At 70.3% G+C, this 111616-nt stretch carries 110 protein-coding genes, 1 tRNA gene, 2 rRNA genes and 1 pseudogene; 76 read left to right on the forward strand and 38 right to left on the reverse strand.

Features of this window, described 5'->3' with window-relative positions; all coding sequences use genetic code 11:
- The first annotated feature begins 23 nt into the window (after positions 1-23).
- The 3 genes from Q7X29_RS11415 to Q7X29_RS11425 all read left to right on the forward strand — a co-directional run bounded on the left by Q7X29_RS11415 (position 24) and on the right by Q7X29_RS11425 (position 3939).
- Positions 24-3137: ribosomal RNA gene (locus Q7X29_RS11415) — 23S ribosomal RNA — on the forward strand.
- Positions 3138-3257: 120 nt separating this feature from the next.
- A 5S ribosomal RNA gene (gene rrf, locus Q7X29_RS11420) occupies positions 3258-3374 on the forward strand.
- 94 nt (positions 3375-3468) lie between these two features.
- Positions 3469-3939 (forward strand): SRPBCC domain-containing protein, encoded by a 471-nt coding sequence (locus tag Q7X29_RS11425; RefSeq protein WP_316574036.1) that lies wholly within the window; start codon positions 3469-3471, stop codon positions 3937-3939.
- Between the two features lie 21 nt (positions 3940-3960).
- Here Q7X29_RS11425 and Q7X29_RS11430 read toward each other — a convergent pair whose 3' ends face one another.
- From Q7X29_RS11430 to Q7X29_RS11440, 3 genes are read right to left on the reverse strand one after another with little or no spacing between them, the layout of a single operon-like run.
- Positions 3961-4992, reverse strand: coding sequence for an ABC transporter substrate-binding protein (locus Q7X29_RS11430; protein ID WP_218715838.1), 1032 nt, complete (start codon positions 4990-4992; stop codon positions 3961-3963).
- On the reverse strand, positions 4992-6053 hold the full coding sequence (locus tag Q7X29_RS11435) for an ABC transporter ATP-binding protein (RefSeq protein WP_255586488.1): 1062 nt from the start codon (positions 6051-6053) through the stop codon (positions 4992-4994). Before Q7X29_RS11435 ends, Q7X29_RS11430 begins: the two co-directional genes overlap by 1 nt.
- On the reverse strand, positions 6050-7081 hold the full coding sequence (locus Q7X29_RS11440; protein WP_316574037.1) for a FecCD family ABC transporter permease: 1032 nt from the start codon (positions 7079-7081) through the stop codon (positions 6050-6052). The genes Q7X29_RS11435 and Q7X29_RS11440 overlap by 4 nt, the downstream gene beginning before the upstream one ends.
- Positions 7082-7340: 259 nt before the next feature.
- Here Q7X29_RS11440 and Q7X29_RS11445 point away from each other — a divergent pair, with 259 nt between their 5' ends.
- From Q7X29_RS11445 to Q7X29_RS11465, 5 genes are all read left to right on the forward strand, one after another.
- Complete coding sequence (locus tag Q7X29_RS11445; RefSeq protein ID WP_218715840.1) at positions 7341-8432, forward strand: ABC transporter substrate-binding protein; 1092 nt, start codon at positions 7341-7343, stop codon at positions 8430-8432.
- Positions 8432-9292 carry an ABC transporter permease gene (locus Q7X29_RS11450; RefSeq protein ID WP_316574038.1) on the forward strand — a complete coding sequence of 287 codons (861 nt, stop codon included), beginning with the start codon at positions 8432-8434 and terminating at the stop codon, positions 9290-9292. The genes Q7X29_RS11445 and Q7X29_RS11450 overlap by 1 nt, the downstream gene beginning before the upstream one ends.
- The gene (locus Q7X29_RS11455; protein ID WP_218717308.1) at positions 9268-10032 is read left to right on the forward strand and encodes an ABC transporter ATP-binding protein; all 765 of its coding nucleotides are present in this window, start codon (positions 9268-9270) and stop codon (positions 10030-10032) included. Before Q7X29_RS11450 ends, Q7X29_RS11455 begins: the two co-directional genes overlap by 25 nt.
- Positions 10029-11378, forward strand: coding sequence for an LLM class flavin-dependent oxidoreductase (locus Q7X29_RS11460; protein ID WP_316574039.1), 1350 nt, complete (start codon positions 10029-10031; stop codon positions 11376-11378). Before Q7X29_RS11455 ends, Q7X29_RS11460 begins: the two co-directional genes overlap by 4 nt.
- Before the next feature lie 241 nt (positions 11379-11619).
- Positions 11620-12822 carry an MFS transporter gene (locus Q7X29_RS11465; protein ID WP_316574040.1) on the forward strand — a complete coding sequence of 401 codons (1203 nt, stop codon included), beginning with the start codon at positions 11620-11622 and terminating at the stop codon, positions 12820-12822.
- 169 nt (positions 12823-12991) lie between these two features.
- Here Q7X29_RS11465 and Q7X29_RS11470 read toward each other — a convergent pair whose 3' ends face one another.
- The gene (locus Q7X29_RS11470) at positions 12992-13570 is read right to left on the reverse strand and encodes a TIGR03086 family metal-binding protein (RefSeq protein ID WP_316574041.1); all 579 of its coding nucleotides are present in this window, start codon (positions 13568-13570) and stop codon (positions 12992-12994) included.
- A gap of 62 nt (positions 13571-13632) precedes the next feature.
- Between Q7X29_RS11470 and Q7X29_RS11475 the strand changes: the two genes are divergently transcribed.
- Positions 13633-14397: an AraC family transcriptional regulator gene (locus Q7X29_RS11475; RefSeq protein WP_316574042.1), complete on the forward strand. Its 765-nt coding sequence runs from the start codon at positions 13633-13635 to the stop codon at positions 14395-14397.
- On the opposite strand, the gene Q7X29_RS11480 is transcribed toward Q7X29_RS11475, so the two are convergent.
- Positions 14394-14978 carry a TetR/AcrR family transcriptional regulator C-terminal domain-containing protein gene (locus tag Q7X29_RS11480; RefSeq protein ID WP_218717303.1) on the reverse strand — a complete coding sequence of 195 codons (585 nt, stop codon included), beginning with the start codon at positions 14976-14978 and terminating at the stop codon, positions 14394-14396. The two genes, Q7X29_RS11475 and Q7X29_RS11480, sit on opposite strands and share 4 nt — an antisense overlap.
- 149 nt (positions 14979-15127) lie before the next feature.
- On the opposite strand from Q7X29_RS11480, the gene bioB reads away from it, so the two are divergent.
- From bioB to Q7X29_RS11525, 9 genes are all read left to right on the forward strand, one after another.
- Complete coding sequence (gene bioB, locus Q7X29_RS11485) at positions 15128-16141, forward strand: biotin synthase BioB (RefSeq protein ID WP_019046302.1); 1014 nt, start codon at positions 15128-15130, stop codon at positions 16139-16141.
- A 26-nt stretch (positions 16142-16167) separates the two neighbouring features.
- A complete protein-coding gene (bsaP, locus tag Q7X29_RS11490; RefSeq protein ID WP_189033945.1) occupies positions 16168-16377 on the forward strand; it encodes a biotin synthase auxiliary protein BsaP in 210 nt (69 codons plus the stop codon).
- On the forward strand, positions 16377-17024 hold the full coding sequence (locus Q7X29_RS11495; RefSeq protein WP_316574043.1) for a DUF2567 domain-containing protein: 648 nt from the start codon (positions 16377-16379) through the stop codon (positions 17022-17024). Before bsaP ends, Q7X29_RS11495 begins: the two co-directional genes overlap by 1 nt.
- A gap of 72 nt (positions 17025-17096) precedes the next feature.
- Positions 17097-17630, forward strand: coding sequence for a DUF1353 domain-containing protein (locus Q7X29_RS11500; protein WP_316574044.1), 534 nt, complete (start codon positions 17097-17099; stop codon positions 17628-17630).
- A 124-nt stretch (positions 17631-17754) separates the two neighbouring features.
- Positions 17755-18879, forward strand: coding sequence for an AI-2E family transporter (locus tag Q7X29_RS11505; protein WP_316574045.1), 1125 nt, complete (start codon positions 17755-17757; stop codon positions 18877-18879).
- Positions 18876-19292, forward strand: a complete 417-nt coding sequence (locus tag Q7X29_RS11510; protein ID WP_316574046.1) for a DUF7144 family membrane protein — start codon at positions 18876-18878, stop codon at positions 19290-19292. The genes Q7X29_RS11505 and Q7X29_RS11510 overlap by 4 nt, the downstream gene beginning before the upstream one ends.
- Before the next feature lie 40 nt (positions 19293-19332).
- Entirely contained in the window at positions 19333-20985 is a 1653-nt protein-coding gene (locus Q7X29_RS11515) for a hypothetical protein (RefSeq protein ID WP_316574047.1), read from the forward strand.
- Positions 20982-21236: a hypothetical protein gene (locus Q7X29_RS11520; protein ID WP_218717317.1), complete on the forward strand. Its 255-nt coding sequence runs from the start codon at positions 20982-20984 to the stop codon at positions 21234-21236. Before Q7X29_RS11515 ends, Q7X29_RS11520 begins: the two co-directional genes overlap by 4 nt.
- 202 nt (positions 21237-21438) lie before the next feature.
- On the forward strand, positions 21439-21783 hold the full coding sequence (locus Q7X29_RS11525) for a hypothetical protein (RefSeq protein ID WP_316574048.1): 345 nt from the start codon (positions 21439-21441) through the stop codon (positions 21781-21783).
- Between the two features lie 54 nt (positions 21784-21837).
- Here the strand turns inward: Q7X29_RS11525 and Q7X29_RS11530 are convergent, their stop codons facing one another.
- Positions 21838-22647: an ABC transporter permease gene (locus Q7X29_RS11530; protein ID WP_218717296.1), complete on the reverse strand. Its 810-nt coding sequence runs from the start codon at positions 22645-22647 to the stop codon at positions 21838-21840.
- On the reverse strand, positions 22644-23621 hold the full coding sequence (locus Q7X29_RS11535) for an ATP-binding cassette domain-containing protein (RefSeq protein WP_316574049.1): 978 nt from the start codon (positions 23619-23621) through the stop codon (positions 22644-22646). The genes Q7X29_RS11530 and Q7X29_RS11535 overlap by 4 nt, the downstream gene beginning before the upstream one ends.
- Positions 23622-23716: 95 nt before the next feature.
- On the opposite strand from Q7X29_RS11535, the gene Q7X29_RS11540 reads away from it, so the two are divergent.
- A complete protein-coding gene (locus Q7X29_RS11540; RefSeq protein WP_316574050.1) occupies positions 23717-24397 on the forward strand; it encodes a TetR/AcrR family transcriptional regulator in 681 nt (226 codons plus the stop codon).
- A 64-nt stretch (positions 24398-24461) separates the two neighbouring features.
- On the opposite strand, the gene Q7X29_RS11545 is transcribed toward Q7X29_RS11540, so the two are convergent.
- Both Q7X29_RS11545 and Q7X29_RS11550 read right to left on the reverse strand, forming a co-directional pair.
- On the reverse strand, positions 24462-24947 hold the full coding sequence (locus tag Q7X29_RS11545) for a nitroreductase/quinone reductase family protein (protein WP_218717294.1): 486 nt from the start codon (positions 24945-24947) through the stop codon (positions 24462-24464).
- Between the two features lie 48 nt (positions 24948-24995).
- Positions 24996-25724, reverse strand: a complete 729-nt coding sequence (locus Q7X29_RS11550; RefSeq protein WP_218717293.1) for an NrtR DNA-binding winged helix domain-containing protein — start codon at positions 25722-25724, stop codon at positions 24996-24998.
- Between the two features lie 78 nt (positions 25725-25802).
- Here Q7X29_RS11550 and nadA point away from each other — a divergent pair, with 78 nt between their 5' ends.
- From nadA to Q7X29_RS11570, 4 genes are all read left to right on the forward strand, one after another.
- Positions 25803-26840: a quinolinate synthase NadA gene (gene nadA / locus Q7X29_RS11555; RefSeq protein WP_218717292.1), complete on the forward strand. Its 1038-nt coding sequence runs from the start codon at positions 25803-25805 to the stop codon at positions 26838-26840.
- Between the two features lie 37 nt (positions 26841-26877).
- Complete coding sequence (locus Q7X29_RS11560; RefSeq protein WP_218717291.1) at positions 26878-28539, forward strand: L-aspartate oxidase; 1662 nt, start codon at positions 26878-26880, stop codon at positions 28537-28539.
- Between the two features lie 264 nt (positions 28540-28803).
- Positions 28804-29664 carry a carboxylating nicotinate-nucleotide diphosphorylase gene (nadC, locus tag Q7X29_RS11565; protein ID WP_218717290.1) on the forward strand — a complete coding sequence of 287 codons (861 nt, stop codon included), beginning with the start codon at positions 28804-28806 and terminating at the stop codon, positions 29662-29664.
- A 126-nt stretch (positions 29665-29790) separates the two neighbouring features.
- Positions 29791-30561 (forward strand): aminoglycoside phosphotransferase family protein, encoded by a 771-nt coding sequence (locus Q7X29_RS11570; protein ID WP_316574051.1) that lies wholly within the window; start codon positions 29791-29793, stop codon positions 30559-30561.
- A 136-nt stretch (positions 30562-30697) separates the two neighbouring features.
- Here the strand turns inward: Q7X29_RS11570 and Q7X29_RS11575 are convergent, their stop codons facing one another.
- Positions 30698-31879, reverse strand: coding sequence for a winged helix DNA-binding domain-containing protein (locus Q7X29_RS11575; RefSeq protein WP_316574052.1), 1182 nt, complete (start codon positions 31877-31879; stop codon positions 30698-30700).
- Between the two features lie 191 nt (positions 31880-32070).
- On the opposite strand from Q7X29_RS11575, the gene Q7X29_RS11580 reads away from it, so the two are divergent.
- From Q7X29_RS11580 to Q7X29_RS11635, 12 genes are all read left to right on the forward strand, one after another.
- Positions 32071-34173, forward strand: a complete 2103-nt coding sequence (locus Q7X29_RS11580) for a TRAP transporter permease (protein ID WP_218717287.1) — start codon at positions 32071-32073, stop codon at positions 34171-34173.
- A 50-nt stretch (positions 34174-34223) separates the two neighbouring features.
- A complete protein-coding gene (locus Q7X29_RS11585) occupies positions 34224-35213 on the forward strand; it encodes a TAXI family TRAP transporter solute-binding subunit (RefSeq protein WP_316574053.1) in 990 nt (329 codons plus the stop codon).
- A gap of 139 nt (positions 35214-35352) precedes the next feature.
- Positions 35353-36345 carry an alpha/beta hydrolase family protein gene (locus Q7X29_RS11590; RefSeq protein ID WP_316574054.1) on the forward strand — a complete coding sequence of 331 codons (993 nt, stop codon included), beginning with the start codon at positions 35353-35355 and terminating at the stop codon, positions 36343-36345.
- Between the two features lie 83 nt (positions 36346-36428).
- On the forward strand, positions 36429-37301 hold the full coding sequence (locus Q7X29_RS11595) for an arylamine N-acetyltransferase family protein (protein WP_218717286.1): 873 nt from the start codon (positions 36429-36431) through the stop codon (positions 37299-37301).
- A gap of 154 nt (positions 37302-37455) precedes the next feature.
- A complete protein-coding gene (locus Q7X29_RS11600) occupies positions 37456-39516 on the forward strand; it encodes an acyltransferase family protein (protein WP_316574055.1) in 2061 nt (686 codons plus the stop codon).
- A gap of 93 nt (positions 39517-39609) precedes the next feature.
- On the forward strand, positions 39610-41304 hold the full coding sequence (locus tag Q7X29_RS11605; RefSeq protein ID WP_316574128.1) for a penicillin-binding transpeptidase domain-containing protein: 1695 nt from the start codon (positions 39610-39612) through the stop codon (positions 41302-41304).
- An 88-nt stretch (positions 41305-41392) separates the two neighbouring features.
- Positions 41393-42991, forward strand: a complete 1599-nt coding sequence (locus tag Q7X29_RS11610) for a serine/threonine-protein kinase (protein ID WP_316574056.1) — start codon at positions 41393-41395, stop codon at positions 42989-42991.
- A 164-nt stretch (positions 42992-43155) separates the two neighbouring features.
- Entirely contained in the window at positions 43156-44493 is a 1338-nt protein-coding gene (gene hisD, locus Q7X29_RS11615; RefSeq protein ID WP_218717284.1) for a histidinol dehydrogenase, read from the forward strand.
- Positions 44490-45617: a histidinol-phosphate transaminase gene (locus Q7X29_RS11620; protein ID WP_218717283.1), complete on the forward strand. Its 1128-nt coding sequence runs from the start codon at positions 44490-44492 to the stop codon at positions 45615-45617. Before hisD ends, Q7X29_RS11620 begins: the two co-directional genes overlap by 4 nt.
- Positions 45618-45634: 17 nt before the next feature.
- Positions 45635-46249 carry an imidazoleglycerol-phosphate dehydratase HisB gene (gene hisB / locus Q7X29_RS11625; protein ID WP_030203827.1) on the forward strand — a complete coding sequence of 205 codons (615 nt, stop codon included), beginning with the start codon at positions 45635-45637 and terminating at the stop codon, positions 46247-46249.
- The gene (gene hisH, locus Q7X29_RS11630; RefSeq protein WP_218717282.1) at positions 46246-46878 is read left to right on the forward strand and encodes an imidazole glycerol phosphate synthase subunit HisH; all 633 of its coding nucleotides are present in this window, start codon (positions 46246-46248) and stop codon (positions 46876-46878) included. The genes hisB and hisH overlap by 4 nt, the downstream gene beginning before the upstream one ends.
- Positions 46879-46936: 58 nt before the next feature.
- Positions 46937-47431, forward strand: a complete 495-nt coding sequence (locus Q7X29_RS11635; protein ID WP_316574057.1) for a nitroreductase family deazaflavin-dependent oxidoreductase — start codon at positions 46937-46939, stop codon at positions 47429-47431.
- Positions 47432-47462: 31 nt separating this feature from the next.
- Here the strand turns inward: Q7X29_RS11635 and kstD are convergent, their stop codons facing one another.
- The 4 genes from kstD to Q7X29_RS11655 form a co-directional block, all read right to left on the reverse strand.
- A complete protein-coding gene (gene kstD, locus Q7X29_RS11640) occupies positions 47463-49142 on the reverse strand; it encodes a 3-oxosteroid 1-dehydrogenase (RefSeq protein WP_316574058.1) in 1680 nt (559 codons plus the stop codon).
- A gap of 30 nt (positions 49143-49172) precedes the next feature.
- Entirely contained in the window at positions 49173-49766 is a 594-nt protein-coding gene (locus tag Q7X29_RS11645) for a TetR/AcrR family transcriptional regulator (RefSeq protein WP_316574059.1), read from the reverse strand.
- Positions 49767-49923: 157 nt separating this feature from the next.
- A complete protein-coding gene (locus Q7X29_RS11650) occupies positions 49924-51507 on the reverse strand; it encodes an alpha/beta hydrolase (RefSeq protein WP_316574060.1) in 1584 nt (527 codons plus the stop codon).
- Positions 51508-51587: 80 nt separating this feature from the next.
- On the reverse strand, positions 51588-52850 hold the full coding sequence (locus tag Q7X29_RS11655; protein ID WP_316574061.1) for a DUF2786 domain-containing protein: 1263 nt from the start codon (positions 52848-52850) through the stop codon (positions 51588-51590).
- A gap of 237 nt (positions 52851-53087) precedes the next feature.
- Between Q7X29_RS11655 and Q7X29_RS11660 the strand changes: the two genes are divergently transcribed.
- The 5 genes from Q7X29_RS11660 to Q7X29_RS11680 all read left to right on the forward strand — a co-directional run bounded on the left by Q7X29_RS11660 (position 53088) and on the right by Q7X29_RS11680 (position 57262).
- Positions 53088-53690 (forward strand): maleylpyruvate isomerase family mycothiol-dependent enzyme, encoded by a 603-nt coding sequence (locus Q7X29_RS11660; protein WP_255587157.1) that lies wholly within the window; start codon positions 53088-53090, stop codon positions 53688-53690.
- A gap of 76 nt (positions 53691-53766) precedes the next feature.
- Positions 53767-54498 carry a bifunctional 1-(5-phosphoribosyl)-5-((5-phosphoribosylamino)methylideneamino)imidazole-4-carboxamide isomerase/phosphoribosylanthranilate isomerase PriA gene (gene priA / locus Q7X29_RS11665; protein WP_218716880.1) on the forward strand — a complete coding sequence of 244 codons (732 nt, stop codon included), beginning with the start codon at positions 53767-53769 and terminating at the stop codon, positions 54496-54498.
- An 8-nt stretch (positions 54499-54506) separates the two neighbouring features.
- Positions 54507-55328, forward strand: a complete 822-nt coding sequence (locus tag Q7X29_RS11670) for an inositol monophosphatase family protein (protein WP_316574062.1) — start codon at positions 54507-54509, stop codon at positions 55326-55328.
- 5 nt (positions 55329-55333) lie between these two features.
- Positions 55334-56149 carry an imidazole glycerol phosphate synthase subunit HisF gene (hisF, locus tag Q7X29_RS11675; RefSeq protein WP_218716878.1) on the forward strand — a complete coding sequence of 272 codons (816 nt, stop codon included), beginning with the start codon at positions 55334-55336 and terminating at the stop codon, positions 56147-56149.
- Between the two features lie 174 nt (positions 56150-56323).
- Positions 56324-57262, forward strand: a complete 939-nt coding sequence (locus Q7X29_RS11680) for a TIGR03564 family F420-dependent LLM class oxidoreductase (protein WP_218716877.1) — start codon at positions 56324-56326, stop codon at positions 57260-57262.
- Between the two features lie 41 nt (positions 57263-57303).
- On the opposite strand, the gene Q7X29_RS11685 is transcribed toward Q7X29_RS11680, so the two are convergent.
- From Q7X29_RS11685 to Q7X29_RS11715, 7 genes are all read right to left on the reverse strand, one after another.
- Positions 57304-58461, reverse strand: a complete 1158-nt coding sequence (locus tag Q7X29_RS11685) for an acyl-CoA dehydrogenase family protein (protein WP_316574063.1) — start codon at positions 58459-58461, stop codon at positions 57304-57306.
- 85 nt (positions 58462-58546) lie between these two features.
- Entirely contained in the window at positions 58547-59296 is a 750-nt protein-coding gene (locus Q7X29_RS11690; protein WP_316574064.1) for a hypothetical protein, read from the reverse strand.
- A gap of 66 nt (positions 59297-59362) precedes the next feature.
- Positions 59363-60613 carry an ABC transporter substrate-binding protein gene (locus tag Q7X29_RS11695; protein ID WP_218716874.1) on the reverse strand — a complete coding sequence of 417 codons (1251 nt, stop codon included), beginning with the start codon at positions 60611-60613 and terminating at the stop codon, positions 59363-59365.
- Positions 60603-61577, reverse strand: a complete 975-nt coding sequence (locus Q7X29_RS11700; protein WP_308248382.1) for a branched-chain amino acid ABC transporter permease — start codon at positions 61575-61577, stop codon at positions 60603-60605. The genes Q7X29_RS11695 and Q7X29_RS11700 overlap by 11 nt, the downstream gene beginning before the upstream one ends.
- Before the next feature lie 59 nt (positions 61578-61636).
- A complete protein-coding gene (locus Q7X29_RS11705; protein ID WP_218716873.1) occupies positions 61637-62515 on the reverse strand; it encodes a branched-chain amino acid ABC transporter permease in 879 nt (292 codons plus the stop codon).
- The gene (locus Q7X29_RS11710; RefSeq protein ID WP_316574065.1) at positions 62512-63312 is read right to left on the reverse strand and encodes an ABC transporter ATP-binding protein; all 801 of its coding nucleotides are present in this window, start codon (positions 63310-63312) and stop codon (positions 62512-62514) included. The genes Q7X29_RS11705 and Q7X29_RS11710 overlap by 4 nt, the downstream gene beginning before the upstream one ends.
- Complete coding sequence (locus tag Q7X29_RS11715) at positions 63309-64067, reverse strand: ABC transporter ATP-binding protein (RefSeq protein ID WP_218716872.1); 759 nt, start codon at positions 64065-64067, stop codon at positions 63309-63311. The genes Q7X29_RS11710 and Q7X29_RS11715 overlap by 4 nt, the downstream gene beginning before the upstream one ends.
- Positions 64068-64201: 134 nt before the next feature.
- Between Q7X29_RS11715 and Q7X29_RS11720 the strand changes: the two genes are divergently transcribed.
- Both Q7X29_RS11720 and hisI read left to right on the forward strand, forming a co-directional pair.
- A complete protein-coding gene (locus tag Q7X29_RS11720; RefSeq protein WP_218716871.1) occupies positions 64202-65524 on the forward strand; it encodes a PucR family transcriptional regulator in 1323 nt (440 codons plus the stop codon).
- Positions 65521-65865 (forward strand): phosphoribosyl-AMP cyclohydrolase, encoded by a 345-nt coding sequence (hisI, locus tag Q7X29_RS11725; protein WP_218716870.1) that lies wholly within the window; start codon positions 65521-65523, stop codon positions 65863-65865. The genes Q7X29_RS11720 and hisI overlap by 4 nt, the downstream gene beginning before the upstream one ends.
- Here hisI and Q7X29_RS11730 read toward each other — a convergent pair.
- The 6 genes from Q7X29_RS11730 to Q7X29_RS11755 form a co-directional block, all read right to left on the reverse strand.
- On the reverse strand, positions 65862-66329 hold the full coding sequence (locus Q7X29_RS11730; RefSeq protein ID WP_218716869.1) for a MarR family winged helix-turn-helix transcriptional regulator: 468 nt from the start codon (positions 66327-66329) through the stop codon (positions 65862-65864). The genes hisI and Q7X29_RS11730 overlap by 4 nt on opposite strands.
- A 217-nt stretch (positions 66330-66546) precedes the next feature.
- The gene (locus tag Q7X29_RS11735) at positions 66547-68217 is read right to left on the reverse strand and encodes a methyltransferase (RefSeq protein WP_218716868.1); all 1671 of its coding nucleotides are present in this window, start codon (positions 68215-68217) and stop codon (positions 66547-66549) included.
- A 14-nt stretch (positions 68218-68231) separates the two neighbouring features.
- Entirely contained in the window at positions 68232-69410 is a 1179-nt protein-coding gene (locus Q7X29_RS11740; RefSeq protein WP_255587148.1) for a 4-hydroxybenzoate 3-monooxygenase, read from the reverse strand.
- Between the two features lie 76 nt (positions 69411-69486).
- Positions 69487-70056, reverse strand: a complete 570-nt coding sequence (locus Q7X29_RS11745; protein ID WP_218716867.1) for a permease — start codon at positions 70054-70056, stop codon at positions 69487-69489.
- Between the two features lie 61 nt (positions 70057-70117).
- Complete coding sequence (locus Q7X29_RS11750) at positions 70118-70588, reverse strand: peroxiredoxin (protein WP_218716866.1); 471 nt, start codon at positions 70586-70588, stop codon at positions 70118-70120.
- 118 nt (positions 70589-70706) lie between these two features.
- On the reverse strand, positions 70707-70982 hold the full coding sequence (locus Q7X29_RS11755; protein WP_218716865.1) for a hypothetical protein: 276 nt from the start codon (positions 70980-70982) through the stop codon (positions 70707-70709).
- A 134-nt stretch (positions 70983-71116) separates the two neighbouring features.
- Here Q7X29_RS11755 and Q7X29_RS11760 point away from each other — a divergent pair, with 134 nt between their 5' ends.
- From Q7X29_RS11760 to Q7X29_RS11810, 11 genes are all read left to right on the forward strand, one after another.
- The gene (locus Q7X29_RS11760; RefSeq protein WP_218716864.1) at positions 71117-72655 is read left to right on the forward strand and encodes an anthranilate synthase component I; all 1539 of its coding nucleotides are present in this window, start codon (positions 71117-71119) and stop codon (positions 72653-72655) included.
- Positions 72652-73341 carry a TIGR02234 family membrane protein gene (locus Q7X29_RS11765; RefSeq protein WP_218716863.1) on the forward strand — a complete coding sequence of 230 codons (690 nt, stop codon included), beginning with the start codon at positions 72652-72654 and terminating at the stop codon, positions 73339-73341. Before Q7X29_RS11760 ends, Q7X29_RS11765 begins: the two co-directional genes overlap by 4 nt.
- A 124-nt stretch (positions 73342-73465) precedes the next feature.
- Positions 73466-74287, forward strand: a complete 822-nt coding sequence (gene trpC / locus Q7X29_RS11770; RefSeq protein WP_218716862.1) for an indole-3-glycerol phosphate synthase TrpC — start codon at positions 73466-73468, stop codon at positions 74285-74287.
- A complete protein-coding gene (gene trpB, locus Q7X29_RS11775) occupies positions 74284-75546 on the forward strand; it encodes a tryptophan synthase subunit beta (RefSeq protein ID WP_316574066.1) in 1263 nt (420 codons plus the stop codon). The genes trpC and trpB overlap by 4 nt, the downstream gene beginning before the upstream one ends.
- A complete protein-coding gene (gene trpA / locus Q7X29_RS11780) occupies positions 75543-76355 on the forward strand; it encodes a tryptophan synthase subunit alpha (RefSeq protein WP_316574067.1) in 813 nt (270 codons plus the stop codon). Before trpB ends, trpA begins: the two co-directional genes overlap by 4 nt.
- Positions 76356-76546: 191 nt before the next feature.
- The gene (lgt, locus tag Q7X29_RS11785) at positions 76547-77698 is read left to right on the forward strand and encodes a prolipoprotein diacylglyceryl transferase (protein ID WP_316574068.1); all 1152 of its coding nucleotides are present in this window, start codon (positions 76547-76549) and stop codon (positions 77696-77698) included.
- Between the two features lie 224 nt (positions 77699-77922).
- Positions 77923-78465: a TM2 domain-containing protein gene (locus tag Q7X29_RS11790; RefSeq protein ID WP_316574069.1), complete on the forward strand. Its 543-nt coding sequence runs from the start codon at positions 77923-77925 to the stop codon at positions 78463-78465.
- A 161-nt stretch (positions 78466-78626) separates the two neighbouring features.
- Positions 78627-79385 carry an amino acid ABC transporter substrate-binding protein gene (locus tag Q7X29_RS11795; RefSeq protein ID WP_255587147.1) on the forward strand — a complete coding sequence of 253 codons (759 nt, stop codon included), beginning with the start codon at positions 78627-78629 and terminating at the stop codon, positions 79383-79385.
- Positions 79386-79388: 3 nt separating this feature from the next.
- A complete protein-coding gene (locus Q7X29_RS11800; RefSeq protein WP_255587146.1) occupies positions 79389-80060 on the forward strand; it encodes an amino acid ABC transporter permease in 672 nt (223 codons plus the stop codon).
- A gap of 143 nt (positions 80061-80203) precedes the next feature.
- Positions 80204-81622: a pyruvate kinase gene (gene pyk / locus Q7X29_RS11805; protein ID WP_218716857.1), complete on the forward strand. Its 1419-nt coding sequence runs from the start codon at positions 80204-80206 to the stop codon at positions 81620-81622.
- A gap of 2 nt (positions 81623-81624) precedes the next feature.
- Positions 81625-82533, forward strand: coding sequence for an acyl-CoA thioesterase (locus Q7X29_RS11810; RefSeq protein WP_308248381.1), 909 nt, complete (start codon positions 81625-81627; stop codon positions 82531-82533).
- Positions 82534-82540: 7 nt separating this feature from the next.
- On the opposite strand, the gene Q7X29_RS11815 is transcribed toward Q7X29_RS11810, so the two are convergent.
- The 3 genes from Q7X29_RS11815 to Q7X29_RS11825 form a co-directional block, all read right to left on the reverse strand.
- Positions 82541-82909, reverse strand: a complete 369-nt coding sequence (locus Q7X29_RS11815) for a hypothetical protein (protein ID WP_308248380.1) — start codon at positions 82907-82909, stop codon at positions 82541-82543.
- A 131-nt stretch (positions 82910-83040) separates the two neighbouring features.
- Positions 83041-83658, reverse strand: coding sequence for an arsenate reductase/protein-tyrosine-phosphatase family protein (locus Q7X29_RS11820; RefSeq protein ID WP_218716855.1), 618 nt, complete (start codon positions 83656-83658; stop codon positions 83041-83043).
- 185 nt (positions 83659-83843) lie between these two features.
- On the reverse strand, positions 83844-84353 hold the full coding sequence (locus Q7X29_RS11825; RefSeq protein ID WP_316574070.1) for a monooxygenase family protein: 510 nt from the start codon (positions 84351-84353) through the stop codon (positions 83844-83846).
- Between the two features lie 112 nt (positions 84354-84465).
- On the opposite strand from Q7X29_RS11825, the gene Q7X29_RS11830 reads away from it, so the two are divergent.
- The 11 genes and pseudogenes from Q7X29_RS11830 (at position 84466) to Q7X29_RS11880 (ending at position 96117) form a co-directional block, all read left to right on the forward strand.
- Positions 84466-84552: transfer RNA gene (locus Q7X29_RS11830), tRNA-Leu, on the forward strand.
- A gap of 237 nt (positions 84553-84789) precedes the next feature.
- The gene (locus Q7X29_RS11835; RefSeq protein ID WP_218716853.1) at positions 84790-85407 is read left to right on the forward strand and encodes an ANTAR domain-containing response regulator; all 618 of its coding nucleotides are present in this window, start codon (positions 84790-84792) and stop codon (positions 85405-85407) included.
- A 272-nt stretch (positions 85408-85679) separates the two neighbouring features.
- The gene (locus tag Q7X29_RS11840) at positions 85680-86837 is read left to right on the forward strand and encodes a branched-chain amino acid ABC transporter substrate-binding protein (RefSeq protein ID WP_218716852.1); all 1158 of its coding nucleotides are present in this window, start codon (positions 85680-85682) and stop codon (positions 86835-86837) included.
- A gap of 70 nt (positions 86838-86907) precedes the next feature.
- Positions 86908-87945 carry a branched-chain amino acid ABC transporter permease gene (locus tag Q7X29_RS11845; protein ID WP_218716851.1) on the forward strand — a complete coding sequence of 346 codons (1038 nt, stop codon included), beginning with the start codon at positions 86908-86910 and terminating at the stop codon, positions 87943-87945.
- Positions 87942-89357 (forward strand): branched-chain amino acid ABC transporter permease, encoded by a 1416-nt coding sequence (locus tag Q7X29_RS11850; protein ID WP_316574071.1) that lies wholly within the window; start codon positions 87942-87944, stop codon positions 89355-89357. The genes Q7X29_RS11845 and Q7X29_RS11850 overlap by 4 nt, the downstream gene beginning before the upstream one ends.
- 41 nt (positions 89358-89398) lie before the next feature.
- A pseudogene (locus Q7X29_RS11855) lies at positions 89399-90304 on the forward strand (ABC transporter ATP-binding protein); the annotation flags it as partial.
- A 147-nt stretch (positions 90305-90451) separates the two neighbouring features.
- Positions 90452-91144: an ABC transporter ATP-binding protein gene (locus tag Q7X29_RS11860; RefSeq protein ID WP_255587159.1), complete on the forward strand. Its 693-nt coding sequence runs from the start codon at positions 90452-90454 to the stop codon at positions 91142-91144.
- A gap of 323 nt (positions 91145-91467) precedes the next feature.
- Entirely contained in the window at positions 91468-94200 is a 2733-nt protein-coding gene (polA, locus tag Q7X29_RS11865; RefSeq protein ID WP_316574072.1) for a DNA polymerase I, read from the forward strand.
- Between the two features lie 75 nt (positions 94201-94275).
- Positions 94276-94809: a GNAT family N-acetyltransferase gene (locus Q7X29_RS11870; protein ID WP_316574073.1), complete on the forward strand. Its 534-nt coding sequence runs from the start codon at positions 94276-94278 to the stop codon at positions 94807-94809.
- A 33-nt stretch (positions 94810-94842) separates the two neighbouring features.
- The gene (locus Q7X29_RS11875) at positions 94843-95271 is read left to right on the forward strand and encodes an SRPBCC domain-containing protein (protein WP_316574074.1); all 429 of its coding nucleotides are present in this window, start codon (positions 94843-94845) and stop codon (positions 95269-95271) included.
- Positions 95272-95334: 63 nt separating this feature from the next.
- Positions 95335-96117 carry an acyl-[acyl-carrier-protein] thioesterase gene (locus Q7X29_RS11880; protein WP_316574075.1) on the forward strand — a complete coding sequence of 261 codons (783 nt, stop codon included), beginning with the start codon at positions 95335-95337 and terminating at the stop codon, positions 96115-96117.
- Between the two features lie 10 nt (positions 96118-96127).
- Here the strand turns inward: Q7X29_RS11880 and Q7X29_RS11885 are convergent, their stop codons facing one another.
- Positions 96128-96439, reverse strand: coding sequence for a DUF6191 domain-containing protein (locus Q7X29_RS11885; protein WP_218716659.1), 312 nt, complete (start codon positions 96437-96439; stop codon positions 96128-96130).
- 346 nt (positions 96440-96785) lie between these two features.
- Here Q7X29_RS11885 and Q7X29_RS11890 point away from each other — a divergent pair, with 346 nt between their 5' ends.
- Positions 96786-97208: a 2-isopropylmalate synthase gene (locus Q7X29_RS11890; protein ID WP_218716660.1), complete on the forward strand. Its 423-nt coding sequence runs from the start codon at positions 96786-96788 to the stop codon at positions 97206-97208.
- Positions 97209-97274: 66 nt separating this feature from the next.
- Here Q7X29_RS11890 and trxA read toward each other — a convergent pair whose 3' ends face one another.
- On the reverse strand, positions 97275-97646 hold the full coding sequence (gene trxA, locus Q7X29_RS11895; protein ID WP_218716661.1) for a thioredoxin: 372 nt from the start codon (positions 97644-97646) through the stop codon (positions 97275-97277).
- A 49-nt stretch (positions 97647-97695) separates the two neighbouring features.
- Positions 97696-98196 (reverse strand): 2'-5' RNA ligase family protein, encoded by a 501-nt coding sequence (locus tag Q7X29_RS11900; protein WP_316574076.1) that lies wholly within the window; start codon positions 98194-98196, stop codon positions 97696-97698.
- A gap of 84 nt (positions 98197-98280) precedes the next feature.
- Between Q7X29_RS11900 and Q7X29_RS11905 the strand changes: the two genes are divergently transcribed.
- The 4 genes from Q7X29_RS11905 to Q7X29_RS11920 all read left to right on the forward strand — a co-directional run bounded on the left by Q7X29_RS11905 (position 98281) and on the right by Q7X29_RS11920 (position 102111).
- Positions 98281-99360 (forward strand): isocitrate/isopropylmalate dehydrogenase family protein, encoded by a 1080-nt coding sequence (locus Q7X29_RS11905; protein ID WP_316574077.1) that lies wholly within the window; start codon positions 98281-98283, stop codon positions 99358-99360.
- Between the two features lie 126 nt (positions 99361-99486).
- The gene (locus Q7X29_RS11910) at positions 99487-100392 is read left to right on the forward strand and encodes an ABC transporter substrate-binding protein (protein WP_316574078.1); all 906 of its coding nucleotides are present in this window, start codon (positions 99487-99489) and stop codon (positions 100390-100392) included.
- A 1-nt stretch (position 100393) separates the two neighbouring features.
- Complete coding sequence (locus Q7X29_RS11915) at positions 100394-101332, forward strand: amino acid ABC transporter permease (protein ID WP_218716664.1); 939 nt, start codon at positions 100394-100396, stop codon at positions 101330-101332.
- A 26-nt stretch (positions 101333-101358) separates the two neighbouring features.
- Positions 101359-102111, forward strand: a complete 753-nt coding sequence (locus Q7X29_RS11920; protein ID WP_218716689.1) for an amino acid ABC transporter ATP-binding protein — start codon at positions 101359-101361, stop codon at positions 102109-102111.
- Positions 102112-102157: 46 nt separating this feature from the next.
- On the opposite strand, the gene Q7X29_RS11925 is transcribed toward Q7X29_RS11920, so the two are convergent.
- Positions 102158-102781 carry a MerR family transcriptional regulator gene (locus Q7X29_RS11925; RefSeq protein ID WP_316574079.1) on the reverse strand — a complete coding sequence of 208 codons (624 nt, stop codon included), beginning with the start codon at positions 102779-102781 and terminating at the stop codon, positions 102158-102160.
- 119 nt (positions 102782-102900) lie between these two features.
- On the opposite strand from Q7X29_RS11925, the gene Q7X29_RS11930 reads away from it, so the two are divergent.
- On the forward strand, positions 102901-103851 hold the full coding sequence (locus Q7X29_RS11930) for a hypothetical protein (RefSeq protein ID WP_218716666.1): 951 nt from the start codon (positions 102901-102903) through the stop codon (positions 103849-103851).
- On the forward strand, positions 103848-104297 hold the full coding sequence (locus Q7X29_RS11935) for an ABA4-like family protein (RefSeq protein ID WP_316574080.1): 450 nt from the start codon (positions 103848-103850) through the stop codon (positions 104295-104297). Before Q7X29_RS11930 ends, Q7X29_RS11935 begins: the two co-directional genes overlap by 4 nt.
- Before the next feature lie 81 nt (positions 104298-104378).
- Here the strand turns inward: Q7X29_RS11935 and Q7X29_RS11940 are convergent, their stop codons facing one another.
- Together Q7X29_RS11940 and Q7X29_RS11945 are read right to left on the reverse strand one after the other, a co-directional pair.
- Entirely contained in the window at positions 104379-104933 is a 555-nt protein-coding gene (locus tag Q7X29_RS11940) for a hypothetical protein (RefSeq protein WP_316574081.1), read from the reverse strand.
- 129 nt (positions 104934-105062) lie between these two features.
- Complete coding sequence (locus Q7X29_RS11945; RefSeq protein WP_218716669.1) at positions 105063-105971, reverse strand: LysR family transcriptional regulator; 909 nt, start codon at positions 105969-105971, stop codon at positions 105063-105065.
- Between the two features lie 94 nt (positions 105972-106065).
- Between Q7X29_RS11945 and Q7X29_RS11950 the strand changes: the two genes are divergently transcribed.
- The 3 genes from Q7X29_RS11950 (at position 106066) to Q7X29_RS11960 (ending at position 108549) form a co-directional block, all read left to right on the forward strand.
- The gene (locus Q7X29_RS11950; protein ID WP_218716670.1) at positions 106066-107418 is read left to right on the forward strand and encodes an FAD-binding oxidoreductase; all 1353 of its coding nucleotides are present in this window, start codon (positions 106066-106068) and stop codon (positions 107416-107418) included.
- Between the two features lie 67 nt (positions 107419-107485).
- Positions 107486-108373 (forward strand): SPFH domain-containing protein, encoded by an 888-nt coding sequence (locus tag Q7X29_RS11955; protein ID WP_218716671.1) that lies wholly within the window; start codon positions 107486-107488, stop codon positions 108371-108373.
- Between the two features lie 5 nt (positions 108374-108378).
- Positions 108379-108549: a hypothetical protein gene (locus tag Q7X29_RS11960; protein ID WP_218716672.1), complete on the forward strand. Its 171-nt coding sequence runs from the start codon at positions 108379-108381 to the stop codon at positions 108547-108549.
- A gap of 8 nt (positions 108550-108557) precedes the next feature.
- Here the strand turns inward: Q7X29_RS11960 and Q7X29_RS11965 are convergent, their stop codons facing one another.
- Positions 108558-109592: a helix-turn-helix transcriptional regulator gene (locus Q7X29_RS11965; protein WP_316574082.1), complete on the reverse strand. Its 1035-nt coding sequence runs from the start codon at positions 109590-109592 to the stop codon at positions 108558-108560.
- A 104-nt stretch (positions 109593-109696) separates the two neighbouring features.
- On the opposite strand from Q7X29_RS11965, the gene Q7X29_RS11970 reads away from it, so the two are divergent.
- On the forward strand, positions 109697-109990 hold the full coding sequence (locus Q7X29_RS11970; RefSeq protein WP_218716674.1) for a hypothetical protein: 294 nt from the start codon (positions 109697-109699) through the stop codon (positions 109988-109990).
- 87 nt (positions 109991-110077) lie between these two features.
- Positions 110078-110632 carry a hypothetical protein gene (locus tag Q7X29_RS11975; protein WP_218716675.1) on the forward strand — a complete coding sequence of 185 codons (555 nt, stop codon included), beginning with the start codon at positions 110078-110080 and terminating at the stop codon, positions 110630-110632.
- Here the strand turns inward: Q7X29_RS11975 and Q7X29_RS11980 are convergent.
- Positions 110629-111483, reverse strand: a complete 855-nt coding sequence (locus tag Q7X29_RS11980) for a class I SAM-dependent methyltransferase (RefSeq protein ID WP_316574083.1) — start codon at positions 111481-111483, stop codon at positions 110629-110631. The genes Q7X29_RS11975 and Q7X29_RS11980 overlap by 4 nt on opposite strands.
- Between the last annotated feature and the right edge of the window lie 133 nt (positions 111484-111616).

Here is a 111616-nt window from a genome sequence, read left to right on the forward strand (position 1 = left end):
ACAGTGGACGCGAGCATCTTTGTTAGTAAGTGTTTAAGAGCGTACGGTGGATGCCTTGGCACCAGGAGCCGATGAAGGACGTAGGAGGCTGCGATAAGCCTCGGGGAGCTGTCAACCGAGCTGAGATCCGAGGATTTCCGAATGGGGAAACCCAGCACGAGTGATGTCGTGTTACCCGCATCTGAATATATAGGGTGTGTGGAGGGAACGTGGGGAAGTGAAACATCTCAGTACCCACAGGAAGAGAAAACAACAGTGATTCCGTGAGTAGTGGCGAGCGAAAGCGGATGAGGCTAAACCTCAAGCGTGTGATACCCGGCAGGGGTTGCGTTTGGGGTGTTGTGGGGTCATTCTTCTTGATTCTGCCGGATCAAGCGAGAGTAAGAAACCAATGTGTTAGTCGAAGTGGTCTGGAACGGCCTGCCATAGACGGTGATAGTCCGGTAGACGAAAACATGTTGGCTCTCGTGAGTGATACCCGAGTAGCAGCGGGCCCGTGAAATCTGCTGTGAATCTGCCGGGACCACCCGGTAAGCCTGAATACTCCCTGGTGACCGATAGCGGACTAGTACCGTGAGGGAAAGGTGAAAAGTACCCCGGGAGGGGAGTGAAATAGTACCTGAAACCGTGCGCTTACAATCCGTCAGAGCCTTCGTACTTGTGCGTGGGGTGATGGCGTGCCTTTTGAAGAATGAGCCTGCGAGTCATCGGTGTGTGGCGAGGTTAACCCGTGTGGGGTAGCCGTAGCGAAAGCGAGTCCGAATAGGGCGCCCTTTAGTCGCACATTATGGACCCGAAGCGGAGTGATCTACCCATGGCCAGGGTGAAGCGACGGTAAGACGTCGTGGAGGCCCGAACCCACTTAGGTTGAAAACTGAGGGGATGAGCTGTGGGTAGGGGTGAAAGGCCAATCAAACTCCGTGATAGCTGGTTCTCCCCGAAATGCATTTAGGTGCAGCGTCACGTGTTTCACGCCGGAGGTAGAGCTACTGGATGGCCTAGGGGGCCCACAAGCTTACCGAAGTCAGCCAAACTCCGAATGCCGGTGTGTGAGAGCGTGGCAGTGAGACTGCGGGGGATAAGCTTCGTAGTCGAGAGGGAAACAGCCCAGATCGCCGGCTAAGGCCCCTAAGCGTGTACTAAGTGGAAAAGGATGTGGGGTCGCTTAGACAACCAGGAGGTTGGCTTAGAAGCAGCCACCCTTGAAAGAGTGCGTAATAGCTCACTGGTCAAGTGATCCTGCGCCGACAATGTAGCGGGGCTCAAGTACACCGCCGAAGCCGCGGCATTTCAGCATTATCCTGCTTTCGAGCCAGGAGCTGGGATGGGTAGGGGAGCGTCCTGTGGCCGTGGAAGCAGCGGAGTGATCCAGCTGTGGAGGCCACGGGAGTGAGAATGCAGGCATGAGTAGCGAAAGACGAGTGAGAAACTCGTCCGCCGAATGACCAAGGGTTCCTGGGCCAGGTTAATCCGCCCAGGGTGAGTCGGGACCTAAGGCGAGGCCGACAGGCGTAGTCGATGGACAACGGGTTGATATTCCCGTACCCGTGTATCCGCGCCAAATATCGAATCAGTTGTGCTAAGTATCCAAAAGCGGATGGACCTCCTTCGGGAGGCCGGATGTGGCTGCATACGACCCTGGCTGTAGTAGGTAAGCGATGGGGTGACGCAGGAAGGTAGCTGGGCCAGGTGATGGAATACCTGGTGTAAGCCTGTAGGGCGTTGTGTAGGCAAATCCGCACAACATATAGCCTGAGAGGTGATGCGTAGCCGTTGTGGTGAATTCAGTGATCCTATGCTGCCGAGAAAAGCCTCTAGTGAGTTGGTACACGGCCCGTACCCCAAACCGACACAGGTGGTCAGGTAGAGAATACTAAGGCGATCGAGAGAACTGTGGTTAAGGAACTCGGCAAAATGCCCCCGTAACTTCGGGAGAAGGGGGACCTGCCCTGGTGACGAGTCTTGCACTCAGAGCTGGGGAAGGTCGCAGAGACCAGAGAGAAGCGACTGTTTACTAAAAACACAGGTCCGTGCGAAGTCGTAAGACGATGTATACGGACTGACGCCTGCCCGGTGCCGGAAGGTTAAGAGGACCGGTTAGCGCTTCGGCGCGAAGCTGAGAATTTAAGCCCCGGTAAACGGCGGTGGTAACTATAACCATCCTAAGGTAGCGAAATTCCTTGTCGGGTAAGTTCCGACCTGCACGAATGGCGTAACGACTTCTCTGCTGTCTCAACCACAGACTCGGCGAAATTGCATTACGAGTAAAGATGCTCGTTACGCGCGGCAGGACGAAAAGACCCCGGGACCTTCACTATAGCTTGGTATTGGTGTTCGGTACGGTTTGTGTAGGATAGGTGGGAGACTGTGAAGCTTGGACGCCAGTTCAGGTGGAGTCGTCGTTGAAATACCACTCTGATCGTATTGGACTTCTAACCTCGGACCATGATCTGGTTCAGGGACAGTGCCTGGTGGGTAGTTTAACTGGGGCGGTTGCCTCCCAAAATGTAACGGAGGCGCCCAAAGGTTCCCTCAGCCTGGTTGGCAATCAGGTGTCGAGTGCAAGTGCACAAGGGAGCTTGACTGTGAGAGTGACAGCTCGAGCAGGGACGAAAGTCGGGACTAGTGATCCGGCACCGGCAAGTGGAAGCGGTGTCGCTCAACGGATAAAAGGTACCCCGGGGATAACAGGCTGATCTTCCCCAAGAGTCCATATCGACGGGATGGTTTGGCACCTCGATGTCGGCTCGTCGCATCCTGGGGCTGGAGTAGGTCCCAAGGGTTGGGCTGTTCGCCCATTAAAGCGGCACGCGAGCTGGGTTTAGAACGTCGTGAGACAGTTCGGTCTCTATCCGCCGCGCGCGTTAGAAACTTGAGGAAGGCTGTCCCTAGTACGAGAGGACCGGGACGGACGAACCTCTGGTGTGCCAGTTGTTCCGCCAGGAGCACTGCTGGTTGGCTACGTTCGGAAGGGATAACCGCTGAAAGCATCTAAGCGGGAAGCCTGTTCCAAGATGAGGTTTCTCTCCCACTTGATGGGTTAAGGCCCCCTACAGACCATGGGGTTGATAGGCCGGAACTGGAAGCCAGGTAACTGGTGTAGGTGACTGGTACTAATAGGCCGAGGGCTTACTATCGAAGGTGTTACGCGTCCACTGTGCGGTATCTGAAACAACASACACTGCAGCACACCCGCCAGGGGTGGTCYTTTAGGGGATTRCTTTCTGGGTGGGGAGCGCTGTCTAGTTTCATAGWGTTACGGCGGTTATAGCGGTGGGGAAACGCCCGGTCCCATTCCGAACCCGGAAGCTAAGGCCACCTGCGCCGATGGTACTGCACTCGACAGGGTGTGGGAGAGTAGGACACCGCCGGAACATCATTGCGAAAGGCCCTCCAGCATTGCTGGAGGGCCTTTCGCGTTCGCGTCCTGGGGCCCGTGCGCCGGGTTCGGGGACTACCGTGGAAGCTATGGCGACCACGAGGATCGGCACGCACATCAACGCGCCTCGCGCGACTGTGTATCGACTGCTGCTCGAGGCGGACGCGGTGACGCAGTGGATGATGCCGGACGGCATGAGCTGCGAAGTACACCGGTTCGAGCCCGAGGCCGGCGGCTCCTTCTCGATCACCGTGACCAACGACGAACCCTCCCCGTCGGGCATAGCTGAGCTCCAGCACGACGCCTACTACGGACGGTTCCTGACCTTGGTTCCGGATGAGCGGGTGGTGGAGGTGATGGAGTTCGTCACCGGCAGGCCGGATATGGAGGGCGCGCAGTCCATCACGTTCTCCCTGAGCGACGCCGCCGGAGGCGGCACCGATCTGGAGGTGCTGCACGAGGACGTGCCCCAGGGGCTGACAGCGGCCGACAACGAGACGCACTGGCGGATGGGGCTGCGCAAACTCGCCGCCCTGGCCGAGCGCGGCACGGTCGACTGACCGGCCGCACCCGGCCGGTGGTCAGCGCACCGCGTCGTCGGCGCGCGGGGTGATGGTCGAGGCGGGGACCAGGTTCCACGCCTCGAGCTGCTTGCGGATCTGCTCGGCGGCGTCGATATTGAGCGGGCCGCTGGTCCACAGCGCGTACGGCAGGTTGAAGAACCGGCTGTCGCGGACGGCGCGCAGCCCGTTGATGCCGGGCTTGCCGCGCAGCAGTTCCACCTTCTGTGCGTAGCTCTGGCCGGGGTAGTCGACGAACATGATCGCGTCCGGGTCCGCGGCGGCCAGACGTTCCCACGAGACCTTGGTCCAGGTGTCGGCGACATCGTCGAGGACGTTGCGGGCGCCCGCGGCGTCGAGGATCGCCTGGGGCGCCCCGAACGTGCCGCTGGAGTAGATGGTGTCGGTGCCGCTGTCGAACAGGAAGACCGTCGGTGCCTTCGCCGGTTTCGGGGCGGCGGTGAGAGCGGCGAGCCTGCGATCGAGGTCGGCGGTGACCTCGGCCGCGCGGTCGGTGCGACCGGTGATCGCGCCCAGATCGGTGAGATCGGTGCGCAGGGCGGTCCAGGGTTCGACGGTGCCGCGTGCGGCAGCGCCGTCCTGCTGGCGGCAGCTCTCAGTGAGGACGTAGGCCGCCACCCCGTCCTTCTGGAGGGAGGCGGGGGTGAGGTTGCTCGCCTCGTCGTAGCCGTAGCTCCAGCCGGCGACCATGACGTCCGGGCGCTGGGCGAGGACGGTTTCGCGCGACGGGTACTCGGGGGCGACCGAGGTCAGCCCGTCGACGACGGCCGCACCGTAGTGCCTGCGCAGGGTGTCGGCGTCGCGCTGGATGCTCGACACCGCGGCCACCTGGTCCTGGGCGCCGAGCGCCAGGACCATCGAGACGAGGTTGCCGTCGTTGACGAACAGCCGTTGGGCGGGTGCGGGGAAACGGGTGTCCTTGCCGCAGTTGCGCACCGTGATGGTCGACGCGGTGTCCGCCGAGGTGCCGGTGCAGGCCGCCAGGACGGCGGCGAGGGCGGTGGTGGCCAGGATTCGGCCGGTGTTCTTCATCAGCGCGCCTTTCGCGGGGTGATCAACAGATGGTCCTCGCCGGTGACCGGGTGCCGGACCCGGGTGGCGTCCACGCCGAACACCTCGGCGACGACGTCGGGGGTCAGTGCCTCGGCGGGCGGTGCCGGTGGGCGGGCGATGCCGTTGTGCAGCACGATGATCCGATCGCAGTAGCGGTCGGCCAGCGACAGATCGTGCAGGGCGGCGACGACGGTGCGGCGCAGTCCACGGACCAGGCCGAGGAGCTCGAGTTGATGGGTGACATCGAGGTGGTTGGTCGGCTCGTCCAGCAACAGGACCGGGGTGTCCTGGAGCAGGGCTCTGGCCAGCAGCACCCGCTGCCGCTCGCCACCAGACAACCGGTGCACCGGGCGGTCGGCGAAACCCGAAAGGTCGACCGCCGCCAGTGCTTCCAGCACCTGCTGCCGCTCGCGCGGCGCGCCGAGACCCCACGGCGGCAAGTAGGGTGTCAAGCCCAGTGCGACCACTTCGCCGACGAGCATGTCGGCGGGCGGGCTCTCGTCCTGGGCCACCAGTGCCACCGCGGTCGCCCGCTGTCGTGGTCGCAGCTCGTGCAGCACTCGGCCCTCGACGAGCACGCGGCCGCGCGCGGGCTTGCCGATACCGGCCAGCGTTCGCAGCAGCGTCGTTTTGCCGCTGCCGTTGGGGCCGACGATGCCGATTGTCTCGCCGGGCGCGATCGAGAAGTCCACGTCGGCAACGATGTTCCGCCGGCCGACGGCGCACGTCAGTTCGAATGCTCGCACCGCTGCGGGCGGCGCGGGGTCGGGGCGGGCCATGCTGTCGACCCTCGCTGGGGATTCGGGGGTGTCGGCGCCACCGTGCTCTGTGCCGCGCACCCCGTCGCCGAGGAGGTCGTCGGTCACCGTTCGAGGGATGTGGTCGCGGGCTTCGCCGGGATCGTCGGCCGCGGTGCGTGCGTCGGACCGGTTGTCGTCGCGATGCGCATCGGCGGAATCGGCCGAGGGGGCACCCTGCTCGTCCGGCTCGGTGCCGGCGCACGGCGCCGAACGGGGAGCGGGGTGTTCGTGCGTGGTCATGACGCGCCGAACCGGTAGCGCCTGCGGCCCATCAGGAGCAGGAAGGTGGGGGCACCGATCAAGCCGGTGAGGACCCCGACGGGGATCTCGGTGGGGCGCACCAGGACCCGGGTCGCGGCATCGGCGATCACGAGGAACAGCGCGCCGCACAGGGCACAGGCGGGGAGGAGGTCGCGGTGGCGTGGGCCGACGATCATGCGCGCGGCATGGGGAACGACGAGGCCGACGAAGCCGATCCCGCCCGACACCGCCACCAGCACACCGACGAGAACCGCCAGCAGCACGAACAATCCGAGGCGCAGTTCCTTCACCGGGACGCCGATCGAGGACGCGGTGGTCGCGCCGAGGGTGAGCGCGTCGAGCCAGCCGGCGATGGACAGCAGGACACCACCCGCGAGGAGCACGACGACCAGCGGCAGCGCGAGTGTCGTCCAGTCCGCCCCGGCCAGGCTCCCGAGCAGCCAGAACAACACCGACTGCGCGGCGGCGGGATCGGTACTGCGGAAGACCAGATAGCTGCTGAACGCGGCGAAGGCCGAGCCGAGCACGGTGCCGGTGAGGACCAGCCGCAGCGGGGTCAGTCCGCCCTGGGCGAAGGCGACGAGCAAGACGAGCGTCGCCGCGCCGAACGCGCCGGCCAGCGCGCCGCCCGACAGCGCCCAGATGCCCGCGCCCGCGAACAGGCCCGAGGTGATCACCGCGGCCGCGCCCACGCCCGCGCCGGAGGAGACGCCGAGCAGGTAGGGATCGGCGAGGGGATTGCGGACCAGGGTCTGCATCGCCGCGCCCGCCAGCGCGAGACCGGCGCCGACCACGGCGGCCAGGACCGTGCGGGGCACCCGGAGCTGCCAGACGATGGTGTCGATGCCGAGATCGGTGGTTGTGGTCCCGGTCAGGCGGGCGCCCAGGGTGTCGAGCACCGCGGACACGGGGACGATCTCGGCGCCGAAGCCGGTCGCGCCGATCATGGCGGCCAGCAACAGCGTCCCGAGCAGGGGGAACGCGAGCGATGTCCGGGCACGGATCATCGCGGTATCTCCAGAGGCAAGGCGCGGCCCTTTCAGAGGGTGCCCGGCGAGGGAGGTCTGACTTTCGCCGCGAGGCGATCACAGTGGCGCGACCGTTCCGGAGTTGCACCGGATTCCCGCACCCGCCGGGGATGACGACCGAACTCTAGCGTGGCACCCGGTGCCAGCGGTCTACCGGGGGACCGGCCGGTAGACCGGTGTTCCAATCACGCTAAGGCTAATGCTATTCGGGAAAACCCCGGATTGATTCAATCCCTCTATGCACCGACCGAATACGTTCCTGCCCGGCCTGCGAGGCCGTGCCACCGCCGCGCTTCTCGCGGTGGCTACCGTTGCGACGCTCGGCCTGAGCGGATGCTCGAACGGCAGCGACGCACCGGTCGGCACCCCGGACGCGCCCCTGCCGACCGAGGTTCCCGCGGGCACCACGCTCGTCGTGGCCGACCAGCAGGAGCGGTTGCAGTCCGCGCTGCGGCTGTCCGGTGAGCTGGACAAGCTGCCGTTCAAGATCGAATTCGCCAACTTCGTCGGTGGCCCGGCCATTCTCGAGGCCTTCCGGGCCGGTGCCGCCGATGTGGGTCAGGTCGGCGACGTGCCGCCGATCCACGCGCTGGCCGCCGGTCAGGACGTGCCGATCGTCGGTTCGTATCAGACCAACCCGCAGGCGTTGAAACTGGCTGTCGCGCCGGGCCGTTCGATCAGCAAGCTCGCCGACCTGAAGGGCAAGAAGATCGCCTATGCCGAGGGCACCGCGCAGCAGGCGGCCGTGCTCAAGGCGCTCACCAAGGCGGGGCTGAAGCCCACCGACGTGCAACTGGTCCGACTGCAGCTCGCGGAGTTCCTCGATGCCGTGCGCACCGGTCAGGTCGACGTGGCGCCGCTGATCGAGCCCAACGTCACCCGGCTGCTGCGCACCCAGGGCGCCTCGGTGATCCCCGATTCGGAGACGACCGGGATCTACAGCGGCCTGGCCTACCTCTACGCGCGCCGCGCCGTCGTCCAGGACCCGGCCAAGGCCGCCGCCACCCGCGCCCTCGTCGGCGCGTTCGTCCGGGCCTGGCACTGGACCAACACCCACCGCGAGGAGTGGGCGACCAAGTACTACGTCGACAGTCAGAAGGTCAGCGCCGACGACGCCGAGCGGATCGTCGAATCGCTGGGCACCTACACCTTCCCGCACCTGGACCAGCAGCTGGTCGCCCGGCAGCAGACCACCATCGACGCGATCGACGCCGTCGGCGAGCTGCCGAAGAAGATCAGGGCCTCCGACGGCTTCGACCTGCGCTTCGACGCCGCGGTCACCGAAGCGGTCACCGCCGGCGGGGCGGCGTTCGCGCCGGCGGCGGGCTGATGGCCACCCTCGACGCCGGGGTGCTGCGGCGGATCCGCAGTACCCCGGCACCGGTCGCGGCGCTCGCGCCACGCGGGCGGGGCAGGCGCACACTCGGGCCGGGCAAGCCCATCCCGTTCGGCTTCGCGCTCGGTCCCGCGCTGCTCGTCGGCGCGTGGGTGCTCGGGTCGGCCAGCGGCGCGCTGGACCCGGATACGCTGCCCGCGCCGTGGACGGTCGCGCAGACCGCCGGTGACCTGATCGCCGACGGGCGCCTGCAGTCGAACCTGCTGACCTCGCTGCGACGCGCCGCGATCGGGCTCGGGCTCGGTGTGGTGATCGGCGTCGTCCTGGCGCTGGTGGCGGGTCTGAGCCGGATCGGCGAGGCGATCGTCGACGGGCCGGTACAGATCAAACGCGCGATCCCGACGCTGGCGCTGATCCCACTGTTCATCGTGTGGTTCGGCATCGGCGAGGAGATGAAGCTGATCGTCATCACGACCAGCGTGCTGATCCCGGTCTACATCAACACCCACGCGTATCTGCGCAGCGTGGACGCCCGGTACGTGGAGCTCGCCGAGACCGTCGGGCTGTCGCGGTGGGGTTTCCTGCGGCGGATCGCGCTACCGGGGTCGCTGCCGGGCTTCTTCCTCGGACTGCGGCTGGCGGTGACCATCTCCTGGCTGGCGCTGGTCGTGGTCGAACAGGTCAACGCGACCAGCGGCATCGGCTATCTGATGACGCAGGCACGCACCTACGGACAGATCGACGTCATCGTCGTCGGTCTGGTGATCTACGGACTCCTCGGGCTCTTCGGCGACCTCGCCGTGCGGGCGGCGGAACGGAAGGCGCTGGCATGGCGACAGACACTGGGCGACTGATCGACGAGGGCCGGAGCGTGGTGCGCACCCGCGCGCTCACCCGTGGCTTCGGCGAGCGGATCGTGCTGGACGGCATCGACGTCGAGATCCGGCGGGGTGAGTTCGTGGCGCTGCTCGGCCGCAGCGGCTCGGGCAAGAGCACGCTGCTGCGGGCGCTGGCCGAACTCGATGCCGACGTCCCCGGCTCCGGTGAGCTCACGGTGCCGACCCAGCGCGCCGTGGTGTTCCAGGACTCGCGGCTGCTGCCGTGGGCGCGGGTGCTCGACAACGTGGTGCTCGGGCTCACCGGGCGCGACGCCGCCGCGCGTGGCCGCGCCGCGCTGGCCGAGGTCGGCCTGGCCGGGCGCGAGAAGGCGTGGCCACGGGAGCTTTCCGGTGGCGAGCAGCAGCGGGTGGCGCTGGCCAGGTCGCTGGTGCGCGAGCCCGAACTGCTGCTGGCCGACGAACCGTTCGGCGCATTGGACGCGCTCACCCGGATCCGGATGCACGCGCTGCTGCAAGCACTGTGCGAGCGGCACCGGCCCGCCGTGCTGCTGGTGACCCACGACGTGGACGAGGCCGTGCTGCTCGCCGACCGTGTGCTGGTCCTGGACGAGGGCCGGATCGCGATCGACCAGCGCATCGATACGCCGCGCCCGCGCAGGCACGCGCACCCGGAGTTCATCCGGCTGCGTGAGGTCCTGCTGGCCGGGCTCGGCGTCGACACCGCCGAATTCGAGGAAGTGAAGCAAGCGTCATGAGTGCACCACGGCAACTGAGTCTCAACGCGTTCATCTACCCGTCGGGCCACCACGAGGCGGCCTGGCGGCATCCCGACAGCAGGCCCGACCGGATCTACGACGTCACCTACTACCAGGAGATCGGGCGTACCGCCGAGGCGGCGAAGCTGGACGCGGTGTTCTTCGCCGACGGGCCCGCGCTGCGCACCGACGTGCGCCACAATGCCGCGCCGGGCCTGGAGCCGATCACCCTGCTCACCGCGATCGCCGCGGCGACAACACATCTGGGCCTGATCGCGACCGCGTCGACCACCTACTACGAGCCCTACAACCTGGCACGGCTGTTCTCCTCGCTCGACCACATCTCCGGTGGCCGGGCGGGCTGGAACATCGTCACCACCGGCACCGATCTGGCCGCGGCGAACTTCGGCCTCGATCGGCATCCCGATCACGCCGAACGCTATGCCCGTGCCAGGGAATTCGTCGACGCGGTGGTCGCGCTGTGGGACAGCTGGGAGGACGACGCGATCCTGCTCGACCGTGCGGCCGGCCTCTACGCCGACCCGGACAAGATCCATCCGATCGACTTCGTCGGTGAACATCTTCGTGTGCGTGGGCCGTTCAACGCCGCGCGCACACCGCAGGGGCATCCGGTGCTGGTGCAGGCGGGCGCGTCGAACGAGGGCAGGGCCTTCGCGGGCAAGTACGCCGAGGCCATCTTCACCGCGCATCAACGGCTGTCGGACGCGCAGGCCTTCTACGCCGACATCAAGGCCAAGGCCGCGGAGTTCGGGCGCGACGCGAGCGAGGTGAAGATCCTGCCGGGGATCAGCCCGTTCATCGCCGATACCGAGGCCGCCGCGCTGCGGTTGGAGCGGGAGTTCAACGAGCTGACCGTGCCCGAATACGGGATCAAGCAGCTGGAGTCCATCACCGGGACCTCGCTGCGCTCCCTCGCGCTCGACGAGCCGGTGCCGGTCGAGACCTTCGCCGGGGCCGGTGATGTCACCGACAACGCGCGCAGCCGGTTGCAGGTGGTGGCGGGCATCGTCGAGCGCGAGCGGCCGACCCTGCGCGGGCTGCTGCACCGGCTGGCGGGCGCCCGGGGACACCGGGTGTTCGCGGGGACGCCGGAGCAGGTCGCGGACACGATCGAGGAGTGGTTCACCCAGGGCGCGGCCGACGGTTTCAACGTGATGCCGCCCTACTACCCGGGCGGGCTGGAGGTGTTCACCGAGACGGTGGTGCCGATCCTGCGGGAGCGCGGGCTGTTCCGCACCGAATACACGGGCACCACGCTGCGCGATCATTTCGGGCTCGCCCGTCCGCGCGGCCGGGTCGCGGTGGAACCCGTCAGCGTCGGATGAACCGGCTGGCCGACGAAAGCTGTTGTACCGCACGTCTATCGCAGGGGCCACGGGCCAATGCCGGCGACCGCCGACCCGGCGGTGGTGGGAACGTGGTGCCCATCCCTTCCGATCCGTCGGGCGCGACCGGGGTTCGGGTGGGTGCGCGCTGTCGCCCGCTGGATCGGTTCGGCAGCCGCGATGCCGGACGTGCGCAGGTGGCCTCGGGTCGTGATCGTCGGCCTCGGCCGGCCGGGTTCCGGTGAGCGCGGGGGTCGTCGGGGGCGTCGACTCGGTGCGGCTGCGGTCGCTGGTGTGGCCGGTGTTCGCGCCGATGGCGCTGTACGGCGTCGGAGCCGGGGCCGCCGCGCCGATGTACGCGTTGCGGGCGTTGGACCTCGGGGCGTCGGCGGGTGCGGCGGGACTGATCGTCGCGCTGAGCGGGCTCGGGATGGTACTGACGGATCTGCCCGCGGGGCGGATCGTCGCGCGGATCGGGGAGCGGGCGGCGATCGGCGTGGGCAGTGTGCTCGGCACGGTCGGGGTGCTGGCGGCGATCCTCGCGCCGAATCTCGGGGTGCTGGCGGTGGGTCTGCTGCTCAACGGGGCGGCGGGTGCGGTCTGGGGGCTGGCGCGGCAGACCTATCTGGTCACGGTGGTGTCACCCGATCAGCGCGGGCGGGCCATGTCGACGCTGGCGGGCGCGCATCGGCTCGGGTTCTTCTGCGGGCCGTTCCTCGGCGCGGCGCTGGTGCACGGGTTCGGTCCGGTGGGCGCGCTGTGGCTGCAGCTGGTGACCACGCTGCTGGCCAGTGCGGCGATGGTGACCATCCGCCCCGCCGATCTCGACGACGTGGCCGCGCTGCGGCCGCTGCACACGGTGCTCTCCGAAAACCGCAGGGCGCTGAGCACTCTCGGGCTCGCCTCGGTGGCGGTCGGCGCGGCTCGGGCCTCCCGCACGGCATTGCTGCCGCTGTGGGCCGCGCATCTCGGTATCGATGCCGCGACCACCAGTCTGCTGTTCGGGCTGGCGGGTGCGGTCGACGTGCTCATGTCCTATCCGGCCGGGGTCTGGCTGGATCGGGCGGGCAGCCGGGTCACCGGCATCGCCTGCGGCGTCTGTTTCGCGGCGGGCTACGCGGCACTGCCGTTCACCCACTCGGCGCTCACCATGGGCGCCGCGACCATGCTGCTCGGCCTGGCCAACGGCCTGAGCAACGGCCTGATCATGACCGTCGGCGCCTTCGCCGCGCCGGAGGACCGCCGCGCGGAATTCCTCGGCGCGTGGCGATTGACCCACGATGTGGGGATGTTCGTGGGTCCGGTTGCGGTCGGCCTGGTCGGCGCGGCCGCGGGCCTGGCGTCGGCCGGTGCGCTGCTCGCGATCGGCGTCGGGTTGGGCACCGTCGCGATCTACCGCTGGTTCCCGGGGCGCGTGCGGCCACGGCTGGTCAGCGACGAGTGATACTGCGGCTCAGGGTGGTTCGGGCCGTGGGTGAGGGTGATCGCGGAGGAGTGCGACGGCTCCCCGTTGTTTTCGGTTCACTGTGGATGCGGGGTCCGTGGGGAGCGGCCTACTGCCCGGCAGGTGCGGCGAGGCACCTGCCGGGCGGAGGTGCCCGGGTGTAGCGGTTTTACTTCCCAGCGGGATCGCGGCCGGTGAGGCCGAGGATGCGGTCGAGGAGGGGAGCGTCGGCGGCGACGGGGATCTCGGGGCCGTAGATGCCCATCGCGCGCCCCTGGTCGGCGGTCGCGGCGGTCTCGTCGAGGACGTAGTCGAGCAGGTCGTCGTCCCACTCGACGGTCGTACCGAGAGCGCGGGCGAGATCCCAGCCGTGGACGATCAGTTCGCCGACGACCATGCCGCCGACCAGCGACGCTGGCAGTTCCGTCGGCCCGCCCAGGCGGGTGGTGCCCTGCCACGCCGCAGGGTCGCGCCAGGCGGCGGCCAGCTCGCCGAGCTGGGTGTCGAGGGCGGCGGACCAGTCGCCGGCGGTCAGGTCGACCTCGGTTTCGGCGGCCGCGGGCGGAGCGACCGCCGCCTTGCTCGCCGCGCCGACCAGGGACGGACCCCAGAACAGCAGATGGTTCAGCAGGGCGCGGACATCGAATTCGGCGCAGGGCGTGGGGGCGGTGAGCTGGTCCGGCGTGAGGGTGCGCAGGAGCTTCGACAGTGGTTCGGCGGCGCGGGCGACGCGTTCGGTTTCGGACATGCACCGAGGTAACCACCGTCGACAGCGCGCTGTCTTGAACAAACGCGACATACACTCGCCGCGTGGAGCGCGATCCGCGGGAACTCGGGGGCGCCTGGCGTGCGGCGCAACAGCACACGTTCGCCGACCCGTCGGGGGAGCCCGCGCGCTATGTCGCCCGGTATTGGTCGGTGACCTGGGAGTACGAGCGGCCGTATCGGCAGTTGGTGGTGCCGCTGCCGAACGTCCACCTGAGCTTGCGGGACGGGCGGGCCGAGGTGCACGGGCCGTCGTCGTCGCACGTGTACCGCGAGTTGTCGGGGGCCGGTTCGGTATTCGGTGTCGCGTTCCGGCCCGGCATGTTCCGCCCGTTCCTCGGCGGCCCGGTGGCCGAGCTACGAGATCGGACAGTCGATGCCGCAACGGTTTTCGGCCGTGAGTTGCCGGTCGCGGCCGATGTCGACTCGGTGGAACGCTTTCTCGTCGAGCGCCGGCCCGCCCCCGATCCGCAGGCCGAGCTCGCCGCGCGGGTGGTCGATGCGATCGCCGGGGACATCGAGGTGACCAGGGTGGAGGCGATCGCGGACCGGTTCGGGCTGAGCGTGCGCGGGCTCCAGCGGCTGTTCGCCGAGTACGTCGGACTCGGCCCGAAATGGGTGGTGCGCCGCTATCGCTTGCACGAGATCACCGAGCGCCTCGCCGGCGGGGTCGTGATCGACTGGGCCGCGACCGCCGCGGACCTGGGCTACGCCGACCAGGCGCACCTCAGTAGGGACTTCCGCCGGATCTTCGGCGAACCGCCGACCCGCTACGCGCAACGGTACGAACCGCGCCGAGACGGTCCCTAGCGGACGCGCGTGCCCAGGATGGTGCGCACGCCCGCGATGAACAACTGCAGGCCGAAGTCGAAGCGCGCGGTCGGGTCGGGGGTGTCGTGCAGCGGTGAGGCGTCGTCGGCGAGCGCGCCGACGGAATCCATCTGCATCCGCGACTGCTCGTCCACGGTCTGGCCGAGCACGTAGTAGAGCAGGGTGTAGGCCGTGAGTTCGGCTTCCTCCCTGGTCATTCCGCCCCGGATGACGATGCCGGCCAGACGTTCGCGGGCCTTGCTGGTGGTCAGGCGCGAGGCGTAGGTGGCCGAGACCAGTTCGGCGCCGTCGCGGTAGGCGAGCAGACAGTCGCGCAGACGGTGGGCGAGTTCGGTGAGTTGCTCGGGCCATTCGACGGCGGTGATCGGCTCGTCCATCGGCGCCAGGATCCGGTCGGCGACCGCGCCGAGCAGCGACTGCTTGTCCTTCACGTGCCAGTACAGCGCGCCGGGCTGGACCTGCAGCGATCCGGCCAGCCGGCGCATCGTCAGGTCGCCGAGACCGTACTGGTCCAGAATCGCGACGGCGGCATCGACCACATCCGTCTTCCGCAGTTGCACGCGTGTCCTTCCCCAGAGATTCACCGACCCGAGTGTCGTGTCTCACTCGCACCCGCTACCCTAGCCTGAACACCGTTCAAGTTGCACGGCCACGCCGGGTGGATCACACCCGCGCTCGTGCACGCACCCCGTCGAAGGGACATCACGTCGTGACACAGGCACCCGTCCAGACCGACATTCTGGCCATCGCCCGTGAGCAGGTGCTCGAGCGCGGCGAAGGCCTCACCGAGGCGCAGACCGTCGAGGTGCTGCGCCTGGGCGACGACCGCCTGGAAGCGCTGCTCGAGCTCGCCCACGAGGTGCGGATGAAGTGGTGCGGGCCCGAGGTCGAGGTCGAGGGCATCATCAGCCTCAAGACCGGCGGCTGCCCGGAGGACTGCCATTTCTGCTCGCAGTCGGGCCTGTTCCAGTCGCCGGTGCGCGCGGCCTGGCTCGACATCCCCAGCCTGGTCGAGGCGGCCAAGCAGACCGCCAAGACCGGCGCTACCGAGTTCTGCATCGTCGCCGCCGTCCGCGGCCCGGACGAGCGCCTGATGGCCCAGGTCGCCGCGGGCGTCGAAGCCATCCGCAACGAGGTCGACATCCAGGTCGCCTGCTCGCTGGGCATGCTGAACCAGGAGCAGGTCGACCAGCTCGCCGCGATGGGCGTGCACCGCTACAACCACAACCTCGAGACCGCCAAGTCGCACTTCCCGAAGGTGGTCACCACGCACACCTACGAGGAGCGCTGGGACACCCTGCGCATGGTGCGCGAGGCAGGCATGGAGGTCTGCTGCGGTGGCATCCTCGGCATGGGCGAGACCATCGAGCAGCGCGCCGAGTTCGCCGCGCAGCTGGCCTCGCTCGAGCCCGACGAGGTGCCGCTGAACTTCCTCAACCCGCGCCCCGGCACCCCCTTCGGTGACCTGGAGGTGCTGCCCGCGGCCGACGCGCTGCGCGCCATCGCCGCGTTCCGCCTGGCGCTGCCGCGCACGATCCTGCGTTTCGCCGGTGGCCGCGAGATCACCCTCGGTGACCTGGGCGCCAAGCAGGGCATGCTCGGCGGCATCAACGCCGTCATCGTCGGCAACTACCTCACCACCCTCGGCCGTCCCGCCGAGTCGGATCTCGATCTGCTGGGTGAGCTCAAGATGCCGATCAAGGCGCTCAACGAAACCCTCTGAGACGCAGGCGCAGTAGGGTGACAGACATGGACGAGCGCTACAACCCGTTCACCGGCAAGCGGATCGTGCCGGGGCTCGACGACGCGATGCCCGCGGCCGCCGCGCTCGGGCTCGAGCCGCCGCGGTTCTGCGAGCAGTGCGGTCGGCGGATGATCGTGCAGGTGAGCCCGGACGGCTGGTGGGCCAAGTGCTCCCGGCACGGGGTCATCGAATCGGCGCAGCTGGAACGCCGGTAGTGGTCGCCGAGGTCGGCGCCGCGCCGCGTCCGGAGGTCCTGCGCCGTGAGGTGATCGGCGTCGGTGTCGTCGCGGTCGTCGTGCTCGTGGCGAGCGCGGCGGCCGGGGTGGCGTGGGGTCTGCTCGCGCCGACCGAACGGCTGCGGGTGACCCAGCCCGGCCGCGCCGCCGTGCTCACCGGCGAGAGCCTGCACCTGTTCGACGCGGTCGGGATGTTCCTGTGCCTGGGCGCGGTGGTCGCGATGCTGACCACGATCGCCGCGTGGCGGGTGCGCAGCGTGCGCGGTCCCGCGCTGGTCGTCGGGATTCTGCTCGCCTCGGGACTCGGTGCGGCGGTGATGATGTGGCTCGGCGAGGCGGTCGCCGAAGGCAGGCATCCGCGTCCGCACGATCCCGCGGTCGGGCAGATCGTCGCGTTGCCCGCGGAAGTCGGCACCGACCTCGCGCTGCTGGTGCAGCCCTTCCTGGCCGCGCTCGTGCTGCTGTTCCTCGCCGCGCTGCACCCGCGCACCGATCTCGGTTCGGGCTCGGCGGGCCTGCTCGGTGACCTGCGACCGGCCGAATTCGACGACTATCCGGTGGCAGGCCAGGCCGAGGAATATCGCCCCAGCGGCGATTTCGATTCGAGTCCGCAACCGCGCGTCTGAGCGCTTCCCCCGACCCCGCGCGGCGCTACCATCGCCGATATCGGCAGGTGGACGGCTCGGGAGGAGTGGGTCGTGGGATTCATCGGAGGCGGCCCGGTCGTCGAAGAGCTGGACGCGAAATTCTGGCGGCTCATCGAACCGCTCACATATCAGGGTGCGACGCAGACCTTCACGGTCCCGGCCGGATTCCGCACCGATTTCGCCTCCGTCCCACGGTCGCTGGTCTGGCTGATCCCGCGCTACGGCGCCTACACCCGGGCCGCGATCCTGCACGACTATCTGTGCCGCACCGAGACGGTCAGCCGCGCCGACGCCGACGGCATCTTCCGGCGCTGCCTGCACGAGTTCGCGGTCTCGACGCCGCGGCGCTGGATGATGTGGGCCGCAGTGCGTCTGGGCAGCCGCCTGCGCGGCGCGACACCCGGTGACCTCGCGCGCTGGCTGGTGGTCGCGCTGCCGTCGGTGGTGTTCCTGACGGTGCCGGTACTCGTGGTGACGCTGGCGCTGTGGCTGTTCTGGGTGGTCGAGCTGGCCTTCTGGGCGGTCGGCCGACTCGGCAGGCGGACATCCGCGCCGCCACCGACCCCGCAGATGAAGACGGCCTGACCGAACTTCACCCAGAACGGGCGATGTGCGCGGCCCGCGACCTCCCTAGCGTCGGTCCCTGGAGGACTGGGCGACACCGCGCGAAGTCTTCTCCGGCTGTGTTCACCAGACCGAGGGAGTGTCGATGTCCGAGCCGAGTACGAGCGCCGCGGCGCCGCCGTCCTGGATGATTCCCCGCGGGCTGATCGTGCTGTTGTCGCTGGCCGCGGGCGTGGTCGTGGTCGGGGGCCTGAAAGTCTTCTCCGGCATCGTCGGCCCGGTCTTCCTGGCACTCATGCTCACCATCGCGGTGCAGCCGTTGCAGGGGTGGGCGCAGCGCCGTGGCTGGTCCACCTGGGTGGGGATGGTTCTCGCCCTGGTCGCGGTGGTGGGAATTCTGCTCGGGATCGGTCTGGCGCTGGCGGTCTCGGCCTGGCAGCTGGCCTCGCTGCTCCCGGAATACGGCGACAAGCTGAACTCGCTGCTCGACAACGTCCGCGGGCTGCTCACGGATCTGGGCATCAGCTCCGACCAGATCCACAAGGTGCTCGACGGCATCGATGTCGGCAAGGTCGCCGAGCTGGTCGAGTCGCTGCTCGGCGGTGTGCTCGGCGTGTTCTCGAATCTGTTCTTCGTCCTGGCCCTGCTGCTGTTCATGGCCGTCGACGGGATGACCATGGACAAGCGGATGCTCGTGGTGCGCGAGCAGCGGCCCGCGATCGCGAGCGCCCTGCTGTCCTTCGCCGAGGGCACCCGCAAGTATCTCGTCGTATCCACCGTGTTCGGCGCGATCGTGGCGGTGATCGATGGTGGCGCACTGTGGTTGATGGGCGTGCCGCTGCCGATCCTGTGGGCGCTGCTGTCGTTCATCACCAACTACATCCCGAACATCGGCTTCGTCATCGGTGTCATCCCGCCCGCGCTGCTGGCGCTGCTCGACAGCGGGCCGGTGCTGATGATCTGGGTGATCGTGGTCTATTCGGTGATCAACTTCGTCATCCAGTCGATCATCCAGCCCAAGTTCGTCGGCGACGCCGTCGGTTTGGGCGTGACCATCACCTTCCTGTCGCTGGTGTTCTGGGCGTGGGTGATCGGCGCGCTCGGCGCGCTGCTCGCCATTCCACTGACGCTGCTGGTCAAGGCGCTGCTGCTCGATATCGATCCGTCGACCCGGTGGGCCGATGTCCTGATCGGCGCGCCGTTGCCGAAACCGGTCCCGGAAGAAGCCGAGTCGGAACAGGAACAGGAGCCGGAAGCGAAGCGGCCGTGACGACGACGATGGTGGCGGCTCCGCCGCGTCCGGTGTCACAGGGCGTCGCCGCCGGGATCACCATGCTGGCCGTCGCGCTGCTGCTCGTCGCGAGCATCCTGGAGATCCTGCGCGGCATCGCGTGTCTGGCCGGCGGCGAGATCTTCGACACCACAAGGCCGTACACGTTCGAACTGGACCTCAGCACCTGGGGGTGGCTGCATCTGCTGGTCGGGGTGTGCGGGGTCGCGATCGCCCTCGGCATGATCCTGGGCGCGCGGTGGGCGCTGGTGGTGGCGGCCGTCCTGGCCGGGGTGTCGATCATCGCGAATTTCGCGTCGCTGCCGTACTACCCGTGGTGGTCGGTGGTGGTGATCCTGCTCGATCTGGCCGTCGTCTGGGCGGTGTCCACCTGGGAACCCGAGCGCTACTGAGCCGATCGGGATTCCGCAGCCTCGACAGACCGGAGCCGCCATGTCAGCGCCAGCCAGCACGACCGCCGGTCCGGCGATCGGGACGGCGGGTAGGCGGCGCGCGGGGGTGGGCTCGGCGTCCGTCGTCGTCGGTCGGCTGGCGGGGTGGGCGGTGGTCGTCTTCGCGACCGCGCTTGCCTTCCGGCGGAGCTGGCGCGAGCTCGGTGTGCCCGTCGACAGCGGTTACGTGGGGTTCAGCGCTGCGCTGCTCGGTGTGATCGGCCTGGCCGCGCTCGGTCTCGCGCTGCGGCCCGCGCCGCAGGCGCCCCGGGATCGGGTCGCCGACCTGGTGCTCGGGTCGGCGGGTCTGATCACCGCCGCGGGCCTGCTGGGTCTGTTCACGGTGCGGCTGGGCGAGCAGTACGGTCCGCTGCGCCTGGATCTGCTGGCAGCCTGGGTGTTCGGGATCAGCGCGATCGTGGTGGTGCTCGGGGTGCGGCTCGTCGTCCGGTTCTGGCCGGTGTGGGCGATGTCGCTGGCGTTGCTGCCACCGGTGTACGGGACCGGGTCGGCGCTGCTCGGTGGAGACCGAATCGCCGTGGGCGGGGTGCTGGTGATGCTCGCCTCATGCGCGGTAGGGATCGTGGTCCGCGATGTCGTCGCGGTGGCCGCCACCGTGCTGATCGGCGTGGCGGCGGTGGTCGCGGTCGATCGGTGGCTTCCACTGTTCAGCTACCAGGTCGTGCCGCTCGTCGTGGGCGTGACGGTTGTGCTCGCGGCCCGCGGGTCGTCGTTGGGGCGGTCGAGCTCGTTCGCCACGGCCATCTCGGGGGCGGGTGCGTGGCCAGGTCGATCGGCGTCGGCGGTCGTCCGTGGCGGTGGAGCGCGCGTCGCACGGTCCGTCGACGGCCTGGAAGGCGATGCGCGGTGCTGTCGTGCGCGGTCGGTACCGGGTGTCGATCTCGGACGCCACCTCCGTGGCGAGCGTCGGCTCGGGCGGCACGGTCACCGGCAGCCGGTGCGACTCGGGATGTGCGGCGCCGGTGTGGTGGTGGCCGTCGCCGTGGCTCTGGCGTGGATCCCGCTACCCGGTGACAAGACCGCCGAGTTCACCACGGTCGCGGGTGTCGTCGCGGGCGAGCGGGTCACCGCGCCCGGCTGGAGCGTGGTCGATCATCACGAATACCCGTGGATACCGGACTATTTCGGTCCGGCAAGCTCCGGCACCCGGCAATTGCTCGAGGCCGACGAGGTCGATCTCGGCTGGGACTCCGCCGGAGACAAGCGCCGGGTGGCGGTCGACGTGATCAGCGCCGCGAGCGGCGAGAGCATCGGCAGATACCCGGAATTCGCGCTCTATCGGCTGGCCGAGCCCCGGTTCGGTCCGGCGTCCTACTTCGATCTCGGCAACGGCATCGTCGGACGCATGCGCACCGTCGTCGACGATCGCCCGGCCCTGCGCTGGACCTGGTTGAGCTGGGACTGGCAGGGCGCGGGTGGCGCGGAACGGGTGACCTTGATCGCCTCGACCGACCACCTGCCCACCGCGGTGTTCCCGGAACCGGACGGCTCGCTCGGCACCTCCGCGAGCACGATCCTGCGGCAGATGGCGCGCGGACGGCCGGTCGACGGCGGACCCGCCGTGCTCACGGACACCGACCTGCTGCTCACGCTGGCGCACCTCGTCGTCGCGGTCCGCACGGGCGCACTGTGACCGTGCGGAAAACCGGTGGCGTCCACGGTGCCGCCTCACCTACCGTCGACCGGTCGATATCTGCTCCGGGGGAGGACCTGGCCGTGCGCGCCACCGAGAACACCAGCACCGAACAACCCGCCGAGCGGCCCGATCTGGCCGCCTGGCGACGTCGGCACGCGCTGCGCAGCTCGTCGGCCGCCACCGCCGTGCCCAGCGGCCGCACCTACCGGCGCTCCGCGAAGCACCGAGATCGCCGGTATGACAGCTGAACGGGCGCGGCCGACGACTGGGTCCGGCTCAACCGGGCGCACTGGGACGAGCGCGCCCCGCTCCACACCCGCTCGGACCTCTACGACGTCGAGGGCTTCGTCGCGGGCCGGGAACACCTGCGCGACTTCGAGATCGGCGAAGTGGGCGAGGCCCGCACGGGCGCTGGCCGGGCGAATCGGCGTCGCCGACGCCGAATTCGTGGTGGCGGAATCCCACCCGTTCGGGGACCTGCTCAGCCCCGACGACGGCCGCACCGTGATCGACGACTACTGCGACCCGGAGCCGGTCGTGGAACTCGTCCCTGGCAACTATGCCGCGCCGGACGCGGTGACCACCGCCGATGTCACCGTCGGCTGGCGGCACGGGCTCGGCGAGGTCGTCTCGGCCGTGGCCGCGGCCGGACTGCGCGTGGAGTTGCTGCGCGAGCACGAGGTCACCGTCTCCCGGCGTTTCGCCGTCCTCGAACCGGAGCGTCGCGGGTTCCGGTTTCCGGTGGGAACGCCGCGCGTGCCGCTGCTGTATTCGCTGCGCGCGGCCGAAGTCTGACCCGGACCGGACCCGCGGTCCGGGGTTCGTGCCCCGGCCCGCGGGGCGCGGTGCTCAGCTGTCGGCCGAGTACCGGCGGATCGCGATCGGCACCGCGAGGGCGAACAAGACCGCGATCCACAGGGCCGCCGCGGCGACCGGGTGCTGCATCGGCCAGGCGCTTCCGGCGGCGACGGGCAGGTCGGCGCCGAGCAGGTCCCGCAGCGCGGCCACGATGGCGCTCACCGGATTCCACTCCGCGATCGTGGCGATCACCGACGGCATGGTCGAGGTCGGCACGAACACGTTCGAGAACATGATCGTGCCGAAGATCAGCGGTGCCGTCTGCTGGAGCATCTGTTCGTCGCGGACCGCCGAGCCGAGCGCGATCCCCAGCCACGACAGCGCGCAGCGGAACGCGAGCAGCAGCGCGATCGCCACCGCGATCTCGCCGGGCGTGGCCGCCACCCGCCAGCCGAGCAGCGCGCCCGCACCGGACATCAGCGTCAGCGCCAGCACCCCGACCACCGTTTCGGCCAGCGCGAAGCCGGCCGGCGCGGCCGCCGAGGACACCGGCAGCGCGCGCAGCCGATCGGTGAACCCGCTGTGCAGATCGGCGTTCGCGGTGGACGCCGTCGAGGTCAGCCCCATCGCCGCCACCAGGACCAGCACGCCCGGCACCAGGTAGGCGCGGTAGGCGGTGGCGTCACCGCCACCGGACAGCGCTCCGCCGAAGACGAAGCCGAACAGCACCATCATGCCCAGCGGGGCGGCCAGGGTGATCGCGAACAGGCCGGGGGAGTTGCGGTAGTTCGTCAGGACGCGTTCGAACAGCACCGCCGCTGCGGTGACCGCGGAGACCGAACGAGTCTCGGTGGCGCTCATGCCCGCACCTGCGCCGAGCCGGCGGTCGCGACCCGATCGCGGCCGGTGAGCGCGAGGAACGCGTCGTCGAGCGTCGTCGCGCGGGCGCCGATATCGCGCACGGCGATGTCGGCGGCGTCGAGCGCGCGCAGAACCGGGAGCAGGCCGGGGGCCTCGCCGGGGAAGGTGAACGAGACCTCCAGCGGCGAATGTCGTTGCGTAGGTGGCGGATCCGAGGGTGTGCCGCCGAATCTCGACAGCACCGCGGCGACCTCGTCGTAGCGGTCCGGATCGTCGACGATCAGGTCCACTCCGGCGGGTACGGCGGTGAGGATCTCCGCCGGCGTGCCCGCCGCGACGACCCGGCCCGCCTTCAGGATGGTGATCGCGTCGGCCAGGCGTTGTGCCTCGTCGAGATACTGGGTGGTCAGCAGGACGGTGGTGCCCTCGGCGACGAAATCGCGCACATACCGGTAGATCTCGTTGCGGCTGTGCGGGTCCAGCGCGGTGGTCGGCTCGTCCAGGAACAGCGCGGCGGGACGCACGATCATGCCCGCGACGATGTCGAGCCTGCGTCGCATCCCGCCGGAGTAGGTGCGGACCACCCGGTCGGCCGCCACGGCAAGGTCGAAGCGGTCCAGCAGCTCCTTCGCGTGCCTGCGGGCAGCCGCCGCGCGAAAGCCGTTGAGCCGGGCCAGCATCACCAGATTCTGCCGCCCGGTCAGCCGCGGGTCGACGGCGTGGAACTGGCCGACCAGACCCAGTTGCCGCCTGGCGTCGTCGGCCTGGCGCACGGTGTCGAACCCGCCGATCGCGGCCCGGCCCGAGGTGGGGCGCAGTAGCGTCGCCAGCATGCGCACGGTGGTGGTCTTGCCCGAGCCGTTCGGGCCGAGCAGGGCGTGCACCTGGCCGGCCCGCACCCGCAGGTCCACCCCGTCCACCGCGGTGTTGTCGCCATAGGTCCTGGTCAGTGCAGTGGCTTCGATGGCATGCACGGCAATCTCCCTTCATTGGGAACAGTGTTCGCAATTGCAGGATACGCATCTGCTAACGCTGTTCGCAACTGGCGATCTGCGGCATGCTGGCAGGTATGACGCACACCGGAACCTCGTTGTGGTCGCGCGGCGCGGCGCCCCGGCCGGGACCGCGCCCGGCGTACACCCTCGATCAGCTCGCCGACGCCTGCGTGCGGCGGGCCGACGCGGGTGGTCTGCGCGCGGTCTCGATGCGCGGCGTGGCCGACGAACTCGGTACGGCGGCCGCCTCGCTGTACCGGTACGTCGACGGCAAGGACGACCTGATCGCGTTGATGGTCGACCGGGTGGCGGGGGAGTATCGGTACCCGGACCCGACCGGCGATGTGCGCGCCGACGTCCTCGCGCTGGCCGAGCAGTCGCGCGCCCTGCACCGACGGCATCCGTGGCTGGTGGAGGCGAATCCGTCGAGCATGGGCCCGAATTCGGTGCGCTATCTGGACCGCATGGCGGGCACGCTGGCCCAGGCCGGACTCGACGCGGGCGCGGTCATGATGGGTGTCGCGATGCTGTCGGGCTGGGGCGCGAACTTCGCCGCGCGGGAGCGCGCGGGCCTGTCGACCGGCGATCCGGCCGGCGCGCTGACGGCCTCGACCGGTGACCCGGCGCGCGACTACCCCCATCTGACGGCGCTGTTCGGTGGCGCACCCGCCGGGGCGAGCGCGCCGGTCGACAACGACGCGCTGTTCGCAGCGGGCATCGACGCCCTGTTGTTCGGCATCCTGCCGCGCGGCTGAGCCGTCGCGCGACGGGCGAAGTCGTGCCCGAGCGCGGCCGCGCTCGGGCGTCAGCCGACGGGTATCACTGCGCGCGGCGCAGGATCACCAGTGGCAACGGCTTGTCGACCTTGGCCTGGTACTCGGCCAGCAGTGGATTCTCGGCCAGGGCCCAGGCCGCGAACTCGTCGTAGCGCTCGCCGGTGAGCACGTCGGCCGTCGCCGCGAATCGTTCGCCGCCGAGCTCGATCGTTACCCGCGCATCGGCTTTGGCGTTGTGATACCACGCCGGGTAGCGGTCTTCGATGAACGAACTGACGTACAGCACGTCTCCCCGGTAGAGGGCTCCGAGCGGGACGACGTGCGGCTTGCCGCTCTTGGCGCCGGTCGTCGTCAACAGCAGCAGGGTCGCGCCCTGGTAGTCGCCGCCGACCCGCCCGTCGTTCTCCCGGAACTCGCGGATGACGTCGTCGTTCCAGCCGGCCATCTCATCCGGGTCGAATTCCCGGTTCCACGGCGCGTCCGGATCGTCGTAGGAGGTGATCTGTGGCTTCGCGGTGTCTTCGCCCATGCTCGGTAGTGTGACAGCGGCCACCGACAGGTTCGGCGGGGTGAGCGCTCAGCTCGGGGGACGCAGGGCGGCGAATTCGTCGGTGACGCGCAGGCCGGAGTCGGTGAAGCGGTAGAGCGCGGCGGGGCGACCGCCCGCGCGGCCGGAGGGCGCGGTGTCGCCGGTGGGGGTGATCACTCTGCGGCGGGAGAGGACGCGCTGGAGGTTGGTCGTGTCGACATCGTAACCCAGTGCCGCGCAATAGATTTCGCGCAGGGTCGACATGGTGAAGGTGTCGGGGGCGAGCGCGTAGGCGATATTGGTGTAGGAGAGCTTGGCGGCCAGGCGGGTGCGCGCGTGGTCGACGACGGTGCGGTGGTCGAACGACATATCCGGCAGCGCCGAGACCGGGTGCCAGGTGGTGTCGGCCGGGAGGGCGGGCTCGGTGGTCAGCGGCACCAGGCCGAGGTAGGCCGAGGCGATGCGGCGCGGGGCCGGGACGCGATCGGGCGCGCTGAACACCGAGAGCTGCTCCAGATGGGCCAGCTCGCGTACGTCGACCTTCTCGGCCAGCTGGCGCCGGGCCGAGGCGTCGAGGTCCTCGTCGTCGCGCAGTCGGCCGCCGGGCAGCGACCAGGTGCCCTTCTGTGGGTCGAGCGCTCGCTCCCACAGCAGAACCGCCAATTCCGGGTGCCTCGATCGACCACCGGCACTCCTACCTGCGGAAACGTCGGCGGGGAAGCGGCGAACCTGGAACACCGCGGTGAGCGATTCGTGGATGGTGTTACTATGGGGCACGTTTTCGATTCTAAGTCGAAAACCTGGTTAGGTGCGAATCGAGGCGATGGCGCCGTTCGCACGAGGAAGGGAGCCACCATGGCGACGACGACCGCACAGCCGACGCTGATGGGTTCGGTCTTCGACGGACCCACGGGGTACACGGGTGTCGAAGCGACGCCGGAGTGGGCGCGGGAGGTGCGGCGGCTGGCGCGTGAGCGCAACGCCACGATCCTCGCGCACAACTACCAGCTGCCCGAGATCCAGGACGTGGCCGACCACGTCGGCGACTCGCTGGCCCTGTCGCGGATCGCGGCCGAGGCCGAAGAGGACACCATCGTTTTCTGCGGCGTGCATTTCATGGCCGAGACCGCGAAGATCCTCAGCCCCGCCAAGACGGTCCTGATCCCGGACCAGCGCGCGGGCTGCTCGCTGGCCGACTCCATCTCCGCCGAGGAGCTGCGGGCCTGGAAGGCCGAGCACCCGGACGCGAAGGTGGTGTCCTACGTCAACACCACCGCCGAGGTGAAGGCGCTCACCGACATCTGCTGCACCTCGTCCAACGCCGTCGACGTGGTCGCCTCGATCGACCCCGATGTCGAGGTGCTGTTCCTGCCCGACCAGTTCCTGGGCGCACACGTCAAGCGCGAGACCGGCCGCGCCAACATGCACATCTGGGCGGGCGAGTGCCACGTGCACGCCGGCATCAACGGTGACGAGCTCACCGAGCAGGCGCGCACCCACCCCGACGCCGAGCTGTTCGTGCACCCGGAGTGCGGCTGCGCCACCTCGGCGCTGTACCTGGCGGGCGAGGGCGCGTTCCCGGCCGAGCGGGTGCACATCCTGTCCACCGGCGGCATGATCGACGCGGCCAAGGCCTCGACGTCGAACCAGGTGCTGGTGGCGACCGAGGTCGGCATGCTGCACCAGTTGCGCAAGGCGGCGCCCGGGATCGACTTCCAGGCCGTCAACGATCGCGCTTCCTGCAAGTACATGAAGATGATCACCCCGGCCGCGCTGCTGCGCTGCCTGGTCGAGGGCGCCGACGAGGTGCACGTCGACCTGGCGATGGCCGAGGCCGGTCGCGCCTCGGTGCAGCGGATGATCGCGATCGGCAACCCCGGCGGTGGGGAGTGACCGCGCCGTTCGCCGCGCGGTCGAACCGGTAACGACCATGACGGCGACGGTTCCGGTCTCCTGGGAGGCCGAGGTCGACCTGGTGGTCATCGGTGGTGGCGTCGCGGGACTCACCGCGGCCCGCACGGCATCGCTGCGCGGGCTGCGGGTGCTCATCCTCAGCAAGGGCGGTCCCACCGACACCTCGACGCAGTACGCGCAGGGCGGCATCGCGGTCGTCGCGCCGCAGGGCGATTCGGTCGACTCGCACGTGCGCGACACGGTCGAGGCCGGTGCCGGGCTGTGCGAGGTCGAGGCCGTGCGCTCGATCGTCGCGGGCGGTCAGGCGGCCGTGGCCGCGCTGACCGACCTCGGCGCGGTGTTCGATCTCGGCCGCGACGGCCAGATCTCGCGCACCCGCGAGGGCGGGCACAGCACCCGAAGGATCATCCACGCCGGTGGTGACGCCACCGGCGCCGAGGTACAGCGCGCGCTCAACGCGGCCGGACTGCCGGTGCTCTTCGGCGCCGCCGCGCTGCGGGTGCTGACCGGTCCCGAGGGTGTGCGCGGCGTTGTCGCGATGTCGGACAACGGTTTCGGTGTCGTCCGTACTCCCGCGGTGCTGCTGGCGACCGGCGGGCTCGGCCAGCTCTACGCCTCGAGCACCAACCCGCCCGGCGCGACCGGCGACGGTGTGGCGCTGGCTCTGTGGGCCGGGGCCGCGGTGGCCGATCTCGAGTTCGTGCAGTTCCATCCGACGGTGCTCTACACCCCGGGCGGGGTGGGCCGTCGGCCGTTGATCAGCGAGGCCGTGCGCGGGGAAGGCGCGATTCTCGTCGACGCGGAGGGCGAATCGGTGACGGCGGGGGTACATCCGCGCGGTGATCTGGCCCCACGCGATGTGGTGTCGCGGGCCATCGCGGAGCGGATGCGGGCGACGGGTACCGATCACGTGTTCCTCGACGCGCGCCACATCGCCGGCTTCGCCGCGCGGTTCCCGACGATCACCGCGTCCTGCCTGGCCGCCGGGATCGATCCCGCGGCGCAACTGATCCCGGTCGCGCCCGGCGCGCACTACCAGTGCGGCGGGGTGCTGACCGATACCGAGGGGCGCACCGAGGTGCCCGGACTCTACGCCGCGGGCGAGGTCGCCAGGACCGGGCTGCACGGGGCGAATCGGCTGGCCTCCAACAGCCTGCTCGAAGGGCTGGTCGTGGGCGAGCGCGCCGGTGCGGCGGCGGTCGAACGGCGCGGTGCGCGCACCGATGTCGAGGAGATCCCGGCGTGGACGGTGGACTTCGCGGAGCGGGCGGTCGTGCAGCAGGCGATGACCGAGCACGCGTCCGTCGTGCGGGACGGTGCCGGGCTCGGCATCGCGCTCGCGCGGATCGACGCCGCCCGGTCGGTGGTGTCCCCGCTCGATGCCGCCGCGCCGCGGGCGGTCCAGCCGCTGGATGGGACCGGCTCCGGCGAGGGAGTTTTCGACGCCGCGCGCACGTTGCGCCGCATCGAGGACGCCGCGCTGACGCTGACCGCCCGTGCGCTGCTGATCGCGGCCGCCGACCGGGCCGAGAGCCGGGGCTGCCACACCCGCTCGGAGTATCCGGGTCCGGTCGAGGATCAGCGGCACAGCACCGCGGTTCGCCTCGGCGCGGACGGGGCGCTCGGACTGTCCACCGTCGCGGTCGATGCCGTCGCGGTGTCGATCGGTGCGCGGTGAACGACCACCCGCAGGCGTGCGCATCGGTGCGCGGCGAACGCCGGGCCCCGTCACCGACCGGTGCACGCCGCGCGGCGGTGATCATCGACGGCGTGGTCTCGATCGAGACGGCCCGGTGCTCGGCGGACCGGTCCGCACCGCGCCGAGGTGCGCCCGGCTGACAGTACGCGGCATCAGGTGCCGCACAAGCAATTCCGGCGGGCCGGTGAGGATCTCCGCTGGATCGAACGGGCGCATGCCGCGCCCGAGAACAGGAGTGCAGTGATGGCTCTGGATGCCGCCCTGGATCGTGCGGAACTGCTGACGCTGATCCGTACCGCCCTCGACGAGGACCTGCGCTACGGACCCGACGTCACCACCGTCGCGACCGTGCCCGCCGACGCGGTGAGCAAGGCGTCGGTGGTCTCGCGCCAGCACGGCACCGTCGCGGGCCTCGACGTCGGGCTGCTGGTGCTCGACGAGGTGATCGGCGCGGGCGACTACACCGTCACCGACCGCGTCGCCGACGGCACCAGGGTGGAGCCGGGTACCTCGGTGCTGAGCATCGAGGCGCCGACGCGGGGCTTGCTCACCGCCGAGCGGACCATGCTGAACCTGGTGTGTCACCTGTCCGGCATCGCGACCGCCACCGCGGCGTGGGTCGACGAGGTCGAGGGCACCGACTGCAAGATCCGCGACAGCCGCAAGACGCTGCCCGGGCTGCGGGCGCTGCAGAAGTACGCGGTGCGCGTCGGCGGCGGCGTCAACCACCGGATGGGGCTGGGCGACGCGGCGCTGATCAAGGACAACCACGTCGTCGCCGCGGGCTCGGTCGTCAACGCTTTGCGTGCCGTGCGCGAGCTGGCCCCCGAGATCGCCTGCGAGGTGGAGGTCGACAGCCTCGAGCAGCTCGACGCGGTGCTGGCCGAGAACGTCGAGCTGGTCCTGCTCGACAACTTCCCGCTCTGGCAGACCCAGGCCGCCGTGCAGCGTCGCAACACCGCCGCGCCGAACACCAAGCTCGAGTCCTCGGGTGGTCTGTCGCTCGAGCAGGCCGCCGACTACGCCCGCACCGGGGTCGACTACCTGGCCATCGGCGCCCTGACCCACTCGGTTCGCGTCCTGGACCTCGGGCTGGACATGTGAGGCGATCGCGGGCCTGACGTCCGCAGCGCGGGACCAACGGCAGGCAGTTCTGTTCCCGGTGGGGGCGTACGGTCGTCGACGGCGATCAAGGGGCGCGATAGCCCAGCGGTGCTCTAGCGTGGGGGCGTGGAGTTCTCGCAGGGGTGGGACAGCCTCGCCGTCCTGGTCGACGGCCGCTGGGTCGAACGCCGCCCGCGCCGACCGGAGGTCGCCGACCAGCTCCGGCGCGAGACCCGGTTGCTGCCGTGGCTGGCGCCGCGACTGCCGTTACCGGTGCCGGTCCCCGCTGTCGTGACGGAGTCGCCGCTGGTCGTGCGTCATGCGCTCGTCCCCGGCCGGGCGGTCGAATCGCTTACTGCCGAACACGGTCTCGCGATCGGCGCATTTCTTCGCGCCCTGCACGACAGCCCCGGCCCCGAGGCGGTGCGGCACGGGTTGCCCTCGGCGACCGAGACCGGCGACGACCGGGAGGCGACGCTGCGGCGGTTCCGGGCCGAGGTCGTGCCGATGCTGCCTGCCGCTCGCCGGGCTCGGGCACAGACGATTCTCGATGCCGCGCGGGATCTTCCCGCGGACACGATCGTCCACGGTGATCTGGGACCCGAACACATCCTCGTCGAGGGTGACCACGTCAGCGGTGTGATCGACTTCGGCGACACCCACCTCGGCGACGCCGCGAACGACCTGGCATGGCCCCTGTACGGCGCACCGGCCGCCTTCGCCGCCGCCGTCGCCACGGCCTACGGCCGCACCGACTCCCTGCGCCGCCGCGCTCTGCTCTGGCACCAGCTCGGACCGTGGCACGAAGTGACCTACGGCGCCGATATCGACGACGCCGAGACGATCCGCAGCGGCCTGGCCGGAGTCCTCGACCGCCTGGATCTCACCGCCGACTGACTTCGGTGCAGGCTGCCGGTCTTCAGCTGATCCTCGTGCTGCGCTCGGTGGCCGCGTGCCACCACCGGGCGGATGTGTTCGCGTCACCCAACGTGGTGTGGTCCCCGGATCGGGCAGCCGCGAGCCGCGCCGGTGGCTAAGCCGTCAGTTCGCGCTGGAGCGGGGTGCGGAAGCGGGGGATGGCGCGGATGTCGCCGAACCAGGCGGTGGTGCGGTCGGTTTCGGCGTCGATGAGTTTCCTGGTGTCGCTGCCGACGTCCTCGAGCAGGTGGGTGACCACCTCGCCGTCGGGGCGCTGGGCCCAGCCGCCGACGATGCGGCCGTCGGCCCAGATGGTGGGGCCGATATTGCCGTTGCAGTCGAAGAGGGCGGGGGCGTGGGGGCCGAGGAACCAGTCGCGGGACTGCCAGCCCATGGGGGTGGGGTCCAGGGCGGGGAGCAGGGCGGCCCATGGTTCGGGGGTCGGGACCGGAGCCAGGTCGTCGGCCAGGACGATGCCGGTGGTGCCGTCGTCGAGGTCGACGTGGGCGATGTCGAGCTCGGCGAGGGTTGTGCGGACCTCGCCGAGGGTCCAGCCGGTCCACCACTTCAGGTCGGTCACCGGGGCGGGGCCGAACGCGCGCAACCACCGGCGCACCAGCTCGACCCGCGCCTCGGCGGCGGGGATCGGGGAAAGGTCTGGGGGGAGCCAGGTTTCGGCGGGAGCCCAGGTGTACTGACTGCTGGTCCAGCTGCCGTTGGGGCGGCCGCGCACGATCCGGCCCTCGGCGCCGAGCACCACCAGCACCCAGGTGGTGATGCTGGTCGGCTTCGAATACGACTTGCCCGGCGCGGTATCGATCTGGGTGCGCAGCCGGGGGACGTCCTTGCTCAGCTGGGCGCCGGTGGCCGCCCCGCGGGCGAGCAGGGCGGCGTGCGTCTCGGCCTCGACATCGGAGAGCCATTCCTGCACATCGCCGTCCACGACACCCGCCTGCTCGAGGTAGCGGCCGTAGGCCTTGCGCTGCTTGATCGCCAGCGCGTCGCAACACGAGGACTGCAGCACCGGGACCAACTCGGTCGGGGCGACGAACATGGTGCGGCGCATGGCGAGCAGGCGCACCAGGGTGCGCTCGTCGTAGAGCGCGCGCTCCACGTGGGCCGGGGTGAGGTCGACGCCGCGCGCGCCGACCGACAGATAGACCGTAGCCGGATCGGTGGCGTGCAGGACCACCATCGAACGCGCGATCTCGGTCGGCTCGGTCGAGCGGGTCGACGGCGCGAGCCGATGCCTGGTCGCCAGGCGGGCCCGGCGTTGCGCGGTATCGATCGAAGGCATGCGCGGATCCTAGGCGGACCCACCGACATCCCCGCGCCACCGCCTGCCGAGTGTGCCGTCCCGGTCGCAGCGGTCGGGTGGATCGTGCTGTGACACAACGCCGAAGGCCGGGGGTTCTGTCACTTTTGTACAGAATTCCCGGTCGCCGTTTTCGCCGCCGGGCGCCTGCCGGTGTTGTTATCGTCGCGCTCATGAGCGCAGCGCCACCGGTCGTGACCTCGGCCGAACTCGGCGTCGACGACCAGGAACGACCGGCCCGCACCCTCACCGGTTTCCCGGCCCGGCTGGTCGGCGTGGTGGCGTTCGCGCTGGCGGCGCTGGCGTTGTGGCAGGTGTTCCGGCCGCTGCCGCAGGGCAGCCAGTACTACCTGGTCGTGTTCCTGGCGATCGCGCTGCCGCTGGTGTTCCTGAGCTACCGCTCCGGCTGGGGCAGGCTCGACAGGGCCGACGCGCCCGCGCCGCTGGACTGGGTGCTGGCCGCGGTCACCCTGGTCGTGTGCCTGTATCCGGTGCTGCCGTTCACCCTCGGCGCGGGCGGCGGCGGATACGACGCCTTCCTGGACCGGCAGGGCATGCTGGCCCCGGTCGACGTCGTGTTCGGCGCGGTGCTGCTCGTGCTGATCCTGGAAGCCTGCCGCCGCACCACGGGGTGGATCCTGCCGCTGGTCTGCCTGGTGTTCCTCGCCTACGGCTACTACGGCGGCCTGCTGCCGCAGAGCTGGGCGATCGCGCACGCGGGGCTCGATGTCGACCAGATCGTCGACGCGCTGTACAACTCCGGCAGCGGCTTCTACGGCACCCCGCTGGACGTGGCCGCCAGCTACATCGTGTTGTTCACCCTCTACGGCGCCGTCCTCGAATTCTCCGGTGCCGCGAGGTTCTTCGTCGATCTGTCGGTCTCGCTGTTCCGGCGCTCGCACAGTGCGGCGGGGCGCACGGCGGTGGTGTCGGGCTTCCTGCTCGGCACCGTCTCCGGGTCGGGCACCGCGACCGCGGTGAGTACCGGCGCGGTCACCTGGCCGATCCTGCGCCGGGCCGGCTACCGGCCCGAACAGGCGGGCGGCATGTTGGCCGCGGCGGGCGTCGGCGCGATCCTGTCCCCGCCGACACTGGGCGTGGCGGCCTTCATCGTCGCCGAATACCTCGACGTGTCGTATGTGACGGTGCTCGGCTGGGCGCTGATCCCGACACTGCTCTACTACCTCGGCATCCTGCTGTCGGTCGAGATCGACGCCCGCCGCATCCACGCCGAGGGGCGCGCGCCCGCCGACCTGGCCGACGGCCCGCTGCCGAGGCCGTGGTGGAAGCTGCTGGGGCGCTTCGGGTATCACTTCTCCTCGCTGATCGTGATCGTGGTGCTGTTGCTGGCCGGGATGAGCGCGACCCGCGCGGTCGTCTACGCCACGGTGCTGGCGCTGATCCTGGCCGTGCCCGACCGGATTCTGCGCGCGCGGTCGGTCGCCGCCGCGGAATCCCCGGCCGACGCGCCGGGGCGGGAGTGGTCGGCGCGCGATGCCGGGCAGTTCACGCTCGCGGCCCTGCGCACCCTGTCGCTGGGCATGTGCTCGGCGCTGCCCGTGGTCGCGGTATGCGCGGCGGCGGGCGTGATCACGGCGATGACCACCAAGACCGGTCTCGGCGCGCAACTGGCGTCGCTGCTGGTCCGCGCCGGATCGGTGCTCTCCGACGATCCCGCCGTCGTACTGGCGACCACCGCGGTGCTGGCGGCGATCGCGTTGTCGCTGCTGGGGCTGGCGGTGCCGGTGACGGCCTCGTTCGTCATCGGCTGGGTGATCATCGGACCCGCGCTGCTCGACCTGGACGTCGCCGCGCCCGCGGCCGCGATGTTCGTCTTCTACTTCTCGGTGCTCTCGGAGGTGACGCCGCCGACCGCGCTGGCCGCCGTCGGCGCGGCCGCGGTCACCGGCGCGAAGACGATGCCGACCATGTGGGCGGCCCTGCGCTACGCGCTGCCTGCGTTCCTGGTGCCGCTGATGTTCGTGCTCACCGACGCCGGCCAGCACCTGCTCGGGCGCGGCGCCCTGCTCGACGTGCTGTGGGTGAGCGCGGCCGCCTGCGTCGGCGTCGCGGCGCTGGCGGCGGCCACCGGCGGCTGGTTGTTCGGCATCGGCGCGATCGGACCGGTGCCGCGCGGACTGGCCGCGGCCGCGGGCCTGATCCTGCTCTACCCGAATCCGACCGCGACCGTGCTCGGTCTCGCGGTCCTGCTCGTCGCCGTGCTCGCCGGCGTCGTCGACCGGCGGCGACGCCGAACAGCCACGGCCACACCGTGATCCGTGGACATCAGCAGGCGGCGACGTGGCCGTCGACGAGAGGGGACCTCATGCTCAGAACAATGGTCGCCGTGGCGGCGGTGTCCGCCGCGGCCGCGCTGCTCACCGGATGCGGTGGACGCCAGGACACCCCGACCACCGACGCCGGCGGCGCGGTGACCTGTGACGTGCGGCAGGACACCAGGATCGGCATCGCGACCGGCAATGCCACCGGCGTGTACTTCGCGCTGGGCAACGCCTACGCCGAGCAGATCTCGGCCGCCACCGACGGCAAGGTCAAGGCCACCGCCGCCGAGACGGGCGCCTCGGTGCAGAACATCCAGCAGGTCGTCGGCGGCACCTACCAGGTCGGGTTCTCGCTGGCCGACTCCGCGGCCGACGCGGTGGCGGGCAAGGGCAGCTTCACCAGCGCGCAGCCGGTGCGCGCGCTGGCACGGCTCTACGACAACTACACCCAGGTCATCGTGCGCTCCGAGGCCGGGATCAACTCCCTGGCCGACCTGCGCGGCAAGCGCGTCTCCACCGGGTCGCCGAAATCCGGCACCGAGGTCATCGCGCAGCGCGTCCTGCAGGCGGCGGGCCTCGACCCCGACAGCGACATCGCCGCCCAACGACTGGACCTCACCAAGACCGTCGACGGGCTCAAAGACGGCTCGATCGACGCGATGTTCTGGTCCGGCGGCCTGCCGACGCCCGGCATCACCGACCTGTTCACCACCGCCAAGGACAAGGTCCGGTTCCTCGACATCACCGGGGTGCTGCCGAAGCTGAAGGAGATCAACCCGGTCTACGAGACCGCGCCGATCCCCGCGGCCACCTACGGCCTGGCCGCCGATGTGCCGACCATCGTGGTACCCAACCTGCTCGTCGTCCGCGACGACCTCGACGCGAACCTGGCCTGTGTGCTCACCGAGACGCTGCTGGAACGCAAACCGCAACTGGAACAGGCGAATCCGGCCGCCAAGGGCATCACCGCCGAGACCGCGAGCAAGACCGCACCGGTGCAGCTGCACCGCGGAGCGGAGGAAGCGCTGCGCTGAGTCGCGATGCGGTGCTGAGCTGCCGCGCGCTGAGCTAGCTGTGGTGCTCAGCTGTCGCGGTGCGCTAGCCGCCCCCTATGGTCGCGTGTCGCGACGTGTGCGGTGGGTCCGGCGCACCGCGACAGCGGACAATCACGGCATGAGGCAGTGGGGCCGGGTCGTCGCGGCGGTGGTGGTGCTGGTGGGTGGTGTGCTCGTCGGTGGGCCGGGCGCGGTCGCGCAGCCGGTGTGCGCGCCGGGGGTGAGCGTGGTCCCGGTGCGTATCACCGTCGACGGCGAGCGGGCCACCGGGCGGGTGTACGAGCCGTATCGCTGTGCGCCGGGCGATATCTCGGACGATCAGCTGGTGGTGGCGGTGCACGGGCACGGCGGCTCCTCGGCCGACTTCGCGCCGTACATGACCTCGCTGGCGCTCGTCGGCGGCTCGCCGATCCTGCTGATGGACCTGCGCAGCGCCGAGGGACCGTGGCGGGCCGGGGAGTGGAATCTGTGGGCGGGCTGGCACGACGTGGTCGAAGCGACCCGGTGGTACCGCGATGCGCACCCGGCCGTGGCGACCACGGTGCTGTGGGGCTGGAGCCAGGGCGGCATCACCAGCGGCCTGGCGGTCGCACACGGTCCCGCCGGACTGTTCGACTACTGGGTCGACAACTACGGTCCCGCCGACGATTTCACGATGTGGGCCGACGGCGCGGCGGTGGATCCCGCGCTGCCTCGTCAGATCGAACGCGACGCCGGCGGCTGCACCCCGATCGGCTGCCCGCTCGCCTACGCCGAGCGCTCACCCGCGCTGCTCGCCGACCGGATGAGCATGCGCCGGGCCTTCCTGATCCACGGCACCGCCGATGCCATCGTGCCGTTCCGCACCAGTGTGGAGCTGCGGGACGCGCTGGCGGCGGCGGGCAAGCCGTACTCGTTCTACACCGTCGTCAGCGGGCGCGACCTGTCCGGCGCCGTCGTGCCGGGCAACCACGACATCGGACCCGCGTTCTTCGAGGGCGGGTGCGTGGTGCTGCGCCTGCTCGCGGGCACCGAACCGCTCGCGCCCGCCGTCGGCGACTACGTCGTGGATGTGGGGGCGGGCGTGGTCACCGCGCCCGCGCCGCCCGTCGGCGCGAAATGCGCCGCCTGACCCGCGTCGACGGGCGCGGCGGAACACCGATCCGGCATGGTGCGTTGTCCGGGGGGGAGTTGTCGAGGCGAAAGAGGAGCACGGTGACCGAACCGACGCAGCGGGCCGACCGCTGGCAGGGCGAAGAGCTGGATCTGGACGCCTACCTGGCGCGCATCGGCTACGACGGGCCACGGACCCCGACCGTGCGGACCCTGCACGCGCTGGTCGCCGCGCACACCACGGCCGTGCCGTTCGAGAACCTCGAGATCATCCTCGGGCGCGGCATCCCGCTGGACCTGGCCACCCTCCAGGACAAGCTCGTGACCCGGCGCCGCGGCGGCTACTGCTACGAGAACGTCACCCTCTTCGCCGCCGCGCTGGAGCGGCTCGGCTTCGGCGTCACCGGGCTCAGCGGCCGGGTGACCATGGGTTCGCTCGACTCCGGCGCGATCCGGCCCGCCACCCACGCCCTGATCCGGGTCACCACCGCCGACGACGCGCGAGTGTGGATCTGTGACGTCGGCTTCGGCGCCGGGCCGCTCGCGCCGTTCGAACTGACCGACGAGCACGGCGAATTCACGCTGGGCCGGTGGCGCTTCCGGCTCGAACGCCGCACCGGCGAACTGGGCGCCGACCTGTGGGTGCTGCACCAGTTCGCCCGGGACGGCTGGCAGGACCGCTACGCGTTCACCCTGGACCCGCAGTACCGGATCGACTACGCCGTCGGCAACCATTTCGTGTCGACCTCGCCACGCTCGCCGTTCACCACCCGGCCGTTCGTGCAGCGCTTCCGGCCCGACGTGCACCACGTCCTCGACGACCTGACGCTGACCACCGAATACCCCGACGGCACCTGGTCCGCGCGCGACCTCGACCCCACCGACCTGCCGAAAGTCCTCACCGAGGTGTTCGACATCGACCTCGACGACACCGACGCCGCGGTCCTGGTGACCGCGCCCTGGCGCGTCGACTGACCCCTCACATCGACGGCCCCGCGCACGGCTCGGCGGTTTGCTTCCACGGTGTCGCTACGGCAAATTGATGGTTACTTGCCGGGAAACACACCCCCGCGCTGTGGGGTAGGGAAACGAATCTGTGGGGTCGTTGGTGCCGAAGGTGCAATCCGCGTTGCCGGTTCAGCCGGAGGCGACAATCCAGTCCGGACCGCTCGCCGGTCCGGCGGTCCGGCGTCGGGATCTGGACGGGTTGCGCGGTCTGGCGATCGCGCTGGTCGTGGCGTTCCACGTGTGGGCGGGCCGGGTGTCCGGCGGCGTCGACGTGTTCCTGGTGTTGTCGGGATTCTTCTTCACCGGCGCGGTCGTCCGCGGCGTCGAACGGCGCGGTGGGGTGGCCGCGGGCGCGACCGCGCGCCGGACCGCGCGCAGGCTGATGCCCTCGCTGGTCGTCGTCCTGGCGGCGATCGCGGTCGCCACCGTGGCGCTGCGGCCCTACACCCAGCTGGGCGAGACCGCGGCGCAGACGCTGGCCTCGATGTTCTACGTGCAGAACTGGTATCTGGCCACGGCCGAACTCGACTATCTCGCGCCCGACCCCTCGGTCAGCCCGCTGCAGCATCTGTGGTCGATGTCGGTGCAGGGCCAGTTCTATCTGGCGATCCTCGCCGTCCTCGCGGGGTGGGCGTGGCTGCGCCGTCGCGGCGCGGCCGGTCGCCCGACGCTGCTGGTCGCGCTGGCCGGGCTGGGCCTGCTCTCGTTCTGGTACGCCGCGTTCGGCACCGCGCAGCACCAGGCGTGGACCTACTACGACAGCATCGCGCGGGTCTGGGAGCTGCTGGCGGGCGCCGCGCTCGCCGTCGCCGCGCCCGCCCTGCGGGTGCCGCGCGCGCTGCGTGGTCTCGCGGCCGCGGCGGGCCTGCTGATGGTGCTGTCGTGCGGCCCGATGTTCGACGGCGCCAACCAGTTTCCCGGCGTCGCGGCGCTGTGGCCGGTGGCCGCGGCCTGCCTGGTGATCGCCTCCGGCTTCGGCGCCGCGACGGTGACCGCGTGGCCGAACCGGCTGCTGGCCGGGCGCGTGTGTACCGAACTCGGGGCGCTGGCCTATCCGCTGTACCTGTGGCACTGGCCGATCCTGATCTTCTATCTGGCCGAGACCGGCCGCGCGCACGCCGGGCTCGTCGACGGGCTGGTGGTGATCGGCATCTCGCTGGTGCTGGCCGCCCTCACGACCCGGCTGATCGAGACGCCGCTGCGGCTGCCGCCCACCGGGCAGACGAGCGCGGCGGGCGGGCACCGCCTGACCGGCCCGCTGGTCACCGCGCTCGCCGTCACCGTGCTGGTCTCGGCGGTGGGCTGGCAGGTCGTGCTGCGGGCCAACCCGGCGGTGCCCCCGCAGGCGCTGGACTCCACGCGGTACCCGGGCGCGGCCGCGCTGCTCTCCGGTGCCGAGTACTCGCCGGAACCGATGCGCCCCACGGTGTTCGAAGGCCAGGCCGACACCCCGCCGCCGACGACCGACGGCTGCATCACCCCCAACCGCGAGGTCCGCACCTGCGTCTACGGCGACCCCGACGCGGCCCGGTCGATCGCGGTCGTCGGCGGATCGCACTCCGAGCACTGGATTCCCGCGCTGGAACTGCTCGGCGCCGAACACGGCATCCGGGTGATCTCCTATCTCAAGGAGGGCTGTCCGGTCACCCTGGCCGACCAGCCGTCCTATGCCGAATGGCCGTTTCCCGAGTGCCACGAGTGGTCGCAGGAGGTGCTCGACCGGCTGACCGCGGAGCCGCCGGACTGGGTACTGACGCTGTCCACGCGCTACCGCAAGGACGGCCTCGGCGACGAAGTGCCCGGCGAATACCTGGAGGTGTGGTCGGCCCTGCAGGATCGCGGCCTGAATGTGCTTGCGCTGCGCGACACTCCGCGCCTGCGCCGCGACGGCGTGCTCTACCGCGCCACCGACTGCCTGGCCCACCGCGGCGATCCGGACAGCTGCGGGCTCGATCGCGCCGCCGCTCTCGATGCCCGCGACCCGGCCGAGGAACCGGCCGCCGGCTACCCGAACGTCTACCTGCTCGACCTCTCCGATGCCGTCTGCCGACCGCAACGCTGTCGCGTGGTCGAGGGCAATGTGCTCATCTATCGCGATGAACACCACCTCACGGCCAGTTACGCGCGCTCGCTGGCGCCCGAACTCGGCCGTCAGATCGGGGCGATCACCGGTTGGTGGTAGCGCGAGGTTCCTCCGCGCACCGCGAATCCGGCTACCCTCGGTCGCGTGCGCCTCTCCCGCAAGACACCGGTCCTGCTCCTCGCGCTCGCCCTGATGCCCGTCGCGTGCTCGTCCGGACCGGACCAGCCGCAGACCGTCGCCGAGTCCTTCGCCGCCGCGCTGAGCAGCGGTGACGCGGCCGCCGCCGCGGCGCTCACCGATGCGCCCGAGCAGGCCCGCGCGACGCTGACCACCCTGTTCGACAACCTCGGCAAGACCGATTCGGTCCGCGTCTCGGCCACCGACGACACCACCTTCACCCTCGAATCGACGTGGAAATTCGGCCCCGAGGGCCGCGACGAGTGGACCTACACCAGCACGGGCGCCGCCACCGACGCCGACGGCTGGAAGATCACCTGGAACCCCACCACGGTCGCGCCCGGCCTGGAGCTCGGCCCGCTCAGCTACAGCCCCGTCTACCCGAAACCCGCGCGGGTGCTCGACGCCTCGGGCGGTGAGCTGATGACCGAGCAGGTGGTGACGCTGGTGAACGTCGCCCCGGACGCCGACCTGCCCGCGGTCGCCGCGCTGCTCGCGCCGCAGGGCGTCACCGAGGCCACGCTGCGGGCGGATCTGGCCGCGGCGCAAGGCAAACCGGTGGTCGCGGTCGCGCTGCGCGCGGCCGACATCGCCCCGGTGCAGCAGGCGCTGACCGGGGTACGCGGGGTGACGCTCGCGCCGCAGACCCGGCTGCTCACCGTCGACAAGAGCCTGGCCGGACCCACCACCGCCGGGCTGGCCGAACTGTGGCAGCAGCAGGCCGACAGCGCGGCGGGCTGGGCCGTGCGCGCGCAGACCGCCGAGGGCACCCAGCGCATCGCCGGCCCCGACGCCACCCCGACCGCCGACATCGCCACCACCGTCGACATCGACCTGCAGAACGCCGCCGAAGCCGCGCTGACCCCGATCGAGCAGCCCGCCGCGATCGTCGCGCTGCGCCCGTCGACGGGGGAGGTGCTCGCCGTCGCGCAGAACGCGCCCGCCGACGCCCAGGGCCCGATCGCGCTCACCGGCCTCTACCCGCCGGGCTCGACCTTCAAGACCGTCACCGTCTCGGCCGCGCTGCAGGCGGGCGGGGTCACCGTCGACACGGTGCTGCCCTGCCCCGGCCGCGCCACCATCGAGGGCCGCACGATTCCCAACGACAACGGCTTCGATCTCGGGCAGGTGCCGCTGCACACCGCCTTCGCCCGCTCCTGCAACACCACGATGGCCGAGCTGGGCGTGCGATTACCCGCCGACGGGCTCACCGCGGCGGCCGCGCAGCTGGGGTTGGGCGTGGATTATGTGACACCCGGGTTGACGACTGTCACCGGGAAGGTTCCGCCCGCGCAGAATCCGGCCCAGCAGGTCGAGTCGAGCATCGGCCAGGGCAGCGTCACCGCCTCGCCGTTCGGGATGGCGCTCGTCGCCGCCTCGCTCGCGCACGGTTCCGCGCCCGCGCCCGCCATCGTGCGGGGGCGTCCCGGCACCGCCGACCGCGCCTCCGCGCCGGTGCCCGCGAACGTGACGTCGCAGATAGAGACCATGATGAGCGAGACGGTGACCGCGGGCACCGCCACCGCGCTGCGCGATATCCCGGGGCTGCTCGGCAAGACCGGCACCGCGGAATATCTCGACGACAAGCACGCGCACGGCTGGTTCGTCGGCATCGACGGCGATCTCGCGTTCGCTGTCTTCGTGGCCGACGCGGGCAGCTCGGGCCCCGCCGTCGAAGCGGCCGGACGGATGCTGAGAGCCAAACGATGATCTATGTCACGCTCTGTGGGCGAGCAATACCCACGCTGCCGCACGCGGTCCACACCGGGCCAGCTACACTCGTCGACGGACCATATCCATGGTCAATACGCGGGATGTCACAATTTCGAGAAGGTTCGGAGTAGGCGCCATCGATACCGGTCAGAAGATCGCGGAGCATTACCGCCTGGTCGAGCGTATTGGTAGCGGCGGCACAGGCGTTGTATGGCGCGCTGTCGACGAACGCCTCCAACGCTCCGTGGCTGTGAAGCAGATCCACATCAAGCCCAGCCTGCCCGAGGGTGAGCGGGATGTCCTGCGTCAGCGTGCGATTCGGGAAGCCCGCAACGCGGCACGCTTCCAGCATCCCAATGCCATCGTGGTCTTCGACATCACCGAGCACAACGGTGACCCGTGCCTGGTGATGGAGTACCTCAAATCCGTCAGCCTGGCTGCCGAATTAGGGCAGAAGGGTCCGCTGCCGCTGACCGAGGTCGCCCGCATCGGCGAACAGGTGGCGTCCTCGCTGATCGCCGCCCACCAGGCGGGCCTGGTGCACCGGGACGTGAAACCGGGCAATATCCTGCTCGGCGACCACGGTGAGGTGAAGATCACCGACTTCGGCATCTCCCGCGCCGCCGGTGACGTCACCCTCACCGAGACCGGTCTCATCTGCGGTACCGCCGCCTACCTGGCGCCCGAGGTCGCGCGCGGCTCCGATCCGACGCCGGCCGCCGACGTGTTCGCGCTCGGCGCCACCCTGTTCCACGCGCTCGAGGGCGAGCCGCCCTACGGCGCCAACGCCAACCCGCTCGCGGTGCTCTACGCCGCGGCCAACGGCCAGGTGCGCGAGCCGCGCAACGCGGGCCCGGCGACCGACTTCCTGCTCGACCTGCTCAGCCCGGACCCGCTGGACCGGCCGACGATGACCGAGGCCCGCGACGCGCTGGCCGCGTTCGCCGACGCCGACGCGGTGCCCGCCGGGTTCGTTCCCGCCAGCGAGGCCTACGGCCGCCGCAATTCCGCGGCCGCGACCCAGGTCATCCGGCAGTCCGGCAACCGGACCTCGCACGCGGGGGCGTCCACCGCGACCACCCGGCAGATCCGGTCGAATCCGCGTCCGCCCGCGCGCCACGACACGGCCGCGCACCCGCCGACCGCGGCCCAGCCCGCGCCGCTGCCGCGCAAGCAGGCGGGCAAGGGCCGTGCGGTGCTGATCGGTTCCGGTGTCGGCGCGGTGGTCGCCGCGATCGCCGTCGCGGTCAGCGCCCTGAACAGCTCGGACTCGAATTCCCCGCAGGTGCAGGCGAATCCGTCGACCTCGGTGCAGGCCTCGGCCGGTCCGGCGTCGAGCAGCGCGGCTCCGGTCGCGCTCGGACAGACCGCCAACGTCGGCACCGTCGACATCGGCTCGGCCGGCCTGCTGGTGGAGAACTTCTTCAGCAATCCGGCCGGTTCCTGGTCGCTGCTGACCCCGGCCGCGCAGAAGGTCTACGGCAGTGAGACCGCGTTCCGGGAGTACTGGAACGACCGCACCGTCGACACCTTCGCCAGCATCACCGCGGTCAAGGGCAACAACGCCGACGGCTCGACCGACATGCGCCTGGCCAGCATCACCATCAACGGCCAGACCAAGGCGATGGTCATGCGCGTGGTCAACTCCGGCGGCAGTCTGCGCATCGACGGCGACACCCGCTGACATCGGCGCGGTTCGCCCCGCGAACGACGAAGTGAGCACGGACCCGGCGGGGGTGACCCCGCCGGGTCCGTCGTCTTCGGCGGGATCTGCCGGAAATGCGGTGGCGGGCGACCGATAGGCTGGTACCTGACCTGAGCCCAGCACAGACAGGACTGCACCCCGATATGACTCCCCGCATCGAGCTCGCCCGCGTCGATCTGCGCGGTCGTACTCCTTCCGCTGCCGAGCTGCGCACCGCGCTGCCGCGCGGAGGAGTCGACGTGGACTCGGTGCTGCATCATGTGCGGCCGGTCGTCGAGGACATCCGCGACCGGGGCGCCGAGGCCGCGCTGGACTACAGCGAGAAGTTCGACGGTGTGCGCCCGGACGTGGTGCGCGTGCCCGTCGCGAAACTGGCCGAGGCGCTCGCGGAGCTGGATCCGGCCGTGCGGGCCGCGCTCGAGGTCGCGATCGAGCGGACCAGGAAGGTGCACGCCGATCAGCGCCGCACCGACACCGTCACCGAGGTGGTGCCCGGCGGCACCGTCACCGAGAAGTGGGTGCCGGTCGAGCGGGTCGGGCTGTACGTGCCCGGCGGCAATGCCGTCTACCCCTCCTCGGTCGTGATGAACGTCGTCCCGGCGCAGGCCGCGGGCGTGGAGTCGCTGGTGGTGGCCTCGCCGCCGCAGGCCCAGTTCGGCGGTCTGCCGCACCCGACGATCCTGGCGGCCGCCGCGCTGCTCGGCGTCGACGAGGTGTGGGCGGTCGGCGGCGCGCAGGCCGTGGCGCTGCTGTCCTACGGCGGCACCGACACCGACGGCGCCGCACTGGCGCCGGTCGACCTGATCACCGGGCCCGGCAACATCTACGTCACCGCCGCCAAGCGGCTGTGCCGCGGCCTGGTCGGCATCGATGCCGAGGCGGGCCCCACCGAGATCGCGGTCCTGGCCGACGCCACCGCCGACCCGGTGCACGTGGCCGCCGACCTGATCAGCCAGGCCGAGCACGATGTGCTGGCCGCCAGCGTGCTGGTCACCGACTCGGTGGCACTGGCCGACGCGGTCGACGCCGCCCTCAACGCCCAGCTCACCGTCGTCAAGCACGACGCCCGCGTGCGGGAAGCACTGAGCGGCAAGCAGTCCGGGATCGTCCTCGTCGACGACATCACCCAGGGCCTGCGCGTCGTCGACGCCTACGCGGCCGAGCACCTCGAGATCCAGACCGCCGACGCCGCCGCCGTCGCCGCGCGGGTGCGCAGCGCCGGCGCGATCTTCGTCGGGCCGTGGGCGCCGGTCAGCCTGGGCGACTACTGCGCGGGCTCCAATCACGTGCTGCCCACCGCGGGCTGCGCGCGGCACTCCTCGGGACTGAGCGTGCAGACCTTCCTGCGTGGCATCCACATCGTGGAGTACACCGAGGCGGCGCTGAAGGACGTCGCCGGGCACGTCGTCGCCCTGGCCAACGCCGAGGATCTGCCCGCGCACGGGCAGGCCGTGCAGGCGCGTTTCGAGGCCCTGTCGTGAGCACTCCGACCGTGCCCGGCGCCTCGGCGACCCTGGATCAGCTGCCGCTGCGCGACAACCTGCGCGGCAAATCGCCTTACGGCGCACCGCAATTGACCGTGCCGGTGCAGCTCAACACCAACGAGAACCCGCATCCGCCGAGCACGGCGCTGATCGACGACGTCGCCGAATCGGTGCGCGCGGCCGCCGCCGACCTGCACCGGTACCCGGACCGCGACGCCGTCGCCCTGCGCGCCGACCTCGCCGCCTACCTGACCCGCCAGACCGGCGTCCCCGTCGACGCCGCGAACGTGTGGGCGGCCAACGGCTCCAACGAGATCCTGCAGCAGCTGCTGCAGGCCTTCGGCGGACCCGGCCGCAGCGCACTGGGTTTCGTGCCCTCCTACTCGATGCACCCGATCATTTCCGAGGGCATCGACACCGAGTGGATCGAGGCCAAGCGCAGCGGCGACTTCTCCCTCGACATCGACTACGCCGTCGCCCAGATCGCCGAACGCCGACCCGACGTGGTGTTCGTGACCAGCCCGAACAACCCGACCGGGCACAGCATCCCGATCGACGAGCTCGAGCGGATCCTCGACGCGGCGCCCGGCATCGTCGTCGTGGACGAGGCGTACGGCGAATTCTCGGCGGCGCCGAGCGCGATCACGCTGATCGACCGGTTCCCGACCAAGCTGGTGGTCACCCGCACCATGAGCAAGGCCTTCGCCTTCGCGGGCGGTCGCCTGGGCTACCTGGCCGCCTCGCCCGCCGTGATCGACGCGATCCTGCTGGTCCGGCTGCCGTATCACCTGTCGGTGGTCACCCAGGCCGCCGCCCGCGCGGCCCTGCGCCACGCCGACGAAACCCTCGGCAGCGTGGCGGAATTGGCCGCCCAGCGCGACCGGGTCGCCGCCGCGCTGACCGCGCAGGGTTTCGCGGTGATCCCCAGCGACGCCAACTTCATCCTGTTCGGCCGGTTCACCGACGCCGCGCGCGCCTGGCAGCACTACCTCGACGCCGGGGTGCTCATCCGCGACGTCGGCATCCCCGGCTACCTGCGCGCCACCGTCGGTCTCGCCGCGGAGAACGACGAGTTCCTGCGGGTGAGCGCCGACATCGCGGCCACCGACCTGACCCACTGAACGCTGGAGGCAACGAGATGAGCAGAACAGCGCGGGTGGAGCGCGTCACCAAGGAATCGTCGATCCTGGTGGAACTGAACCTCGACGGCACCGGGCAGACCGAGATCTCCACCGGTGTCCCGTTCTACGACCACATGCTGACCGCGCTGGGCCAGCACGGCGGGTTCGACCTCGTGGTGCGGGCCGAGGGCGACATCGAGATCGAGGCGCACCACACGGTCGAGGACACCGCGATCGTGTTCGGCCAGGCGCTGGGCAAGGCCCTGGGCGACAAGAAGGGCATCCGCCGCTTCGGCGACGCGTTCATCCCGATGGACGAGACCCTCGCGCACGCCGCCGTCGACGTGTCGGGGCGGCCGTACTGTGTGTTCACCGGCGAGCCGGAACACCTGGTGCACACCATCATTCCCAGCGCGGGGCCCGGCGCGTCGTATTCGACGGTGCTCAACAAGCACGTCTTCGAGTCGATCGCGCAGAACGCGCGGATCGCGCTGCACGTGCGGGTGCTCTACGGCCGCGACCAGCACCACATCACCGAGGCCGAGTTCAAGGCTGTCGCCAGGGCACTGCGGGCCGCCGTCGAGATCGACCCGCGGGTGAGCGGCGTCCCGTCCACGAAAGGCGTGCTGTGAGTGCGAAGGTCGTCCTGCTCGATTACGGCTCCGGCAATCTGCACTCCGCCGAGCGCGCGCTGGTGCGCGCGGGCGCGCAGGTGGAGGTGACGGCCGATCCGCAGGCCGCGCTGGCCGCCGACGGGCTGGTCGTCCCCGGGGTCGGCGCGTACGCGGCGTGCATGGCCGGGCTGCGCGGGGTGCGCGGTGAGCGCATCATCGGCCAGCGGCTGGCCGGTGGTCGTCCGGTACTCGGGATCTGTGTGGGGATGCAGATCCTGTTCGATCGCGGCGTGGAGTTCGGCGTGGAGACCGAGGGTTGTGGCGAATGGCCGGGCACGGTCGCTCGCCTCGACGCGCCGGTCCTGCCGCACATGGGCTGGAACACGGTGAAGGCCCCCGCCGACAGCACCCTGTTCGCCGGGCTCGACGCCGACACCCGCTTCTACTTCGTCCATTCCTACGCGGCCCAGCAGTGGGAACTGCCGGAGAACGAGCACATCGCGCCCCCGAAGCTGACCTGGGCCGAACACGGCGTTCCGTTCCTGGCCGCCGTCGAGAACGGTGCCCTCTCGGCCACCCAGTTCCATCCGGAGAAGTCTGGCGACGCGGGCGCCCAGCTGCTGCGCAACTGGCTCGGGTCGCTGTAGTCGGAGGTCGACGCCCCTTGGAACCATACACACTGGGGTCGGTGTGTATGGTCGTTGGATGACCGCAGTACCGCCGCGCCCGAAACACCTCGACTCCCCGCGTCTGCCCACGATCTTCAAGATCATGGGCAAGACCCAGGTGTGGGTCTACCGACGCACCGGTGGTCGGATCGGCGGGAAATGGCGGGTCGGCGCGGGGTTCCGCAAGCCGGTCCCGACATTGCTGCTCGACCACCGCGGCCGCAAGTCCGGCGTCGAGTACACCACGCCGCTGCTCTACCTCCTCGACGGCGCCGACGTCATCGTCGTCGCCTCCCAGGGCGGACTGCCCAAACACCCGCAGTGGTACCACAATCTGCGCGCCACCCCCGACACCCACGTCCAGATCGGCCGGGACCGTCGCCCGGTCCGCGCCAGAACCGCCGACCCGGGGGAACGCGCCCGGCTGTGGCCCCTGCTCGTCGACGCCTACGCCGACTTCGAGCACTACCAGGCCTGGACCGACCGCGAAATCCCCGTCGTCGTCCTCGAGCCGCGCGAGCCCACCCGCTGAACGGGCGGGTGGGCCGCCGGTCCGCCGCCGATCAGGCGGTGGCGGCGTGGACCGCGGCGAGATGGCCGAAGACGATCGCGGGACCGATGGTCGCCCCGGGGCCTGCGTAGGTGTGTCCCATGACCGGCGCACTGGTGTTGCCCGCGGCGTAGAGGCCGTCGATGGTGGTGCCGTCGGTGCGCAGGACGCGGCCGTGCGTGTCGGTGCGCAGGCCGCCCTTGGTGCCGAGATCGCCGGGAACGAGCCGGGCGGCGTAGTAGGGGCCGGTGTCGAGGGCGCCGAGGTTGGGGTTCGGGCGTTGGCGGGGGTCGCCGTAGTAGCGGTCGTAGGCGCTGGTGCCGCGGCCGAAGTCCGCGTCGACGCCGGTGCGGGCGAAGTAGTTGAACCGGGTGATCGTGGCGGACAGGCTGGCGGCCGGTACCCCGATCTTGTCCGCGAGTGCGCCGACGGTGTCTGCGCGCGTGAGGATGCCGGCATCGAACCAGCGCCGGGGCAGCGGCGCGCGCGGGGGAAGGCCCGCGAAGAGATAGCGGTTGCGGTAGCGCTGGTCGAAGATCAGCCACGCGGGCAGATTCTCGGCCGCGCCCTCGCCGCGGCCGTGCCGGCCGCCGTACATGCGATGGGTGGCTTCGACATAGGGCAGGGATTCGTTCATGAACCGCTCCGCGCGGTCGTTGACGATGAGACTGCCGGGAAGATTGCGTTCGGAGACGCAGAAGAACGGCGTGCGCGGTAGCGGGATCGACGGGCCCCACCAGGCGTCGTCCATGAAGGCCGTGGCCGCGCCGATCGTCTGACCGGCGCGGATGCCGTCCCCGGTGTTGGCGGCCGCGCCCACGGTCCAGTCGGTGCCGATGGGCTCGCGCTGGTATCGCGCGCGCATCGTGGCGTTGTGCTCGAAACCGCCGCAGGCCAGAATCACCCCGCGCCGCGCGCTGATCACCCGCTCGGCACCGTCGCGGCGGACGACGGCCCCGACGACGCGGTCATCGGCCACGGCCAGTTCGACCAGGGCGGTATCCAGCAACAGCGGCACTCCGGCGTCACGCATCCCCAGGCGCAGCATCGCGCTCAGTGCCTGGCCACGGGCGAGAAGATGCCGCCCGCGCAGCGCGCCGCCGAGCCAGCGAGCCCCGATCCTGGCCGCCCGCAACGGGCTGCGCGGATTGCGCAGCCCCAGATGGATCTGCCGGAAGTCGGCCTGGGTCAGCACGACATTGCGGGGGGCCCGCAGATAGTCGGGCTCCATGGTGGCCAGCTCGTCGCCGAGACCGCGTGCGTCGAAAGGCTTCGGTTCGACCGATCGGCCACGGGCTCGACCGCCGGGTGCTTCGGGGTAGTAGTCGCTGTAGCCGGGAACCCAGCGCATCGCCAAGGGCGTGTGGCGGGCCAGGAATTCGAAGGCCGCGGGCCCGCGATCGAGGTAGGTGTCGATCATCTCCGGTGCGACGTCCGCCCCGACGATGTCGGCGAGGTAGGCGCGGGCGTCGTCGATGTCGTCGGGCGAGGACCGTCGGCCCAGCGCCGCGTTGCCCGGAATCCATACCCCGCCGCCGGAGCGGGCTGTCGAACCGCCCCAGCGGCTCGCCTTCTCGACCATCACGACCGTCAGGCCGTGGTGGGCCGCGGTGATCGCGGCGGCCATGCCCGCCGCGCCCGATCCGACGACCACGACATCCACCGTCTCGGGAATCACGCTGTCCTGCTGCATTGTTGCCTCTTCTGTCCGATACGGCGGGGGTCAGCGCGGGGTTCGCCAGCGGTCGTCGAGCACCGCGGCCACCGCCGCTTCGACACAGACCGGTAGCGAGGCCGAGGGGTTGTGCGCGCTACGCAACCACTGGAGATAGCCGAACTCGGCGGCCGCGAGCATCAGGTGCACCAGCAGCCCGGGGCGGCTGTCGGTGATCGGGTCGGTGTCCATCCGCTGCGCGGCCAGCTCGACCAGTCGCGCCCGATGATCCGGCGGGATCAGCGCGACACGGTCGAGCAGATGCGGCGCGGTGGCGAAGGCGGCGCGCCACTGCTCCAGCTCCTCGGTGCCCAACGCGGTCGAGCGGTCCAGGATCGCTCGGGCCAGTGCGGTATCCGCCGGTTCCGCCTCGGGGCGGCCCTCGAGCAGGGCGGCGATCCCGGCGCCTCCCTCCCGCACCGGGTCGAGCAGCAGATCCTCTTTGCTGCGCACGTGCCGGAAATAGGTACTCGGCGAGATCCCCGCCGCCGCCGCGATCTGCTCGGTGGTCACCTCGTCGAATCCGGACCGCGCGAACAACGCGAACGCCGCGTGCTGGATCTCGGCCCGCACCTGCCGCCGCTGCCTCTCCCGCAAGGACACCCCACACCTCCGTGCTCGCCTGACTGTTCCGTCTGCCGAAAGTATCTAGCTAAGTGACAGAGACTGTCAAGTAGATTGCTGGTGTCGATCGAGCGCGTGGGCTAGAAATCGCCTTCGCCGCACGGAGTCCGGGCGGCCGGGGGTCTCGGCGACCGCGTCATCCGGTGAACGGCACCAGGCCGGCCGTGCAGGTGGTGCCCGGTTCCGGGAGTCGCAGCTCGATGAGATAGCGCCGGGTGAGGTCGGTGACGCAGTCGCCGGCCGGTTCGTGGCCGTAGCCGTCGGTCACCACGACCAACCGCGCCTCGCCCATGGCTTCGGCGGCGTGCTGGGCGGCGGTGAGCGGGGTGGCCGGGTCGAAACGGTTGTTGAACAGCAGCGGGGGAACGGCGGCTCGTTGGGTCCACGGGCCGGTGTAGCGCTGGGGGTAGCCGTCGGCGGGGGCGGGCCAGGTGGCGCACGGCTGCCGGAGATAGAGCCAGAACGGGCCGTAGACCGGCGCGCTGTCGGCGGATTCGGCGGCGAATTCGGGCCAGCGCTGCGGTTGCCGGGGAAGGGAATTGTCGGCGCAGGAGAGGGCGACGAAGGAATCCAGGAAGTCGCCCGTCGATCCGATCGCGCTCAGGACCTGGTGCACCACAGCGGGATTCCCGGCGGGGCCGCGCTCGAACTCGGCCAGCAGCGCTGCCAGCGCGGGCCAGCCCTGGGCCGCGTCGTACAGCAGCATGGCGTGGGCTGCGACGACCTCGCTGTAGGTCACCGACACGGTCGTCGGTCCCTGACCGACGTGCAGGCCCGTCGTCTTCGCCCGGTCGAGCAGGGCGGTGTCGCGGGCGCGCAGCTCGGCCGCCGACGACGCGCCCGTGGCGAAGGCGCAGCGTTGCGGCCCGCCCGCCGCGCACAGGCGCAGGAATTCGCCGAGCACCTCCTCGGTGCCGAGCGCGGTCGCCTCGATGCCGGCGCGGGTGTCGGTGGTGTAGGAGACGGGGTCGAGGATCGAGGAGAGTTGCAGGGCGCGAACACGGTCGGCGAACAGGGCGCCGTAGACAGTGCCCAGGTAGCCGGCGTAGGAACCGCCCTGATAGGTCAGGCGCTGGTCGCCGACCGCGCGGCGGAGAAGATCGAGGTCGCGGGCGGCGTCCACGGTGGTCAGGTGAGCGATCAGCGCGCCGTCGTGGCGCAGGCACCCTTGCGCGAGTCGCCGGCTCGCGTCCTCGGTGGCGCTCTGCTGCAAGGCGTCGACCGGCGGCAGGGCCAGGGTGCGCCAGAACTCTCGCTGCGCACCGGAATCCGGGAAGCAGCGCACCGCGGAACTGCGTCCCACCCCGCGCTGGTCGAAGGTGACGACATCGAATCGACTGCTCAGCTCGCCGGGGAACAGCTGACCTTTCGCCGCCCACTCCAGGCCCGAGCCGCCGGGTCCGCCCGCCGCGGTGAACAGGGTGCCGATGCGGTGCGCCGGGTCGCGCGCGGGCTGGCGCACCACCGCGAGTTCCAGGTGCTGTCCCGTGCGATCGGCGTAGTCCAGCGGCACCGCCACCCGGGCGCACTCGCTGCCCCGCAGCGGTTCCTCCGCGCACGGCGCCCAGTCGATCTTGGGTGTCGGCACGGCATCGGCCTGCGCCACCAGCTCGGCGACCGTGGCGGCCGAGTGGTTCGGCCGCTCGGCGGCGATGCAGCCGCCGAGGACAGGCGCCAGCGCGATCAGGACACCGCAGACGATCGATTTCGGAGTGACCATACCGATCATCTTCACGAGGTGGTGGGCGCGCTGTCGTCACCCGTTCGACGGAGGCGAAACCCTGATACCGCCCCGGTCGATCAGGGTCGGTGGTCGCCCAGCCGGGCGCGGTCGGCGGCCTCGGTGCCCGCGTCCCAGCCCTCGGCGCTGCGGATGGTGATGCCGCGGGCGCGGGTGGTGGGGAAATACGTGGTGAAGGCTTGTTCGACGCGCAGGTCGTGGGAGGCCAGCAGCGGAAGCAAGGTGGTGGGGTCGGGGGACGCGGCGACGGTGGTGGCCGCGGCGGTGGTGAGGCGGTCGCCGATGCGGGTGGCGTAGGCGGTGAGGAAGGCCTTGCGATAGGCGCGCGAACGGGAGTCGGCCGCGGCCGACGGGGTGTCGATCATGGCCCGGGTGGCCTGCACGAGCAGGGAGGTCGACAGCAGTTCCACGGCGTCGAGGTCGGGGTCCTCGCCGACGACGGTGACGAAGTCCCAGTCGGCGACGAAGATCGCCCGGCACCGGTTGGCCCGGGCCACCAGGTCGATGAGCAGGGCCTTGGCCTCGGTGTAAGGGGTGTCGAGCCAGAGGCGACGCGCGCCGGGGAGGTCGCTGTCGACGGTGGGAGTCTCCAGCAGCACACGGTCGATCGCGTACTTGGTCATCAGTTCCTGGGCCTTGGCCGAGAGGGTTTCGGCCTCCTCGGGGAAGGCGGTGGACTCGGCCTTGGCGAGCAGGCCGCGAACCCGGCCGAGCGCCTTGGCGTCCACGTCGTGCTGCGCGGCCCGGTGCCGGCGCGCGGTGCCGGGCAGCGGCCGGATCGGCTCGAGTTTCGGCAGTCGCAGCAGGAGCCCGAGCGCTGCGACGACGGTGGTCACCGCTTCGGCGCCGGTGAGCAGCGCGCGGTCGGCCCAGGCGGTCAGGTGCGGTGGGGTCCACCAGACGGTGGCGCCGAGTTCGTCGAGTTGGGCCTGCCAGATCTCGTCCACGGTGTCGTCGGCGAACCGGGCGCGGTGATCGGCCATCAGATCGGTCAGATAGCCGACCGCGAATTCGTCGAGGCGACGGCGCGCGGCCTGGTGCACGTCCCCCGGCAGCCAGCCGAAGTCGAAGGCGTGGGCGATGATGCGGCGACCCGCCGACTCGACACCCGCCGCCACCTCCGGGCGCACCGGCCCCGTGCCGGCCAGCTGCGCGACGAACCGCCGCACCCCGGCGGCGTCGCCCTGGGCCGCCGCCCCGGCGGCCGTGGCGATCGCCTCGGCGAGCCGCGCCGGGTCGGCCAGTGTTTCGGCGTCGAGCACCGGTCCGGTGGTCGGCACGGCCCGGCGTCCGGTGCGGCGTCGCCGATTCTGTTTGCCCACGGTGTTCGGGCGTCCTCTCCTCGGTGGCGCCGGTCGGCGGCGCGCGATCACGATGCGGCCGACCGGCGGCCATCGTCCCATTGTCCAGGCGTCGCGCCGGGCGGGTGACCACGGGCCGCGCCCCGGTGTGCCCGTCGATTGCGGGGCCGTTGGGAGACAGACCCGTCGGAATGTATTTCGCTGTCGTGCACCGGAATCGGGGGCTGCGACGCCGGAGGGCGACCTACAGTGATGGGCATGAGCTATCGGGGGATGCTGGCCGCGGAACGGGCCGAGCTGATCGAACTCCTACGTGGACTGACCGAGCGGGAGTGGGAGACACCGTCGCTGTGCGCGGGGTGGCGGGTGCGCGACGTGGTCGGCCATCTGCTCACCGACACGCTCGGTCCCCTCGACTACGCGGCCGCCGCGGCGCGCAATCGCGGCTCGGTCGATCGGATCAACAACGCGCTCGCCGCGTCGTTCGCCGAACTGCCGACCGCGCAGCTGGTGCACATGTTCGAGCACGAGTCGGGTCGGCTGTCGCGGTTCTCGCCGCGGCTCATGCTCTCGGACTTGCTGGTGCATCAGCAAGACATCCGGCGGCCACTGCGCCGACCGCGCGTCATCGCCCCCGATCGGCTGATCGCGGTGCTGTCCTACCCGGACCCGTTCGCGTTCCCGGGCAAGCGGACCAAGGGCCTGCGTTTCATCGCCACCGACGTGGACTGGGCCTGGGGCGACGGACCCGAGGTACGCGGCCCCGGCGAGGCCATCGCCCTGGCCGTGGTCGGCCGCGCCGCCGTCCTCGACGAGCTCACCGGCGGTGGCGTCCCCGAACTCCGGCGCCGTTGCGGCTGAACCCGCGACGTGACACGGGCCTCAGGGGCGTGGACCGGTGCGGAGATCGACAGTCCGGACCTACTAGTCTGATCCCGTGAGTCTTGTGCTGTTGCCCGCCGTCGATGTCGCCAATGGGGAGGCCGTGCGCCTCGTGCAGGGAGAGGCCGGTAGCGAAACCAGCTACGGGTCGCCCCGGGACGCGGCACTGGCGTGGCAGCAGGCAGGCGCCGAGTGGGTGCATCTGGTGGATCTGGACGCCGCCTTCGGCAAGGGGAGCAACCGGGACCTGATCGCCCAGGTCGTCGGGGAACTCGATGTCAAGGTCGAACTGTCCGGCGGCATCCGCGACGACGCCTCGCTGGAAGCGGCGCTGGCCACCGGGTGCGCGCGGGTCAATATCGGCACCGCCGCGATCGAGAACCCGCAGTGGTGCGCGCGGGTACTGGGCGAGTACGGCGACCGGATCGCGGTCGGGCTCGACGTCAAGCAGATCGACGGGGAATGGCGGCTGCGCGGTCGCGGCTGGGTCACCGACGGCGGCGACCTGTGGGAGGCGCTCGAACGCCTCGAACGCGACGGCTGCGCGCGCTATGTCGTGACCGACGTCTCCAAGGACGGCACGCTGACCGGCCCCAACCTGGAACTGCTGAGCGAGGTCGCCAACGCCGCCGAGGCCCCGGTCGTCGCCTCCGGCGGCATCTCGGTGCTCGACGACCTGGTCGCCATCGCGGGCCTGGCCGAGGAGGGCGTGGAGGGCGCGATCATCGGCAAGGCGCTGTACGCGGGCCGGTTCACCCTGCCCGAGGCCCTGGCCGCGGTGCGCTGACACCGACGATGACCGCCGCACCGAGCACCGCCGAACTGACCGACCTGCTGGCCATCGCCACCCAGGTACTGGATGGGGTCGTCCCGCGTTTCGTCGAGGGCATCGGTGCGCCGAGCGCGGTCACCAAGGGCCGCAACGACTTCGCCACCGAACTCGATCTCGAGCTGGAGCGCACCATCTCCGCCGACCTCCAGCAGCGCACCGGGATCGCGGTGCACGGCGAGGAATTCGGCGGCCCGGCGCTCACCTCCGGCACGGCCTGGGTGCTCGACCCGATCGATGGCACCTTCAACTATTCCTCCGGCCACCCCATGTCGGGCACCCTGCTGGCGCTCGTCCACGAGGGTGAACCGGTGATCGGCCTGACCTGGCTGCCGCTGCTCGGCCGCCGGTACGCGGCGATCCAGGGCGGCCCGGTGTACCTCGACGGCGTCGCGCTGCCGCCGCTGCAACCCGGCAAGCTGGCCGAGGCGATGATCGGTTTCGGCGCGTTCAACGTGGACTCGGCCGGGCGTATCCCCGGTCAGTTCCGGTTCGACCTGCTCGGTGCGCTGAGCAGGCTCTCCTCGCGGGTCCGCATGCACGGCGCCACCGGCATCGACCTGGCGTTCACCGCCTCCGGCGCGCTCGGCGGCGCGGTCGTGTTCGGGCACCATCCGTGGGACAACGCGGCCGGTGTCGCGCTGGTGCGTTCCGCGGGCGGCGTGGTCACCGATCTGGCGGGCGCGCCGTGGACGATCACCTCGGGCTCGGTGCTGGCCGCCGCCCCCGGCGTCCACGAGGAACTCCTGGAAATGATTTGCACGGTCAGCGAAGAGGAACGAGGCTGAACACCATGACACCGCGCACCGACGAACGGCCGGACACCGCGGCGCCGAGCACGCTGGCCGTCCGGGTGATCCCGTGCCTGGATGTCGACGCGGGCCGGGTGGTCAAGGGCGTCAACTTCCAGAACCTGCGCGACGCGGGCGACCCGGTGGAACTGGCCGCCACCTACGACGCCCAGGGCGCCGACGAGCTCACCTTCCTCGACGTCACCGCCTCCACCGGTGATCGCGGCACCATGCTCGACGTGGTGACCCGCACCGCCGAGCAGATCTTCATCCCGCTCACCGTCGGCGGCGGCGTGCGCACCGTCGCCGACGTCGACCGGCTGCTGCGCGCCGGCGCGGACAAGGTGTCGGTGAACACCGCCGCCATCGCCCGCCCCGAGGTGCTCTCGGAGATGTCGCAGCGGTTCGGTTCGCAGTGCATCGTGCTCTCCGTCGACGCGCGCACCGTGCCCGACGGTCAGCCCGACACCCCCTCCGGCTGGGAGGTCACCACCCACGGCGGCAAGCGCGGCACCGGCATCGATGCGGTCGAATGGGCCATCCGCGGCGCCGAACTGGGCGTCGGCGAGATCCTGCTGAACTCGATGGACGCCGACGGCACCAAGGCCGGCTTCGACCTGCCGATGATCGCCGCGGTCCGGGCCGCGGTGCGGGTGCCGGTCATCGCCAGCGGCGGCGCGGGCGCGGTCGCGCACTTCCCGCCCGCCGTGCACGCGGGGGCCGACGCGGTACTGGCCGCGAGCGTGTTCCACTTCGGCGATCTCACCATCGGCCAGGTCAAGGACGCCATGCGCGCGGACGGGATCACCGTCCGCTGAGATCGTGTCCGCGCGGGTGACCGGTCGGGATCGCGGTTCGCCGAGGTCGCGGCCGCGCGCGGGGTGCCCGGTCCGAACCGCGTGCGGCGAGGACGTGACCGCGCGCTCGGGTGCAGTGGAGATCGGCGTGCGCTGAATGCGATGAAATCCGTTGCCGCGCGGGTTGATCCTCGGATGAGCATCGGAATCGCGTTGTCCCCGTTCGCCCTCGACCAATCCGCCAATGCCGTCGACGCGGCCGTCGACCTGGGGCGCAGCGCCGCCGCGGCCGGACTGAGTTCGGTGTGGCTCGGCCAGACCTTCTCGCACGACTCGCTGCTGGTGGCGGCGGTGATCGGCCGCGAGGTCCCGGGGATCGAGGTCGGCACCTCGGTGGTGCCGGTGCCGGGCAGGCATCCGCTGCTGGTGGCGAGTCAGGCGCAGACCGCGCAGGCGGCCACCGGCGGACGGTTCACCCTCGGCCTGGGTCTGGGCGCCCGCGCGCTGTCCGAGCGCGCGTTCGGCGGCCCGTTCGATCGTCCGGCGACGCGGCTGCGCGAATTCCTCACGGCGCTGCGCTCGATCCTCGACACCGGCGCGGTCGACTTCCGGGGCGAGACCCTGACCGCGGCCACGCCGATGCCCGCCGCCGTCGCGGGCGCCACCCCCACCGTGCCGGTGCTGGTCGCGGCGATGGGACCGCGGGCGCTGTCGGCCACCGGCGAACTGGCCGACGGCACCCTGCCGTTCCTGGTCGGGCCCGAGGCGCTGGCCGAGCACATCGTCGCGCCGCTGACGGCCGCGGCGGCGAGCGCGGGCAGGCCGCGGCCGCGCGTGGTCGTCCTGGTCCCCGGCGTGGTCACTGCGGATGCGGCCGCCGCCCGTGCCGCCGCCGAGGCGAAAACCGCCTTCTACGACAGCATTCCGTCGTATCGCCGGGTAATCGAGCTGTCCGGCGCGCGGCGGGCCGCCGAGCTGGTGGTGTACGGCGACGAGGAGATCGTCGCCGCGCGGGTGGCCGACTATTTCGCGGCGGGCGCGACCGAGGTGGTGTTCTCGCAGACCGACCTGACCACGCCCGAGGACCAGCAGCGCACCTGGCGACTGCTCGGCGAGCTCAACCGGGCGCGCTGACCAACCGCGGCGGTGGCCGAATCGCCCCGGACAGCGGCCGGCTACAGGCCCATGCCAGCGGCGATGATCGTGCGCAGGACGTCGCTGGTGCCGCCCTGCAGGCGATCGATGCGGTGGTCGGCGTAGAGCCGGGCGATCGGGGAATCGGTGAGATAGCCCGCGCCGCCGTGCAATTGGAGGCATCGGTCGATCACCCGGCCCGCGGTCTCGGTGGCGAACAGTTTCGCCGACGCGGCGTGCGCGTCGCCGAGCTCGCCGCGATCGTGCGCCGCCAGCGCGCGATCGACGACCGCCTCGACGGCGTCGACCTCGGTCTGGCAGGCGGCCAGCTCGAATTTCGTGTTCTGGAAGGCCGACAGGGGCTGGGTGAAGGCGATGCGCTCGGCGGTGTGCTTGCGCGCGAAGCGGACCGCGGCCTTGGCCTGGGCGTAGGCGCCGACGGCGATGCCGAGACGCTCCCTGGGCAGTTGCCCGGCGAGATGGGCGACGGCCTGGTGCGGCGCGCCGAGCACGTCGGCCGCGGGCACCCGCACATCGGTGAAGGTGAGTTCGGCGGTGCCGCTGAGCTTGCGGCCCAGCGTGTCGAGCCTGCGCCCCACCCGGAACCCGGTCGCGGCGGTGTCGACGACCAGCAGCGACAGACCGTGCGCGGGGTCGTCGGGGCGGGGCGCCGCGGTGCGCGCGCAGACGATCACCCGGTCGGCGTGCACGCCACCGGCGACGTAGGTCTTCGATCCGTTCACCACGTAGGTGGACCCGTCGACTGACAGCGGCGCGGTGGTGCGCATGCCCGCGGGCTCGGAGCCGGTGCCCGGTTCGGCCACCGCCAGCGCGAACATGGTGTCGCCGGTGACGATGCCCGGCAACCACCGCGCCTGCTGCGCCGGTGTGGCCAGCGCGGTCACCAGCGGCAGACACCGGGTGACGTGGACGCTCGCCCCGCCGAACGAGACCGCCGCCCTGGCGATCTCCTCCGCCAGCACGGTGCGGAAGCCGAACGAGGTACGCCCGGCCCCGCCGAACCGGACCGGCGCCTCCAGCCCGAAGACGCCGAGTTCGCCCAGCCGGTAATAGAACTCGCGCGGGACCTGGCCGTCGTCGTACCACTTGCCGAAGCTGGGCACGACCTCGGCGTCGATGAACGCGCGCATCGACGCCCGGAACGCGGCGTGCTCGGCATCGAGAACTGTCCTGTGCATACGGGATTCCTAACCGGCCTGCGAACGGCCACGAGCCGGCCCGCCCGAGCGTGGATCGGGCGGACCGGCGAAGCGGTGGGACGGACTACTTCGCGGGGGCGGGCACCGCGGGATCCTTGCAGTACGCGCCGAGCTCGGGCGGGCACGGCGCGGTGATCGTCGAGAAGTACTGGTAGGCCGAGAACAGCGCCAGCGGGCCGCCGACCGTGATCAGCCCGACCATGGTGCCGACCGCGCCGAGGGTGGCCGCCCCGAGCACACACCCGGCGACGGTCGCGCCGACCCACGGCACCAGCAGCACGATCACCGGGCTGGCGATGGTCGCCCCGGCCGCGCCACCCACCAGGCAGCCGACCCCGCCGCCGATCACCGCGCCGACGATCGCGGCCACCGCGCCACCGATGCCGACCCGCTGACTGAACGCGCCGAGGGCCGCCTGGTCACGCGGGGTGAACGACTCGGCCACCTGCTTGACCGCGGCGTCCGTGCTGACCAGCTCGGTCGCCGCGGCCACCGGCGTGGCGCCCTCGCGCGAGGGGGTCAGGGTGGCCTTGCCGCCGTTGATGGTGGCGGCGATCGGGAACAGCTTGTCGTCCATCCGGTAGGACAGCGGCAGCGCGGCGACCGGCACGTCGGCGCCGGTGGTGAGCACCAGCTGATCGCCGACGATCTGTAGCTTGCCGTCGGTGGTGGTGACGACGGCGGCGTCGCCCTGCCTGCTGACCTCGTAGTGCACATCGGTCTGTGGCGCCGGGTCGGCGTGGCCGGTGCCCGTGCCGACGCACAGGGCCAGCGCCGTCAGGGCGGCGGTCGCGAGGGTGGTGGACATCTTCATCGGTGATCCTCATCGATCGGGGGTGTACTTCGGGGGTTTCGCGGCGAACCGCGGAACGTTGGGGGGCTACTTTCCGGTGTCGATCAGGCCGTCGGTGAGCGACCAGTGGGTGCCCGCGAAGGTCTGGATGCCGACGGCTTCGAGCGGATAGCCGTCGCTCGCACCGGTTTTCATGCTGATGCCGGGCAGCAGCAGGTCCACGCCGACGTTGTCGAGGGAGCGCATCGCCTCGCGCAGGCCCTCGCGGGTCGGGCACGTCGCCGACTCGAACGTCTTGCGGAAGCTCTCGGCCATCGCCCAACCGGCCATCGCGTGCTGGTTCTCCGGGTCGGCGCCGGGCGCGTACTGGGCCAGCTTGGTCTTGTAGGTCTGCATGCCCGCGTCCTGGGTCCAGCGCGGGTCGGCCGGGTCCTTGAGGAAGGCGGCGCTGACCGCGCCCTGCACGTTCTCCAAGCCGACTGGCCGCAGGGTGGCCATGGTGTTCGACACCTGGGTGAGCACGTGCAGCGGATTCCAGTCGGTGTTGCGCACGTCGGCGGCCAGTGCCTGCGAGGCGAACTTCGGCGTCGAGAAGTTCAGCAGCACATCGGCTTTCGAGTTCGCCAGGTTGCGGACCTGCGGGTCGACGGTGGGGTCGGTGACCTCGAAGCTCTGCTGGGCGACCACCTTCACGCCGCTGCCCGCGACGCCCTCGGTGAACGCGGCGAGCAAATCCTTGCCGAAGTCGTCGTTCTGGTAGAGCACGGCCACGGTCGCGGTCGGGCGCTGGGTCTTGACGTACTGGGCGTAGGCCAATCCCTCGGTGCGATAGCTGGGCTGCCAGCCGATCGTCCACGGGTGCTCGGCGTCGGCGCCGAACTTGGTCGCGCCGGTGGCCACGAAGACCTGCGGTACCTTGCGCTGACCGAGGTAGTCCCACACCGCCGACGAGGTCGCGGTGCCCAGGGTCTGGAAGACCGCGAACACCTGATCCTGCTCGACCAGCCTGCGGGTCTCCTCGACCGTCTTGGGCGGCTGGTAGCCGTCGTCGCGCACCAGGTACTCGACCTTGCGTCCGGCGATCCCGCCCTGCTCGGCGTTGACGTAGTCGAAGTAGGCCTTGATGCCCTTGGGCACCTCGCTGTAGGCCGAGGCCGGGCCCGACAGCGGGTACACCCCGCCCAGCTTGAGGGTGGTGTCGGTGATGCCGACGGTCTGCTGGCCCCGGCAGTCGCCGACGGCGGTGGAGCCGGTCTCCTCGCCGCGGCCGCCGCACGCGGTGAGCGTCGCGAGCAGCGCCGCCGCCACCCCGAGGGCGTGGATCGCCTTAGTGCGCATGTGTTCTCCCTTTCCGAACCAGATGTCCGAGCCGTTGCGCCAGCCGGCCGGTGAGTCCGGCCAGGCCCGTGGGCGCGAGGTACATGACCGCGATGATCAGCAGTCCGAAGATGACGCCGGGCGCCGCCTGATTGACGTCCTGGGCGAAGCTGGGCACGAACATCACGAACAACCCGCCGAGCACCGGGCCCCAGGTGGTGCCGAGTCCGCCGACGACCAGGCCGGCCAGCAGCGTCACCGACAGGGTCAGCGCGAACGAGTCGGGGGAGACGAAGGCGATGACCCACGTGTAGACCGCGCCCGCGACTCCGGCGAGCAGGGCGCTCCAGGCGAAGGCGAGGGTCTTGTAGTGGGCCAGGTTCACCCCGAGCACCTCGGCGGCGATCTCGTTGTCGCGCACCGCGTGCAGCGCGCGGCCGACCCGCGAGCGCAGCATCCCGGCGACCAGCACGAAGGCGATCACGGTGGTCGCCAGCGCCAGGAAGTACAGCCACTGGTCCTCGGCCAGCCCGGTCCACGTGGGCGGCACCGGCTTGTCCACGGTCAGACCCATCGAGCCGCCGGTCAAGCCGTCGAACCGCTTGAGCAGCGGGACCAGGAAGATCGCGATCGCGAGGGTGACCAGCGCCAGATACAGTCCGCGCAGCCGCAGCGCGGGGATGCCGAGCGCGAAACCGAGGACGAAGGTCACCGCCGCCGCGAGCGGGACGGTCGCGAAATACGGCAGGTCCCAGCGCTGCATCGCCACCGCGGCGGTGTAGGCGCCGACCGCGAAGAACGCGCCGTGCCCCAGCGAGATCTGGCCGGTGTGACCGACCAGCAGGTTCAACCCGAGCAGGGTGACCGCGTAGACCATGGCCATGGCCAGCTGGAAGGTGTGGAATGGCACCAGCTGGAAGGGTGCCGCGCAGGCCAGTAGAACGACGGCCGCGGTGGCGATCAGTGGCCAACGGAGGCGACTCACGACCGAAGTCGCCGGTGGCGCAACAGAAGTCGTCGGCTTCGATACAGTCTTCAGCTCGCTCATACCCGTTCCACCGCCGCGTGTCCGAACAGACCTTGCGGGCGCAGCAGGAGCACGCCCAGGATGATCACCAGTGGCACACCGATCTTGAGTTCGGTGCCGATCGCGTCGACATAGGCGCCGGTGAGGGTCTCGGCGACGCCGACGATCAGGCCGCCCGCCACCGCGCCGCCGGGGGAGTCGAAGCCGCCCAGCGTGGCCGCCGCGAAGGCGTAGATGAGAACGCCGCCCATCATGTTGGGTTCGAGGAACAGCAGCGGCGCCGACAGCACCCCGGAGACCGCGCCGACCAGCGCCGCCAGCCCCCAGCCGAGCGCGAGCACGGTGCCGACCCGGATGCCGACCAGCCGGGCAGACTGCGGATGACAGGCCACCGCGCGCATGGCCAGGCCGATCCCGGTGAAGCGGAACAGCAGGTACAGCAGTCCCATCACCACCGCGACGACGGCGAGAATGCCGAGGCTGCCGTACCCGACGCTGACACCGGCGGTGCGCAGCGCACCGTCCGGGAACGGATTCGGGAACGACTTCACCTGGTAGGACCAGATCCAGCCCGCCACCGCGTGCACGGTGAAGAACAGGCCGACCGTGACGATCACCAGGGTGATCTCGGGCGCGCCCTCGACCGGACGGATGACCACCCGTTCGATGAGCATGCCCGCGACGAAGGAGATGGCCAGGGTCAGCGGCAGCGCCGCCCAGAAGGGCATGGTCTGGCTCAGTTGCCAGGCCAGGAACGCCGAGAACATGGCCAGCTCGCCCTGGGCGAAGTTGACGATTCCGGTGAACCGGTAGATGAGCACGAGTGCCAGGGCGAGACCGGCGTAGATCGCGCCCGCCGAGAGTCCCTCGACGAGCTGCTGGACGAAGTCGGTCACGGCCGCACCCGGATTCCGAGGTAGGAGCGGGTGACCTGGTCATCGGCCCTGATCTCGGCGGCCGTGCCGGACAACACGATGCGCCCGGACTCGAGCACATGGGCCCGATGGGCGATGCCGAGGGCCAGATGAGCGTTCTGCTCGACGACGATCACGGTGGTGCGTTCCTCTTCGTTGATGGTGTGCACGATCCCGAACAGCTCCTGGGTCACCAGCGGGGACAGGCCCAGCGAGGGCTCGTCGAGCAGCAGCACCCGGGGCCGCAGCATCAGCGCCCGGCCGATGGCGAGCATCTGCTGCTGGCCGCCCGACAGCCCGCCCGCCGGCTCGCGCCGCTTGTCGCGCAGGATCGGGAAGTAGTCGTAGATGCGGCGCAGGTCGGCCTCGGTGCCCGCGCGATCGCGGCGGGTGTAGGCGCCCAGACGCAGGTTCTCCTCGACCGTCAGCGGCGCGAAGGTGCCGCGGCCCTCGGGCACGTGGGCGACGCCGAGCCGGGCCATCGTCTCCGGGGCGCGCCCGGTCACCTCGGTGCCGTCCAGGCGCAGGGTGCCGCGCACCTTGACCATCCTGCACAGGGCCCGCAGCAGCGTCGTCTTGCCCGCGCCGTTGGGCCCGAGGATCGCGCACACCGCGCCCCGCGGCACCGAGAAGCTCACGCCGTGCAGGACTTTCGCCGCACCGTAACCGGCGTGCAGGTCGGTGACAGAAAGGAACTCGCTCGTGCCGGACCCCTTCGGGATGCTCGGGCGGCCTCCGTGGTCACGCTCCGCTGCCGCCTCCGGCCGCTGACCGCTCATGCCGCCACGCCCAGATAGGCGCGGATGACGGCCGGATCCCGTTGCACCGCTTCGGGTTCGCCCTCGGCGATGACCTGACCGAACTCCAGGCACACCACCCGATCGCAGGTGCCCATGACGAACCCCATGTGGTGTTCGACCACGACGACGGTCAGGCCGAGATCGGCTTGCAGGGCGCGCAAGCGCTCGGCGAACTCGTCGACCTCGCCGTGGCTCAGACCGTTGACCGGCTCGTCCAGCAGCAACAGCCGAGGCCGGACCGCGAGCGCCCTGGCCAGTTCGATGCGCTTGAGGGTGCCGAACGGCAGGCCCGCCGCCGGATGGTCGGCCACCGCGGTCAGCTCGAGGCGGTCGAGCAGATCGTCGGCTTCGGCGCGCAGCGCCCGTTCCTCGCGACGGACCCTCGGCAGCCGTAAGCCCGCGGAGACGAAACCGGCGCGGGCGCGATGATGCGCGCCGACCAGGACGTTGTCGCGGACCGAGAGCCTGGGGAACAGGCCCAGGTTCTGGAAGGTCCGGGCGATCCCGAGTCCGGCCAGCGCGTCCGGCCGGACCGTGGCCAGGTCGGTCTCGCGGTAGCGCAGGGTGCCCGACGTCGGCCGGTGGCGCCGGGTCAGACAGTTGAACAGAGTGGTCTTGCCCGCGCCGTTCGGTCCGATCAGGCCGACCATCTCCCCGGGAGCGACCGCGAACCCGACCTCCCGCAGCGCGGTGATGCCGCCGAAGCGCACCGTCAGGTTGGTTATCTCGAGCATGCGACGAACAGTAAGTTCGCAGGTCACGAACCACATCGGACGTTGCGGACCAATTTCGGCGCACGCTCTCGTCCGCTGCGGACAGGGCGCCCGGCGGTTGACACCGGTAAATCGGACATGCAAACTCCCCGGACATGTCGGCTGGATCACATCTGCTCACCGCGTCGAACTCGGATCCGGTGCACGCCGAGCGCGCGCGGATCGTCGGATGCGCCTACGACCACGCCGACGACATCGCCGACGACGTGATGGCCAAGCTGCGCACCGAGCTGCCCGGCTACGGCACCGCCGACCCCGGCTTCCTCGCCGACGTGCACGACCAGCTGGCCCGGCTGAGCCGCACCGGGCTCGGCGCGCTGCTCGAACGCAAGCGGGTCACCCCGGCCGATGTCACCTACGCCCGGCAGGCCGCCGCCCGGCGGGCGCGCTCGGGCCTGCCGCTGGTCGACTACATCGCCGCGTTCCGGCTGGGACAGCGCGCCATCTGGAAATCGCTGCTCGCCCACGCCGGCGACACCGAGGCAGGCCGCGAGGCCGTGCTCTCGCTGGCCGGTCCGCTGGCCCGCTACACCGACCTGATCAGCACCCAGGCCACCGACGCCTACCTGGAGTTCCAGCAGTACGTGGCCGCCGAGTCCGGCCGCGACAGCCAGGCGCTGATGGACACGCTGCTCGACGGCACCCTGCCCGCGGGCGGCCCGCATCTGTCGGTGGCCACCGCGCACGGGATCGGCGCGGACCGCACCACCCCGCTGGTCGTGGTGACCGCCGTGGTGCTGGATGGCTCTGCGCGCGCCGATTCCGCCGACGGGCTCGGGGAGACAAGGCAATTGGTGTCCGCGGCCGCCGCGCGGGTCGGGGTCAACGGGTTGCGCACACTGTCGGTGGTGCGCGGCGGCGAGATCGTCGCGATTCCCGCGCTCGGGCGCGACGGTTCGGCCGAGCAGCTGTGCCAACGACTGCGCGCAATGCGTGAGGACCTCGCCGCCGAGGGCATCGCGCTGGCGGTCGGGGTGAGCACCGCGGTCACCGAGGTCGCCCAGATCCCGCGTGCCTACCGGCAGGCCCAGGCCGCGCTCGCGCTGCTGCCCGAGGACGGCGGCGTGCTCGCGCTCCCGCAGCTGACGCCGTTCCGGTACCTGCTGCTGCGCGCCGACGACACCACCCGCCAGCTGGTCGACCCGCGCATCGGCGCCGCGCTGGCCGACGACCGCGCCCGCGGCGGCTCGCTGGCCGAGACCATCCGCGCCTTCGCCGCCGCCGACATGAACCTGCGCGAAGCCGCCGACACGCTGCGCATCCACCTCAACACCGCCAAGTACCGGCTCGGGCGGATCCAGGAGCTGACCGGCCGCAATGTGCGCAGCGTCAACGACCTGGTGGAACTGCTGGTGGCGATCGAGCTGCAGACCGGGCAGTCGGCGCGTTCCGGTACGGCTGTTATAAACGAGGCATGAGCCTCGATCCCGCCATCGCCGCACGCCTCAAGCGCAACGACGCGGGTCTGGTCGCCGCCGTCGCCCAGGAGAAGTCGACCGGTGACGTGCTGATGATGGCCTGGATGGACGACGAGGCGCTGGCCAGGACCATCGCGACCCGCAAGGGCACCTACTACTCGCGGTCGCGTCAGCAGTACTGGGTCAAGGGCGAGACCTCGGGCCACACCCAGTACGTGCACGAGGTGCGGCTCGACTGCGACGGCGACACGATCCTGCTGATCGTCGACCAGGAGGGCGCGGCCTGTCACACCGGCACGCACACCTGCTTCGACACCGACGTGCTGCTGGCCGCCGACTAGTCGCCGTCCTCGGCCAGGACACTGTTCAGCCGCGCCGACAGGGTTTCCCCGAGCTCGGCCAGCTGGGCGGTCTGCTCGGCGTCGAGTCCGTCGAGCACCAGCCGGCGCACGGCCTCGACGTAGCCCGGCGTGGCCGCGAGCACCTTCGCGAATCCGGCGTCGGTGAGCACCGCGTGCACCCCGCGCCTGCCCGCGGTGGAGTCGCGCCGGGCCCAGCCCAGCCGCTCCAGCTTCGACACCACATGCGACAGTCGCGATAGCGACGCATTTGCTTTGTGGGCGAGATCACTCAGCTGCAGGCGATGGCCCGCTTCCTCGGAGAGCAGGCTCAACACCCGGAACTCGAAATGGGTCAGCCCGGCCTCGCGCTGCAGCCGCGTATCGAGCGCACCCGGGATCCGGGCCATGAGCGCCACGATCGCCTGCCAGGCGCGCTGTTCGACGGGGTCGAGCCACTGGGTCATCGCCGGCACTGTCTCGCGGCCGAACGACAGGGCGGGTGTACTGGGGCACGCACCGAACCGAGTTTGCCACGACGTCGCTGTGGCGTCCGCGAGTTGGCCGCGGTCGTGAGGTCACTCACAGCATCGCCGACCTCGTATCGCGAAAAGCCCGTCGCCCCAGCCGCTGTCGGGCCCGCGCGCACCGATGGTGCGGCCGGACCCGGCGCGGAGCGTCCGCTCAGTCGGCGTGGCGCGCGTGCAGCAGCGCGAACCCCAGCGGCAGCTCGTCGTGCCCGATCAGCTCGAGCCCGGCCGACTTCAGTACCGCGCGATAGTGGGTGACGGTGCGTTCGCGCCCGCCGACATTGCACAGCATGTGCAGGTCCCAGGCGGGCGCGAGGGACCGGGACCCGTCCTCGGGCAGCAGCCGTTCCACGATGTAGAGCCGGGCGTGCTCGGACATCGCCGCGGCGCACCCGCGCAGGATCGCGCGGCAGTCCGCGTCGTCCCAGTCGTGCAGGACCCGCGACAACAGATAGATGTCACCGCCGGTCGGCACCTCGGCGGTGAAGAAGTCCCCGCCCACCAATTCGCAGCGCGACAGGCAGCCCGCCGCCGCCAAGGTCGTCCGCGCGCGCGGCAGGGTGGACTCGCGCTCGAACAGGATGCCGCGCAGCTGTGGGTTCGCCGCGACCACGCGTGCCAGCAATTCGCCGGTGCCGCCGCCGACGTCGACCACCGTGCGCGCGGTGGCGGTCCCGACGAGCCCGGCGACCTGGCCGAAGATCGACGCGCTCGCCGCCATGGCCCGATCGAACAGGCTCGCACGCTCCGGGTCGGCCCGGAAATACTCGAAATGGTGCCTGCCGAAGTGGTGGTCGAAGGCCGTCCGGCCGGTCCGCACGGCGTAGCCGAGTTCGCCGAACGACTCGTAGAACGCGCCGCCATAGAGACACGCCAGCGGATGCAGCGACGGCTGGGCGCCGGCGGCGAGCAGCCTGCCGGTCTCGGTGAGCGTGTAGCCCGCGCCGAGCGGCTCGACGATCTCGAGCTGGGCCAGGTAGCGCAACAGCCGGGTGAGCGCGTCGAAGTCGGTCCCGGTCGCGGCGGCGAGCTCGCCGAGCGGTCCGCCCGGCGTCTCGGCGAGCCGGTCGGCGATGCCGGACCCGGCGGTGACGGCCAGCGCCTGGGTCGCCCAGGCACCGGTGAGCAACCCGAGCAGCCGCGTCGCGGGATCGGCGGATTCGCTCGTGTGCCGGGCGAGTTCGCGGGGATGCGCACCGGCGACATACAGCTCCACCCGCCGGTCGGTCCGCGCGCCCGGCCTGCGGAAATAGAAGCTGGTGGCGTCCTCGCGGTCGTTGTAGCCACCGTGGTCGGGGCGCAGCCCGCCCGGCCCGGTGAGCAGCGCGCGCAGCCCGGCCAGGGTCAGGGGGTCGACGGGCCCGGTGGCCAGCGCGATGTGGGCCTCGTGCGCCTCGGCGCGCTCGAGGTCGGCCACCTCGGCGGGCGCGGCGGGCAGCGCGAAGATCTCGAGCGCGCAGGGTGTGCCGTCGGCGGCGGGGAGCGCCGCGCGCACGATCCGCACCGGCACCCGCTGGGGGTCGAGGCCGTGGCGGGCCGCCACCCGCTGCCGGACCACGACGCTGGGCTCGTTCGAGTCGATCGTGAGGCCGTGCGTCGCGAGCAGGTCGTCGAGGGCGGCGAGGTCGGGCGGGAACACCATGACCGCGGCGTGCGCGAACCGGCAGCGATCGGCGATCGCCCCGCGTTCGGCCTCGCTGAGCCGGGGCAGCAGCCGGGCGAGCACGCTGTCGGTGTCATGGGTTCCGACGAACCGCGCGGCCGCGGCCACGCGGTCGTCATCGAGCGGGTCGATCCGGGATTGCACTGCCGGCGAGCGGGTCACGCGTCCTCCTGGATTCAGATACCGACGTAGTTCTCCGCGAAGAAGTCCTGATGGGGTCGTGAGGTGGCCAGGCTGTGCAGCCGGGCCTGCTGGAGCTCGCGATCGAAGCCCGCGTGCGGACCGGTGGGCGGATGCAGCAGGCCGATCATCCAGTGCGAGAACTCGTGCGCGCGCCGGATGCGCGGGACGCAGTCGGCCGAGTGCCGCCGCAGGGCGGACTCGTCGCCGTGATCGACCGCGGCGATCAGGGCCGCGGCGAGCGAGCGCGCGGTGAGGATGGCCAGGTTGGCGCCCTTGGCCGCGGCCGGGCTGATCGTGGAGGCCGCGTCGCCCGCCAGGAACAGCCGGCCCTGCTGGATCGGGTCGAGGATCTCCGACCGCAACCGGACCAGTCCGCGCTCGAGGATCGGGCCCGTGCGCAACGGTCCGTACCGGTCGGCGCGCAGCCGGGTCGACAGCGCGCTCCAGACTCGGTCCTCGCTCCAGCGCAGGGCGTCCTCGTCGGCGCACTGCAAGTAGTAGCGGGTCACCTCGGGGCTGCGTGGCATCTGGCCCGCGAAGCCGTCGGGGTGGACGCCGTAGGCGACGGTGTCGGTCGTCGGCGGGGCCTGAGCCAGCAGCGCGAGCCAGGTGATGGCGTAGTCGCGGGTGGAGCGCGGGCCGCGCACGGCGCGGCGGGCCGCGCCGCGCGCGCCGTCGCATCCGACCAGGTAGCGCGCGGTGATCCGGTGACTCTCGCCGTCCGCGGTGCGGGCCAGCACCCACGGCCGCTCGCCGGGTTCGTCCCCGATCCGTTCGGCGGTGGTCGCGCACCGCAGCTCGCCGCCGCGTCGCAGGTACTCGGCGACCAGATCGGTGACCAGCCGCTGCTGGGGGTAGACGGTGTGCACCTCGCCCCGCCCGAGCTCGTCGTAGGACAGCTCGATCCGGCCGTCGCCGCTGCGGAACTCGCAGCTGTGGTGCGTGCGGCCGCCGGTGCGCAAGCCGGTGTCGAGTCCGTGCTCGGCCAGCACCGCGACACCGGCGGGAGCCAGGAAACCGGCACGGGCGCGCTGCTCGATGTGCGGGCGGTCGCGCCGTTCCAGGATCAGCACATCGATCCCGGCCGCGCGCAGGATGTTGCCGAGGACGAGGCCGGCCGGACCGGCGCCGAGCACGAGGACCGAGGTCGACTCGCTGCTCCCGATCGGCATGGGAACGGAGCTTAGGTCACCGCGGCGGCGCCGGGCGTCTGCCGCGGTGGCGTGTTGCTGGGATTATTCGGAAAAGCTATTGCTCGCCGGGGATCGGCGCGGTCGGAGCGGGCGCGGTGTCGGCGGCTTTGGCGGCCTTGCGCCGGGTGAGGCCGCGCTTGCCCATCAGGGCGAGCACCAGCAGGAAGATCAACCCCGCCACGATCGCGCCGACCAGGCAGGCGCCGCGGAAGGCGGGTGCGTCGACGTCGAGGATGCGCTGACCCGCGTGCGCCGCGTTGTTGCCGCCGAGCACGATCGTGAGCGTCATCAGGTTGGGCACCGCCAGCAGCAGCGCGATGATCACCGAGGCGCCCGCGATGAACTTGCCGCCCTTGCGTTTCCACACGCGCACCGCCAGCAGCACCAGCAGCAGCGGAGCGAGGGTGAACACCAGGCCGTAGACCAGGCCCCACCAGATGCCCTGGGTGAAGCTGCCGTGCACCACGCTCGCCAGGCGCTGCGCCCACCAGCGGGGGATGAACGACGACAGGATGAGATAGGCGATCACCAGGACGACGGCCGTGGCGACCGTGATGATCGCCCGGTTGCGCCACACGGTCGCCGTGGACTTCTGACCGTTCGACTGCACCTCGCCGGTTGTCATCTCCCCAGCGTAGAGGCGGCCGGGACGCCGGACGCCGATCCGGCGCCCGGCGTTTCGCCGGTTACTCCGCGGCGGTGGCGCGGGTCCGCAGGAAGGCCAGCGCCTCGTCGGCGTGCACGGCGGCGCGGAGTTCGCCGGTGACGACCTTCAGGATGGTCCGGTCGGTGTCGATGACGAAGGTGTGCCGCTTGACCGGGGCCAGCTTGCCCAGCAGCCCGCGCTTGACGCCGAAGGCCGCGGCCACCGCGCCGTCGGCGTCGGAGAGCACCGGGTAGTCCAGTCGCTGCTTGGTGGCGAATCCGGCCTGCACCTCGGTGCTGTCGGTGCTGATGCCGGCGCAGGAGGCGCCGATGGCGGCGAACTCCGCGCTCAGATCGCGGAAGTGGCAGGCCTCGGCCGTACACACGGGGGTATTGGCCGCCGGGTAGAAGAACAGCACGAGTGGACCGTCGGCGAGCAAGCCGTCGAGCGTGCGGAGCTGGGCGGACTGGTCGGGGAGCTCGAACTGCGGAGCGCGCTGGCCTGGCTGCATGATGCGACCCTATCGACCGGGCCGGGTGTACGGAAGATCCCCGCCCGCTGACGCGAACGGGGACCATGTCCCGATCGACCGGCACCGCCCCCGACGGACCGCACCCGTCGAACGGTGCCTAGCGCTTGAGCAGGGCCGCGATCTCCGGGTTGCGGATCTCCATCACGTCGAGGATGCCGTGCACGCGCAGCATCGGCTCGAGTTGCCGGATCCGGTCGCGGTGTGCCGCGTACTCGTCCGGATAGGTCTTCTCGTCCAGATCCTGCATCTCTTTGGCGTAGGTGACGAACGACGTGAGCGCGCTCGCCGCGGACAGCTGGCCGGGACCGTAGTGCTGCTGCGACGGGGCGGCGAGTCGGCCGTCCTGAGCGCCCTGGTGCGAGGGGTACAACATTGCTCCTCTCGGAAAGGGGGGATACCGCATGCGACATGGAACGCGCGCGAGTGTAGTGATGCCGATCACCCCTTGTCGCATCCCGGGGTCGGGTCAGCGCACAGGTGTCGCGACCCGCCTGGGATGATGGGGAAATGCAGGGCGCGTCGACATCAACCACCACGACCCGTGACCAGTTCCGGGTGCTCGCCGCCGAGCACCGGGTGGTCCCGGTGACCCGAAAGGTGCTGGCGGACTCCGAGACTCCGCTCTCGGCCTACCGCAAGCTGGCCGACGACCGGCCGGGCACCTTCCTGTTCGAGTCCGCCGAGAACGGTCGCTCGTGGTCGCGCTGGTCGTTCATCGGCGCGGGCAGTCCGTCGGCGCTGACCGTCGTCGACGGCGAGGCCGCCTGGCTCGGCACCGTCCCCGCCGACGCGCCCTCGGGCGGTGATCCGCTGCGCGCGCTGCACGAGACCCTCGAACTGCTGCGCACCGAACGGCTGCCCGGTCTGCCGCCGCTGACCGGCGGCCTGGTCGGCTACCTCGGCTACGACGCCGTGCGCCGGATCGAACGGCTGCCCGAGCTGGCCACCGACGATCTGCAACTGCCCGAACTGGTGCTGATGCTGGCCACCGACCTGGCCGCGTTCGACCACCACGAGGGCGCGATCACCCTCATCGCCAACGCGGTGAACTGGAACGGCACCGACGAGAACGCCGACGCCGCCTACGACGACGCCGTCGCCCGGCTGGACCGGATGACCGCCGCGCTGGCCGCGCCGGCGCCGTCGACCGTGTCGGTCTTCGACCGGCCCGAGCCGGAGTACCTGCGCAGGCGCACCACCGAGGAGTTCGGCGTGGGCGTGCGCCGCCTGATCAAGGAGATCGAGGCGGGCGAGGCGTTCCAGGTGGTGCTCTCGCAGCGCTTCGAGATGGACTACACCGGCTCGCCGCTGGCGGTCTACCGGATGCTGCGGGCGTCGAATCCGAGCCCGTACATGTACCTGATGCACATCCCCGACGGCGACGGCGGCACCGCGTTCTCCATCGTCGGCTCCAGCCCCGAATCGCTGGTCACCGTGAAGGACGGCGTCGCCACGACGCACCCGATCGCGGGCACCCGGTGGCGCGGGCAGAGCGCCGAGGACGACATCCTGCTGGAGAAGGACCTGCTGGCCGACGACAAGGAGAACGCCGAGCACCTGATGCTCGTCGATCTGGGCCGCAACGATCTGGGCCGGGTCTGCCGCCCCGGCACGGTGCGGGTCACCCAGTACCGGCACGTCGAGCGCTACAGCCACGTCATGCACCTGGTCTCGACGGTGTCCGGCCGGCTCGCCGAGGGCAAGATCGCGCTCGACGCGGTGCAGGCCTGTTTCCCGGCGGGCACGCTGTCCGGCGCGCCGAAGGTGCGGGCGATGGAGCTCATCGAGGAACTCGAACCGACCCGGCGCGGCGTCTACGGCGGCGTCGTCGGCTACCTCGACTTCGCCGGGGACGCCGACACCGCCATCGCCATCCGCACCGCGCTGCTCAAGGACGGCACCGCCTACGTACAGGCCGGCGCGGGCGTGGTCGCCGACTCCGACCCGGTCTACGAGGACACCGAGGCCCGCAACAAGGCGATGGCGGTGCTCAAGGCGATCGCGGCCGCGCAGACCCTGCGGACCTACGAGGACGGCGGCTCGTGACCGACGCGCCCGCCGACACCGCGAAAGCGGCCAAGCCCATCGTCCCGGTGGCGCTGCTGGCGCTGGCGGCGGCCGGGCTCTGGGCCTCGTCGCGGATGACCTGGGTGACGGTGCACTCCGCCGACGGGCTCACCGAACCGCGCACCGACGAGCTCGACGGCGCCACCTGGTTCGGTGCGCTCACCCCGCTGGCACTGGTCCTGGTCGCCTCGATCGCCGCGGTGTTCGCGGTGAAGGGGGCGCTGCGGCAGTTGCTCGGCGTGGTGGTCGCGGTCGTCGCCGCGGTGGCGGCGGTGCCCGGGTTCGCGCTGGTCGTGGGGGAGGGCCGGACCGCGGAGCGGGCGGGCACCCTGGCCGAGCTGCCGGTGCGCGCGGTCGTCAGCGGCGCCGACGCGCATATCGGGCCCGCGCTGCTGTCGATCGTGGCCGCGGTGCTGGCACTGATCGCGGGGGTGCTGCTGACCCGCCGCGGCGACGGCAGTGGGCAGCTGTCCGGCAAGTACGACAACCCCGTGTTCCGCCGGGCCGACGCCAGCGCGGAGGTGAGCAAGCAGCGCGAGGAGACCGGCGCCGCCGCGCCGCTGTCGGACCGGGTGCTGTGGGACGCGCTCGACGCGGGCACCGATCCCACCGACACCGCCGAGGGGCCGGACGGCGACGACAAGTCGCCCGGCCGCGCACCGTGACCCCCGGCACCCCCGCCGCAGTGACACGCGCGGCAGCCATTTATTGTTGTCAAGCATCGGTGAGACAGCGCCTGAGGGGACTCTCAGGTGAGAAGTTCGTCTCCCCAGAAAGGATTCGAGCCAGATGACGGTACTCGACTCGATTCTCGACGGGGTTCGGGCGGATGTTGCCGCTCGCGAAGCCCTCCTCGATTTTCAGGCGATCAAAGCCGCAGCGGCCGCCGCCAAGGCGCCGCTGAACGCGAACGCCGCGTTGCACGAGGACGGGATCGGTGTCATCGCCGAGGTGAAGCGTGCCAGCCCCTCCAAGGGCGCGCTGGCCGACATCCCCGATCCGGCCGTCCTGGCCAAGGCCTACGAAGACGGCGGCGCGCGCATCATCAGCGTGCTCACCGAGGGCAGGCGTTTCGGTGGTTCGCTCGACGATCTCGATGCCGTCCGCGCCGCCGTGAACATCCCGGTCCTGCGCAAGGACTTCGTCGTCGGCCCGTACCAGATCCACGAGGCCCGGGCCCACGGCGCCGATGTGATCCTGCTGATCGTGGCCGCGCTCGAGCAGGACGTGCTGTCCTCGCTGATCGACCGCACCGAATCACTGGGCATGACCGCTCTCGTGGAGGTACACACCGAGGAAGAGGCCGATCGCGCGCTGGAAGCGGGCGCGTCGGTGATCGGTGTCAACGCTCGCAACCTCAAGACCCTGGAGGTCGACCGCGACGTGTTCGCGCGGATCGCTCCCGGCCTGCCCTCGGAGGTCATCCGGGTGGCCGAGTCCGGCATCCGCGGCACCGCCGACCTGCTGGCCTACGCCGGCGCGGGCGCCGACGCGGTGCTCGTCGGCGAGGGCCTGGTGACCAGCGGTAACCCGCGCGCCGCGGTGTCGGAGCTGGTGACCGCCGGTACCCATCCGTCCTGCCCGAAGCCGGCCCGGCGGAGCATCCGGTGACCGCGCTGCCCCAGGCCAGTGCGGGCGTCGCCCAGCACAGCGACTACGAGCCCGACGCGGGCGGCCACTTCGGCGTCTACGGCGGACGGCACGTCCCCGAGGCGCTGATGGCGGTGATCGAGGAGGTCACCGCCGAGTACGACAAGGTCCGCTCCGACCACACCTTCCTCGACGAGCTCGATCGGCTGCAGCGCGACTACACCGGCCGTCCGTCGCCGGTGTTCGAGTGCGCCAACCTGGCCCAGCACGCGGGCGGCGCGCGGATCTTCCTCAAGCGCGAGGACCTCAACCACACCGGCTCGCACAAGATCAACAACGTGCTCGGCCAGGCGTTGCTCGCCAAGCGGATGGGCAAGACCCGCGTCATCGCCGAGACCGGCGCGGGCCAGCACGGCGTGGCCACCGCCACCGCGTGCGCGCTGCTCGGCCTGAACTGCGTCATCTACATGGGCGCCGTCGACACCGCCCGCCAGGCCCTGAACGTGGCCAGGATGCGGCTGCTCGGCGCCGAGGTCGTTTCGGTGACCACCGGTTCGCAGACCCTCAAGGACGCCATCAACGAGGCGCTGCGCGACTGGGTCTCCCACGCCGACGACACCTACTACTGCTTCGGCACCGCCGCGGGGCCGCACCCGTTCCCGCTGATGGTGCGCGATTTCCAGCGCATCATCGGGATCGAGGCGCGCCAGCAGATCACCGAGCGCGTCGGCAGGCTGCCCGACGCGGTCGTGGCCTGCGTCGGCGGCGGCTCCAACGCCATCGGCATCTTCCACGCCTTCATCCCCGACGCGGGTGTGCGGCTGATCGGCTACGAGGCGGCCGGCGACGGCGTCGAGACCGGCAGGCACGCGGCCACCTTCACCGGCGGCACCCCGGGCGCGTTCCAGGGCGCGTACTCGTACCTGCTCCAGGACGAGGACGGCCAGACCATCGAGTCGCATTCGATCTCGGCCGGTCTGGACTATCCGGGCGTCGGCCCCGAGCACGCCCACCTCAAGGACATCGGCCGCGCGGAGTACGCGCCGATCACCGACACCGAGGCGATGGACGCGCTGCTGCTGCTGTCGCGCTCGGAGGGCATCATCCCGGCGATCGAGTCCGCGCACGCCGTGGCCGGTGCGCTGAAGCTCGGCAAGGAGCTCGGCGAGGGCGCGATCATCCTGGTCAACCTGTCCGGTCGCGGCGACAAGGACATGGACACCGCGGGCCACTGGTTCGGCCTGTTCGACGACGACGCCGCCGAGGAGAACGCCCAGTGAGTCAGCAGTCCCGCCTGGCCAACACCTTCGCGGCCGCGCGTGCCGAGAACCGGGCCGCCCTGATCGGCTACCTGCCGGCGGGTTACCCCGATCTGGCCGGGTCCATCGAGGTCTGCCAGGCCATGGTCGAATCCGGTTGCGACATCGTCGAAGTGGGCGTCGCCTACTCCGATCCGGTGATGGACGGACCCACCATCCAGGCCGCCGCCGAGCAGGCGCTGCGCGGTGGCGTGCGGGTGCGCGACGTGTTCTCCGTCGTCGAGGCGATCACCGACGCCGGTGGTCAAGCCGTGGTGATGAGCTACTGGAACCCGGTGCTCCGGTACGGCGTCGACAAGTTCTCGCGCGACCTGGCCGCGGCAGGCGGCGCGGGCATCATCACGCCGAACCTGATCCCGGACGAGGCCGACGACTGGTTCATCGCCTCGGCCACCCACAACCTGGATCGCATCTTCCTGGTCGCGCCGTCCTCGACCGAGGAACGCCTGGTGAAGACGCTCGAGGCCTCGCGCGGATTCATCTACGCCGCCTCGACCATGGGCGTGACCGGTGCCCGCGACGTGGTCTCCTCGGCCGCGCCTGCGCTGTGCGCCCGCATCCGCGCGCACTCCGACATCCCGATCGGGGTCGGCCTGGGTGTGCGTTCGGGGGCCCAGGCCGCCGAGATCGCCGCCTACGCGGACGGCGTGATCGTCGGATCGGCGCTGGTCTCGGCCGCCGCCGAGGGCCTGGACGCGGTGCGCGCCCTGACCAGCGAGCTCGCCGACGGCGTGCGGTCCCGCCTCTCCGCGACTTCTGGCCAGCTCTAGGCGCGGGGTCGGACGGCCACGCGGCCGGCGGTCAGTCGGAAGCCGGCGCAGCCCGTCCCCGGTGAGTTACCCAAGTCCTTGCGCAACTGTGTTGTGCTCGGTCGTATCCGGGTCCGGCGCGGTGGCCTTGTCATGTCGACGACCACCGCCGTCAGGGTCACAGTCACTCGCCGGTACGGCACTGAACTAACGTGGGGGCCGTGAACTCAGTCCTGGCCTACCTTCCGAGTCCGCCCCAGGGTGTCTGGCACCTCGGACCCTTCCCGCTTCGGGCGTACGCGCTGTTCATCATCCTCGGCATCGTCGTCGCCATCTGGTGGGGCGAGCGCCGGTGGCAACAGCGCGGCGGTCAGCAGGGCGCGGTCCTCGATGTCGCGATGTTCGCGGTGCCGTTCGGCCTGGTCGGCGGCCGGCTCTACCACGTGGCCACCGATTGGCAGAAGTACTTCGGCCCCGGCAAGCACCCGGTCGAGGCGCTCTACATCTGGCAGGGCGGCCTCGGCATCTGGGGCGCGGTGTTCCTCGGCGGCATCGGCGCCTGGATCGGCTGCCGCGTCTACAAGATCCCGCTGCCCGCGCTCGGTGACGCCATCGCGCCCGCCGTGCTGCTCGCGCAGGCGATCGGCCGCCTCGGCAACTACTTCAACCAGGAGCTCTACGGCCGCACCACCGAGGTGCCGTGGGGTCTCGAGATCTACGAGCGGTTCGACCCGGAGACCGGTGCGCGGGACATGATGAACGGGGTCTCGACCGGGCGGGTGCTCGAGGTCGTGCACCCGACGTTCCTGTACGAGCTCGTGTGGAACGTGCTGGTCGTCGTGCTGCTGGTGCAACTGGACAAGCGTTTCAAGATCGGCCACGGCCGCCTGTTCGCGCTCTACGTGGCCGGCTACAGCTTCGGCCGCTTCTTCGTCGAGCTGATGCGCAACGACGAGGCCACCCACATCCTCGGCATCCGGATCAACTCGTTCACCGCCGCACTGGTCTTCCTCGGCGCCATGGCCTACTTCGCGCTGGCGACCAAGGGCCGTGAGACACCCGCGCAGTTGCAGCCCGGTGGCGAGCCGCGGCCGTGGCCGTGGCAGTTCTCGGCGCTGCGGGCCGCGGGCGCGGCCGACAACGCCGCCGTCGAGCTCGACAAGTCCACTGCCGCAACGGCTTCGGTCGAGGCGAAGGCCGCTGACGCGGAGACCACCGACGCGGAGGAATCGAAGGACGCGGCGGCCGGCACTGCCTCTGCCACCGCCGAGCCGGCGCCGGACAAGGTCGAATCGGACACCGCCGCCGACGGCGAGCAGACAGACACCGCCGAGCCACAGCAGTCGGGCGCGAAGAAGGCCTGATCAGCGACCTCTCGTACGAAGTGAACGGGCGTCCGGCAACATTCCGGGCGCCCGTCGCGATACTGCCTACGAGTGCTGCGGACCGTTCGTGTGGTACCCGAGGAGACAACGGCCGGTCCTTATGACCACAATGGCCGGTGATCGTCGCGGGCGCACCGCCGTTCGGCCGATCGCCACTGGCCGGGGGCCACGACGGGTACCCGCACGAATGATGGAGGACATGAGTGACCGACCCCTACAACCCCAATCCCCAGTACGGTCCCGACCTGAGTAAGCAGCCCGACTCCGGCTCCCAGCCGCAGTACGGTCAGCCTGCCTACGGCCAGCCCTCGGATCCGTACGCGCAGCAGCCCGGCTACGGGCAGCAGCAGCAGCCGGGATACGGCCAGCCGCAGTACGGTCAGCCGCAGCCGCAGTACGGCCAGCCCGCCGACCCGTACGCTCAGCCGCAGCCCGCCTACGGCGCCGCGCCCTACGGCGGCATGCCGCAGGGCTACAACCCGGCCGATCCGGAAGCGCCGTACGGCCGCGACATGTACGGTGTCCCGTTCTCGGACAAGCAGAAGCTGATGGCCGGTCTGCTCGAGATCTTCCTCGGCAGCTTCGGCGTCGGTCGTTTCTACCTGGGCTACACCGGTCTGGGCATCGCCCAGATCGCCGTGGTCTGGCTGACCTGTGGCATCGGCGCCATCTGGCCGCTGATCGACGGCATCATGATGCTCACCGGCAAGGTGCCCGACGCGCAGGGCCGTCCGCTGCGCGACTGATCGCTACGCACCAGAAACGGGTACTCCGCGTCCGCGGAGTACCCGTTTCGTGTTTCCCGGCCGGGATTGCGCTCACCGTGAGCGATACTCTGTGTCGGTCCAGCGCGGCGCCGTAGCGTCGCTTGGCCTGCGCGTGCCCGATGCGCGCAGCGGAGAAAGGGATGTCCGTGCGCAAACTGCTTGCCGCCGCCGTGCTCGCCGTCGTCGCCGCGACGGGTCTGTCGGCCTGCTCGTCCGACGCCGACCCGAACGTGCTGAAAGTCGGCACCGAGGGCACCTACGCGCCGTTCAGCTATCAGGACAACGGCACCCTCACCGGCTACGACGTCGAGGTCGCCCAGGCGATCGGTGAGAAGCTCGGCAAGCGGGTCGAATTCGTGCAGACGCCCTGGGACTCGATCTTCGCCGGACTGGAGTCCCAGCGCTTCGACCTGGTCGCCAACCAGGTGACCGTCAATCCCGAACGCACCGCCAAGTACTCGCTGTCGCAGCCGTACACGACGTCGGAGGGCGTGATCGTCACCAAGTCCGACAACACCACCATCACCTCGCTGGCGGACCTGTCGGGCAAGACCACCGCGCAGTCGGCCACCAGCAACTGGGGCAAGGTCGCCGCGGGCGCCGGCGCGAAAGTCGAAGCGGTCGAAGGGTTCGTGCAGGCGGTACAGCTGCTGAAGGCGGGCCGCGTCGACGCGACCGTCAACGACACCCTCGCCGTGGGTGAGTACACCAAGAAGACCGGCGACACCGGCATCAAGATCGCGGGCAAGACCGGCGAGACCAGCAAGCAGGCCTTCGCCGCCCGCAAGGACGACGCCGCCCTGATCGCCGACATCGACAAGGCGCTCGAACAGCTGCGCGCCGACGGCACGCTGACCAGGCTGTCGGAGAAGTACTTCGGCACCGACGTCAGCAAATAACGGATGGATCCCGCGACCAGGGAGCTGATCTGGCACAACCTGTGGCCGATGCTGAAGGCCACGGTGACCGCGACGCTGCCGTTGACGGCGATCAGTTTCGTCATCGGGCTGGCGATCGCGGTCGGTGTCGCGCTGGCCAGGATGTCGTCGAAGCGGGCGCTGTCGCTGCCCGCCCGCTTCTACATCTCGATCATCCGTGGTACCCCGCTGCTGGTGCAGCTGTTCATCGTGTTCTACGCGCTGCCGCAGTTCGACATCGTCATCGATCCGTTCCCGGCCGCGGTGATCGCGTTCAGCCTCAATGTCGGCGGCTACGCCGCGGAGGTGGTGCGCTCGGCGATCATGAGCGTCGCGCCGGGGCAGTGGGAGGCGGCCGAGTCGCTGGGCATGACCTACCCGCAGACACTCTGGTACGTGGTGTTCCCGCAGGCGTCCCGGATCGCGGTGCCGCCGTTGTCGAATACGCTCATCTCGCTGGTCAAGGACACCTCGCTGGCCTCGACCATCCTGGTCACCGAACTGCTGCGCACCGCGCAGCTGGCGGCCGCGCCGACCTTCGACTTCTTCGCCCTCTACGGCGTCGCGGCTCTCTACTACTGGGTGATCTGCCTCATCCTGGGCTTCGGCCAGAGCCGCCTGGAGACCAGGCTGTCCAGGCACGTCGCCGTTCGGTGACAAACGATTTCGTGAACACCGGGGTAACTCGCCGGGAACGCCACGCCCTGCTCCGCCGATATCCGGCGGTCCGGTCGGCCAGGGGGCTTACACCCCCGACCGGCGAAGTACGCGGGGAGGCGGGGGAGTACTAGGCTTGCCGTGTGATGCGACGGACGAAGATTGTGTGCACCCTCGGACCGGCTACGGCCACCCAGGACCGTATTCGGGAACTCGTCGAAAGCGGCATGGACGTCGCCCGGCTGAACTTCAGCCACGGCGAGCACGCCGACCACGCCGACAACTACAAGATGGTCCGCGCGGCCTCGGACGAGACCGGCCGCGCGGTCGGCATCCTCGCCGACCTACAGGGCCCCAAGATCCGCCTCGGCCGGTTCACCGACGGCCGTACCACCTGGGCCAACGGCGAACAGGTGCGGATCACCGTCGACGATGTCGACGGCACCCACGACCGCGTCTCCACCACCTACAAGCAGCTCGCCCAGGACGCCAAGGCCGGTGACCGCCTGCTCGTCGACGACGGCAAGGTCGGCCTGACGGTCGAGAGCATCGACGGCAACGATGTCGTCTGCCGGGTCACCGAGGGCGGCCCCGTGAGCAACAACAAGGGCCTGTCGCTGCCCGGCATGGACGTGTCGGTGCCCGCCCTGTCCGAGAAGGACATCGAAGACCTCGAATTCGCCTTGAAACTGGGCGTGGACTTCATCGCGCTGTCGTTCGTGCGCTCACCGTCCGACATCGAACTTGTGCACGACATCATGGACAAGGTCGGCCGCCGGGTGCCGGTCATCGCCAAGCTGGAGAAGCCGGAGGCGATCGACAACCTCGAGGCCATCGTGCTGGCCTTCGACGCGGTGATGGTCGCCCGTGGTGATCTGGGTGTCGAACTGCCGCTCGAGCAGGTGCCGCTGGTACAGAAGCGGGCCATCCAGATGGCGCGCGAGAACGCCAAGCCGGTCATCGTCGCGACCCAGATGCTGGAGTCGATGATCGAGAACTCCCGCCCGACCCGTGCCGAGGCCTCCGACGTCGCCAACGCGGTGCTCGACGGTGCCGACGCGGTGATGCTCTCCGGCGAGACCTCGGTCGGCGCCTGGCCGATCGACGCGGTGCGCACCATGAGCCGCATCGTCACCGCGGTGGAGTCCGAGACGAACCGGGTCCCTCCGCTGACCCACGTTCCCCGTACCAAGCGCGGCGTGATCTCCTACGCGGCCCGCGACATCGGCGAGCGGCTCAACGCCAAGGCGCTGGTGGCCTTCACCCAGTCCGGTGACACCGTGCGCCGCCTGGCCCGGCTGCACACCCCGCTGCCGCTGCTGGCGTTCACCCCGCTGCCGGAGGTGCGCAGCCAGCTGACACTGACCTGGGGCACCGAGACCTTCATCGTGCCGATGGTGGACAGCACCGACGCGATGATCCATCAGGTCGACCAGGCGCTGCTGTCGATGGATCGGTACCGCAAGGGCGACCTGGTGGTCATCGTCGCCGGTTCCCCGCCGGGTACCGTCGGTTCCACCAACCTGATCCACGTTCATCGCATCGGCGAGGAGGACCACTAGTCGTGAGTAGTTCGGCAGGCGGATCGATCGAGGCCGCGACCGTGCAGGGCGAGCCGTCACCCGATCTTCGGGTGCTGCTCGACCTGCTCGACCTCGAACCGATCGGCGAGGACGTCTTCCTCGGCAACCATCCCGAGAAGGTGTGGAGCCGCACCTTCGGCGGGCAGCTGGTGTCGCAGGCGATCGTCGCTGCCGGACGCACCGCCGGGGAGCGGCCGCTGCACGCGATCAACGCGCACTTCGTGCGCGGCGGCGACGTGAAGAAGCCGATCGAATACCACGTGCAGCGGCACCGCGACGGCCGCGCGCTCGCGAACCGGACGGTGACCGCCAGCCAGGACGGCCAGGAGCTGTTCGTCATGCTGGCGGCCTTCCAGGACTGGGGCAAGGGTCTCGAGCACTCCCACGAGGGTCCCCAGGTGCCCGATCCGGAGACACTGCCCCGGATCGAGGAGAGCTTCGCCGGCTTCGAGGACAAGCTGGAGATGTTCATCAACGCGCCGCACCCGATCGACATGCGCTACACCAACGATCCGGCGTGGATTCTCAAGGGCACCGGCGAGAAGCTCAACCACAACCGCGTGTGGATGCGCACCGACGGCGCGCTGTCCGACGATCCGCTGCTGCACGTGGCCGCGCTCGGCTATTCCTCCGACACCACGGTGCTGGATTCGATCATCACCACGCACGGTTTGTCGTGGGGACTGGACCGGATTCTCGCGGCGACGGTGAATCACTCGATCTGGTTCCATCGCCCGTTCCGCTTCGACGACTGGACGCTGTACGCGACCGAATCGCCGGTGGCCGCCGGCTCGCGCGGACTGGCGACGGGCCGGTTCTATTCGCGCAGTGGCGAACTGCTCGCCACCACCGTCCAGGAAGGCGTCATCCGGCACTTCCCGGCCCGCTGAGCGAGGGTCAGCGCCGCTCGACGTCGAGTTCCCATTCGAGGTCGGTGCGCTGATCCGCGCGCAGCGCGAACGGGACGGCCTGGGTGGCCGCGCCGTACACCGCCAGGGCAAGTCCGTGCTCGAGGTCGGCGATGTCGGCATCGGTGAGATCGGCCGGCTCGCCGACCAGGCTCAGCGCGATCTCGAACGTTGCTTCGCCTTCCGGCTCGGCGCCGGGATGCGTTCGGCGCCACTGTGATTCGAGTTCTCGATGGAGCGGATCGGCGGCGTCGACGGGCAGGGTGAAGCGCCAGGCGAAGACCTCGCGATCCTGGAGATGGTCGTCGAGAACCGTCCGCACACTGGTGACGATGCGGTCGAGGATTTCCGGGGTCACATACACATGGAGCGAAACATCCGAAATGCGTTTCGGCAAGTCTCCAGTCCTGTCGTGTGTCGAACCTGCAAGGGGAACTTCCACGTCCGCCGAAGTCTAGACCGTCGACGGCCCGGCGAACAGCCTTGCGTTCAGCGTCCGCGCTGCGCGGCCAGAAATGCCGAGAGCGGCCGGGCCGGGGCGGGCTCGATGACCAGCCCGGGCCGCGCGTCCGCGCTGACCTGGTCCTGTTCGTGCGGCGCCAGCGCGGCCAGCAGCGGGAACAGCAGTTCGGCGATCCGGTCGCCGACCTCGAGGAACGCCTCGGGGGACAGCCCGATCGGGTCGGCGATGTTCTCCCGGCCGACATAGGCCAGGTCGTTGCGGGCCCGGTGCAGGGCGGCAATGGATTTCGCGCCGGTGACCTTGGCGATCCGATGCGCCTCGGCCAGGGTGAAGGTGCGCGGCGCGACCCCGAAGGCCAGCTCACCGACCTGGTCGCGCAGCGATTCGGTCATCGTCAGCACCAGATCGGCGCGATCGACCATCTCGGGCTTGAGCTTTCGGGCCTTGAATCCGCTGGGGTCGCCGCCGAGGCCTGCCACGGTCTCCGCGGCCAGCGGTTCGGGCGGAAATCCGACCAGGGCCCGGGTGCCCGCGCTCTCCGCCGTCAGGCCGGTCAGGCCGTTGTCCGCCGCGAACGCCCGGGTGAGCCGTTCGGCGATCACCGACCGGCAGACATTGGAGTTGCAGACGAACAGCACGTGCATACCGACACCGTAATCGGGTCGATTGTCGCGCAGAAGGCTGGAATTGTAACCATCACAGACGCGGTGCTACTTATTCACCTCGCGGTTGAATGCTGTACATGAATCGCAATGCGCAAATCTGTTGTGTGTGACCGTGATACCCGCGAGATAGGGGTTGGAAACCTCTCGATGATATGTGTCGACGATCACTCCTTCGCGTCATAATAATTCGATTCGGTAATAACCGGCGGCACGGCGGGCGGGTCGCCGTGCACCCGGCCCCGGGTGGAGAACATCCGGCCGCGCGCGGGGACGGCGGGCGCGAACGCGGCCAGGCCGGTCGGCCTGGTCATGTCGTCGTAGACGGCGTCGATGCCGCCGCGGCGGAAGTAGGCCTCGTGCCAGAAGCCGGTGCCGCCGGAGTCGCGCAGGAATTCCCGCCACCACTGCCGGTGCGGGTCCGAGCGCGTCCAGCGCTCGAGCGAATCCAGATCGCGCCAGTACTGCCGGGCGCCCCAGTGCGGCGGCAGCATCGACCAGACCACGTCTTCGTGCAGGATCAGGCCGTCGGGGCGGTCGGCGTGGGAGCGGTAGAGCTTGGGGCCGACGCCGAGCAGGCGCAGCATCCCGCGCGGGGTGCGCACCCGCATCCCGAGCAGGATCATCACCAGGTCGGGGTAGGCGTCCAGATCGACCGTCATCCTGTTCACCCGCATGTCCGCGCCCTTCCGCCGTGCCCGCTCTGCCGGTACTACGACGTGGGCGTGCGTGCGGTTCGACCGGCGGTTCGCTTCCCGGCGCGCCGAGACGCTATAGTGACCGCGGTGCGCCGGGTTGGCGGAACTGGCAGACGCGACGGTCTCAAAAACCGTTGTCCGAAAGGACGTGTGGGTTCGAGTCCCACACTCGGCACCACGGCGGAAGCGCGGCATCGGCCGCGCTCCGCGGGGGAGTATCGGTCGCGGGGTGTGCGCGATGTCTCCGCGCTTGCGTTCACCGGCGGTTTCCGACCGCTCAATGCATTCTGTGCGGAAGCGAAAGGTACTCTTTACATCACTCGGTCACCCACGACGGGTTTTTCGGCCGGCTCGCCCGGTGCCGTCGTCTGTCGTGGTGTGATCGACAGGCATCGGAATCCAGAGGGGTCGAACCATGAGCACGAATGCAGGGGGCGCTGGCGCCACGCGTGAGGCCGCGGCCAAGCGTGTCGTCGTCGCCGAGGACGAGGCCCTCATCCGGATGGATCTCGTGGAGATGCTCAAGGAAGAGGGCTACGAGGTAGTCGGTGAAGCGGGCGACGGGCAGCAGGCCGTCGAGCTCGCCGAGGAGCTGCGCCCCGATCTGGTGATCATGGACGTCAAGATGCCGCGCCGCGACGGAATCGACGCCGCCGCCGAGATCGCGTCGAAACGTGTTGCGCCCGTGGTGATCCTGACCGCGTTCAGTCAGCGCGACCTGGTCGAGCGGGCCCGCGACGCGGGCGCCATGGCGTATCTGGTCAAGCCGTTCACCAAATCCGATCTGGTGCCCGCGATCGAACTCGCGGCGAGCCGTTTCCACGAAATCACCGCGCTGGAAACAGAAGTCGCGAATCTGTCGGATCGTTTGGAGACGCGCAAACTGGTCGAGCGTGCCAAGGGTGTGCTCATGCAGACCCAGGGGCTGTCGGAGCCGCAGGCGTTCAAATGGATTCAGCGCACCGCGATGGACCGCCGCACGACCATGAAGGCGGTCGCCGAAGTCGTGCTGGAGAACCTCACCCCGCAGTGAGCTGGAACGCGCCGCTCCGTGTCTCGCGTCGAAAGCCGAAAAACTTTACGTAAGCGAAACAATAATGTGAACTACGACTGGACACGGAGCGTCCGACATGATGCGAATGTGATGCGGATCTAACAAACCGGCGATATGTTCTGTCCGGGCTGAACGTGGTCGGCCCCCTCGGTGACCCCGGGGAGCACAGGACATAGAGGTGAGACGTGCTCAGTTCGACATGGCGCAGTCGTTCGACGCGAGGAGTTCTGGTAATCGGAGCTGCCGCGTCGTTGGTGTTGTCCGGATGCAGCGACAAGTCGTCCGACGGCGGCGGTGGCGGCAACACCGATCTCTCCATCCAGCCGGTCGTCCAGCTCGACACCCAGGGCAAGGCTGTCGCGGCGACCGACGCGGGCACGGCCGCCGACCCCGCGGGCGACGGCAAGGCCAAGTGCGCGCCCCAGACCATCGCGATGGCGGGCCCGCTGACCGGTGGCAACGCCGCGCTCGGCATCAATATCATCGACGGCGTCAAGCTCGCCCTCGACAAGCACAACAAAGCCAACCCGGACTGTCAGGTCTCGGTCAAGCAGTTCGACACCGAGGGTAAGCCGCAGATCGCGAGCCAGGTGATCCCGACGATCGTCAGCGATCCCAGCATCGTGGCGCTGGTCGGCCCGACCTTCTCGGGCGAGACCAAGGCGACCGGCCAGATCCTCAGCGAGGCGGGCATGCCCACGCTGACCGCCTCGGCCACCAACCCGACGCTGACCCAGAACGGCTGGAAGACCTTCTTCCGCGGCCTGGGCAACGACAACTCGCAGGGCCCGGCCGTCGCGAACTACCTGACCGGCGAGAAGGGCTACAAGAAGATCTGCGTCGTGCAGGACAACACCGACTACGGTGCCGGTCTGGCGCAGGCGTTCATCACCGCCGCGGGCCCGGCCGCCGACGCCTCCTGCGCGGTCAGCGTCAAGGAAGGTGACAAGGACTTCTCGGCCGCGGTGTCGAAGCTGTCCGCCGCCAAGCCCGACGCGATCTTCTATGCCGGCTACTACGCGGAGGCGGCGCCGTTCGTGCAGCAGCTGCGTTCCGGCGGCGTGACCGCGACCTTCGTCTCCGCCGACGGCAGCAACGACCCCGAGTTCGTGCGGCAGGCGGGCAGTTCGTCCAAGGACGCGCTGCTGTCGTGCCCGTGCAGCCCGGCGCCGGAGAAGTTCGCGACCGAGTACAAGGCGCTCAACGGCCAGGCGCCCGGCGTCTACTCCGTCGAGGGCTACGACCTGACCACGATCCTGCTCAAGGGCATCGACTCGGGCAAGCTGACCCGCGCCGAGCTCCTGGACTACGTCCGTAACTACGACGGCACCGGCGTCGCCCGCCAGTACAAGTGGGGCGAGACCGGCGAGCTGGCCAACATCCAGATCTGGATGTACCAGGTCAAGTAGTCCCCACGAAAGCGTGTAGCGGTGCGCGTGGCATAGCCACGCGCACCGCTCGCCTGACGCGAGAGAAATCATGACATCAGCGGCTTCGCTCGGTGTGACCCTGTTGGCCGAGGGGTCCATCGATTTCAACGTCTCCGGGGTGATCGACCAGTTCTGGCGATTGACCGTGGACGGTCTCACCTACGGGTCGATCTACGCGTTGGTCGCGGTCGGCTACACGCTGGTCTACGGCGTCCTGAGACTGATCAACTTCGCCCATTCCGAGATCTTCATGCTCGGCATGTTCGGCACCTATGTGGGACTGGAGCTGCTCGGCTTCGCCCCCAGCGGCAACGCGTACTCCCAGGGTGTGCTGCTCACGGTGGTCTATCTCGGTCTGGCGATGCTGTTCGGCATGCTGGTCTCGGGCATCGCCGCGGTCGGCCTGGAACGAGTCGCCTACCGGCCGCTGCGCAGGCGCGGAGCCAAACCCCTGGCCTTCCTGATCACCGCGATCGGCATGTCGTTCGTGATCCAGGAGTTCGTCCACTACATCCTGCCCAAGATCAAGCCCGGCCTCGGCGGCTCCAACGCCCAGACCGGCATCCGGCTGGTGGAGCCGAAGGTACAGTTCACCTTCCTCGGCGCGCAGGTGACCAATGTGGCGCTGGTGATCTTCGCGGCGGCCATCGTGCTCGCCGTCACCACCGAGATCGTCATCAACCGCACCAAGTTCGGCCGCGCCATCCGCGCGGTCGCCCAGGACCCCGACACCGCGACCCTGATGGGTGTCTCGCGCGAGCGGGTCATCGTGCTGACCTTCCTCATCGGCGGCCTGCTCGCCGGCGCGGCCGCGATGCTGTACACCCTCTACATCCCCACCGGCATCATCTTCTCCGGCGGCTTCATCCTCGGTATCAAGGCGTTCAGCGCCGCGGTGCTCGGCGGCATCGGCAACCTGCGCGGCGCGCTGCTGGGCGGCATGATCCTCGGCGTCGCCGAGCAGTACGGACAGATCCTGTTCGGCAACGAATGGCGTGACGTGGTCGCCTTCGTCCTGCTGGTGACGGTGCTGATGTTCCGGCCGACCGGCATCCTCGGCGAGAGCCTGGGGAGGGCGCGCGCATGACCGACACGACGAAAACCCCGGTGAAGAACCAGGATCGACACGGCCTCGGCGACGCGATCCGCGACTGGTGGGACGGGCTCTCGCGGCCGGGCCAGTGGGCCGTCGGCGTGCCGATCATCGCCGTGCTGGCGATCCTGCCGCTGTACCCGCCCCCGCTGATCGACACCCCCGGCGTGAGCTTCGGCGGCGTGATGGCGCAGTTCGCGATGTACGCGCTGATCGCGATCGGCCTGAACGTGGTCGTCGGCCAGGCCGGCCTGCTCGACCTCGGCTATGTCGGCTTCTACGCCGTCGGCGCCTACACGGTCGGCCTGCTGACCAGCCCGAACAGTCCGTGGAACCAGACCGACGGCGGCTGGCTCAATCCCAGCTGGGCGTGGCTGGCCTGCCTGCCGATCGCAGTCGCGCTGACCGCCTTCGCCGGCCTCGTGCTCGGCGCGCCGACACTGCGCCTGCGCGGTGACTACCTGGCGATCGTGACGCTGGGCTTCGGTGAGATCGTGCGCCTGATGGCCGACAACCTCGAGGAACTGACCAACGGCAGCCTCGGCCTGTCCAAGATCGCCTACCCGCAGGTCGGCGAATCCGAAGCGCATCCCGGTGGCTACTTCTCCCCGGGCAACCTCGGTGATCCCGACAGTGCGAATCCGTTGCAGCGGGCCAACAACGGCACCTGGTGGTTCTGGCTCGGCATGGCGCTGGTCGTCGTGGTGCTGCTGGTCATCGGCAACCTCGAGCGCAGCCGTGTCGGCCGCTCCTGGGTCGCCATCCGCGAGGACGAGGACGCCGCCGAGATCATGGGCGTGCCGACCTTCAAGTTCAAGCTGTGGGCCTTCGTGATCGGCGCGTCCGTCGGCGGTCTGTCCGGCGCCATGTACGCCGGTCAGGTCACCTACGTCAACCCCAAGCAGTTCGACATCATCTTGTCGATGCTGTTCCTGTGCGCGGTGGTGCTCGGCGGTTCGGGCAACAAACTCGGCGTGATCGTCGGCGCGTTCCTGATCGCCTATCTGCCGATGCGGTTGCAGTCGGTGCAGCTGGTGTCGAGCGAGTCGACCGGCTATCTGCTGCTCGGGCTCGACATCGCGCTGCTGGTCGGGCTGTGGCTGCTGTGGCGGTGGCGTCGCGACGCGCTGGGCGTGTGGGTGCGGCGCGGGGTGATCACGGTCTCGATCCTCGCGGTGGTCTTCGGGCTGCTGCTGTTGGGTAGCGTGCTGCTCTACCGCAAGGGCGGCGCGCAGAATCTCGGTGACCTGAAGTACCTCTACTTCGGCATCGCGCTGGTGGTGATGATGATTCTGCGGCCACAGGGTCTGTTCCCGGTGCGGCAGAAACTGCTCACCTACGGCAGACAGGTGTACCAGGCGGTCGTGCGCAAGCCGGCGGCCGAACCGATCGGAGCAGGGCGATGACGGGGCCGGGCGCGGGAGACGCGCTGTACGACAACGAGGACATGTCGGCCGGGTACAAGCCCGCGCCGGAGGTCGAACCGGCGGGCGAGGTCGACGTCACCGCGGTGCTGCCCGCCCTGGGCGACGCGGAGACCGTGGCCGATGTGGTCGCCCCGCACCGCGACATCGAGACCGCGGTGGGCGAACCGCTGCTGCGCACCGACGGGCTGACGGTGAAGTTCGGCGGCCTGACCGCGCTCGACAGCGTCAGCTTCGAGATCCGCCGCGGCGAGATCCTCGGCCTGATCGGCCCCAACGGTGCCGGCAAGACCACCTGTTTCAACGCGATCACCGGCGTCTACAAGCCGGCCGGTGGCAGCGTGCACTTCGACGGGCGGCCGCTGGCCAAGACCAAGCGCAACGAGATCACCCGCCTCGGCATCGCGCGCACGTTCCAGAACGTGCGGCTCTTCGGCGAGATGACGGCGCTGGAGAACGTGGTCGTCGGCACCGACGCCCGGCACAGCACCTCGGTGCCCGGCGCGGTGTTCCGCACGCCCAAGCATCGCCGGGAGGAACGCGACGCGATCGAACGCGGCATGGCCCTGCTCGAGTTCGTCGGCATCGCGCCGCGAGCGGTGGAGAAGGCCCGCAACCTGTCCTACGGTGACCAGCGCAGGCTCGAGATCGCGCGAGCGCTGGCGACCGAGCCCAAGCTGCTGTGCCTGGACGAACCCGCCGCCGGCTTCAACCCCAGCGAGAAGTCGGCGCTGATGGAGCTGATCCGCAAGATCCGCGACGACGGCTACACCGTCCTGCTGATCGAGCACGACATGCGCCTGGTGATGGGCGTGACCGACCGGATCGTGGTGCTCGAGTTCGGGCGCAAGATCGCCGACGGCCTGCCCGCCGAGGTCCGCGAGGACCCGGCCGTGATCGCCGCCTACCTCGGTGTGCCGGACGCGGACACCATCGAGGAGGTCCGGGACGGAGCCGGCGCCGCCGCCGTGGCCGAAGCCGCGCACACCCGGGCACCGGACACCGTGGTGGCGGCGGCGCGGGAGGAACCCGAGGTCGTCGCCGACCAGTCGGTGCCGCTGCTCGAGGTGCGCGACATGGTCGTCAACTACGGCAGAATCGAAGCGCTGCACGGGATCTCGCTGTCGGTCGAACAGGGCGAGCTGGTGACGTTGCTCGGTGCCAACGGCGCCGGCAAGACCACCACCATGCGCGCGCTGTCGGGCCTGCTGCCGCTCACCTCGGGCCGGATCCTGTTCGAGGGCAAGGACATCACCACGATGAAGGCCCACGACCGGGTGGTCCAGGGCCTGATCCAGGCGCCGGAGGGTCGCGGGGTGTTCCCCGGCATGACCGTGGCCGAGAACCTCGACATGGGCTGCTACGGCAGGCCGTTCGAGCAGAAGGCCGAGTACCAGCAGACGCTGGACTGGATCTTCGAGCTGTTCCCGCGGCTGGCCGAGCGGCGCAAGCAGGTCGGTGGCACCCTCTCCGGCGGTGAGCAGCAGATGCTGGCCATCGGCCGCGCCCTGATGGCCCGGCCCAAGCTGCTGCTGCTCGACGAACCGTCGATGGGTCTGGCGCCCATGGTGATCCAGCAGATCTTCAAGATCATCAGCGAGATCAACCGCCAGGGCACCACGGTCCTGCTCGTCGAGCAGAACGCTCAGCAGGCCCTGACCCGCAGCGACCGCGCCTACATTCTGGAAACCGGTGAGGTCACCAAGACCGGTGCGGGCGCGGCGCTGCTCACCGATCCCGCCGTCATGTCCGCCTACCTCGGGCACTGAGTTGCTGGAGCGCTGGCGCGCTCGAGTCGCGGCCTCTCGGTCCCGCCGATCGGGCACCGTTGCTTGCTCCTTCGTCGCCTACGCAACGGCGCCCGATCGGCGGGACGGCCGCGACCCGCCGCTGCGCGGCGGGGCCCTCCTCGGGGTCGGGCCGTGGTGGCGGGGCAGTGATCGGGGCGGGGCAATGCGGCGCGGGGCGGTGGCGGTAGTCGGTGCGGTGGCGGGGCGCGGTGGCGGTGATCGGTGCGGCGGCGGGGGTGTGGTTCCTGCGATCGGCGCGGCGGCGTTCGCCCGTGTCGGTGGTGGTCCCTACACTCATCCGGGTGAGTTCACCGACGACTGCTCAGGCATCGACAACGACCACCGTCTCCGGGGGTGAGCGGCCGACGCTGCTGCTCCTGGACGGGCACTCGCTGGCCTACCGCGCGTTCTTCGCGCTACCGGCGGAGAACTTCAAGACCGTCACCGGGCAGACCACCAACGCGGTGTACGGCTTCACCTCGATGCTGATCAATCTGCTGCGCGACGAGAAGCCCAGCCACGTGGCCGCGGCATTCGACGTGTCCCGCAAGACCTTCCGCACCGAGGCGTACCCGGAATACAAGGCCAACCGCAGCGCGACGCCCGACGAGTTCCGCGGTCAGGTCGAACTCACCAAGGACGTGCTGGGCGCGCTGGGCATCCCGGTGATGGCGATCGACGGCTACGAGGCCGACGACGTGATCGCCACGCTCACCACCCAGGCCGTCGCCCAGGGCTACCGGGTCTTCATCGTCACCGGTGACCGCGACGCGATCCAGCTGGTCAACGACGACGTCACCGTGCTCTACCCACGCAAGGGCGTCTCCGACCTCACCCGCTTCACCCCGGCCGAGGTGGCGGCCAAGTACGGTCTGACCCCGGCCCAGTACCCCGACTACGCGGCGCTGCGCGGCGACCCCAGCGACAACCTGCCCGGCATCCCCGGCGTCGGCGAGAAGACCGCGGCCAAGTGGATCCGCGAGTACGGCGACCTGGCCACCCTGGTGGACAAGGTCGACCAGGTCAAGGGCAAGGTCGGCGACTCACTGCGCGCCAATCTGTCCAGCGTGGTGCTCAACCGCCAGCTCACCGAGATGGTGCGCGAGGTGCCGCTGCCCTACACCCCCGACCAGCTGGCCCAGGCGCCGTGGGACCGGGAGAAGATCCACCAGCTCTTCGACGACCTGGAATTCCGGGTGCTGCGCGACCGGCTGTTCGAAACCCTCGGCTCCGCCGAACCGGAGGCGGAATCGGGCTTCGAGATCAGCGGCGCCGCCCTCGAGCAGGGCGCGGTCGCCGACTGGCTGGCCGAGCATGCGAAAGCCGGTGTCCGCCACGGTCTCTCGATCGTCGGCACCGGCACCCCGGTACACGGGGACGCCCGCGCGCTGGCCATCGCGGCCGCCGACGGTGAGGGCGGCTATATCGACCTCACCGCGCTGAGTACCGAGGACGAGGCGGCCCTGGGCGCCTGGCTGGCCGACCCGGCCGTCCCCAAGGCGCTGCACGAGGCCAAGGCCGCCCAACACGCGCTGCGCGGGCGCGGCCTCACCCTGGCCGGGCTCACCAGCGACACCGCGCTGGCCGCCTACCTGGTCCGCCCGGGCCAGCGCAGCTTCAACCTCGACGATCTGTCGCTGCGCTACCTCAAGCGCGAACTGCGCGCCGAGACCGGCGACTCGGGCCAGCTCTCGCTGCTCGACGACGAGGATACCGTCGCCGCCGACATCGCCCGCGAGGAGATGCTGCGCGCCCGCGCGGTCGCCGACCTGGCCGAGGCCCTGGACCGGGAACTGGCCCAGATCGAGTCGACCGCGCTGCTGCACGAGATGGAACTGCCCTTGCTCGGCGTGCTCGGTACGCTCGAGGAGGCGGGCATCGCCGTCGACGTCGACCAGCTCGAATCGCTGCAGCGTCAGTTCGCCGACCGGGTCACCGAGGCGGCCAACTCCGCCTACGAGGTGATCGGCAAGCAGATCAATCTCGGCTCGCCCAAGCAGCTGCAGGTGGTGCTGTTCGACGAGCTCGACATGCCCAAGACCAAGCGCACCAAGACCGGTTACACCACCGACGCCGACGCGCTGGAGTCGCTGTTCGAGAAGACCGGCCACGCCTTCCTCGAGCACCTGCTCGCGCATCGCGACGCGACCAGGCTCAAGGTCACCGTGGACGGCCTGCTCAAGTCCGTCGCCGACGACGGACGCGTGCACACCACCTTCAACCAGACCATCGCCGCCACCGGCAGGCTCTCCTCGACCGAGCCGAACCTGCAGAACATCCCGATCCGCACCGACACCGGCCGCCAGATCCGCGACACCTTCGTCGTCGGTCCCGGCTACGCCGAGCTGATGACCGCCGACTACAGCCAGATCGAGATGCGCATCATGGCGCACCTGTCCGGCGACGCGGGCCTGATCGAGGCGTTCAACTCCGGCGAGGACCTGCACACCTTCGTGGCGTCGAAGGCCTTCGACATCCCGCTGTCGGAGGTGAACCCGGAGATGCGCCGCCGGATCAAGGCCATGTCCTACGGTCTGGCGTACGGCCTGAGCTCCTACGGCCTCTCGGCCCAGCTGAAGATCAGCACCGCCGAGGCCAAGGAGCAGATGGACGTCTACTTCGACCGCTTCGGCGGCATCCGCGATTACCTGTCGGAGGTCGTCGACGAGGCCCGTAAGGTCGGTTACACCCAGACCCTGTTCGGTCGTCGCCGCTATCTGCCCGACCTGGATTCCAGCAACCGCCAGCGCCGCGAGGCCGCCGAGCGGATGGCGCTCAACGCGCCGATCCAGGGCACCGCGGCCGACATCATCAAGGTCGCGATGATCAACGTGCAGACCGCGATTCGCGCGGCGGGCCTGCGCTCCCGGATGCTGTTGCAGATCCACGACGAACTCGTCTTCGAGGTCGCCGAGGGGGAGCGTGAAACGCTGGAAGCCCTTGCCCGGGAACAGATGTCGTCCGCTATCGAGCTCTCGGTTCCGCTGACGGTCTCGGTCGGCACCGGACGCAGCTGGGATTCGGCGGCGCACTGAACGTGGTCACCCGGCGCGGCGCCACGGCGAGGTGACGCGGTGGCGCCGCCGTGACCCGGTCGGCAGAATGACCGGATGCTGATTCGACCAGGGGTAGTCGCCGACGCGCCGGCCGTCGCCACCTTGCACGCCGCCAGCTGGCGGGTCGCCTATGCCGGGATGCTGCCCGCGGAGTATCTGGCGGGGCCGATGCCCGCCGACCTGGCCGCACGCTGGCGGACGATCCTGGTCGACGCGCTGACGCCGGGGTTGCTGGTGGCCGAGGACGACGGCGAGCTGGTGGGGTTCGTCTACCTGCGCCCGATGCCGGACGGTCGCGTGCTGCTGGACAACCTGCATGCCCGGCCGGGCATGCTCGGCCGGGGGATCGGTACGGCCCTGATCGAGGCGGGCCTGGCCTGGTCGGCGCGGGAGTTCCCCGATCGGCCGGTCTACCTGGAGGTACTGCGCGCCAACACCGCGGCGATCGCCTTCTACGAGCACCGCGGCTGGCAGCGCACCGACGCCGGGATCGCGCGGTTCGACGCCGGCTTCGCGGTGCCGGAATACGAGTACACCCGGCGACAGGTGGCGCCTTTGTCCAAGACGTCGCCGACCGCGCGGTCGTAGGGTGGTGAGGGTAGACCGAAGGAGTTGAGTGCCATGACCGGATTCGTCGCTACCGCCGATACCGAGATCACCGCCTCGCCCGACCGGGTCTGGGCCGTGCTGACCGACCCGGCGCAGATCCGCCGGTTCATGTTCGGGGCCGAGGTGTCGACCGACTGGCTGCCGGGCAGCCCGATCACCTGGACGGGTGAGTACGAGGGCACCGCGTACGAGGACAAAGGGGAGATCCTGGCCGTCGAGCCCGGCCGACTGCTGCAACTCACCCACTACAGCCCGCTCAGCGGCGCGCCCGACCGGCCCGAGAGCTATCACACGCTCACCTACGAGCTGACCGGCAGCGCGACAGGCACCCACCTGTCGCTGAGTCAGGACAACAACGCGAGCCCGGCCGAGGCCGAGCACGCCCGCGCGATGTGGGCCGGCCACGTCGACGGGATCAAGCAGGCCGCCGAGGGGGCGTAGTAGTCCGGGCCCGGCCGGAGATGCGTCCTCGGTTCGCGCGCGGGGTGTGGCAGCATCGGCGGTATGAGCGCCGATGTCATCGCGACCCCGCTGCCCGACTGCCCCGACATCAGCCGCGCCTTCGCGGCGTCGTGGCCGGTGCGTCTCGGCGATACCGACGGGCAGGACCGGCTGCGGCTCGACGCGGTGGCCCGGTATCTGCAGGACATCGGGTTCGACCACCTCGACGCGGTCGAGGACGGGGACGCCCATCAGGCGTGGATCGTGCGGCGCACCGTGATCGATGTCTACGAGCCGATCGAGTTCGGTGACCGCGTGCAGCTACGCCGGTGGGCCGACGCGCTGTCGAATCGCTGGTGCGACATGCGGATTCAGCTCAAAGGCGAGCGCGGCGGGCACATCGAGGCCGCGGCGTTCCTCATCCACATCGACCCCGTGGCCGGACGGCCCGCCCGGATGAGTGACGCGTTCATGGCGCCCATGCTGGCCAGCACCACCGAGCACCGGCTGCGCTGGCGGGCCGCGCTGAGCGAACTCGACGACCTCGATGTCGAGGCGGTGCCGTTCCCGCTGCGGGTGACCGACGTGGACCGGCTGGGCCATGTCAACAACGCCGTCTACTGGGAAGCCGTGGAGGAGGCTCTCGCCGCGCACCCCGACCGGCACGAACTGCCGTACCGGGCGATCGTCGAGCACGTCGGCCCGGTGATGGCGGGCGACAAGGTGGTGCTGCGCACGAGTCCGCGTCCCGACGGGCTGCGTCTGCAGGTCGACGTCGACGGTTCGGCGCGGGCGCTGGCCGTGGTCGAGCGGTTGGCCGATGGCCGGAAACCGCTGGGGGACTAGCGAATACGGATCACTCGCCGCGAACGACGAGGGTGGCCGAGCCGCCGGTGAGGTCCACCCGATCCCGGGGCGGCGCGCCCTCCGACGGCGTCTCCCGGTGCATCAGGGTGCTCTGCCGCTGCTCGAACTCGTGCTGCTTGGATCCCTGGAACATCGCGGTCAGATGTTCGAACCCGGTCGCCGCCACCGCCGGGCCGGTGCGCTTGCGGGTCCAGGGAAGTATCCGGGTGCCGGTGAGCCGGTTGACGACCACTTCCACCAGCGCCAGCAGGACCAGCAGCGCCGCCAGCCCGGGGATCGTCATCGCGAAGACCGTACCCATGCGACCACGGTACCGGGCGCCGAGCGCGTACGCGCTGAGCTGCGGTGATGGTACTCACGAGTAGACACGTCGAGGCGGAAAGCAAGTTGCGGTTTCGCGACGATCGCCCTATCCTCGATTCCGTGCCGAATCCCGCCGACCGCTTTGCCGCGCTGCTAGTCGCTGACCGCGACCGCGCGGCCGCTGCTGCGCAGACCGCGCAGGCAGCCACACGGCAGATTCTTCTCGTAGTAACCCGCCGTAGCGGGGTCTGATTCGGACCGGCCCCCTCGCTGCGGGCTGATTTTCATTGTTCTGCTGGTCCCACCTGCCAACGAAGACGATCTTCGGGAAGACCTCACCTGCAATGACACTGCTGACACTGGACCGTGCCCTGTTCGACGCCGCCCCCAAGGGGCTGCGCGCCGAGACCATCGACCTGACTCCCGCCCAGTTCCTCGACCGGTACACCCGGATCGACGGACCGATCACTCTCGGCGAATTCACCTGTTCCGGAACGGATTTCACCGCAACCCTGGAATTCGCCGACCATCTGCGCACCGTCATCGCGGCCGGTAGCCCGGTCGCCGCCATGACCTCGGCGCTCTACGACGAGGGCTACCCCCTCGAGATCCTGCAATTCCATCAGCGCCGCACCGCCGAGGGCATCGCCACCTTCGTGCAGTGCGAGTTCAACGGCAAGCGCGGCTGGGCCGCGGCCATGCGCGCCGATGCCGCCGAGTCGAGTGTCCGCGCCATGATCGCGGGGCTCAACCTGCTGGCCGGCTGAGCCGACGAGCACGTCCGGGTCCGTTCACCTCACCTGAGGTGAACGGACCCTTCGCGTACGCGGCGCCTATTCGGCGGGAGTGGACTGCTCGGCGATCTGCTTGCGCACCTCGTCCATGTCCAGGCCCTTCACCTGGGTCACCAGGTCCTCGAGCGCGGCGGGCGGCAGCGCGCCCGGCTGGGCGAACACGAGTACGCCCTCGCGGAAGGCCATGATGGTCGGGATGGACTGGATGTTCGCGGCGGCCGCGAGTCCCTGCTCGGCCTCGGTATCGACCTTGCCGTAGACCACATCGGTGTGCTTGTCCGAGGAGGCCTCGTAGGTCGGTGCGAAGCTGCGGCACGGTCCGCACCAGGAAGCCCAGAAATCGACGAGGACCACGTCGTTTCCGGTGATTACTTCGTCGAAGTTCTGCTGGGTCAGCGTCTGGGTGGCCATGACGTCCCTTCCTTGTCGGTGTCCTCGGCTGTAACGCCGTGGCGTCCCTCTATCTTCCACCGGCCACGAGGCGCTCTTGGCGTGCCTCCCCGTCCCAGCGGCGAATGCCCACCACAACGGTGGAAAAGTCGTGGTCGGTGGCCACCGCGCCGATCGCCGCGCCGAGCCGGTCCGGCGGCACCCGGCGGGCCAGCGTGACGTGTGGGGTCCAGGCGTTCGGCGCCATGGTCGCGGGGACGCCGGGACAGGGCGCCACCAGGTGGTGGACCCGGCGCTGGAGGGCGAGCAGGTCCTCGGTGACCACGACGGGTCGCACCAGGATCGGCCTGCGGGCCCCGAAGACCAGCAGCCCGCCCAGCGTGATCGGCAGCGGCCGGAACTCGATCCCGGCCAGCGCGTGGTCGATCCGGGGCCAGATCTCGCGCGCCACGGCGACGGTGACGTGCGGTCGATGGGTCGCGCCGCGGGGGCTGCCGATCCCGGCCTCGGCCAGCACCGCCCACTGCCGCCGGACCTCGGCCTCGCCGTGTTCGTCCAGGAGCAACTCCACCGACTGCACCATGATCTGCAGAAAGTAGTCGCTCCCGCGTGTCCCCGTGGCCGACTCGGTCCGGTCAGGCGCGAGGATGGACGCGTGAACGGTGCGAAGGCGAGCCTGCGGCTCGGTGTGATCGACGGAGACGGAATCGGCCCCGAGGTGGTCGCCGCGACGCGAGCGGTCGTCGACGAGGCGATCGGTGCGGCCGGTCGCGGCCCGGTGGAATGGGTGCCGCTGCTGATGGGCCACGACGCCATCGCGGCCTGCGCCGACCCGCTGCCCGAGCAGACGCTGGTCGCGCTCGAGGACCTCGACGCGTGGATCCTCGGCCCGCACGACAACGCGTCCTATCCCACCGACATGCGGATCGCGCCCGGCGGCACCATCCGCAAACGGCTCGGCCTCTACGCCAACATCCGGCCCGCGGCCGCGTTCGCCGGGGTGCGGGCGAGCGCACCCGACATCGACCTGGTGATCGTGCGGGAGAACAGTGAGGGCTTCTACGCCGACCGCAACATGTTCGCCGGATCGGGGGAGTTCCGCCCCACCCCCGATGTGGCGATGGCGGTCGCGGTGATCACCCGGCAGGCGTGCGAGCGGATCGCGCACCAGGCGCTGCGGCTGGCCCAGGGCAGGCGCAAGCGGGTCACGGTGGTGCACAAGGCGAACGTGCTGCCGATGACGACGGGCCTGTTCCGCGACGTCTGCTACGAGGTGGCCGCGCGGTACCCGGACGTGCGGGTCGACGACGAGCACGTCGACGCGATGGCCGCGCACCTGGTGCGCACGCCCGGCGAGTACGACGTGATCGTCACCGAGAACCTTTTCGGCGACATCCTCTCCGACCTCGCGGGCGAGCTGGCCGGCTCGCTGGGCATGGCCGCCTCCCTGAACTGCTCCGACACCAAGGCGATGGCCCAGGCCGTGCACGGCGCCGCGCCCGGGCTGGCGGGGCGCAATCGCGCCAACCCGGCGGCGCTGCAATTGTCGGCGGCGATGTTGTTGCGGTGGTTGGCCGTTCGCGACGACGACCGTGCGCTGCACGACGCCGCCGAGCGGATCACCCGCGCCGTCGCGGCCACGCTGGCGGCCGGAATCGCGACCGCGGATCTGGGTGGCCTGGCTTCGACCAGCGAATTCACCGAGCAGGTCAGAGCGCGCGTGCACCGGAGGTGAAGGGACCCCTTTCACATTGGCTGATTAATCTTCGGTTACTGTCGCACCACGCTGTGTCCGGTTCGCATACATTGCCAAACAGGCGCTGACACGTGGCCGGCGTCGACGTGAAATGTGGAGGCTCCTTTGTCTGTTCGTATTGTTCTCGGCCGCAGCGCCGCGCGGCTGTTGTGTACCGCGGCCGCGGGTGTGCTGGTGTTGACCGGCTGTGCCGACAACACCGAGGGCGACACCGCCGAGGTGACCAAGGTTTCGGTGGAGAAGGTCGACGCGCTCGCCGCGGCCGTTCCCGACAAGGTGAAGCAGGCAGGCAAGCTGGTGGTCGGCGTCAACGTGCCGTACCAGCCGAACGAGTACAAGGACGCGAGCGGCAAGATCGTCGGCTTCGACGTCGACCTCCTCGACGCCGTGGCGACCACTCTCGGGCTGAAGGTCGACTACGTCGAATCCTCGTTCGAGAAGATCATTCCCGCGATTCAGGCCGGCACCTACGACGTGGGTATGTCCTCGATCACCGATTCGCGCGAACGCGAACAGCAGGTCGATTTCACGACCTATTTCTCCGCGGGCATCCAGTGGGCCCAGCAAACCGGTAAAGCCATCGATCCGAACAATGCGTGCGGCAAGAAAGTCGCCGTACAGTCCACTACGGTCGAGCACACCGACGAGATTCCCGCCAAGAGCGCCAAGTGCGTCGCCGAGGGCAAGCCGGCCATCGATATGAAGGCCTTCGACGAGCAGAGCGCCGCGACCAACGCGCTGGTGCTGGGCCAGGTCGACGCGATGTCGGCCGACTCCCCGGTGACCGCCTACGCGATCAAGCAGAGCGAGGGCAAGATCGAGGCCGCGGGCCCGCTGTTCGATTCCGCGCCCTACGGCTGGGCCGTGCAGAAGGGCTCGCCCCTGGCGGCGGCCCTGCAGAAGGCGCTGCAGCACCTGATCGACAACGGCAAGTACGGCGAGATCACCACGAACTGGGGTGTGCAGGACGGTCAGATCAAGACCTCGGTGATCAACGGCGCAGTGAGCTGACGTGACCGAGCGTAACGACACGGTGGAGGTGCCCGGACCGGGCGCCGAACCCGAACCGATCACGGCGGTCCCGCTGCGCAGGCCGGGTCGCTGGATCGCGGCGGCAATCATCCTGATCCTGGTGGGATTGTTCGTCTACGGCGCGGCCACGAACCCCGCCTACCGGTGGGACACCTACGGCAAGTACCTGTTCGACAGCCGGATCACCGCGGGTGCGCTGGTGACGCTGGAACTCACCGTGCTCGCCATGGCGATCGCGGTGGGTCTGGGCACCGTGCTGGCGGTGATGCGGCTGTCGCCGAACCCGGTGCTGCGGACCACCGCGTGGGTGTACCTGTGGATCTTCCGCGGCACCCCGGTCTTCGTGCAGTTGGTGTTCTGGGGCCTGGTGCCCTCGCTCTACAAGCAGATCGACCTCGGCGTGCCGTTCGGCCCGCAGTTCTTCCACCTGGACGTGCAGCATCTGCAGGCGGCGTTCCTGTTCGCGGTGATCGGCCTCGGTCTCAACGAGGCCGCCTACATGGCCGAGATCGTGCGCGCGGGCATCAACTCCGTGGGTGAGGGCCAGCGCGAGGCCTCGGTGGCGCTGGGCATGTCGTGGACGCAGACGATGCGCCGCACGGTGCTGCCCCAGGCGATGCGGGTGATCATCCCGCCCACCGGCAACGAGCTGATCGGCATGCTCAAAACCACCTCGCTGGTCACGGCCATCCCGCTCAGCACCGATCTGTTCGGCCGCGCGCGCGACATCTACGGCGTGAACTTCCAGCCGATCCCGCTGCTGCTCGTCTGTGCCACCTGGTACCTGGCGATCACCAGTGTCCTGATGGTCGGGCAGTACTACTTGGAGCGCTACTACTCGCGCGGTGCCACCCGGCAGCTGACGGCCAAGCAGCTCGAGGAACTGGCCACGGCGCAGGCGGCGGTGAAGGCGAAATGAGCGAATCAGCAGTGACGACGCCGCCGATGGTGCTCGCCGATCGGGTGTGCAAGAACTTCGGCGCGCTGAAGGTACTCAAGGGCGTCTCGCTGGAGGTGCCGCGCGGCAAGGTGCTGACCCTGGTCGGGCCCTCGGGTTCGGGCAAGTCGACCTTCCTGCGCTGCATCAACCACCTCGAGCAGGTGAACGCGGGCCGGCTCTACGTCGACGGTGATCTCGTCGGCTACCGGGAGAAGAACGGCAAGCTCTACGAGATGCATCCGCGCGACGCCGCGGTCCAGCGCCGCGACATCGGGATGGTGTTCCAGCACTTCAACCTGTTCCCGCACCGGACCGCCCTCGAGAACATCATCGAGGCGCCGACCCAGGTGCGCGGCCTCCGCAGAGCCGACGCGATCGCCAGGGCCGAGGAGCTCCTGGAGCGGGTCGGGCTGGCCGCCAAGCGCAACGCCTATCCGGCGCAGTTGTCGGGCGGTCAGCAGCAGCGGGTCGCCATCGCGCGGGCGCTGGCCATGGACCCCAAGTTGATGCTGTTCGACGAGCCCACCTCGGCGCTGGACCCCGAGCTGGTCGGCGAGGTGCTCACCGTCATGCGCGAACTCGCCGACTCCGGCATGACGATGATCGTGGTGACCCACGAGATGGGCTTCGCCCGCGAGGTCGCCGACGAGCTGGTGTTCATGGACGGCGGTGTGGTCGTCGAGTCGGGCCCGCCGCGCGAGCTGCTGGCCAACCCCCAGCACGAGCGCACCAAGGCTTTCCTGTCGCGCCTGCTCTGAGCTGCCGAAAGACCGACGGCCCCGCGGATATCCGCGGGGCCGTCGCTCATTCCTGGCGGTTCTTCAGCTGTTCCAGCGAGACCTGGGCCTGGGCGATGCGCCGGATGGCGGCCATGGCGGTGTCACCGAGGACGGTCAGCACCACGACGGCGTCGATGATGTCGTCGCGCCCGCCCGCGGCCAGCGCGGTCGCCACGTCGTTGTCGGCGATCACCCGCGCACCGTCGAAGTAGCTCGGCAGCGCGGTGGTGCCCCAGTCCTCGTAGCCCAGCTGGGCCAGCCGCACCAGGACCGAGGTGAGGATGTCGATCGGCCCGGGGCTCGGCTCGGCGGCCCAGCCACGGCGGTCCATCTCCGCGCGCACGGTGGCCGCGGCGCGCTCCCATTCGGCGTCGGCGGCGGGCGGCGGTGGTGCGGTGATGCTGTCCTGCACCACGCCGAGCAGGCTGAACATGGGCAGGTCGGGGGAGTCGACGGCGGCGAGCACTTCGCCCACGGTGGCCACCGGCAGCCCGCCGACCTCGATCAGCGCGCGCACCAGCCGCAGCCTGCGCAGGTGCTGTTCGCCGTAGCTGGCCTGGTTGGGCCCGGTCCGCTCGCCCGGCGGGAGCAGGCCCTCACGCAGGTAGTACTTGATCGTCGCGAGCGCGATCCCGCTGCGCTCGCTCAACTCTGAGATCCGCACAGTTCACCTCTGCTTTCGGCCGCCCCCTTGCTCACCCTGGATACAGCGGATAGTCTAACTATCCATAACGGATAGTGAAGCTATCTATCTCTGGGAGATTCGTCATGTCTGTCCTTTCGTCCCTCGACGCGCTGCCCCGCAGGCAGTCCGGACTCCACCGCCCCCTGCTCTACTTCGCCGCGATCAACGCGGTCCTGGTCGTCGTCGGGCTGGTCGGGATGCTGGTCGACGACCGGGTGATCGCCGGGTCGACCGCCTGGTTCAAGCCGACCAAGTTCGCGATCTCGTTCGTGCTCTACAGCGTCGCGCTGGCCTGGCTGATCTCGTTGCGGCCCAAGGTGTCCCGGCTCACCTCGGCGATGGCGACGGTGATCGTCGTCGCCGGCGCCATCGAGCAGCTGATCATCTTCGGTCAGGTGGTGCGCGGCACCCGCAGCCACTACAACATGACCACCACGTTCGATGCCGTGCTGTGGGTCACCATGGGCAGCACCATCCTCGTGCTCTTCCTCGCCACCATGGTCGTCGCGGCGCAGCTCGCGTTCGCCAGGTTCGGTGACCGGGCGACCACCTGGTCGATCCGGCTCGGTCTGGCGATCACCTTGGTCGGGCTCGGCCTGGGCAATCTGATGCCGAACCGCGAATCGGGCGTGACCGACATCGCCGGCGCGCACACCGTCGGCGCGCCCGACGGCACGCCGGGCATGCCGCTGACCGGCTGGAGCACCACGCACGGGGACCTGCGTATTCCGCACTTCTTCGGCATGCACGCCCTGCAGGTGTTGCCACTGTTCGCCGCGCTGCTGCTCATCTTGGCGCCGCGCGTGCCGGTGTTCGCTTCCGTGCGTGCCCGCCTCGGGCTGGTCTGGACCGTGGCCTTCGGCTACGCCGCGACGCTGGCGCTGCTCACCTGGCAGGCCCTGCGCGGTCAGCCGCTGATTCATCCCGACCGGGTCACCCTGACCGCGGCCGCGGCGATCGTCACCCTCGTCGTCGCCGGAACTCTCGCCTCGCTCGCGAGCGCGACCCTCACCCGACAGGCGGTCACCGCATGAGCACGCTCTTCGATCTCTCGTTCTTCGTCACCGTGCCCTTCTGGGCGCTGATGATCCTGGCGCCCACCTGGCGCCCCACCCGGACGATCATCGGCTCGCCGTGGATCGTGGTGCTGCCGTTGACGATCTGGGCGATCGTGGCCGTGCCGGTCCTCGGCGCGCTGTGGTCGTTGGTCACCTCGCCGTCGCTGGACGCGATCACCGCCGCCGTCGCCGACCCGGCCCTGCTCACCGCCCTGTGGGCCCAGATCATCGCCTGGGACCTGTTCCTCGGCCGCTGGATCTACCTCGACAGCCGCGAGCGCGGGATCTCCCCGCTGCTGATGGGCCCGCTGCTGGTCGCCACGATCCTGTTGTCGCCCATCGCCTTCCCGATCTACCTCGTGGTGCGCGAGGTGGCGGGCAAGCCGGTGGCCGTGGCGCGCCAGGATTCGATCCCCGCCTGACGACCACGGCCCGGACCGTGCCGGTCCGGGCCGGTCGTGGCGGACCGCAGTCAGACGAGTCTCTCCTTCACTCGATCCCGCTCACATTCCCGCGGCGATGAACCCGCCGATGACACCACCGATCACGCAGCCGACCACCGCGCCGACCAGGAAGAACCAGATCCCGATCAGAATGCCGACGGCGCACCCGATCGCGACGCCGGCGACGATGGAGCCCGTCGTGGCGGCCTGGTGCAGGCCGAGCACCGCGGGTGCGGTCGCCGCCGCGGCGGGCGCGGGCGCAGGCGCACTGACCGGGGTGAGGGTCAGTACCCGCGCGCTGCTGTCGAGAGTGGGCGCCACGGTGACGCTCTGCCCGGTCGCCATGCGCAGGGTCGTCGGAATGGCGCCGACCACCGCGCCGTCGTCGGCGAAGACGGTGACCGTGCCGTCGCCGAGTTCGAACCGCCCCGCGACGAGGTCGATCGTCGCCGTCGAGTGGTCCGCCGCCAGTGTCGTCGTGTAGGCCAGTGGCCCGTCGATCGCGCTGAAGGTCAGATCCTGGCCCACTCGGGCCTGTCCATTCGCCATAGCCGTGCTGACACCGGTGGCCGCGATGGCGAATATCGCCGCTGCCACCAGTTTGTTGACGATCATTGTTTCGTCCTTTGTCCGATACTTTCGTTGTCGCCCCCCGACAGCGGCACCGGATGTCTGAATTATCCGCTCTGTCCGATGGTGCAGTCCAGAGTAAAAGGCCAGTTCACAGCGGATTTCCGGGCTGTTTCAGCGGCGGCCGAGGGCGATGCGCAATTGGCCGAGCAAGACCTTGGCCGCCGGTCCGCCGGGGCGATCGGTGCGCCAGGCCAGCGCGAGCCGCCCACGGATCGGCGGGTCGACGATGGCCAGCGCGCGCACGCCGAACGCCTTCGCCTCGTCCTCGGTGAGCGCGGGCACGACCGCGGTGCCGAGACCGTGGGCGGCCAGCCGCAGCAGCAGCGGGGGAGCGGCGGCCTCGAAGGCGATGTCCGGGGTGAAACCCGCCGCAGCGCATGCTCTTTCGAATACGCCCCGCAGGCCGGTGCCGCGCGGGAGACAGATCAGGCGATGTTCGGTCAGCGCGGACAGGCTGATCGTGCCCGCCGACTCGCCGGGGTCGGCGGGCGCGTCGCCGGCGACGGCGGCGACCACCGGCGTCTCCAGGATCACGTCCAGTCCGATGCCGGGATTCGGTGCGGCGCCGGTCAATCCGACCAGGGCGATGTCGAGCTCGCCACGCTCGAGGGCGGCCAGCATCCGCTCGGCGGTGTCCTCGGTGAGGCTGATCCGCACCTGCGGGTGATCATCGTGGAAGTCGGCGAGCACGCCCGCGACATCGAATTCCTCGGTGGCCGCGCCGGAGATCACGCCGAGCCGCACGTGCCCGCGTAGCAGCCCGGAGAATTCCTGCACGGTCTCGCCGATCCGGTCGGCCGCCGCCAGGGCGGCCCGTGCGTGCGCGAGCACCGCCGAGCCGACCTCGGTGGGCGTCACCGACCGAGCGCCCCGGTGCAGCAGTGGCTGACCCAGTTCGCGTTCCAGCTGCCTGACCTGGGCGCTCAACCCCGGCTGCGTCAGATGCAGACGCTCGGCCGCACGCGTGAACCCGCCCTCGTCGACGACGGTGACGAAATACCGCAGCTGCCGCAGTTCCATGCCGGGATTCTAGCGAAGTGCATAACTGATATTTATCGAAGCAAGAACAACTATCTGTTGTACTTCTGCCAGCGGCGACGGCACAGTCGAAGGCATGACCGACAACGCAGCGCAGACCCTCGAATCCCTGCCCTTCACCGGCCCGGTCTTCACCCCGGCCGACCCCGGCTACGCCGAGGAGGTGGCCGGGTTCCAGACCGCCTACACCCATCGCCCCGCCCTCGTCGTCGGCGCGGTGCATGCCGAGGACGTCCGTGCCGCCGTGGAATACGCCGCGCGGCAGGGTCTTCCGGTCGCGGTGCAGGCCACCGGGCACGGGCTCTCGGTGGCGGCCGACCGCGGCGTGCTGATCACGACCCGCCGGATGGACGCCGTCACCGTCGACCCGGGCGCGCGCACCGCGCGCATCGGCGCCGGGGTGCGGGCGGGCGCCCTGATCGAGGCGGCGGCCGCGCACGGGCTGGCGCCGCTCACCGGTTCCTCGCCGTCGGTCGGCGTCGTCGGGTACGTGCTCGGCGGCGGTCTCGGCCTGCTCGCCCGGGAATTCGGTTATGCCGCTGACCATGTGCGCTCGATCGACCTGGTGACCGCCGATGGCCGCAGGCGCACGCTCACCCCCGCCGACGAGCTGTTCGGCGCGGTGCTCGGCTCCGGCGGCAACTTCGGCGTGGTCACCGCGCTGGAGCTCGAACTGGTGCCCGTCACCGAGGTGTACGGCGGCCAGTTGATGTTCGACACCCCGCTGGTCGACACGGCGCTCGAGACGTGGCGGCAATGGACCGCGACGCTGCCCGACACCCTCACCTCGACGATCGCGGTGCTCACCTTCCCGGACATCACCCCGGTGCCGGAACCGTTGCGCGGCAGGCACGTCGCTTCGATCCGGATCGCCTTCGACGGCCCGGCCGAGGAGGGGCAACGGCTCGTCGCCCCGCTGCGCGCGATCGGCGAGCGGATGCGCGACGACCTGCGCGTGCTGCCGTACGCCGAGTCGCACGCCATCCACAGCGATCCGGATTTCCCGCACGCGTACGCCGCGACCAACGCGCTGCTGTCCGAGCTGACCGGCGAGGCGATCGCGGCGCTGCGCGCGCAGACCGCGCCCGGTGGACCCGTCGAGGCCGTCCTCGACATCCGCCACCTGGGCGGGGCGTTGCGGCACGGCGGCGCGGCGGTGGACCACCGCGACGCCGAATTCCTCGTGCGGGTGATCACCGGCGCGCAGGGCGATGCCGCGCCTGCGGGCCTGGCCGCGGTCCGGGAAGCGCTGGCGCCCTGGACGATCGGGCACAGCCTGAACTTCCTCTACGGCGCGGGTGCCGCCGCAAACGCCGCGCAGACCGAGGCGGGCTACGCGCCCGACACCTACGCCCGGCTGGCCACCGCGAAGTCGAACTACGACCCGCGCAACATGTTTCGCTTCAACCGCAACATCGCGCCCGCGTAGCCACGGCTTGTCGATCCGCCCGGTATCTACTATCTTAGTGATATCACTCAGATATCGGGAGGATGTCATGGAGCTGCGGTCCGCATTCCGCGTCAACGGGTTCGTCGTCTTGCTGGGGTGGCTGGTGCTCACCCTGGTGTTCGGCGCCGCCGCCGTGTTCGCGTTCATCGCCGCCACCCAGCACGACGGTGGGGCGCTCGCCTGGGCGGGCGCGGTCGCCGCGGCCGTGGTGGTGCTGGTGCTGGCGGTGCTGGCCACCGGGTTGATCATCGTCAACCCCAACGAGGCCAAGGTCGTCACCTTCTTCGGCCGCTACGTCGGTTCGGTGTCGGACCCCGGGTTCTTCTCGGTGCTCCCGCTCACCGACCGCAAGTCGATCTCGTTGCGGGTGCGCAACTTCGAGACCCAGAAGCTGAAGGTCAACGACGCCGACGGCAATCCGGTCGAGATCGCGGCGGTCGTCGTCTACAAGGTGGTCGACAGCTTCAAGGCCGCCTTCGCGGTCGACGACTACGAGGAGTACGTCGAGACCCAGTCCGAGGCGGCGGTGCGGCACCTGGCCACCACCCACCCCTACGACGCGCACGACGATTCACGGACCAGCCTGCGCGACGGCGCCGAGGTGGCCGAGGAACTCACCGAGGAACTGCGCGCGCGCACCCTCACCGCCGGCATCGAGGTCATCGAGGCCCGGATCACCCACCTGGCCTACGCGCCCGAGATCGCCCAGGCCATGCTGGTCCGCCAGCAGGCCGCCCAGGTGGTCGCCGCGCGCACCCAGATCGTGGAGGGCGCGGTCGGCATGGTCGGCCTGGCGCTGGACCGCCTCGCCGCGGCGGGCACCGTGGAACTCGACGAGGAACGCAAGGCCGCCATGGTCTCGAACCTGCTCGTCGTCCTCTGCGGCGACCGCGCCACCCAGCCGGTCGTGAACACCGGATCCCTCTACGCCTGACCGCCATGACGGTGCCGAAGAAGGAACCCAAGAAGGTCCTGCTGCGGCTCGACCCGGCCGTCCACGAGGCCATCGCCAAGTGGGCGGCCGACGACCTGCGCAGCGTCAACTCCCAGATCGAATACGCCCTGCGCCTGGCCCTCGAGCAGGCAGGCCGCAAGCCGCGATCGACATAGTGGTCGCGTCAGGTGCTGCCGAGGACTCGGGTGAGGAGCCGTTGGCGGGTGCGGGTGGCGGATTTGGCGAGGATGGCTTTGACGTGGTCGTTGACGGTGTGCTCGGACAGGACGAGTTCGGCGGCCAGCTCGCGGGAGTCGAGGCCCGTGGCGAGGAGGGTGAGGACCTGGGATTCGCGGGCCGAGAGGCCGTGCGCGCGGGCGAACAGGTCAAGGCGTTCGGCCGCGGTGCTGGGTTGCAGGGCGACGGCGATCTCGTGGTCGCCGAGGCGATCGGCCTTCACGGTGAGCCAGCGGTTGCCGCCCAGGTGGATGCGGGCCGACGCGGGGCCGATGGGGGTGCCCGCCTCGGCGGCGAGCAGGGCGGCCCCGGCGTTGTAGACCGAGGCGGGGACCGGCGGGATCGGTTCGTCGGGGGGCAGCAGACGGAGCAGGGATTCGGCGGCGGCGGCCGTCTGGGAGCGCACGCGCAAGGCGTCGTCGAGCAGGACGACCGCGGGGCCCAGTGGGGGCAGCTGCGCGTCGGATTCGACGAACCCGGCGCCGACCGTGGCGCGCAGCGCGGTCGAGACGGCCGGCGTCAGGGTGGTGAGTTCGGCGAGTTCGCTTCTGGTGAAAGGGGATTCGTCGACCCGCAGCAGCTCCAGAAAGCCCCAGCAGCCGTAGCGGTCGGCGAAGGTGACGGTGGCCGAATCGGTGACGCCGAGCTCACGCTGGGCGGTGCGCCACAGCAGCGAGCGGTCGGGTTCGCCGCCGGTGGCGTCGAGCAGGGAGTGAGCGCCGGTGCCGCGCAGGGTGTCCCAGCGATTGAGCGGGGTGAGATAACGAGCCCGGATCAGTTCCGGCAGCCGCGCCAGCTCGAGCCCGGGCACATCGGCCAGCGGCGCCGTCGCGACCGCGGTGACCGGGTCGGTGAGCGCGAAGACGTGGCCGGTGAACGGCATCGACAGCCGGATCTCGGCCAACACGAGTTCACGTAGTCGTTTGGCGGCATGATCGGCACGGCACAGCCGGCTCACCCGGTCGGCCAAGGCGCTCGGCACCGGCTCAGTCTACGGCGAAAACCCCCCAGCATCAGGGATGTCGGCCGGGCATCGATCGGGCCCACACTCGAGTCATCCCATTCGACCCGGCCACGGAGGCGATCATGACCACCACCCTGCACATCGACAACACCGTGCGTGACTACGACACCTGGAAGGCGGCCTTCGATCAGTACGATCGCTTCCGCGCCGACCACGGGGTCCGCACCTACCGCGTCGGCCGCGTCGAGGGCGATCCCGGCCGCGTCCTGGTCGACCTCGACTTCGACGACCGCGCCGCCGCCGCGGCGTTCCGCACCGCGCTGGCGCCGGTGCTGGCCACCCCGCGCAGCCGCGCGATGGTGACCGATCACCACTCCTGGCTGGTGGAGTTGGTCGAAGAACGCATTTCCGCCTGAGTCGCGACTTCTCCCGCGCACGGGCACAACCGAACTCGTCCGCGCCGGTAAGTTGTCCCGGTGCCCATCTCGTTCGACATTCCTGGAATGCAGCAGTTGGACAACACGACCTGGGGGAATCCGGCCACTCGTGATGTCGTCGCGTTGACCTATGTCGACGGCGCGCCCGACCTGCCCGCGCGGCTGCACGATCTGCCGCGGCTGCGCAGGCGGCTGGCCGAGCACCACGCCCGCACCGGCTGTCTCATCGAGGCGTTCGTGGTCTGGGTCGACCAGCTGCCCGCGCTGCTGCGCGTGGAGAAGACACAATTGCCGGGCCCGCGGGGCGAGCTCGTCTTCGCCGCCTCGATCGTGGTACCGAAGGATCGGTGCTCCGCGGTGTTCCAGATCATCTGTCCCGAGACCGGGGTGCCCGGGCTGCGGGAGTCCTCGATCGGTGCGCAGGTCCACCGCAGTGAGATGTGCCCGCCCCACCCGTACGCGCCGGGGCTGCGCGGTCGGCTGCCCTATCTGCTGTCCGACGACGTCCGCTTCGACGCCGTGTTCCCCGATCACGCGCTGACCAGGGCTCGCCGCTGGGTCGCCGAAACCGTGCCCAACGTGCGGGTCGACCCGGCCTTCGCGGCGCTGCCCGAGTTCTAGACGCGCGGCTTCTCGGTGATGAAGATGGCGGTGCCGGGGAAGATCTCCCCGCGCAGCGGCGACCACTGACCCCATTCGCGGTCCAGCCACTCCGGCCAGTCGGGTTCGACGATGTCGAGCAGCGTCAGGCCCGCGCCGACGATCTCCCGGACCCGGTCGCCGATGGTGCGATGGTGCTCGACATAGGTGGGCACGCCGTCGCCGTCGACCTCCACATACGGGGTCCGGTCGAAGTAGGGGATGCGCGCGACGAGGCCGTCCTCGCCGGGATCGTCGGGGAAGATCCAGCGCATCGGGTGGTTCACCGAGAACACCCAGCGCCCGCCCGGGCGCAGCACCCGGGCGACCTCGCGCATGACCAGCGCGGAATCGGCGACGAACGGGACACCGCCGAAGGCCGAACAGGCCAGATCGAAGGAGGCGTCGGCGAACGGCAGCGCCTCGGCGCCCCCTTGGACCAGCGGCACCCGCGGCCCGCCCCGCGCCATCGCGGCCACACCTCGCTCGAGCATCCCCATCGACAGGTCCAGCCCGACCGGATGCGCGCCCTGGCCCGCGAGCCAGCGCGAACACGGCGCGGAACCGCAGCCGATCTCGAGCACGGACCTGCCGGTCAGCTCGCCGAGGAAACCCATATCGCCCTCGTGCAGGCCCTCCGGGCACCAGACGAACTCGCCGCCGGGGGAGTCGACGCCGAGGAAGTCGGCGTGGGTCTGGTGGTACTGGTCGGCATCGGCATCCCACCAGCGCCTGCTCGCGCGTTCGCTGTCCGCCGAACCGATCTTGGTCCGGGTGGTCGCGGTGGTTCCCAGCAGCGCGTTGGCCTGCGCATGGCGTTCGTCGTCGGACACGGCGACCAGGGTATCGGCGGGGTGGAGGGGGTGGTTTGCCCGGCTGGACTCGGGTCGCGTACGCTGAGGCACGCGAGTGTCTTTCGAGGAGCGCTGTGCGCCGGGGTTGAATGCGTACGGTATCCGATGACGG

This window comes from Nocardia canadensis (assembly GCF_032656385.1).
GTDB classification, from domain to species: domain Bacteria; phylum Actinomycetota; class Actinomycetes; order Mycobacteriales; family Mycobacteriaceae; genus Nocardia; species Nocardia canadensis.

What these genes read in the sequence shown, in the direction of transcription:
- Q7X29_RS11585 (WP_316574053.1), top strand. Translation starts at nt 34,224, where the DNA reads ATGCTCAGAACAATGGTCGCCGTGGCGGCGGTGTCCGCCGCGGCCGCG.
- nadA (WP_218717292.1), top strand. Translation starts at nt 25,803, where the DNA reads ATGGCGACGACGACCGCACAGCCGACGCTGATGGGTTCGGTCTTCGAC.
- Q7X29_RS11685 (WP_316574063.1), bottom strand. Translation starts at nt 58,461, where the DNA reads ATGCACAGGACAGTTCTCGATGCCGAGCACGCCGCGTTCCGGGCGTCG.
- Q7X29_RS11690 (WP_316574064.1), bottom strand. Translation starts at nt 59,296, where the DNA reads ATGAAGATGTCCACCACCCTCGCGACCGCCGCCCTGACGGCGCTGGCC.
- hisI (WP_218716870.1), top strand. Translation starts at nt 65,521, where the DNA reads ATGAGCCTCGATCCCGCCATCGCCGCACGCCTCAAGCGCAACGACGCG.
- Q7X29_RS11960 (WP_218716672.1), top strand. Translation starts at nt 108,379, where the DNA reads ATGACGGTGCCGAAGAAGGAACCCAAGAAGGTCCTGCTGCGGCTCGAC.
- Q7X29_RS11870 (WP_316574073.1), top strand. Translation starts at nt 94,276, where the DNA reads ATGCTGATTCGACCAGGGGTAGTCGCCGACGCGCCGGCCGTCGCCACC.
- Q7X29_RS11795 (WP_255587147.1), top strand. Translation starts at nt 78,627, where the DNA reads ATGTCCGTGCGCAAACTGCTTGCCGCCGCCGTGCTCGCCGTCGTCGCC.
- Q7X29_RS11745 (WP_218716867.1), bottom strand. Translation starts at nt 70,056, where the DNA reads ATGACAACCGGCGAGGTGCAGTCGAACGGTCAGAAGTCCACGGCGACC.
- Q7X29_RS11460 (WP_316574039.1), top strand. Translation starts at nt 10,029, where the DNA reads ATGAGTGCACCACGGCAACTGAGTCTCAACGCGTTCATCTACCCGTCG.
- nadC (WP_218717290.1), top strand. Translation starts at nt 28,804, where the DNA reads ATGGCTCTGGATGCCGCCCTGGATCGTGCGGAACTGCTGACGCTGATC.
- Q7X29_RS11730 (WP_218716869.1), bottom strand. Translation starts at nt 66,329, where the DNA reads ATGACCCAGTGGCTCGACCCCGTCGAACAGCGCGCCTGGCAGGCGATC.
- hisD (WP_218717284.1), top strand. Translation starts at nt 43,156, where the DNA reads ATGACTCCCCGCATCGAGCTCGCCCGCGTCGATCTGCGCGGTCGTACT.
- Q7X29_RS11450 (WP_316574038.1), top strand. Translation starts at nt 8,432, where the DNA reads ATGGCCACCCTCGACGCCGGGGTGCTGCGGCGGATCCGCAGTACCCCG.
- Q7X29_RS11880 (WP_316574075.1), top strand. Translation starts at nt 95,335, where the DNA reads ATGAGCGCCGATGTCATCGCGACCCCGCTGCCCGACTGCCCCGACATC.
- trxA (WP_218716661.1), bottom strand. Translation starts at nt 97,646, where the DNA reads ATGGCCACCCAGACGCTGACCCAGCAGAACTTCGACGAAGTAATCACC.
- Q7X29_RS11750 (WP_218716866.1), bottom strand. Translation starts at nt 70,588, where the DNA reads ATGCAGCCAGGCCAGCGCGCTCCGCAGTTCGAGCTCCCCGACCAGTCC.
- Q7X29_RS11845 (WP_218716851.1), top strand. Translation starts at nt 86,908, where the DNA reads ATGACATCAGCGGCTTCGCTCGGTGTGACCCTGTTGGCCGAGGGGTCC.
- Q7X29_RS11660 (WP_255587157.1), top strand. Translation starts at nt 53,088, where the DNA reads ATGAGCTATCGGGGGATGCTGGCCGCGGAACGGGCCGAGCTGATCGAA.
- Q7X29_RS11530 (WP_218717296.1), bottom strand. Translation starts at nt 22,647, where the DNA reads ATGAGCGCCACCGAGACTCGTTCGGTCTCCGCGGTCACCGCAGCGGCG.
- Q7X29_RS11610 (WP_316574056.1), top strand. Translation starts at nt 41,393, where the DNA reads ATGGTCAATACGCGGGATGTCACAATTTCGAGAAGGTTCGGAGTAGGC.
- Q7X29_RS11430 (WP_218715838.1), bottom strand. Translation starts at nt 4,992, where the DNA reads ATGAAGAACACCGGCCGAATCCTGGCCACCACCGCCCTCGCCGCCGTC.
- Q7X29_RS11650 (WP_316574060.1), bottom strand. Translation starts at nt 51,507, where the DNA reads ATGGTCACTCCGAAATCGATCGTCTGCGGTGTCCTGATCGCGCTGGCG.
- Q7X29_RS11800 (WP_255587146.1), top strand. Translation starts at nt 79,389, where the DNA reads ATGGATCCCGCGACCAGGGAGCTGATCTGGCACAACCTGTGGCCGATG.
- Q7X29_RS11920 (WP_218716689.1), top strand. Translation starts at nt 101,359, where the DNA reads ATGGTGCTCGCCGATCGGGTGTGCAAGAACTTCGGCGCGCTGAAGGTA.
- Q7X29_RS11540 (WP_316574050.1), top strand. Translation starts at nt 23,717, where the DNA reads ATGACGCACACCGGAACCTCGTTGTGGTCGCGCGGCGCGGCGCCCCGG.
- Q7X29_RS11930 (WP_218716666.1), top strand. Translation starts at nt 102,901, where the DNA reads ATGTCTGTCCTTTCGTCCCTCGACGCGCTGCCCCGCAGGCAGTCCGGA.
- Q7X29_RS11575 (WP_316574052.1), bottom strand. Translation starts at nt 31,879, where the DNA reads ATGCCTTCGATCGATACCGCGCAACGCCGGGCCCGCCTGGCGACCAGG.
- Q7X29_RS11515 (WP_316574047.1), top strand. Translation starts at nt 19,333, where the DNA reads ATGTCAGCGCCAGCCAGCACGACCGCCGGTCCGGCGATCGGGACGGCG.
- Q7X29_RS11445 (WP_218715840.1), top strand. Translation starts at nt 7,341, where the DNA reads ATGCACCGACCGAATACGTTCCTGCCCGGCCTGCGAGGCCGTGCCACC.
- Q7X29_RS11955 (WP_218716671.1), top strand. Translation starts at nt 107,486, where the DNA reads ATGGAGCTGCGGTCCGCATTCCGCGTCAACGGGTTCGTCGTCTTGCTG.
- Q7X29_RS11680 (WP_218716877.1), top strand. Translation starts at nt 56,324, where the DNA reads ATGAGCATCGGAATCGCGTTGTCCCCGTTCGCCCTCGACCAATCCGCC.
- Q7X29_RS11580 (WP_218717287.1), top strand. Translation starts at nt 32,071, where the DNA reads ATGAGCGCAGCGCCACCGGTCGTGACCTCGGCCGAACTCGGCGTCGAC.
- Q7X29_RS11755 (WP_218716865.1), bottom strand. Translation starts at nt 70,982, where the DNA reads ATGTTGTACCCCTCGCACCAGGGCGCTCAGGACGGCCGACTCGCCGCC.
- Q7X29_RS11740 (WP_255587148.1), bottom strand. Translation starts at nt 69,410, where the DNA reads ATGCCGATCGGGAGCAGCGAGTCGACCTCGGTCCTCGTGCTCGGCGCC.
- Q7X29_RS11760 (WP_218716864.1), top strand. Translation starts at nt 71,117, where the DNA reads ATGCAGGGCGCGTCGACATCAACCACCACGACCCGTGACCAGTTCCGG.
- Q7X29_RS11455 (WP_218717308.1), top strand. Translation starts at nt 9,268, where the DNA reads ATGGCGACAGACACTGGGCGACTGATCGACGAGGGCCGGAGCGTGGTG.
- Q7X29_RS11505 (WP_316574045.1), top strand. Translation starts at nt 17,755, where the DNA reads ATGTCCGAGCCGAGTACGAGCGCCGCGGCGCCGCCGTCCTGGATGATT.
- Q7X29_RS11875 (WP_316574074.1), top strand. Translation starts at nt 94,843, where the DNA reads ATGACCGGATTCGTCGCTACCGCCGATACCGAGATCACCGCCTCGCCC.
- Q7X29_RS11670 (WP_316574062.1), top strand. Translation starts at nt 54,507, where the DNA reads ATGACCGCCGCACCGAGCACCGCCGAACTGACCGACCTGCTGGCCATC.
- Q7X29_RS11590 (WP_316574054.1), top strand. Translation starts at nt 35,353, where the DNA reads ATGAGGCAGTGGGGCCGGGTCGTCGCGGCGGTGGTGGTGCTGGTGGGT.
- hisF (WP_218716878.1), top strand. Translation starts at nt 55,334, where the DNA reads ATGACACCGCGCACCGACGAACGGCCGGACACCGCGGCGCCGAGCACG.
- Q7X29_RS11975 (WP_218716675.1), top strand. Translation starts at nt 110,078, where the DNA reads ATGCAGCAGTTGGACAACACGACCTGGGGGAATCCGGCCACTCGTGAT.
- Q7X29_RS11560 (WP_218717291.1), top strand. Translation starts at nt 26,878, where the DNA reads ATGACGGCGACGGTTCCGGTCTCCTGGGAGGCCGAGGTCGACCTGGTG.
- Q7X29_RS11635 (WP_316574057.1), top strand. Translation starts at nt 46,937, where the DNA reads ATGACCGCAGTACCGCCGCGCCCGAAACACCTCGACTCCCCGCGTCTG.
- Q7X29_RS11715 (WP_218716872.1), bottom strand. Translation starts at nt 64,067, where the DNA reads ATGCTCGAGATAACCAACCTGACGGTGCGCTTCGGCGGCATCACCGCG.
- Q7X29_RS11890 (WP_218716660.1), top strand. Translation starts at nt 96,786, where the DNA reads ATGACACTGCTGACACTGGACCGTGCCCTGTTCGACGCCGCCCCCAAG.
- Q7X29_RS11825 (WP_316574070.1), bottom strand. Translation starts at nt 84,353, where the DNA reads ATGCGGGTGAACAGGATGACGGTCGATCTGGACGCCTACCCCGACCTG.
- Q7X29_RS11440 (WP_316574037.1), bottom strand. Translation starts at nt 7,081, where the DNA reads ATGATCCGTGCCCGGACATCGCTCGCGTTCCCCCTGCTCGGGACGCTG.
- trpC (WP_218716862.1), top strand. Translation starts at nt 73,466, where the DNA reads ATGACGGTACTCGACTCGATTCTCGACGGGGTTCGGGCGGATGTTGCC.
- Q7X29_RS11970 (WP_218716674.1), top strand. Translation starts at nt 109,697, where the DNA reads ATGACCACCACCCTGCACATCGACAACACCGTGCGTGACTACGACACC.
- Q7X29_RS11605 (WP_316574128.1), top strand. Translation starts at nt 39,610, where the DNA reads ATGCCCGTCGCGTGCTCGTCCGGACCGGACCAGCCGCAGACCGTCGCC.
- Q7X29_RS11935 (WP_316574080.1), top strand. Translation starts at nt 103,848, where the DNA reads ATGAGCACGCTCTTCGATCTCTCGTTCTTCGTCACCGTGCCCTTCTGG.
- Q7X29_RS11945 (WP_218716669.1), bottom strand. Translation starts at nt 105,971, where the DNA reads ATGGAACTGCGGCAGCTGCGGTATTTCGTCACCGTCGTCGACGAGGGC.
- Q7X29_RS11940 (WP_316574081.1), bottom strand. Translation starts at nt 104,933, where the DNA reads ATGATCGTCAACAAACTGGTGGCAGCGGCGATATTCGCCATCGCGGCC.
- Q7X29_RS11470 (WP_316574041.1), bottom strand. Translation starts at nt 13,570, where the DNA reads ATGTCCGAAACCGAACGCGTCGCCCGCGCCGCCGAACCACTGTCGAAG.
- Q7X29_RS11720 (WP_218716871.1), top strand. Translation starts at nt 64,202, where the DNA reads ATGTCGGCTGGATCACATCTGCTCACCGCGTCGAACTCGGATCCGGTG.
- Q7X29_RS11710 (WP_316574065.1), bottom strand. Translation starts at nt 63,312, where the DNA reads ATGAGCGGTCAGCGGCCGGAGGCGGCAGCGGAGCGTGACCACGGAGGC.
- bsaP (WP_189033945.1), top strand. Translation starts at nt 16,168, where the DNA reads ATGGACGAGCGCTACAACCCGTTCACCGGCAAGCGGATCGTGCCGGGG.
- Q7X29_RS11835 (WP_218716853.1), top strand. Translation starts at nt 84,790, where the DNA reads ATGAGCACGAATGCAGGGGGCGCTGGCGCCACGCGTGAGGCCGCGGCC.
- Q7X29_RS11435 (WP_255586488.1), bottom strand. Translation starts at nt 6,053, where the DNA reads ATGACCACGCACGAACACCCCGCTCCCCGTTCGGCGCCGTGCGCCGGC.
- Q7X29_RS11545 (WP_218717294.1), bottom strand. Translation starts at nt 24,947, where the DNA reads ATGGGCGAAGACACCGCGAAGCCACAGATCACCTCCTACGACGATCCG.
- Q7X29_RS11695 (WP_218716874.1), bottom strand. Translation starts at nt 60,613, where the DNA reads ATGCGCACTAAGGCGATCCACGCCCTCGGGGTGGCGGCGGCGCTGCTC.
- Q7X29_RS11850 (WP_316574071.1), top strand. Translation starts at nt 87,942, where the DNA reads ATGACCGACACGACGAAAACCCCGGTGAAGAACCAGGATCGACACGGC.
- Q7X29_RS11425 (WP_316574036.1), top strand. Translation starts at nt 3,469, where the DNA reads ATGGCGACCACGAGGATCGGCACGCACATCAACGCGCCTCGCGCGACT.
- kstD (WP_316574058.1), bottom strand. Translation starts at nt 49,142, where the DNA reads ATGCAGCAGGACAGCGTGATTCCCGAGACGGTGGATGTCGTGGTCGTC.
- Q7X29_RS11885 (WP_218716659.1), bottom strand. Translation starts at nt 96,439, where the DNA reads ATGGGTACGGTCTTCGCGATGACGATCCCCGGGCTGGCGGCGCTGCTG.
- hisB (WP_030203827.1), top strand. Translation starts at nt 45,635, where the DNA reads ATGAGCAGAACAGCGCGGGTGGAGCGCGTCACCAAGGAATCGTCGATC.
- Q7X29_RS11860 (WP_255587159.1), top strand. Translation starts at nt 90,452, where the DNA reads ATGGTCGTCAACTACGGCAGAATCGAAGCGCTGCACGGGATCTCGCTG.
- Q7X29_RS11820 (WP_218716855.1), bottom strand. Translation starts at nt 83,658, where the DNA reads ATGCACGTGCTGTTCGTCTGCAACTCCAATGTCTGCCGGTCGGTGATC.
- Q7X29_RS11950 (WP_218716670.1), top strand. Translation starts at nt 106,066, where the DNA reads ATGACCGACAACGCAGCGCAGACCCTCGAATCCCTGCCCTTCACCGGC.